Annotated in this window: 105 protein-coding genes and 3 tRNA genes (2 of these 108 cut by a window edge); 60 read left to right on the plus strand and 48 right to left on the minus strand. The window is 71.7% G+C overall.

What is annotated here, in order from left to right; translation table 11 throughout:
• Positions 1-420, plus strand: partial view of an alanine racemase gene (locus ACIQUT_RS17730; RefSeq protein ID WP_403563820.1) — the final stretch only. 612 nt of this gene lie to the left of the window's left edge; only the last 420 of its 1,032 coding nucleotides appear in the window; its start codon lies off the left edge, out of view; the stop codon is at positions 418-420.
• A 64-nt stretch (positions 421-484) separates the two neighbouring features.
• Here ACIQUT_RS17730 and ACIQUT_RS17735 read toward each other — a convergent pair whose 3' ends face one another.
• Both ACIQUT_RS17735 and ACIQUT_RS17740 read right to left on the minus strand, forming a co-directional pair.
• The gene (locus ACIQUT_RS17735; RefSeq protein WP_403563821.1) at positions 485-1,945 is read right to left on the minus strand and encodes a glycosyltransferase family 87 protein; all 1,461 of its coding nucleotides are present in this window, start codon (positions 1,943-1,945) and stop codon (positions 485-487) included.
• 89 nt (positions 1,946-2,034) lie between these two features.
• Complete coding sequence (locus tag ACIQUT_RS17740; protein WP_403563822.1) at positions 2,035-4,581, minus strand: transglycosylase domain-containing protein; 2,547 nt, start codon at positions 4,579-4,581, stop codon at positions 2,035-2,037.
• 272 nt (positions 4,582-4,853) lie between these two features.
• On the opposite strand from ACIQUT_RS17740, the gene ACIQUT_RS17745 reads away from it, so the two are divergent.
• The 3 genes from ACIQUT_RS17745 to ACIQUT_RS17755 all read left to right on the plus strand — a co-directional run bounded on the left by ACIQUT_RS17745 (position 4,854) and on the right by ACIQUT_RS17755 (position 7,986).
• Positions 4,854-5,456: a PadR family transcriptional regulator gene (locus ACIQUT_RS17745; RefSeq protein WP_403563823.1), complete on the plus strand. Its 603-nt coding sequence runs from the start codon at positions 4,854-4,856 to the stop codon at positions 5,454-5,456.
• Between the two features lie 49 nt (positions 5,457-5,505).
• Positions 5,506-6,588 (plus strand): inositol-3-phosphate synthase, encoded by a 1,083-nt coding sequence (locus ACIQUT_RS17750; protein ID WP_403563824.1) that lies wholly within the window; start codon positions 5,506-5,508, stop codon positions 6,586-6,588.
• A 117-nt stretch (positions 6,589-6,705) separates the two neighbouring features.
• Complete coding sequence (locus ACIQUT_RS17755; RefSeq protein WP_403563825.1) at positions 6,706-7,986, plus strand: MFS transporter; 1,281 nt, start codon at positions 6,706-6,708, stop codon at positions 7,984-7,986.
• Positions 7,987-8,049: 63 nt separating this feature from the next.
• Here the strand turns inward: ACIQUT_RS17755 and ACIQUT_RS17760 are convergent, their stop codons facing one another.
• Complete coding sequence (locus ACIQUT_RS17760; RefSeq protein ID WP_403563826.1) at positions 8,050-9,492, minus strand: CCA tRNA nucleotidyltransferase; 1,443 nt, start codon at positions 9,490-9,492, stop codon at positions 8,050-8,052.
• 185 nt (positions 9,493-9,677) lie between these two features.
• On the opposite strand from ACIQUT_RS17760, the gene ACIQUT_RS17765 reads away from it, so the two are divergent.
• The 7 genes from ACIQUT_RS17765 (at position 9,678) to trxA (ending at position 19,308) form a co-directional block, all read left to right on the plus strand.
• Entirely contained in the window at positions 9,678-11,945 is a 2,268-nt protein-coding gene (locus ACIQUT_RS17765) for a DUF6049 family protein (RefSeq protein ID WP_403563828.1), read from the plus strand.
• Positions 11,946-11,990: 45 nt separating this feature from the next.
• Entirely contained in the window at positions 11,991-14,165 is a 2,175-nt protein-coding gene (gene murJ, locus ACIQUT_RS17770; RefSeq protein WP_403563829.1) for a murein biosynthesis integral membrane protein MurJ, read from the plus strand.
• 118 nt (positions 14,166-14,283) lie between these two features.
• Entirely contained in the window at positions 14,284-16,008 is a 1,725-nt protein-coding gene (locus tag ACIQUT_RS17775) for a protein kinase family protein (protein WP_403563830.1), read from the plus strand.
• A 175-nt stretch (positions 16,009-16,183) separates the two neighbouring features.
• Positions 16,184-16,885 carry an RNA polymerase sigma factor SigM gene (gene sigM, locus ACIQUT_RS17780; protein WP_403563977.1) on the plus strand — a complete coding sequence of 234 codons (702 nt, stop codon included), beginning with the start codon at positions 16,184-16,186 and terminating at the stop codon, positions 16,883-16,885.
• Positions 16,882-17,829, plus strand: a complete 948-nt coding sequence (locus tag ACIQUT_RS17785; RefSeq protein ID WP_403563831.1) for an anti-sigma factor family protein — start codon at positions 16,882-16,884, stop codon at positions 17,827-17,829. The genes sigM and ACIQUT_RS17785 overlap by 4 nt, the downstream gene beginning before the upstream one ends.
• Before the next feature lie 127 nt (positions 17,830-17,956).
• Positions 17,957-18,916 (plus strand): thioredoxin-disulfide reductase, encoded by a 960-nt coding sequence (gene trxB / locus ACIQUT_RS17790; protein ID WP_403563832.1) that lies wholly within the window; start codon positions 17,957-17,959, stop codon positions 18,914-18,916.
• Between the two features lie 50 nt (positions 18,917-18,966).
• Positions 18,967-19,308, plus strand: coding sequence for a thioredoxin (trxA, locus tag ACIQUT_RS17795; RefSeq protein WP_403563833.1), 342 nt, complete (start codon positions 18,967-18,969; stop codon positions 19,306-19,308).
• A gap of 112 nt (positions 19,309-19,420) precedes the next feature.
• Here trxA and ACIQUT_RS17800 read toward each other — a convergent pair whose 3' ends face one another.
• The 9 genes from ACIQUT_RS17800 to rpmH form a co-directional block, all read right to left on the minus strand.
• Positions 19,421-20,038 carry a GNAT family N-acetyltransferase gene (locus tag ACIQUT_RS17800; RefSeq protein ID WP_403563834.1) on the minus strand — a complete coding sequence of 206 codons (618 nt, stop codon included), beginning with the start codon at positions 20,036-20,038 and terminating at the stop codon, positions 19,421-19,423.
• Between the two features lie 95 nt (positions 20,039-20,133).
• A complete protein-coding gene (locus tag ACIQUT_RS17805; RefSeq protein WP_403563835.1) occupies positions 20,134-21,228 on the minus strand; it encodes a ParB/RepB/Spo0J family partition protein in 1,095 nt (364 codons plus the stop codon).
• Positions 21,225-22,313: a ParA family protein gene (locus ACIQUT_RS17810; RefSeq protein WP_403563836.1), complete on the minus strand. Its 1,089-nt coding sequence runs from the start codon at positions 22,311-22,313 to the stop codon at positions 21,225-21,227. Before ACIQUT_RS17810 ends, ACIQUT_RS17805 begins: the two co-directional genes overlap by 4 nt.
• Before the next feature lie 271 nt (positions 22,314-22,584).
• Positions 22,585-23,301, minus strand: coding sequence for a 16S rRNA (guanine(527)-N(7))-methyltransferase RsmG (gene rsmG, locus ACIQUT_RS17815; protein ID WP_385674314.1), 717 nt, complete (start codon positions 23,299-23,301; stop codon positions 22,585-22,587).
• Positions 23,302-23,420: 119 nt separating this feature from the next.
• Complete coding sequence (locus ACIQUT_RS17820; RefSeq protein WP_403563837.1) at positions 23,421-23,933, minus strand: protein jag; 513 nt, start codon at positions 23,931-23,933, stop codon at positions 23,421-23,423.
• A 15-nt stretch (positions 23,934-23,948) separates the two neighbouring features.
• Positions 23,949-25,052, minus strand: coding sequence for a membrane protein insertase YidC (gene yidC / locus ACIQUT_RS17825; protein WP_403563838.1), 1,104 nt, complete (start codon positions 25,050-25,052; stop codon positions 23,949-23,951).
• Positions 25,053-25,055: 3 nt separating this feature from the next.
• A complete protein-coding gene (yidD, locus tag ACIQUT_RS17830; protein ID WP_403563839.1) occupies positions 25,056-25,337 on the minus strand; it encodes a membrane protein insertion efficiency factor YidD in 282 nt (93 codons plus the stop codon).
• Positions 25,334-25,708, minus strand: coding sequence for a ribonuclease P protein component (gene rnpA, locus ACIQUT_RS17835; protein WP_403563840.1), 375 nt, complete (start codon positions 25,706-25,708; stop codon positions 25,334-25,336). The genes yidD and rnpA overlap by 4 nt, the downstream gene beginning before the upstream one ends.
• 20 nt (positions 25,709-25,728) lie before the next feature.
• Positions 25,729-25,866: a 50S ribosomal protein L34 gene (rpmH, locus tag ACIQUT_RS17840; RefSeq protein ID WP_007265229.1), complete on the minus strand. Its 138-nt coding sequence runs from the start codon at positions 25,864-25,866 to the stop codon at positions 25,729-25,731.
• Between the two features lie 353 nt (positions 25,867-26,219).
• On the opposite strand from rpmH, the gene dnaA reads away from it, so the two are divergent.
• The 11 genes from dnaA to ACIQUT_RS17895 all read left to right on the plus strand — a co-directional run bounded on the left by dnaA (position 26,220) and on the right by ACIQUT_RS17895 (position 40,885).
• Positions 26,220-27,965: a chromosomal replication initiator protein DnaA gene (gene dnaA, locus ACIQUT_RS17845; RefSeq protein ID WP_403563841.1), complete on the plus strand. Its 1,746-nt coding sequence runs from the start codon at positions 26,220-26,222 to the stop codon at positions 27,963-27,965.
• A 1,023-nt stretch (positions 27,966-28,988) separates the two neighbouring features.
• Positions 28,989-30,119, plus strand: coding sequence for a DNA polymerase III subunit beta (gene dnaN / locus ACIQUT_RS17850; RefSeq protein ID WP_403563842.1), 1,131 nt, complete (start codon positions 28,989-28,991; stop codon positions 30,117-30,119).
• A gap of 269 nt (positions 30,120-30,388) precedes the next feature.
• A complete protein-coding gene (gnd, locus tag ACIQUT_RS17855) occupies positions 30,389-31,264 on the plus strand; it encodes a phosphogluconate dehydrogenase (NAD(+)-dependent, decarboxylating) (protein ID WP_403563843.1) in 876 nt (291 codons plus the stop codon).
• A 121-nt stretch (positions 31,265-31,385) separates the two neighbouring features.
• A complete protein-coding gene (gene recF, locus ACIQUT_RS17860; RefSeq protein ID WP_403563844.1) occupies positions 31,386-32,522 on the plus strand; it encodes a DNA replication/repair protein RecF in 1,137 nt (378 codons plus the stop codon).
• Complete coding sequence (locus ACIQUT_RS17865; RefSeq protein WP_403563845.1) at positions 32,519-33,073, plus strand: DUF721 domain-containing protein; 555 nt, start codon at positions 32,519-32,521, stop codon at positions 33,071-33,073. Before recF ends, ACIQUT_RS17865 begins: the two co-directional genes overlap by 4 nt.
• A gap of 531 nt (positions 33,074-33,604) precedes the next feature.
• Positions 33,605-35,662, plus strand: coding sequence for a DNA topoisomerase (ATP-hydrolyzing) subunit B (gene gyrB / locus ACIQUT_RS17870; RefSeq protein WP_403563846.1), 2,058 nt, complete (start codon positions 33,605-33,607; stop codon positions 35,660-35,662).
• 41 nt (positions 35,663-35,703) lie between these two features.
• Positions 35,704-38,295, plus strand: coding sequence for a DNA gyrase subunit A (gene gyrA / locus ACIQUT_RS17875; protein WP_403563847.1), 2,592 nt, complete (start codon positions 35,704-35,706; stop codon positions 38,293-38,295).
• A gap of 3 nt (positions 38,296-38,298) precedes the next feature.
• A complete protein-coding gene (locus tag ACIQUT_RS17880) occupies positions 38,299-38,991 on the plus strand; it encodes a DUF3566 domain-containing protein (RefSeq protein ID WP_403563848.1) in 693 nt (230 codons plus the stop codon).
• A gap of 116 nt (positions 38,992-39,107) precedes the next feature.
• Positions 39,108-39,181, plus strand: a tRNA-Ile gene (locus tag ACIQUT_RS17885).
• 148 nt (positions 39,182-39,329) lie between these two features.
• Positions 39,330-39,464 carry a DLW-39 family protein gene (locus ACIQUT_RS17890; protein ID WP_208809277.1) on the plus strand — a complete coding sequence of 45 codons (135 nt, stop codon included), beginning with the start codon at positions 39,330-39,332 and terminating at the stop codon, positions 39,462-39,464.
• 137 nt (positions 39,465-39,601) lie between these two features.
• On the plus strand, positions 39,602-40,885 hold the full coding sequence (locus ACIQUT_RS17895; protein WP_403563849.1) for a hypothetical protein: 1,284 nt from the start codon (positions 39,602-39,604) through the stop codon (positions 40,883-40,885).
• Between the two features lie 52 nt (positions 40,886-40,937).
• Here the strand turns inward: ACIQUT_RS17895 and ACIQUT_RS17900 are convergent, their stop codons facing one another.
• A complete protein-coding gene (locus ACIQUT_RS17900) occupies positions 40,938-42,323 on the minus strand; it encodes a serine/threonine-protein kinase (protein ID WP_403563850.1) in 1,386 nt (461 codons plus the stop codon).
• A 72-nt stretch (positions 42,324-42,395) separates the two neighbouring features.
• Positions 42,396-42,944 (minus strand): helix-turn-helix domain-containing protein, encoded by a 549-nt coding sequence (locus ACIQUT_RS17905; RefSeq protein ID WP_403563851.1) that lies wholly within the window; start codon positions 42,942-42,944, stop codon positions 42,396-42,398.
• A gap of 161 nt (positions 42,945-43,105) precedes the next feature.
• Between ACIQUT_RS17905 and ACIQUT_RS17910 the strand changes: the two genes are divergently transcribed.
• A tRNA-Ala gene (locus ACIQUT_RS17910) sits at positions 43,106-43,178 on the plus strand.
• A 207-nt stretch (positions 43,179-43,385) separates the two neighbouring features.
• Complete coding sequence (locus ACIQUT_RS17915; RefSeq protein ID WP_403563852.1) at positions 43,386-43,865, plus strand: LysM peptidoglycan-binding domain-containing protein; 480 nt, start codon at positions 43,386-43,388, stop codon at positions 43,863-43,865.
• 72 nt (positions 43,866-43,937) lie between these two features.
• Here the strand turns inward: ACIQUT_RS17915 and ACIQUT_RS17920 are convergent, their stop codons facing one another.
• Positions 43,938-44,633 (minus strand): DUF5324 family protein, encoded by a 696-nt coding sequence (locus tag ACIQUT_RS17920; RefSeq protein ID WP_403563853.1) that lies wholly within the window; start codon positions 44,631-44,633, stop codon positions 43,938-43,940.
• A gap of 175 nt (positions 44,634-44,808) precedes the next feature.
• Here ACIQUT_RS17920 and ACIQUT_RS17925 point away from each other — a divergent pair, with 175 nt between their 5' ends.
• A complete protein-coding gene (locus ACIQUT_RS17925) occupies positions 44,809-45,336 on the plus strand; it encodes a peptidylprolyl isomerase (protein WP_403563978.1) in 528 nt (175 codons plus the stop codon).
• 130 nt (positions 45,337-45,466) lie between these two features.
• On the plus strand, positions 45,467-46,342 hold the full coding sequence (locus tag ACIQUT_RS17930; protein ID WP_403563854.1) for a rhomboid family intramembrane serine protease: 876 nt from the start codon (positions 45,467-45,469) through the stop codon (positions 46,340-46,342).
• A 147-nt stretch (positions 46,343-46,489) separates the two neighbouring features.
• Here ACIQUT_RS17930 and crgA read toward each other — a convergent pair whose 3' ends face one another.
• On the minus strand, positions 46,490-46,741 hold the full coding sequence (crgA, locus tag ACIQUT_RS17935; RefSeq protein WP_179171839.1) for a cell division protein CrgA: 252 nt from the start codon (positions 46,739-46,741) through the stop codon (positions 46,490-46,492).
• A gap of 91 nt (positions 46,742-46,832) precedes the next feature.
• Between crgA and ACIQUT_RS17940 the strand changes: the two genes are divergently transcribed.
• From ACIQUT_RS17940 to ACIQUT_RS17960, 5 genes are read left to right on the plus strand one after another with little or no spacing between them, the layout of a single operon-like run.
• Positions 46,833-47,621: a DUF881 domain-containing protein gene (locus ACIQUT_RS17940; RefSeq protein ID WP_403563855.1), complete on the plus strand. Its 789-nt coding sequence runs from the start codon at positions 46,833-46,835 to the stop codon at positions 47,619-47,621.
• A gap of 47 nt (positions 47,622-47,668) precedes the next feature.
• Positions 47,669-47,869, plus strand: coding sequence for a hypothetical protein (locus ACIQUT_RS17945; protein WP_403563984.1), 201 nt, complete (start codon positions 47,669-47,671; stop codon positions 47,867-47,869).
• Entirely contained in the window at positions 47,866-48,504 is a 639-nt protein-coding gene (locus ACIQUT_RS17950; protein WP_403563856.1) for an aminodeoxychorismate/anthranilate synthase component II, read from the plus strand. The genes ACIQUT_RS17945 and ACIQUT_RS17950 overlap by 4 nt, the downstream gene beginning before the upstream one ends.
• Positions 48,501-49,313: a class E sortase gene (locus ACIQUT_RS17955; RefSeq protein ID WP_403563857.1), complete on the plus strand. Its 813-nt coding sequence runs from the start codon at positions 48,501-48,503 to the stop codon at positions 49,311-49,313. Before ACIQUT_RS17950 ends, ACIQUT_RS17955 begins: the two co-directional genes overlap by 4 nt.
• Before the next feature lie 41 nt (positions 49,314-49,354).
• Entirely contained in the window at positions 49,355-50,065 is a 711-nt protein-coding gene (locus ACIQUT_RS17960; RefSeq protein WP_403563858.1) for a class E sortase, read from the plus strand.
• A gap of 29 nt (positions 50,066-50,094) precedes the next feature.
• Here ACIQUT_RS17960 and ACIQUT_RS17965 read toward each other — a convergent pair whose 3' ends face one another.
• Entirely contained in the window at positions 50,095-50,364 is a 270-nt protein-coding gene (locus ACIQUT_RS17965) for a restriction endonuclease (protein ID WP_403563979.1), read from the minus strand.
• Between the two features lie 74 nt (positions 50,365-50,438).
• Between ACIQUT_RS17965 and ACIQUT_RS17970 the strand changes: the two genes are divergently transcribed.
• Complete coding sequence (locus ACIQUT_RS17970) at positions 50,439-50,879, plus strand: hypothetical protein (RefSeq protein WP_403563859.1); 441 nt, start codon at positions 50,439-50,441, stop codon at positions 50,877-50,879.
• Between the two features lie 459 nt (positions 50,880-51,338).
• On the opposite strand, the gene pknB is transcribed toward ACIQUT_RS17970, so the two are convergent.
• From pknB to ACIQUT_RS18000, 6 genes are all read right to left on the minus strand, one after another.
• Positions 51,339-53,354, minus strand: a complete 2,016-nt coding sequence (gene pknB / locus ACIQUT_RS17975) for a Stk1 family PASTA domain-containing Ser/Thr kinase (protein WP_403563860.1) — start codon at positions 53,352-53,354, stop codon at positions 51,339-51,341.
• Positions 53,355-53,578: 224 nt separating this feature from the next.
• The gene (locus tag ACIQUT_RS17980; RefSeq protein WP_403563861.1) at positions 53,579-55,048 is read right to left on the minus strand and encodes a peptidoglycan D,D-transpeptidase FtsI family protein; all 1,470 of its coding nucleotides are present in this window, start codon (positions 55,046-55,048) and stop codon (positions 53,579-53,581) included.
• Positions 55,045-56,469, minus strand: coding sequence for an FtsW/RodA/SpoVE family cell cycle protein (locus ACIQUT_RS17985; RefSeq protein WP_403563862.1), 1,425 nt, complete (start codon positions 56,467-56,469; stop codon positions 55,045-55,047). Before ACIQUT_RS17985 ends, ACIQUT_RS17980 begins: the two co-directional genes overlap by 4 nt.
• A 31-nt stretch (positions 56,470-56,500) precedes the next feature.
• The gene (locus ACIQUT_RS17990; RefSeq protein WP_403563863.1) at positions 56,501-57,964 is read right to left on the minus strand and encodes a PP2C family protein-serine/threonine phosphatase; all 1,464 of its coding nucleotides are present in this window, start codon (positions 57,962-57,964) and stop codon (positions 56,501-56,503) included.
• Between the two features lie 144 nt (positions 57,965-58,108).
• Positions 58,109-58,609: an FHA domain-containing protein gene (locus ACIQUT_RS17995; protein WP_403563864.1), complete on the minus strand. Its 501-nt coding sequence runs from the start codon at positions 58,607-58,609 to the stop codon at positions 58,109-58,111.
• A 10-nt stretch (positions 58,610-58,619) separates the two neighbouring features.
• Positions 58,620-59,429, minus strand: a complete 810-nt coding sequence (locus ACIQUT_RS18000) for an FhaA domain-containing protein (protein WP_403563865.1) — start codon at positions 59,427-59,429, stop codon at positions 58,620-58,622.
• A 293-nt stretch (positions 59,430-59,722) separates the two neighbouring features.
• Between ACIQUT_RS18000 and ACIQUT_RS18005 the strand changes: the two genes are divergently transcribed.
• The 6 genes from ACIQUT_RS18005 to ACIQUT_RS18030 all read left to right on the plus strand — a co-directional run bounded on the left by ACIQUT_RS18005 (position 59,723) and on the right by ACIQUT_RS18030 (position 65,327).
• Positions 59,723-59,805 (plus strand) — tRNA-Leu (locus tag ACIQUT_RS18005).
• 165 nt (positions 59,806-59,970) lie between these two features.
• Entirely contained in the window at positions 59,971-61,656 is a 1,686-nt protein-coding gene (locus ACIQUT_RS18010; RefSeq protein ID WP_403563866.1) for a sensor histidine kinase, read from the plus strand.
• A gap of 8 nt (positions 61,657-61,664) precedes the next feature.
• Entirely contained in the window at positions 61,665-62,324 is a 660-nt protein-coding gene (locus ACIQUT_RS18015) for a response regulator (protein ID WP_403563867.1), read from the plus strand.
• Between the two features lie 113 nt (positions 62,325-62,437).
• Positions 62,438-63,907 (plus strand): DUF2252 domain-containing protein, encoded by a 1,470-nt coding sequence (locus tag ACIQUT_RS18020; protein WP_403563868.1) that lies wholly within the window; start codon positions 62,438-62,440, stop codon positions 63,905-63,907.
• Between the two features lie 153 nt (positions 63,908-64,060).
• A complete protein-coding gene (locus ACIQUT_RS18025) occupies positions 64,061-64,927 on the plus strand; it encodes a J domain-containing protein (RefSeq protein WP_403563869.1) in 867 nt (288 codons plus the stop codon).
• Between the two features lie 55 nt (positions 64,928-64,982).
• Positions 64,983-65,327 carry a rhodanese-like domain-containing protein gene (locus tag ACIQUT_RS18030; RefSeq protein WP_403563870.1) on the plus strand — a complete coding sequence of 115 codons (345 nt, stop codon included), beginning with the start codon at positions 64,983-64,985 and terminating at the stop codon, positions 65,325-65,327.
• A gap of 104 nt (positions 65,328-65,431) precedes the next feature.
• On the opposite strand, the gene ACIQUT_RS18035 is transcribed toward ACIQUT_RS18030, so the two are convergent.
• The 6 genes from ACIQUT_RS18035 to paaA form a co-directional block, all read right to left on the minus strand.
• A complete protein-coding gene (locus tag ACIQUT_RS18035) occupies positions 65,432-66,574 on the minus strand; it encodes an acyl-CoA dehydrogenase family protein (protein WP_403563871.1) in 1,143 nt (380 codons plus the stop codon).
• A 184-nt stretch (positions 66,575-66,758) separates the two neighbouring features.
• The gene (locus ACIQUT_RS18040) at positions 66,759-67,898 is read right to left on the minus strand and encodes a 2Fe-2S iron-sulfur cluster-binding protein (protein ID WP_403563872.1); all 1,140 of its coding nucleotides are present in this window, start codon (positions 67,896-67,898) and stop codon (positions 66,759-66,761) included.
• Positions 67,899-68,417, minus strand: a complete 519-nt coding sequence (gene paaD, locus ACIQUT_RS18045) for a 1,2-phenylacetyl-CoA epoxidase subunit PaaD (RefSeq protein ID WP_403563873.1) — start codon at positions 68,415-68,417, stop codon at positions 67,899-67,901.
• Complete coding sequence (paaC, locus tag ACIQUT_RS18050; RefSeq protein WP_403563874.1) at positions 68,411-69,142, minus strand: 1,2-phenylacetyl-CoA epoxidase subunit PaaC; 732 nt, start codon at positions 69,140-69,142, stop codon at positions 68,411-68,413. The genes paaD and paaC overlap by 7 nt, the downstream gene beginning before the upstream one ends.
• A complete protein-coding gene (gene paaB / locus ACIQUT_RS18055) occupies positions 69,139-69,423 on the minus strand; it encodes a 1,2-phenylacetyl-CoA epoxidase subunit PaaB (RefSeq protein WP_114053291.1) in 285 nt (94 codons plus the stop codon). The genes paaC and paaB overlap by 4 nt, the downstream gene beginning before the upstream one ends.
• Complete coding sequence (gene paaA, locus ACIQUT_RS18060; RefSeq protein ID WP_403563875.1) at positions 69,420-70,433, minus strand: 1,2-phenylacetyl-CoA epoxidase subunit PaaA; 1,014 nt, start codon at positions 70,431-70,433, stop codon at positions 69,420-69,422. Before paaA ends, paaB begins: the two co-directional genes overlap by 4 nt.
• A 135-nt stretch (positions 70,434-70,568) precedes the next feature.
• On the opposite strand from paaA, the gene ACIQUT_RS18065 reads away from it, so the two are divergent.
• The 3 genes from ACIQUT_RS18065 (at position 70,569) to ACIQUT_RS18075 (ending at position 73,562) form a co-directional block, all read left to right on the plus strand.
• Entirely contained in the window at positions 70,569-71,348 is a 780-nt protein-coding gene (locus tag ACIQUT_RS18065; RefSeq protein ID WP_403563876.1) for a DUF5819 family protein, read from the plus strand.
• The gene (locus ACIQUT_RS18070; protein WP_403563877.1) at positions 71,333-72,631 is read left to right on the plus strand and encodes an HTTM domain-containing protein; all 1,299 of its coding nucleotides are present in this window, start codon (positions 71,333-71,335) and stop codon (positions 72,629-72,631) included. The genes ACIQUT_RS18065 and ACIQUT_RS18070 overlap by 16 nt, the downstream gene beginning before the upstream one ends.
• A gap of 184 nt (positions 72,632-72,815) precedes the next feature.
• On the plus strand, positions 72,816-73,562 hold the full coding sequence (locus ACIQUT_RS18075) for a TrmH family RNA methyltransferase (RefSeq protein ID WP_403563878.1): 747 nt from the start codon (positions 72,816-72,818) through the stop codon (positions 73,560-73,562).
• A 10-nt stretch (positions 73,563-73,572) separates the two neighbouring features.
• Here ACIQUT_RS18075 and paaN read toward each other — a convergent pair whose 3' ends face one another.
• The gene (paaN, locus tag ACIQUT_RS18080) at positions 73,573-75,273 is read right to left on the minus strand and encodes a phenylacetic acid degradation protein PaaN (protein ID WP_403563879.1); all 1,701 of its coding nucleotides are present in this window, start codon (positions 75,271-75,273) and stop codon (positions 73,573-73,575) included.
• Positions 75,274-75,440: 167 nt separating this feature from the next.
• On the opposite strand from paaN, the gene ACIQUT_RS18085 reads away from it, so the two are divergent.
• The 3 genes from ACIQUT_RS18085 to ACIQUT_RS18095 all read left to right on the plus strand — a co-directional run bounded on the left by ACIQUT_RS18085 (position 75,441) and on the right by ACIQUT_RS18095 (position 78,425).
• Positions 75,441-77,015 (plus strand): 3-hydroxyacyl-CoA dehydrogenase, encoded by a 1,575-nt coding sequence (locus ACIQUT_RS18085; protein WP_403563880.1) that lies wholly within the window; start codon positions 75,441-75,443, stop codon positions 77,013-77,015.
• On the plus strand, positions 77,012-77,602 hold the full coding sequence (locus ACIQUT_RS18090; RefSeq protein ID WP_403563881.1) for a TetR/AcrR family transcriptional regulator: 591 nt from the start codon (positions 77,012-77,014) through the stop codon (positions 77,600-77,602). Before ACIQUT_RS18085 ends, ACIQUT_RS18090 begins: the two co-directional genes overlap by 4 nt.
• A 313-nt stretch (positions 77,603-77,915) precedes the next feature.
• A complete protein-coding gene (locus tag ACIQUT_RS18095) occupies positions 77,916-78,425 on the plus strand; it encodes a CAP domain-containing protein (protein WP_403563882.1) in 510 nt (169 codons plus the stop codon).
• Between the two features lie 52 nt (positions 78,426-78,477).
• Here ACIQUT_RS18095 and ACIQUT_RS18100 read toward each other — a convergent pair whose 3' ends face one another.
• Positions 78,478-79,050 (minus strand): Lrp/AsnC family transcriptional regulator, encoded by a 573-nt coding sequence (locus tag ACIQUT_RS18100; RefSeq protein WP_403563883.1) that lies wholly within the window; start codon positions 79,048-79,050, stop codon positions 78,478-78,480.
• Positions 79,051-79,248: 198 nt separating this feature from the next.
• Between ACIQUT_RS18100 and pdhA (ACIQUT_RS18105) the strand changes: the two genes are divergently transcribed.
• The 4 genes from pdhA (ACIQUT_RS18105) to ACIQUT_RS18120 all read left to right on the plus strand — a co-directional run bounded on the left by pdhA (ACIQUT_RS18105) (position 79,249) and on the right by ACIQUT_RS18120 (position 83,080).
• Positions 79,249-80,385 (plus strand): pyruvate dehydrogenase (acetyl-transferring) E1 component subunit alpha, encoded by a 1,137-nt coding sequence (pdhA, locus tag ACIQUT_RS18105; RefSeq protein WP_403563884.1) that lies wholly within the window; start codon positions 79,249-79,251, stop codon positions 80,383-80,385.
• Positions 80,382-81,380, plus strand: a complete 999-nt coding sequence (locus tag ACIQUT_RS18110; protein ID WP_403563885.1) for an alpha-ketoacid dehydrogenase subunit beta — start codon at positions 80,382-80,384, stop codon at positions 81,378-81,380. The genes pdhA (ACIQUT_RS18105) and ACIQUT_RS18110 overlap by 4 nt, the downstream gene beginning before the upstream one ends.
• Positions 81,380-82,735, plus strand: coding sequence for a dihydrolipoamide acetyltransferase family protein (locus ACIQUT_RS18115; protein ID WP_403563886.1), 1,356 nt, complete (start codon positions 81,380-81,382; stop codon positions 82,733-82,735). Before ACIQUT_RS18110 ends, ACIQUT_RS18115 begins: the two co-directional genes overlap by 1 nt.
• A 156-nt stretch (positions 82,736-82,891) precedes the next feature.
• A complete protein-coding gene (locus ACIQUT_RS18120) occupies positions 82,892-83,080 on the plus strand; it encodes a hypothetical protein (protein ID WP_403563887.1) in 189 nt (62 codons plus the stop codon).
• 16 nt (positions 83,081-83,096) lie between these two features.
• Here ACIQUT_RS18120 and ACIQUT_RS18125 read toward each other — a convergent pair whose 3' ends face one another.
• On the minus strand, positions 83,097-84,074 hold the full coding sequence (locus ACIQUT_RS18125; protein ID WP_403563888.1) for an NAD(P)H-quinone oxidoreductase: 978 nt from the start codon (positions 84,072-84,074) through the stop codon (positions 83,097-83,099).
• A 150-nt stretch (positions 84,075-84,224) separates the two neighbouring features.
• Here ACIQUT_RS18125 and ACIQUT_RS18130 point away from each other — a divergent pair, with 150 nt between their 5' ends.
• Positions 84,225-84,812 (plus strand): RICIN domain-containing protein, encoded by a 588-nt coding sequence (locus tag ACIQUT_RS18130; RefSeq protein WP_403563889.1) that lies wholly within the window; start codon positions 84,225-84,227, stop codon positions 84,810-84,812.
• 1 nt (position 84,813) lies between these two features.
• Here the strand turns inward: ACIQUT_RS18130 and ACIQUT_RS18135 are convergent, their stop codons facing one another.
• The 9 genes from ACIQUT_RS18135 to ACIQUT_RS18175 form a co-directional block, all read right to left on the minus strand.
• Complete coding sequence (locus ACIQUT_RS18135) at positions 84,814-85,914, minus strand: potassium channel family protein (protein ID WP_403563890.1); 1,101 nt, start codon at positions 85,912-85,914, stop codon at positions 84,814-84,816.
• Positions 85,902-87,212: a molybdopterin molybdotransferase MoeA gene (locus ACIQUT_RS18140; RefSeq protein ID WP_403563891.1), complete on the minus strand. Its 1,311-nt coding sequence runs from the start codon at positions 87,210-87,212 to the stop codon at positions 85,902-85,904. Before ACIQUT_RS18140 ends, ACIQUT_RS18135 begins: the two co-directional genes overlap by 13 nt.
• Positions 87,209-88,096: an NTP transferase domain-containing protein gene (locus tag ACIQUT_RS18145; RefSeq protein WP_403563892.1), complete on the minus strand. Its 888-nt coding sequence runs from the start codon at positions 88,094-88,096 to the stop codon at positions 87,209-87,211. Before ACIQUT_RS18145 ends, ACIQUT_RS18140 begins: the two co-directional genes overlap by 4 nt.
• A 507-nt stretch (positions 88,097-88,603) precedes the next feature.
• A complete protein-coding gene (locus ACIQUT_RS18150) occupies positions 88,604-89,143 on the minus strand; it encodes a bacterial proteasome activator family protein (protein WP_179176032.1) in 540 nt (179 codons plus the stop codon).
• 94 nt (positions 89,144-89,237) lie between these two features.
• Positions 89,238-91,964, minus strand: coding sequence for an FtsX-like permease family protein (locus ACIQUT_RS18155; protein ID WP_403563980.1), 2,727 nt, complete (start codon positions 91,962-91,964; stop codon positions 89,238-89,240).
• 86 nt (positions 91,965-92,050) lie between these two features.
• Positions 92,051-92,794 (minus strand): ABC transporter ATP-binding protein, encoded by a 744-nt coding sequence (locus ACIQUT_RS18160; RefSeq protein WP_403563893.1) that lies wholly within the window; start codon positions 92,792-92,794, stop codon positions 92,051-92,053.
• Between the two features lie 26 nt (positions 92,795-92,820).
• Entirely contained in the window at positions 92,821-93,453 is a 633-nt protein-coding gene (locus ACIQUT_RS18165) for a PadR family transcriptional regulator (RefSeq protein ID WP_403563894.1), read from the minus strand.
• A 107-nt stretch (positions 93,454-93,560) separates the two neighbouring features.
• The gene (locus ACIQUT_RS18170) at positions 93,561-94,115 is read right to left on the minus strand and encodes a hypothetical protein (protein ID WP_403563895.1); all 555 of its coding nucleotides are present in this window, start codon (positions 94,113-94,115) and stop codon (positions 93,561-93,563) included.
• A 351-nt stretch (positions 94,116-94,466) separates the two neighbouring features.
• Positions 94,467-96,149 carry a protein kinase gene (locus ACIQUT_RS18175; protein WP_403563896.1) on the minus strand — a complete coding sequence of 561 codons (1,683 nt, stop codon included), beginning with the start codon at positions 96,147-96,149 and terminating at the stop codon, positions 94,467-94,469.
• A gap of 229 nt (positions 96,150-96,378) precedes the next feature.
• Between ACIQUT_RS18175 and ACIQUT_RS18180 the strand changes: the two genes are divergently transcribed.
• Positions 96,379-97,983: a protein kinase gene (locus ACIQUT_RS18180; protein ID WP_403563897.1), complete on the plus strand. Its 1,605-nt coding sequence runs from the start codon at positions 96,379-96,381 to the stop codon at positions 97,981-97,983.
• Between the two features lie 120 nt (positions 97,984-98,103).
• Here ACIQUT_RS18180 and ACIQUT_RS18185 read toward each other — a convergent pair whose 3' ends face one another.
• Positions 98,104-98,763 carry a response regulator gene (locus ACIQUT_RS18185; protein WP_403563898.1) on the minus strand — a complete coding sequence of 220 codons (660 nt, stop codon included), beginning with the start codon at positions 98,761-98,763 and terminating at the stop codon, positions 98,104-98,106.
• Between the two features lie 323 nt (positions 98,764-99,086).
• Here ACIQUT_RS18185 and pdhA (ACIQUT_RS18190) point away from each other — a divergent pair, with 323 nt between their 5' ends.
• The 6 genes from pdhA (ACIQUT_RS18190) to ACIQUT_RS18215 all read left to right on the plus strand — a co-directional run bounded on the left by pdhA (ACIQUT_RS18190) (position 99,087) and on the right by ACIQUT_RS18215 (position 106,565).
• Entirely contained in the window at positions 99,087-100,292 is a 1,206-nt protein-coding gene (pdhA, locus tag ACIQUT_RS18190; protein ID WP_403563899.1) for a pyruvate dehydrogenase (acetyl-transferring) E1 component subunit alpha, read from the plus strand.
• A gap of 2 nt (positions 100,293-100,294) precedes the next feature.
• Positions 100,295-101,275, plus strand: coding sequence for an alpha-ketoacid dehydrogenase subunit beta (locus ACIQUT_RS18195; RefSeq protein ID WP_403563900.1), 981 nt, complete (start codon positions 100,295-100,297; stop codon positions 101,273-101,275).
• A 32-nt stretch (positions 101,276-101,307) separates the two neighbouring features.
• On the plus strand, positions 101,308-102,738 hold the full coding sequence (locus tag ACIQUT_RS18200; protein WP_403563981.1) for a dihydrolipoamide acetyltransferase family protein: 1,431 nt from the start codon (positions 101,308-101,310) through the stop codon (positions 102,736-102,738).
• Positions 102,739-102,882: 144 nt separating this feature from the next.
• A complete protein-coding gene (locus ACIQUT_RS18205) occupies positions 102,883-103,821 on the plus strand; it encodes a GNAT family N-acetyltransferase (protein ID WP_403563901.1) in 939 nt (312 codons plus the stop codon).
• 154 nt (positions 103,822-103,975) lie between these two features.
• Positions 103,976-104,746: a hypothetical protein gene (locus ACIQUT_RS18210; RefSeq protein WP_403563902.1), complete on the plus strand. Its 771-nt coding sequence runs from the start codon at positions 103,976-103,978 to the stop codon at positions 104,744-104,746.
• A 172-nt stretch (positions 104,747-104,918) separates the two neighbouring features.
• Positions 104,919-106,565: a serine/threonine-protein kinase gene (locus ACIQUT_RS18215; protein ID WP_403563982.1), complete on the plus strand. Its 1,647-nt coding sequence runs from the start codon at positions 104,919-104,921 to the stop codon at positions 106,563-106,565.
• Between the two features lie 93 nt (positions 106,566-106,658).
• On the opposite strand, the gene ACIQUT_RS18220 is transcribed toward ACIQUT_RS18215, so the two are convergent.
• Together ACIQUT_RS18220 and ACIQUT_RS18225 are read right to left on the minus strand one after the other, a co-directional pair.
• Positions 106,659-107,498, minus strand: coding sequence for a hypothetical protein (locus ACIQUT_RS18220; protein WP_403563903.1), 840 nt, complete (start codon positions 107,496-107,498; stop codon positions 106,659-106,661).
• A 136-nt stretch (positions 107,499-107,634) separates the two neighbouring features.
• The gene (locus tag ACIQUT_RS18225; protein ID WP_403563904.1) at positions 107,635-108,183 is read right to left on the minus strand and encodes a hypothetical protein; all 549 of its coding nucleotides are present in this window, start codon (positions 108,181-108,183) and stop codon (positions 107,635-107,637) included.
• Between the two features lie 171 nt (positions 108,184-108,354).
• Here ACIQUT_RS18225 and ACIQUT_RS18230 point away from each other — a divergent pair, with 171 nt between their 5' ends.
• A complete protein-coding gene (locus ACIQUT_RS18230) occupies positions 108,355-108,885 on the plus strand; it encodes an NUDIX hydrolase (RefSeq protein WP_403563905.1) in 531 nt (176 codons plus the stop codon).
• 47 nt (positions 108,886-108,932) lie between these two features.
• Here ACIQUT_RS18230 and ACIQUT_RS18235 read toward each other — a convergent pair whose 3' ends face one another.
• Positions 108,933-109,349 (minus strand): PPOX class F420-dependent oxidoreductase, encoded by a 417-nt coding sequence (locus tag ACIQUT_RS18235; protein ID WP_403563906.1) that lies wholly within the window; start codon positions 109,347-109,349, stop codon positions 108,933-108,935.
• A gap of 78 nt (positions 109,350-109,427) precedes the next feature.
• On the minus strand, positions 109,428-110,360 hold the full coding sequence (locus tag ACIQUT_RS18240; RefSeq protein ID WP_403563907.1) for an NAD(P)-dependent oxidoreductase: 933 nt from the start codon (positions 110,358-110,360) through the stop codon (positions 109,428-109,430).
• Between the two features lie 107 nt (positions 110,361-110,467).
• Between ACIQUT_RS18240 and ACIQUT_RS18245 the strand changes: the two genes are divergently transcribed.
• Together ACIQUT_RS18245 and ACIQUT_RS18250 are read left to right on the plus strand one after the other, a co-directional pair.
• A complete protein-coding gene (locus ACIQUT_RS18245; RefSeq protein ID WP_403563908.1) occupies positions 110,468-111,064 on the plus strand; it encodes a TetR/AcrR family transcriptional regulator in 597 nt (198 codons plus the stop codon).
• Positions 111,065-111,248: 184 nt separating this feature from the next.
• Positions 111,249-111,845, plus strand: coding sequence for a septum formation family protein (locus tag ACIQUT_RS18250; RefSeq protein ID WP_403563909.1), 597 nt, complete (start codon positions 111,249-111,251; stop codon positions 111,843-111,845).
• A gap of 110 nt (positions 111,846-111,955) precedes the next feature.
• On the opposite strand, the gene ACIQUT_RS18255 is transcribed toward ACIQUT_RS18250, so the two are convergent.
• Positions 111,956-112,618 carry a response regulator gene (locus tag ACIQUT_RS18255; protein ID WP_403563910.1) on the minus strand — a complete coding sequence of 221 codons (663 nt, stop codon included), beginning with the start codon at positions 112,616-112,618 and terminating at the stop codon, positions 111,956-111,958.
• Complete coding sequence (locus ACIQUT_RS18260) at positions 112,593-113,765, minus strand: sensor histidine kinase (RefSeq protein ID WP_403563911.1); 1,173 nt, start codon at positions 113,763-113,765, stop codon at positions 112,593-112,595. The genes ACIQUT_RS18255 and ACIQUT_RS18260 overlap by 26 nt, the downstream gene beginning before the upstream one ends.
• 175 nt (positions 113,766-113,940) lie before the next feature.
• Here ACIQUT_RS18260 and ACIQUT_RS18265 point away from each other — a divergent pair, with 175 nt between their 5' ends.
• A protein-coding gene (locus ACIQUT_RS18265; protein WP_403563912.1) for an MMPL family transporter crosses the window boundary here: on the plus strand, positions 113,941-114,072 show its 5' portion. Its footprint extends 2,148 nt past the window's final position; 132 of the gene's 2,280 nt are visible here — the first part of the coding sequence; the start codon lies at positions 113,941-113,943; its stop codon lies beyond the right edge, outside the window.

A 114,072-nucleotide genomic window follows, 5' to 3' on the forward strand; every position in this document is an offset into this window, starting at 1 on the left:
GGCACCCGGCTGTGGCTCGGGGACCACGAGGCGACCGAGTACCGCGGAAGCGTCCTGGACGTCACCCGGGTGGCCAAGGGCGACCGGTTCGGCTACCGGCAGCAGAAGTCCGCCTCCGACGGCTGGCTCGTCGTGGTGGCGGGCGGCACCTCCCACGGCGTGGGCCTGGAGGCCCCCAAGGCCCTGCACGGTGTCATGCCGCGCGCCAAGGGCGTGGCCCGGGCCGGCCTGGCCACCGTCAACCGGAACCTTTCGCCCTTCGTGTGGGCCGGCAAGCAGCGCTGGTTCGCCGAACCGCCGCACATGCAGGTCTCGATCCTGTTCGTGCCGTCTGATGCGCCCGAGCCCCACGTCGGCGACGAGCTCGTGGCGCACCTGCGCCACACGACGACGCAGTTCGACCGGATCGTCGACGCCTGAGCCCGAACCGAACCGAGCCGGGCGCTCAAGGCCGCCCGGCCGGGCCGGTTCGGGGCCGAGGCCGTCAGTCCCCGGGGGCCATGCCCCAGCGGACCCGCTGTCCCTCCGAGGGCGCCGCTTCCCGCGGCGCCCTCGCCGCGTCCGAGAGCACGAACACGTCCTCGGCCCCGTCCAGGACTCCTCCGGAGGGGTCGTCCGACCCGTCGCGGCGTACGACGTCCCGCTCGGGCAGCAGGATGTCGCGCACGACGACCGCGCACAGGTAGAGCGTGCCCAGCAGATGGGCGGCGATCGCCACCTGGTAGCCCTCCGTGGGCAGGCCCTGGTGCTTGTCCCCGCTGGTCGTGTAGGCCAGGTAGAACCAGATCCCGAGGAAGTACACGACCTCGGTGGCCTGCCAGACGAGGAAGTCCCGCCAGCGCGGCCGGGCCAGCGCCGCGAGCGGGATGAGCCACAGCACGTACTGCGGCGAGTAGACCTTGTTGGCCAGGATGAAGACGGCCACGACCAGGAAGGCCAGCTGCGCGAAGCGCGGGCGGCGGGGCGCGGTGAGCGCGAGCAGGCCGATGGCCGCGCACAGCAGCAGTGTCAGGCCCGTCGCATAGGTGTTGGCGTCGGTCAGGGGGTTGCCGGAGCGCTGGGAGATGAGCAGCCACACCGAGCCGAAGTCGATCGGCCGCTCCTGGCTGAACGTGTAGAACTTCTGCCAGCCGTCCCAGGCGAACAGCATGACGGGCAGGTTCACCACGAGCCAGGAGGCGGCCGCTCCGAGGACCGCCGCCCCGAACGCACGCCACTTGCCGGCCCGCCAGCACAGCACGAACAGCGCCCCGAGCAGCAGAACGGGGTAGAGCTTCGCCGCGGTGGCCAGGCCGACGAGGACGCCGAAGAGCAGGCTGCGGCCACGGGACCACATGAGCATGGCCGCGGCGGTCAGGGCGATGGCCAGCAGGTCCCAGTTGATCGTCGCGGTGAGCGCGAAGGCGGGCGCAAGGGCGAAGAGCAGCGCGTCCCAGGGCCGGCGGCGGTGGGTGCGGGCGACACACACGGCGATGACGGCCGCGCAGGCCATCAGCATCCCGGCGTTGACCATCCAGTACATCTGCTCGCGGTGCTGCATGGAGCCGCCGCCCGGGGTCAGCCAGGACGCGACCTCCATGAACAGGCCGGTGAGGACGGGGTACTCGAGGTACTCCATGTCGCCCGGCAGCCGGTCGAAGTACGGCGTGAGGCCGTCCGCGAAGCCGCGCGCGACGAAGAGGTGCGGGATGTCGGAGTAGCAGGCGTGAGTGTACTGGGACCCGGCGCCCCGGAACCACGCCCAGTCGTAGCAGGGCAGCTTCTGCACCATGCCGAGGGCGAACATCCCGAGGGCGACCAGCACCACGACGCGGACCGGGTGCAGCCAGTGGCCGCCCAGCCTGGCGTGGCGGCCGATGGGACCGCCGATGAACTCGCTGCCCGCCGCGGCGACCTCGTCCTGCTGTGTGGGCAGTACGGGCCGGTCCTCCTGCACCTTCGTCATGCGCTCATCCTGCCGTACGGCGCCGGACACGCGGGAGGGCCGCCGCGACGGACGCGGCGGCCCTCCTCCGGCCAGGGGACGGGGCGGGGTCAGCCCCCGTCCATGAAGGATCCCCAGCTGGTGCTGCCACCGGGGCGGCCCGGCTTGCCCGACGGGGTCGGGGACGGCGATCCGGTGGATCCGCCGCCGCCGTCGACGCCGCTGTTGGTGCTGCCGCCGCTGTCGGGAATGCAGTACAGCTGCCACGGCTTGCAGGACGGCTTGCCGCCCCTGGAGGGCGACGGGGACGGGGACAGGGACGTCGACGGGGACGGGGACACCGACATGGACGGCGAGGACGAGACGGAGGGGCTCGGCGAGGGGGCGCCGGCGCCGTCCGCGATCACACCGATCGGGTCGGGCTCCGGGAAGTCCTTGACCGGGGCGTCCTTGAGCGCTTCCTTCATGTAGGCGGTCCAGATCACGGCGGGGATGTCGCCACCGTGGATGGAGTCGGTGCCGCCCACGCCCTTCATGGAGATCAGCTTCTTGTCCGGCGAGTTCGGGTCGGTACGGAAGAGCGTGACCGAAGTGGACAGCTCCGGGGTGTAGCCGACGAACCAGGCCGACTTGTTGAAGTCGGTGGTACCGGTCTTGCCGGCTGCCGGCCGGCCGAGCCTCTTGGCCTTGGTGCCGGTGCCCTTGTCCACGACGTTCTCGAGCACCTTGGTGACGTTGTCGGCGATGGAGTCGTCCATCGCCCGCTGCTCCTTGGGCGGCTCGAAGCCGGGCAGGTCCTTGCCGTCCTTCTGCACGCTGCGCACGGAGAACGGCTCGCGGTGGACGCCGGACGCCGCGAAGGTGGCGTAGGAGTCGGCCATGCGGATGGCGCTCGGGGTCGAGGTGCCCAGGGCGAACGAGGCGTCGTTGTTCGGGTTCATCGAGTCGTCGAGGATGCCCGTGGCCTTGGCCACCTGGCGGACCTTGCTGTGGCCCACGTCGAAGACGAGCTGCGCGAACGGCACGTTGATGGACTTCTCCATCGCCTCGTTGAGGGTCACGTAGCCGTAGGGGTACTCGCTCTCGTTCTTCTGCTTGAACGGCTTGCCCGCGTTGTCGCGCAGCGGCTTGCCGTCACGGTTGTTGATCACCGTGAGGTCGTTGGCCATGTACTTGCTGTCGGGCGAGATGCCCTGGCCCTTGGAGTTCTGGGTGCCGTACTCCATCGCCGCCGCCAGCACGTACGGCTTCCAGGTCGAGCCGACCGGGACACCGATGGTGTTGGCGTTGTTGCTGAAGTACTTCTTGTCCATGCCCGGGCCGCCGTACAGGGCCACGATCGCGCCGGTCTTGACGTCCACCGAGGCCGCGCCGAACTGGACGAAAGTGTCGTGCTCGGGCCGGGCCTTCTCGTCGAGGAAGTCGTTGCGGGTCTCATCGACCGCCTTGGTCAGGGCGTCCACCTTCGGCTTCTGGAAGGTGGTCTTGATCTGGTAGCCGCCCCGGGCCATCTGCTCGGGGGTGATCTTGGCGACCTTCATGACGTACTGCTTGGCCGTCTCGACCAGGTAGCCGGTCTGGCCGGAGAGGCTGCGGGCCTGCTCGGAATCGACGAGCTTGGGGAACTCCTTGAGCTGGTCCCGCTCCGACTTCTGCATGCGGCCGACGGCGACCTCGCGGTCCAGCACCCACGCCCAGCGCAGGTGGGCGCGCTTGGCGTTCTCCTCGGGGGTGGCCGCGGGCCCGACGCCGCCGTCCGGGTTGTAGAGGTTGGGGCCCTTGAGCACGGAGGCCAGGAAGGCGCTCTCGGAGGGCGTGAGGTCCCAGCAGTCCTTGCCGAAGTAGGCGCGCGCCGCGGCCTGGATGCCGTAGGCGTCGCGCCCGTAGTAGGCGGTGTTGAGGTAGCCGGCCAGGATCGTGTCCTTCTCCTCGGACACGCCCAGCCTTATCGAGATGAAGAGCTCGGTGACCTTGCGCTTCAGCGTCTGGTCGGAGTCCAGGTACGTGTTCTTCACATACTGCTGGGTGATGGTCGAGCCGCCCTGGGTGGATCCGCCCGTGGCCATGTTCCACACGGCGCGGGCGATACCCATGGGGTCGATGCCCTTGTCCGTCTCGAAGGACTCGTTCTCCGCGGCGATCACTGCGTTCTGCATCGACTTGGGGATCTTGTCGATGGGCACGATCTGGCGGTTCATCGTGCCGCCGGTGGCGACCATCTGGGTGCCGTCGTCCCAGAAGAACACGTTGTTCTGGGCCTTCGCGGCGAGGTTCGGGTTGGGCGTGCTCACCGCGGCGATGCCGATGCCGGCCCCTGCCGTGATGACGGCGAAGAAGCCCAGGGCCGTGCCGCCCACCAGCTTCCATGACGGGACGAAGCGCTGCCAGCCCTCCTTGTCGGAGCGCGGGTAGTTGATGAACCGCTTGTCAGGGCGGCCCGTTCCGCGCCCCTGGGTTCCGGATCCGCGCTGGGCTGCCCGGCGCGCCTCTGCACGGCTGCCATGGCCGCGGGGGTCTGCGTACGGTCCGCTGTACGACGCTGTGGGGACGTCGCGCGCGGGCCCTGCCCCCCGTCCGGGGCGCTGCTGGGCGGCCCGGCGGGCAGCAGCACGTCCGCTGCCCTCGGGCTGCGGCGGTTTGCGGCGGTGCTCGCTCATCGAACGACTACTCCTCGGGCAGGCGAGTGGCCTGGAAGCGGCTGGTGAATTCCGGTTCCCCCTGTGTCCTGCCGCAAAGACTACGCACGCTCAAAACCCGAACAGTGCCGAAGTTCACCCCAAAACAGGCAAGTCGCATCCTGCGAATCAGTGATGTGATGCCGGTCACGAGATCGCGACTTGTCGCCGGTGACCACCCGTTCTATCGTCTGGATGTATCGAGCCGATACATCAGCTCGGTATAAAAACTCAGAGGCGAAGGAGGCAGGCGGATGAGCAGGCGCTCAGGCATCCTCGAGTTCGCCGTCCTCGGCCTGCTTCGCGAGGCCCCCATGCACGGCTACGAGCTGCGCAAGCGGCTCAACACCTCGCTGGGGGTGTTCCGGGCGTTCAGCTACGGGACGCTCTACCCCTGCCTCAAGACGTTGGTCGCCAACGGCTGGCTGGCCGAGGAGCCGGGCAACGCCCCGGAAGACGCCCTCGCCGCTTCACTCGCAGGGCGCCGCGCCAAGATCGTCTACCGGTTGACGGCGGCCGGCAAGGAGCACTTCGAGGAGCTCCTGTCCCGCACGGGCCCCGACACGTGGGAAGACGAGACCTTCGCCGCCCGGTTCGCCTTCTTCGGCCAGACCGAGCGGGACGTGCGCATGCGGGTCCTCGAAGGCCGCCGCAGCCGGCTCGAGGAGCGTCTGGAGAAGATGCGCGCCTCGCTCGCCCGCACACGGGAGCGCCTCGACGACTACACGCTTGAGCTGCAGCGGCACGGAATGGAGTCCGTGGAGCGCGAAGTGCGCTGGCTGAACGAGCTCATCGAGAGTGAGCGGGCGGGACGGGATCTGAGACGACCCGGTCCGCCCGACGAAACCGCAAAGTGAGGCCTGCACCTCGCAGGCCTCGTCCGAGAACAAACAGGGAGCAACCGGAATGGGTTCGGTTCGCGTAGCCATCGTCGGCGTGGGCAACTGCGCCGCCTCGCTGGTGCAGGGCGTCGAGTACTACAAGGACGCCGACCCGGCGTCCAAGGTCCCCGGGCTGATGCACGTCCAGTTCGGCGACTACCACGTCGGTGACGTCGAGTTCGTCGCCGCGTTCGACGTCGACGCGAAGAAGGTCGGCCTCGACCTCTCGGACGCCATCGGCGCCAGCGAGAACAACACCATCAAGATCTGCGACGTTCCGCCCTCCGGCGTGACCGTCCAGCGCGGCCACACCCTGGACGGCCTGGGCAAGTACTACCGCGCGACGATCGAGGAGTCGTCCGAGGCCCCGGTCGACGTGGTCCAGATCCTCAAGGACCGCGAGGTCGATGTTCTGGTCTGCTACCTGCCCGTCGGCTCGGAAGAGGCGGCGAAGTTCTACGCCCAGTGCGCCATCGACGCCAAGGTCGCCTTCGTCAACGCCCTCCCGGTCTTCATCGCCGGCACCAAGGAGTGGGCCGACAAGTTCACCGAGGCCGGTGTCCCGATCGTCGGCGACGACATCAAGTCGCAGGTCGGCGCCACCATCACGCACCGCGTGATGGCGAAGCTGTTCGAGGACCGCGGTGTCCGTCTTGAGCGCACCATGCAGCTCAACGTGGGCGGCAACATGGACTTCAAGAACATGCTGGAGCGCGACCGCCTGGAGTCGAAGAAGATCTCCAAGACGCAGGCCGTCACCTCGCAGATCCCCGACCGCGAGCTGGGCGAGAAGAACGTCCACATCGGCCCGTCCGACTACGTCGCGTGGCTCGACGACCGCAAGTGGGCCTACGTCCGCCTTGAGGGCCGTGCCTTCGGCGACGTCCCGCTGAACCTCGAGTACAAGCTCGAGGTGTGGGACTCCCCGAACTCCGCCGGTGTCATCATCGACGCCCTGCGCGCCGCGAAGATCGCCAAGGACCGCGGTATCGGCGGCCCGATCCTGTCGGCCTCCAGCTACTTCATGAAGTCCCCGCCGGTCCAGTACTTCGACGACGAGGCGCTGGTCAACGTCGAGAAGTTCATCAAGGGCGAGGTCGAGCGCTAAGCACGACACAGCACGAGGCACCGGAGGTCCCCGGACACCTGGTCTTCGACTGTTCTTCCGCGGAGGGTCCCCGGGCAATGTGTCCGGGGACCCTCCGCGTGTGTGACCCTTGCCCTCATGCCTGTCGTACGTGATCTGCGCGTACTCCTGCGCCTGAGGGACTTCCGCAACCTGCTCGCCGTACGGCTGTTCTCCCAGGCCGCGGACGGCGTCTACCAGGTCGCGCTGGCCACCTATGTGGTGTTCTCCCCGGAAAAGCAGACCTCGCCCGCGGCGATCGCCTCGGCCATGGCGGTCCTGCTGCTCCCGTACTCCGTGATCGGCCCCTTCGCCGGGGTGCTCCTGGACCGCTGGCGCCGCCGCCAGGTCTTCCTCTACGGCAACCTGCTGCGGGCCTTCCTCGCCTGCATCACCGGCGTGCTGATCGTGGCGCACGTCCCCGACTGGCTCTTCTACGCCTCGGCCCTGTCCGTGACCGCGGTCAACCGGTTCGTCCTGGCCGGGCTCGCCGCCTCCCTGCCCCACGTGGTCGCGCCCGACCAGCTGGTCACCGCCAACGCACTCTCCCCCACCGCCGGGACCCTCGCCGCCACCGCCGGCGGCGGGCTGGCCTTCCTGCTGCAGTTCCTGGCCTCCGACTCCGACACCGTCGTCGTCCTGCTCGGAGCCGGCCTCTACCTCTGTGCGGCAATGGTGTCGCTGCGCCTGGCGGCCGACCTGCTGGGGCCCGACCACCGCCCCGGCGTGGTCCATCCGACGGTCGCGGAGGGGATCGCCCTCACCGTCCGGGGCATGGCCGAGGGGCTGCGGCACCTGGCCCAGCGGCGCGAGGCCGCCCGGGCACTCACCGCGATGACGCTGATGCGCTTCTGCTACGGGGCCCTCACGGTCACCCTGCTCATGCTCTGCCGCTACTCCTGGTCGGACAACGAGTCCGGCGGGCTCGCCCTGCTGGGCGTCGCGGTCGGCGTCTCCGGAGCCGGCTTCTTCGCCGCCGCCGTCATCACACCCTGGATGGTGGGCCGCCTGGGCACTCTCGGCTGGATCACCGCCTGCTCGGCCGCGGCCTCCGTGCTGGTGCCCGCGCTCGGCCTGTTTTTCCTGCCGGGTCCGATGCTCGTCGCCGCGTTCGTCCTCGGCCTCGCCACCCAGGGCGCCAAGATCGCCACCGACACCGTCGTGCAGTCCCGGGTGGACGACGACTTCCGCGGCCGCGTCTTCTCGGTCTACGACGTGCTGTTCAACGTCGCGTTCGTCCTCGCGGCCGCCGTGTCCTCGCTGATGCTCCCCACCGACGGACAGTCCGCGGTGCTCATCATGACCGTCTCCGTGATCTACGCACTGACCGCCGTCTACCTCGGGCGCCAGAGCAATGTTTCACGTGAAACAGGACCCTGAAGCCGCCCGGCAGCACGCCCGGGTTGGTGTTTCACGTGAAACACCGACCCGGGCACCTGCGGATCAGGCCTGCGCGGCCCACCACTCCTTGAGCGCGGCGACGGCGGCGTCCCGCTCCATGGGGCCGTTCTCCAGCCGCAGGTCCAGCAGGAACGCGTAGGCCTTCCCGATCACCGGCCCCGGACCGACGCCGAGCTCCTGCATGATCTCGTTGCCGTTGAGGTCCGGCCGGATCGCGTCCAGCTCCTCCTGCTCCTGGAGCTGCGCGATGCGCTCCTCCAGGCTGTCGTACGTGCGCGAGAGGGCGTTGGCCTTGCGCTTGTTGCGGGTGGTGCAGTCCGACCGGGTCAGCTTGTGCAGCCGGTCCAGCAGCGGACCGGCGTCGCGGACGTAGCGCCGCACGGCCGAGTCGGTCCACTCGCCGTCCCCGTAGCCGTGGAACCGCAGGTGCAGCTCCACCAGCCGGGAGACGTCCTTGATCATGTCGTTGGAGTACTTCAGCGCGGTCATGCGCTTCTTGGTCATCTTGGCCCCCACCACCTCGTGGTGGTGGAAGGAGACCCGGCCGTCGGTCTCGAACCGGCGGGTACGGGGCTTGCCGATGTCGTGGAGCAGGGCCGCGAGCCGCAGGACCAGGTCCGGGCCGTTTTCCTCCAGGCCGATCGCCTGCTCCAGCACGATCAGCGAGTGGTCGTAGACGTCCTTGTGCCGGTGGTGCTCGTCCCGCTCCAGCCGCAGCGCGGGCAGCTCGGGCAGTACGTGATCGGCCAGCCCGGTGTCCACGAGCAGGCCCAGGCCCTCGCGGGGGTGCGCCGACAGCACCAGCTTGTTCAGCTCAGCCTGCACCCGCTCCGCCGAGACGATCTCGATCCGCCCGGACATCTCCCGCATCGCCGCGACGACCTCGGGGGCGACCTCGAAGTCGAGCTGCGCTGCGAAGCGCGCCGCCCTCAGCATCCGCAGCGGGTCGTCGGAGAACGACTCCTCCGGAGTGCCGGGGGTGCGCAGCACGCGCGCCTGGAGGTCCTCCAAGCCGCCGTGCGGGTCCACGAACACCTTCTCCGGCAGCGCGACCGCCATCGCATTCACGGTGAAGTCGCGGCGGACGAGGTCCTCCTCGATCGAGTCGCCGTAGGAGACCTCGGGCTTGCGGGAGGTTCGGTCGTACGCCTCAGAGCGGTACGTGGTCACCTCGATCTGGAAGCCCGCCTTCTGGGCCCCCACAGTGCCGAACGCGATGCCGACGTCCCAGACCGAGTCGGCCCACGGTCGGACGATCTTGAGAACGTCCTCGGGGCGGGCGTCGGTGGTGAAGTCGAGATCGTTGCCGAGACGCCCGAGCAGCGCGTCGCGTACGGACCCGCCGACGAGGGCAAGGCTGAAGCCGGCCTCCCGGAAGCGGAGGCCGAGCTCGTCGGCGACAGGGGCGACCCGCAGCAGTTCGCTGACCGCGCGGTGCTGCACCTGACTCAGGGCACTGGGGTTGTCTTCGTTGGCGTTCGGCACAACAGAAAAGGGTACGTGCCCGGCCCGGCAGGGGCTCCCGGGTTTGTGGCCACCCCACCCGACGGCGCCCGCGGAGCGGAACCGATCATGTGGAGCAAGGCGCGGCACTCGCATGCAGCGGGTCTCGTTACCATTCCTGGACGCAGACACGACGACCACTGACACTTCGAGGGACGGGCTAGCGCGTGGCCGAGGCGGCAGACATCCAGGGGGCGTCCCCCGCTCCTGCCCGGCGCCGCTGGCTGCGGCGCGCCGCCGTCCTGCTGGCCGGGACGCCCGTCCTCGCCGCCCTCGTCTCCTCACCCGCGCCCCCGGCACAGGCCGCCGACGCGGGCACCGTCGAGGTCCAGCTGGGCACCGTGGCCCCGGCCGCCCCGGTCAAGGGCGACACGCTGACGATCTCCGGCACCGTGGTCAACACCGGCCACGAGACGATCACGGGCGGCCACGTGGGCCTGCGGGTCGGGCCCGCCCTCGGGGACCGGGCCTCGATCGACGAGGCGGCGGAGCGAGTCGGCTTCCGGGCCGGCACGGACCCGGGCGAGGTCGACCAGGCCTATTCCGCGAAGATCGCGTCGCTGCCCTCCAAGGCCAGCCAGCCGTTCACCCTCTCGATCCCGGTGGACAAGCTGGAGCTGGGCAAGGAGGGCGTGTACCAGCTGGGCGTCTCGCTGTCCGGGGAGACCGAGAGCCGGAGCTACGAGCAGGTGCTGGGCATCAAGCGGACCTTCCTGCCCTGGCAGCCGGACCCCGCCGCGAAGCGCTCCCAGCTGACCTACCTGTGGCCGCTGGTCTCGACGACGCGGCTGACCGCGGAAACCGGCTCGGACGAGGTGCAGACGCCCGTCTTCCTCGACGACTCCCTCGCCGATGAGCTCAGGACCGGCGGCCGCCTGGAGCGGATGGTCTCGCTCGGCAAGGAGCTGCCGATCACCTGGGTCATCGATCCCGACCTGCTGTACACGGTCGACGCGATGACCAAGGGCTACCGGTACCGGACTCCGGACGGGAAGATCGTCCAGGGCAAGAACAAGGCCGTCGCCGAGCAATGGCTGAACTCACTCGAAGCAGCCGTCCAGAGCAAGAAGGTCGTCGCGCTGCCGTTCGCCGACCCCGACATCGCCTCTCTCGCCCACCAGGGCAAGGACGTCTCCGGCACCCTGGGCCAGCTGCGGCCCGCCACCGACAAGGCGAAGCAGGCCGTGGAAACCGTCCTGCACGTCACCCCGTCCACCGACTTCTCCTGGCCCGTGGACGGCGCCATCGACCCGTCGATCGTGAACGTCGCCACGTCGGCCGGTGCCCACCACGTCCTCGCCCGCAGCGACAGCCTCCAGGAGACCGGCGCCCTCGGCTACACCCCGTCGGCGGCCCGGCCCATCGGCGCGGGCACCACCGCCGTCGTCGCCGACGCCGACCTGTCGACGGCCTTCGAGGGCGACATGCTGAACGCCGGTAACTCCACGCTGGCCGTCCAGCGCTTCCTCGCCCACAGCCTGGCCCTCAACCTGCAGAAGACCGACAACCAGCGCAGCTTCGTCGTCACCCCGCAGCGGATGCCCACCGCCAGCCAGGCGCAGTCGATGGCCGATGCCCTGCGGGCCCTGCAGGCGGGCCGCTGGACGCAGCCCGCAGACCTCGACGCCGCCGCCGCGGCCAAGCCCGACACCGGCGTCAACACCCAGGTCCCGGGCGCCGGCCAGTACCCCGAGGCGCTGCGCAAGACCGAGCTGCCCATCGCCGCGTTCGAGAAGATCCGGACCACCCAGAACACCCTCGACCACTTCAAGGTCATCCTGACCTCGCCGGACCGCGTGGAGATCCCGTTCGGCAACACCACCAACCGCGAGATGTCGACCTCCTGGCGGGGCCGCCCCCAGGACGCCGGGCACTACCGCAACCAGGTGCAGGAGTACCTCATCGGCCTGACCGAGAAGGTCAAGGTCGTCCCCAAGTCCGACGCCACCCTGTCCGGGCACAGCGCGACCATCCCGGTCAGCGTCCAGAACAGCCTCGTGCAGGACGTCCACAACCTCGTCCTGCGGGTGAAGTCCGCCAATCCGACCCGCCTGATGTTCGGCGACGGCGGCGAGGCCGAGCAGCAGGTCACCGTCCAGGGCGGCCACAGCCAGACGGTCAAGTTCACCGCCAACGCCACCGCGAGCGGGCCCGTGGAAGTCACCGCGCAGCTCTTCACCGAGGACGGTGTGCCCTACGGCAAGGAGCGCAGGTTCACCGTCGAGGCCACCGAGATCACACCGACTGTGATGCTCGTCATCGCCGGCGGGGTGCTGCTCCTGGTCCTGGCAGGCATCAAGATGTACGCCAGCCGCAAGCGCGTCGCGGCCCGGGCGGCCGCTGCCGAGGAGAGCACGCAGCCGAGTGACGGGACCCCGGACACCGGACCGCAAAGCACCAGCCCGTCCGGCGCGGGTGAGACAGTGGACCGTTGAGCGATGCCGTGGCCGGCCGGCCTGGGACGATGAGGTGGGGTTTCGATGAACGCGCCGTACGACGGTGACCGCGCGCAGGGCACTGGCGCACCCGCGCCCTCCTCGGGCGCCGATCCGGGGATGAGGCGGCCCGGACAGGTTCCTGCACCCGGTCCCGCAGCGGACCGGGACCCGTACGTCCAGGACGTCTACGACCGCGACCCGTACCGGTCGCAGGACCTGTCGGCCCAGGACCCGGTCGCCGAGGTCCTCTACGACCGGGCGTCGCACCCCCCGCCGCCGCCGGGGACCTACCAGGACCCGGGCCCGCTCTACGGGGCGCCGCGGACCGCGCAGCAGGGCCCCGACGCGCGCGTGTGGGCCCAAACCCCGCCCCCCGAGCCGGACGGCCCGTCGCGCCACCTCCCGTACGGCGACCGCCCCGCCACCACGCAGTTCGTGGGAGTGGACTCGCTGGTCACCAGCGCGACGGAGGAGGAGGCCGAGCCCGACGCCTTCGCCCACCTGTACAAGGACCAGCAGGCGGCGCCCGGCGCGCCCGCCGAGGACGCGCCCGTCGCGGCCCCGGCGCCGAGCAAGCCGGCCGGCCGGGCCGCCGGTCTCCTCAAGTCCAGTGCGCTGATGGCCGCCGGGACGATCGTCTCCCGCATCACCGGCTTCCTGCGGACCCTGGTCGTCGCCGCCGCCATCGGCGTCGGCACCTTCAACGACACGTACCAGATCGCCAACACGCTGCCGACGATGATCTACGTGCTGGTCGGCGGCGGCGCCCTGAACGCGGTCTTCATCCCCCAGCTCGTGCGGGCCATGAAGAACGACGATGACGGGGGCGAGGCGTACGCCAACCGGCTGCTGACCCTGGTCGTCGTCCTGCTGGCCGCCGTCACCACGATCTGTGTGCTGGCCGCGCCGGTGTTCATCACCATGATGTCGCCGAAGCTCGCCTCCGATCCGCAGCAGATGGAGGTCGCGGTCGCCTTCGCCCGGTACTGCCTGCCCACCATGTTCTTCATGGGCGTGCACGTGGTGCTCGGTCAGATCCTCAACGCGCGCGGCCGGTTCGGCGCGATGATGTGGACCCCGGTCCTCAACAACATCGTGGCCATCGCCACCTTCGGCGCGTTCATCTGGGCCTTCGGCGGCTTCACCACCTCCGGCGTCAGCGCGGCCACGGTCACCCCGGAGGGTGTGCGCCTGCTCGGCATCGGCACGCTCCTCGGCCTCACCGTGCAGGCGCTGGCGATGCTGCCGTACCTGCGCGACGCCGGGTTCTCCCCGCGCCTGCGCTTCGACTGGAAGGGCCACGGCCTGGGCAAGGCCGCCGGTCTGGCCAAGTGGACGTTCTTCTTCGTCCTCGCCAACCAGATCGGCCTGGTCGTCGTGACCCAGCTCGCCACGTGGGCCGGTGCGATCGCCGAGAAGCAGGGCCACCCCGGTACCGGCATCACCGGCTACCAGTACGCACTGCTGCTGTGGCAGATGCCGCAGGCCATCATCACCGTCTCCGTCATGACGGCCGTCCTGCCCCGGATTTCCCGCTCCGCCCACGACGGGGACGCCGCCGCCGTCCGCGACGACATCTCCTACGGACTGCGCACCTCGGCCGTCGCGATCGTGCCGTGCGCCTTCGCGTTCCTCGCCCTCGGCGTCCCCATGGCCACGCTGCTCTACGCCGGCGCGGGTGCCGGCGCCCAGAACATCGGCTACATCCTGATGGCCTTCGGCCTCGGGCTCATCCCGTACTCGGTCCAGTACGTGGTCCTGCGCGGCTTCTACGCGTACGAGGACACGCGCACGCCCTTCTACAACACCGTCATCGTCGCCGCGGTCAACGCCTCCGTCTCCGCTGCCGCGTTCTTCGTCCTTCCGGCACGCTGGGCGGTCGTCGGCATGGCCGGCGCCTACGGCCTCGGCTACGCCGTGGGTGTCGGCGTCGCCTGGAAGCGCCTGCGCAAGCGCCTCGGCGGGGACCTGGACGGTGCCCACGTGCGGCGCACCTACACGCGCCTCATCGGGGCCTGCATCCCGGCGGCCGCCGTGGCCGGCGGTGTCGCCTACGCCGTCACCCAGTGGCTGGGCAGCGGAATCCTCGGTTCCCTCACTGCGGTGGTCGTCGGCTCCCTCGCCCTGGGCGGTGTCTTCCTTGTGGCGGCCAAGCGGATGCGGATCGAAGAGCTGAACGCCATGGTCGGAATGGTTCGCGGGCGCATGGGTCGCTAGATGAGCACAACCGTCGTACCCCTTCGCGTGTCGTGCATAGCGCCGGACTGTGGGCACAATTGGCATGGCTTCGCAGACTGGCCGACAGCGCGTAACGGATGGGGAGGCAGGAACGACGGTGGCGGAACGTAGCACGGCTGCCGTCGACGTGGCCGACAACGGCGGCGACCAGCCGCTCGTCGCAGATGCGGCGAAGGCCACGGCCGACGGGGTGGACACCCAGAACGGACGAGCCGCGGGCGGACCCATGCCAGACAAGGACGGCGAACGCAGGCCGACGGCTTCTGCCGCCGCCCCCGAGCTCCACAGCGGCCACAAGCTCGCACGGCGCTACCGCCTGGAGGAGTGCGTCACCCGTCTGGACGGATTCAGCAGTTGGCGTGCGGTGGACGAGAAGCTGCGGCGAGCCGTCGGCGTCCACGTGCTGCCCGCCGACCACCCGCGCGCCCGCGCGGTCCTGGCCGCGGCCCGGTCCTCGGCCCTGCTGGGCGACCCGCGCTTCGTCCAGGTCCTCGACGCCGTGGAGGACAGCGACCTCGTCTACGTCGTCCACGAGTGGCTGCCCGACGCCACCGAGCTGACCGCGATCCTCGCCTCCGGCCCCCTGGAGCCCTACGACGCGTACCAGCTCGTCAGCCAGGTCTCGCAGGCCATGGCCGCCGCCCACCGCGAGGGCCTGTCCCACCTGCGCCTGACACCCAGCGCCATACTCCGCACCTCCACCGGCCAGTACCGGATCCGCGGCCTCGCCGTGAACGCCGCGCTGCGGGGCATCGCGAGCGACACCCCGCAGCGCGCGGACACCGAAGCCATCGGCGCACTCCTGTACGCCGCCCTGACCCAGCGCTGGCCGTACGAGGACGACGCGTACGGCCTCTCCGGCCTGCCCAAGGGCGTCGGCCTGCTCCCGCCCGACCAGGTCCGTGCCGGTGTCCACCGCGGCCTGGGCGAGCTCGCCATGCGCGCCCTCGCCAACGACGGGGCCACCGCCTCCCGCCAGGAGCCCCCCTGCACCACCCCGGAGGAGCTGGCCAAGGCGGTTGCCGCGATGCCCCGCATCCGGCCGCCGGAGCCCGCTTTCACCCCGCCGCCCGAGTACCAGCAGACGACCTACCAGCAGGGGAGCTACGGCCGTCCGCCGACGCGCCCCGGCGCACCCGTCACGCACTCCATCCCCGTCCCGCCTCCGCCCCCGCTGCAGAGCCGTACGGGCCGTGCCCTGAAGTGGGGCGTCGCGGCCCTGCTGATCGCGGCGCTGGGCCTGGGCAGCTGGCAGCTGGCCGACTCGCTGCTGGACCGCGTCAAGGGCAACAGCGGCAGCAACGGCAGCACCACGCAGCCCTCCAAGCCCGACGACCAGAAGTCGTCCAAGCAGAGCAAGCGCCTGCCCGTCAGCAGCGCGTCGCTCTTCGGCGAGGACAACAAGGCCGGTGACGTCCCCAAGGCCGTGGACGGCAAGTCCGGCACGGCGTGGATGACCCAGAGGTTCTATTCACAACCCAACTTCGGCAACCTCCCCCGCTACAGCGAAGGCAGCGGCATCATCATCGACCTGGGCAGCGTCCAGGAGGTGACGGGGCTCGAAGCGGAAATGTCCGGCGGGGGGCACACCGCCCAGGTCCGTGCCGCACCTTCCGAGGCCACTTCGGCCAATTCCCTCTCCGACTTCCCCCAGGAGCTCTCCAAGCTGGGCTCCGTGGGGAAGAAGCTGGACGTCAAGCTCGACGAGCCGGTGAAGACCCGCTTCCTGCTGGTGCACCTCACCAAGCTGCCCACCGCGCCCGACGGAGACGGCTACCGGGGCGGCATCAGCGAGATCAAGGTCACCGGCCTGGTCGACTGAGCGGCCGCAGCAGTCCGCAGTGCCCGTGGGCCGCGGTGCAGGGGAACGGTCCCCGGCACCGCGGCCCACGGCATCTGCAGGCAACCGCCCACGGCCTCGGCAACACCGGCAGGCGCCCCCCTCGTGCTCCGCCCGCGAAGGCCCTAGTCTCCATGCCGGGAGGGAGCGAGGTGTGATGCACGAAACAGCGGCAGGCGGCCGCAGCGACCGGGAGCTGCTGGCGCTGCACGTCGCCGGGGACCCCGATGCCTTCGGTGAGCTCGTGCGCCGGCACCGCGACCGGCTCTGGGCGGTAGCCCTGCGCACCCTCGGCGACCGGGAGGAGGCCGCCGACGCCGTGCAGGACGCCCTCGTCTCCGCCTACCGGGCCGCGCACTCCTTCCGCGGCGAGTCCGCCGTCACCACCTGGCTGCACCGCATCACCGTCAACGCCTGCCTCGACCGGGCCCGCAAGGCCGCCTCCCGCAGGACGGCCCTCCTCGACGACACGGACCGCCTGGAGCGCCTCCTGGAGCCCCACGAGTCCGCCGAGGCCCCCGCAGAGCGCGAGGACCTCCACCGCGAGCTGCTGGCTGCCCTCGCCACCCTCCCGGCCGACCAGCGGGCCGCTCTCGTCCTGGTCGACATGCAGGGATACTCCGTCGCCGAGGCCGCCCGCGTCCTCGACATCCCCGTCGGCACGGTGAAGAGCCGGTGCGCACGCGGACGGGCGAAACTCGTCCCGATGCTCACTCATCTGCGCTCGAATGCCGGGGATAACACCGCCACGGAGCGGGGAAGGAACCGGACGCCGGGGACACCCGTCCCACCAGCGGCAGACCCCAGTCAGCCAGCGCCAGGCGCAGACACGGTGAAGGGCGGAGGTGGACGAACGTGACTCCCGCAGCCGGCACGATCCGGCACCCTGACGTCTCGGAAATCTCCGACCTGACCGAGGGACTCCTCTCCCCGGCCCGGACCGCCGAGGTGCGCCGCCATCTGGCCGAGTGCTCGCTGTGCGCCGACGTGCACGCCTCCCTGGAGGAGATCCGCGGCCTGCTCGGCACGCTGCCGGGGCCGCCCCGCATGCCCGTGGACATCGCCGGGCGCATCGACGCGGCGCTGGCCGCCGAGGCACTCCTGGACTCCACGATTCCCAGACCGGGCAACGAGTCCGCCTCCGACACTGACACCGACACCGACCGTGTTGTTTCACGTGAAACAACGACAGCCGCACGTTCCGGGCGGAACGGGCGCCGACCCGCCGGTCACCCGGTCGGCGCAACCGGTCCCGGGCGCCGTCGCGCCCGCCGCCGGATCGCGGTCATCGCGGGCCTCACCGGAGCCGCCGCCTGTGCGCTCGGGATCCTCCTCGCGGGCAATCTGCTGGGTGGCTCCCCGGACACGGCGGCCCGTAAGTCCGCCACGAGTGCCACCGCCCAGGCCCCCGCCGCCGGCGGCACCTACACCGCCCAGGGGCTCCAGGACAGCGTGAACCGCCTGCTTGCCTCGGGAGAAGGCACCATGAAGGCCTCCCCGAAGGCGCAGCAGCAGGACAACAGCACCTACGGCCTGGAGAACAGCTCACCGGTCCCGGGCGACCGGGCGGGCACGGACGCTGCTGCGGTCCCGCCCTGCGCCCGGAACGCCACCAGCCGCAGCGAGACGCCACTCGCCGTCGAACGCGGCACCTACCAGGGCAGCGAGGTCTACCTCCTCGTCCTTCCGCATCCCGGCGACCCCGGGAAGGTGGATGCCTACCTCGTCGGCGCCGACTGTGCGGTCACCCCCTCGGACGGTGCGGGGCGCCCCCTGCTGACCAGGACCTACCCTCGAAGCTGACAGCTTGGGGCTCGCGGGTGAGCAGCCCGGGAATGCTCGCGCCGTAGGATCCGTTGGGTGGGGTGAGACTCCACACCGGCCCCCCAGGGCCCGCAGCGCGCAGTCCACAGAGACGAGGAAGAGACCCGTGAGCGACGTACGAAACGTGATCATCATCGGTTCCGGGCCCGCCGGTTACACCGCCGCCCTGTACACCGCACGTGCTTCGCTCAAGCCGCTGGTCTTCGAAGGCGCCGTCACCGCCGGCGGCGCCCTGATGAACACCACCGAGGTCGAGAACTTCCCCGGTTTCCAGGACGGCATCATGGGGCCGGACCTCATGGACAACATGCGCGGCCAGGCTGAGCGCTTCGGTGCGGAGCTCGTCGCGGACGACGTCGTGTCCGTAGACCTCACCGGCGAGATCAAGACCGTCACCGACTCCGTCGGCACCGTGCACCGCGCCAAGGCTGTGATCGTGGCCACTGGCTCCCAGCACCGCAAGCTCGGCCTGCCCAACGAGGACGCCCTCTCCGGCCGCGGTGTGTCCTGGTGCGCCACCTGCGACGGTTTCTTCTTCAAGGACCAGGACATTGCCGTCGTCGGCGGCGGCGACACCGCGATCGAGGAGGCCACCTTCCTCTCCCGGTTCGCCAAGTCCGTCACGGTCGTTCACCGCCGCGACGCCCTGCGCGCCTCCAAGGCCATGCAGGACCGGGCCTTCGCCGACCCGAAGATCAAGTTCGCCTGGGACAGCGAGGTCTCCGAGATCCACGGCGACCAGAAGCTCTCCCACCTCACCCTGCGCAACACCAAGACCGGTGAGACCTCCGAGCTTCCCGTGACCGGCCTGTTCATCGCCGTCGGCCACGACCCCCGCACCGAACTGTTCAAGGACCAGCTGGAGCTCGACGACGAGGGCTACCTCAAGGTCGAGGCCCCGTCCACGCGCACCGACGTCCCCGGCGTGTTCGGCGCCGGCGACGTCGTGGACCACACGTACCGTCAGGCCATCACCGCCGCCGGCACGGGCTGCGCCGCCGCCCTCGACGCCGAGCGCTTCCTCGCCGCCCTCTCGGACGCCGAGAAGGCCCCCGCGCTGGTCTGACCCCAGACACCCCCCCCTCAACACCCCGCAGGAAGAATTAGGAGGCCGCTGTGGCCGGCACCCTCAAGAACGTGACCGACACCGACTTCGATGCCGAGGTCCTCCGGAGCGACAAGCCCGTCCTGGTGGACTTCTGGGCCGAGTGGTGCGGTCCGTGCCGCCAGATCGCTCCGTCCCTGGAGGCCATCGCGGCCGAGTACGGCGACCAGATCGAAATCGTCAAGCTCAACATCGACCAGAACCCGAACACGGCCGCGAAGTACGGCGTCATGTCGATCCCGACCCTGAACGTCTACCAGGGCGGCGAGGTCGTGAAGACCATCGTCGGTGCCAAGCCCAAGGCCGCCATCCTGCGTGACCTCGACTCGTTCATCGAGGCCAAGGCCGTCTGACGGCAATGTTTCACGTGAAACGGGGCCGCCCCTGACAAGGGGCGGCCCCGTTTCGCATTCCACACACGATCGGGCAGCCCGACCCAATCCGGCTGCTCGCCACGTACCCCTCTCACAAGGGGCGCAGAGCAGGCTCCTTCCGGGCCGCGCCCAGCAGCCGGTCCAGTGCCAGTTCCACGTCTTCCTTCCACGACAGCGTCGAGCGCAGTTCCAACCTCAGCCGCGGATGCACCGGATGGGGTCGCACCGTCTTGAAGCCCACCGCGAGCAGGTGGTCCGCCGGAAGCAGGCACGCGGGCCGTTCCCAGCGCGCGTCGCCGAATGCCTCGATCGCCCGGAAGCCCCGCCGCAGCAGGTCCTTGGCCACCGTCTGCACCATCACCCGCCCGAGACCCTGCCCCTGATACCCCGGCATGATCCATGCGGTGATCAGCTGCACCGCATCCGAGGACACCGGGCTCGTCGGGAAAGCCGTGGACCTGGGCACGTAAGCCGGCGGCGCGTACAGGACGAACCCCACGGGGACCTCGTCCACATAGACCACCCGGCCGCACGATCCCCACTCCAGCAGGACCGCGGAGATCCACGCCTCCTTCTCCAGGGCCGGAGTCCCCGCCTTGGCGGCGGCCTCACCGCTGACGGGATCGAGTTCCCAGAACACACAGGACCGGCAACGCAGAGGCAGGTCCTGGAGGTTGTCCAGTGTGAGTGGTACCAACCGACGCCCCATGAGCGCATCGTATCCAGGGTCCGAATCAGGAGAAACCGCAACAAGGCAAAGGGGCGGCCCGCACCGGTACGACCCGCCCCTCAGCGGCCGGGAGCTCACTCCCCGGACGGTCGCTGCTCCAGCACCCGGCCCTCGCCCGGCGCCAGCGTCGTCAGAATCCGCTCCAGGTCCTCCATCGAGGCGAACTCGACCGTGATCTTGCCCTTCTTCTGACCCAGGTCCACCTTCACCCGGGTTTCGAAGCGGTCCGACAGCCGCGTCGCGAGCTCACTCAGCGCCGGGGAGACCCGGGCTCCGGCCCTCGGCTTCTTCGACTTCACCGGGCTTTCGGGCTCCGACCCCATCAGGAAGACGATTTCCTCGACCGAGCGCACCGACAGGCCTTCCTCCACGATGCGCTCCGCCAGGGCTTCCTGCGCCTCGGGGTCCTCCACAGGCAGCAGGGCCCGGGCGTGGCCTGCCAGGAGTACGCCTGCCGCCACACGCAGCTGCACCTTCGGCGCCAGCTTGAGCAGTCGCAGCGTGTTCGTCACCTGAGGACGGGAGCGCCCGATCCGGTCCGCCAGCTCATCGTGCGTGCAGTTGAAGTCCTTCAGCAGCTGGTCGTACGCGGCAGCCTCCTCCAGCGGGTTCAGCTGAGCCCGGTGGAGGTTCTCCAGCAGCGCGTCCAGGAGCAGCCTGTCGTCCTCCGTCGCCCGGATGATCGCCGGGATGTACTCCAGGCCGAGCTCCTTGCACGCCCGCCAGCGGCGCTCGCCCATGATCAGCTCGTAGCCGTCCGGGCCGGACTGGCGCACCACCACCGGCTGGAGGAGGCCCACCTCCTTGATGGAGGTCACCAGCTCCGTCAGTGCGTCCTCGTTGAACTCCTTGCGGGGCTGGTACGGGTTCTCCGTGATGGCGTCGATCGGGAGCTCGGCGAACATCGCACCCGCCACGTCGGCGACCGTAGATTCCGCCGGCTCGGACGCCGGCTCGACCGGTGCCGATGTTTCACGTGAAACATCGGCCTGGGCGAGCGTGGCCAGCTTCGCCGCCACACTTCCGCGTTCCGAGGTCAGCGTCGGCACCACCGTCTGCGCGGTCGACCCGGCCGACCCCGCAGCGGTCACTGCCGGCGTCCTCTCCTGCGGGGCAGCAGGAATCAGCGCGGCGAGTCCCCGGCCCAGACCCCTTCGTCGCTCGCTCACTGGATCCCCTCCGCCACACTCTGCGTGTTGTTCAGGCCCGCGCCCATGTGGGCGTGCCGGGCGTCGTACTGGATTCCGGCCCCTCGCAGCGCGATCTCACGCGCCGCCTCCAGGTAGGAGAGGGAACCGCTGGAACTCGGGTCATAGGTGAGCACCGTCTGCCCGTAGCTCGGAGCCTCGGAGATGCGCACCGACCGTGGGATGCTCGTCCGCAGCACCTCGCTGCCGAAGTGGGTGCGGACCTCCTCGGCCACCTGAGAGGCCAGCCGGGTCCTGCCGTCGTACATCGTCAGCAGGATGGTGGAGACGTGCAGCGCCGGGTTGAGGTGGGACCGTACCAGGTCCACATTGCGCAGGAGCTGGCCCAGGCCCTCGAGCGCGTAGTACTCGCACTGGATCGGGATCAGCACCTCGGCGCCCGCAACCATTGCGTTGACCGTCAGCAGGCCCAGCGAGGGCGGGCAGTCGATGAGGATGTAGTCCAGCGGCTGCTCGTACGCCTGGATGGCCCGCTGCAGGCGGCTCTCGCGTGCCACCAGGGAGACCAGCTCGATCTCCGCGCCCGCCAGGTCGATGGTGGCCGGGGCGCAGAAGAGGCCCTCCACGTCCACCACCGGCTGGACCACCTCCAGCAGCGGCCTGCTGTCGACCAGTACGTCGTAGATCGAGGGCACGTCCGCGTGATGGTCGATACCGAGCGCGGTGGATGCGTTCCCCTGCGGGTCGAGGTCGATGACCAGGACCCGCGCGCCGTGGAGTGCCAGCGAGGCCGCCAGGTTCACGGTCGTCGTGGTCTTGCCGACGCCGCCCTTCTGGTTGGCAACGACGATCACCCGTGTCCGGTCCGGCCGGGGCAGTCCCTCGCCGACGTGCCGCAGCGACTGGACCGCAAACGGGTTGGGCACACCGCCGGACGTGTCGTTGTCGACAGGTGGCGGCGGTGATGTTTCACGTGAAACATCACCGCCTACCGCTTCAGAGCGGGGACCGGGGACCGGGTCGGCCATCGGCCCCGCGAGGTTGGCGTCGGACCGCACGGTGTCACTCTCCTCGGCATGGGTCTCGCGATGAACAGAGCCTGCCATGCCACCGGGGCCGCGAACCAGCGGGGACCGTGCTGCTGTGGATGAACCCACAGATGTGGACAACCCCGTCCCCCCTCCATCCCTGGAGGACCGAGGGGGCGCGGCTGCCCGGCCGCGACTGATGATTCCGTGCAGCAGAGAGCGACGTTTCACGTGAAACACGATGCCGGGGCGGAGCCGACAGGCCTCTACGACACTCCCAAATCCGCACCTATAGGGCCCAACACCCCCGCGAAGGGGGTGCTGGGGAAGCCACAGGCCGGGATCGCCTCTACCGGCGTCGGCGTGAACGCCCCACCCGGGCCGCCTTGGCCCGCTTGGCCGCGAACCGCACACCGCCGGGGCTCTCCCCGACCTCGACCCGCACCACCGTCGACATCGGGTCCACCACACCGGCGCCGACCTGGAGCACGGAGGTCTTCACCACACCCAACCTCGCCAGCGCGACCTTCGCCGCCGCCAGCTCCTCGTCAGCGGTGTCGCCCTTGAGCGCCAGCATCTCGCCGTACGGGCGCAGCAGCGGCACACCCCAGCCCGCCAGGCGGTCCAGCGGGGCCACCGCCCGCGCCGTCACCACATGCACAGGCTGCACCTTGCCGAGCATCTCCTCGGCCCGGCCGCGCACCACCGTCACGTGGTCCAGGCCCAGCAGCTCCACGGCCTCCTGGAGGAAGTTCGTGCGCCGGAGCAGCGGCTCCAGCAGCGTGATCTTCAGGTCCCGGCGCACCAGGGCCAGCGGGATACCGGGGAGGCCGGCGCCCGAGCCCACGTCGCACACGGTGACGCCCTCGGGCACCACCTCCGACAGGACCGCACAGTTCAGCAGGTGCCGCTCCCACAGGCGCGGCACCTCGCGCGGGCCGATCAGGCCGCGCTGGACCCCTGCGTCCGCGAGCAGCTCCGCGTACCGCACAGCTTCGGGGAAAAACTCGCCGAACACCGCGCGCGCCTCTTCCGGCGCCGGGGGAAGCTCCGCTGCCTCCGTCACGGGGACCGTCCTTCCGTTTTGCGTACCGCGTGATCGTGAAAACGCACTGGTACTGCCAGGCTGACAAACATCGGCCCCGTCTGCGACACAGACGGGGCCGAACACATCGGGGCTTGCGATCAGGCCGGGAGCACAACGACGAAGCGCTGCGGCTCCACGCCTTCCGACTCGCTCCGCAGGCCGGCGGCCGCCACGGCGTCGTGGACGACCTTTCGCTCGAACGGCGTCATCGGGGCCAGCTTCAGCGGCTCGCCGGAGGCCTTCACATCGGCCGCCGCCTTGGCGCCCAGCGCTGCCAGTTCCTGGCGCTTCTTGGCGCGGAACCCTGCGATGTCCAGCATCAGCCGGCTGCGGTCCCCGGTCTCGCGGTGCACGGCGAGGCGGGTCAACTCCTGCAGGGCCTCCAGGACCTCGCCGTCGCGGCCCACGAGCTTCTGCAGGTCGCGGCTGGCGGAGTCGCTGACGATCGAGACCGAGGCCCGGTCGGCCTCGACGTCCATGTCGATGTCACCGTCGAGATCGGCGATGTCGAGCAGACCCTCAAGGTAGTCGGCCGCGATCTCACCCTCCTGCTCGAGGCGGGTCAGGGTGTCGCCACTCTCAGCGGCGGCGGTGGTGGTGCCTTCCGTCACGGGAGGGACTCCTTCTTACTTCTTGGGAGAGGGCTTGGAGGGCGTCTGACGCTGCGCCTTCGTCTGGCGCTTCGGCTGCTGCCGCTTCTGGGCGCCGCTGCTCGCCGCGTCCGCATCCGCCGTGGCCACGGAGCTCTTGATCACAGAACCGTCATCCTGAGCGGCCAGGCCCTGCTTCGTCAGCGTTGCGATGAACTTGCGCTCGATGTCGTTGCGGTCCGGGCCCTTGGCCACGATCGCGGCGACGATCTTCTTCTTGCCCCGTCCCTTGACCTGCCCGTGCGAGCTGACGGACTTGAGCAGGCGCGTCAGGTACTGGTCCTGCGCCTTGCTGCCCGGCGTCGGGTTCTGGTTGATCACGTACATCTGCTGACCCATGGTCCACACGTTGGTGGTCAGCCAGTAGACGAGGACACCGACGGGGAAGTTGACACCCATGACCGCGAAGATCACCGGGAAGATGTACATCAGCATCTTCTGCTGCTGCATGAACGGCGTCTTGACCGTGAGGTCCACGTTCTTCTGCATCAGCTGGCGCTGGGTGTAGAACTGCGACAGCGACATCATGATGATCATGACCGCGGTCACGATCCGGACGTCCGTGAGCGAGGCGCCCAGGGCGGCGACCTTCTCGGGGCTGTCCATGAACTTGGCGGCGATCGGTGCGCCGAAGATCTTCGCCTCGCGTGCGCTGTCGACCAGCTGCTGGTCCAGCACGCCGATGGTCTTGCCGTCGGCGATGTGCGCCAGCACGGAGTACAGCGCAAAGAAGAACGGCGACTGCGCCAGGATGGGAAGGCACGAGGAAAGCGGGTTGGTACCCGTCTCCTTGTACAGCTTCATCATCTCTTCGGACTGACGCTGCTTGTCGTTCTTGTAGCGCTCCTGGATCGCCTTCATCTTCGGCTGGAGCGCCTGCATGCCCCGCGTCGCCTTGATCTGCTTCACGAAGAGCGGGATCAGGCAGATACGGATCAGGACCACCAGGGACACGATGGACAGGCCCCAGGCCCACCCGCTGTCCGGCCCGAAGATCGCCCCGTACAGCGAGTGGAACTGGACGACGATCCACGAGACGGGTGTGGTGATAAAGCTGAACAGACTGGCAATCGTGTCCACTAATCAGGCTCCTTGAGCATTGCGAGATCTACGCAACGCAGTGCGCAGCCGCTCGTGCCAACGCGGGCGTTTACGAGGTGGGACATGATCGACACCACCCGCGGACCACGGGTTGCACCGCAGGATCCGCCAGGTGGTGAGAACGGTCCCCTTCACCGCACCATGCCGGTCGATGGCCGTGAACCCGTAGCGCGAGCACGAGGGGTAGTAACGGCACACCGGGCCGAGCAGCGGACTGATGGTCCACTGGTACAGCTTGATCAAAGCGAGCAGCGGGTACTTCATCGAGCTGCGCCTCCCAGGAGCCGCAGCAGAGCGGCATCCAGGTCCTTGGCCAGGTCCTCGAGGCCGGCATCACCCGATCCGGGCAATGCCCTCACCACCACCAGGCTACCGGCGGGCAGGCGGGACAGCCGCGCCCGTACGAGATGGCGCAGGCGGCGCTTCACCCGGTTCCGGACGACGGCGCCACCCACGGCCTTGCTGACGACGAAACCCGCACGGGTCGAGGGAACTGTCTCCCCCGGCCCGTGCGGGTCCGTTGCACCGCTTGTACGTAGGTGGACGACGAGGAGCGGGCGACCGGCCCTGCGGCCTCGGCGTACCGCGCTCGCGAAGTCCTCGCGCCGCCTCAGCCGATTTTCGGGAGACAGCACGACGTCACGACCTGCGTGAGTTACGCGGAGAGGGCAGAGCGGCCCTTGCTGCGGCGGTTGGCCAGGATGGCGCGGCCGGCACGGGTGCGCATCCGCAGGCGGAAGCCGTGGGTCTTCGCGCGGCGACGGTTGTTCGGCTGGAAGGTGCGCTTGCTCACTCGGGGGCTCCAGAGAATGAATCGTTGTGGCGGGACATCGCCTGGCTGTCACCGTGCGCCCACGAGGAACTCGCGTGTTCGCCCGAGTGGCACCGCTCAACGACCACGATCAGTGATCCTCGCCCATCGGTAGGCAGGCGGCAGCAGCCATCGACAACTCGACCTCGTTACGGTACGCGCGGCTACGCCATCCGGTCAAACCGAGGCGACACCGTCCCGCGCTGTACACAGGCTGTGGACAACGACTTGAACCCTACCGGTCGCGCTGACTACCGTTGTCTGACCCCCGATTTTTGTCCCGACCGTCCCAAAGAACCACACATTCGTGGGACCCCTGTGAGAGAGCGTGCCCTGTGGCTGACGTACCTGCCGATCTTGCCGCAGTGTGGCCACGGGTGCTCGAGAAGCTCCTGGGGGAAGGACAGCAGGCGGTCGAGCCGAAGGACCAGCAGTGGGTCGAGCGCTGCCAGCCCTTGGCCCTCGTCGCCGACACCGCGCTGCTCGCCGTCCCCAACGAGTACGGAAAGCGCGTCCTCGAAGGCCGTCTGGCGCCGCTGATCAGCGATGCGCTCAGCCGCGAGTGCGGCCGCCCCATCCGTATCGCCATCACCGTGGACGACTCCGTCGGCGAGCCCGCGCCGCCCGCCCCGCAGCGCGGCGAGTCGTACGAGCCGTACGGCGGCCCGCGCCCCGGCGGCCACAACGGTCTCGGCCCGGGCGACGACCAGCTGCCCACCGCGCGCCCCGCGTACCCGGACTACCAGCAGCAGCGCCCGGAGCCCGGCGCCTGGCCCCGCGGCGGCCAGCAGGACGACTACGGCTGGCAGCAGCCGCGCCACGGCGGCTTCCCCGAGCGCGACCCGTACGCCTCCCCGCAGCCGGGCTACCGCCAGCAGCCCGAGTCCGGCGGCTACGACCAGGGCTCCTACGAGCCGCAGCCGTACGAGTCCTCTCCGTACGAGCCGCCGTACGAGCCGCCGTACGAGCCTTCGGGCCCGCGCCCGGGGCCCGGCCGGTCCGCGCCGCCGGCCCCGTCCGGCGGCTCCACCTCGGGTCCGCTGGAGCCGACCGCCCGGCTGAACCCGAAGTACCTCTTCGACACCTTCGTCATCGGTGCCTCGAACCGCTTCGCGCACGCCGCCGCGGTGGCCGTCGCCGAGGCGCCGGCCAAGGCCTACAACCCCCTCTTCATCTACGGGGAGTCGGGGCTCGGCAAGACGCACCTGCTGCACGCCATCGGGCACTACGCACGGAGCCTCTACCCGGGCACCCGCGTGCGGTACGTGAGCTCGGAGGAGTTCACCAACGAGTTCATCAACTCCATCCGCGACGGCAAGGGCGACGCCTTCCGCAAGCGGTACCGCGAGATGGACATCCTGCTCGTCGACGACATCCAGTTCCTGGCGAGCAAGGAGTCGACGCAGGAGGAGTTCTTCCACACCTTCAACACGCTCCACAACGCCAACAAGCAGATCGTGCTCTCCTCCGACCGGCCGCCCAAGCAGCTGGTCACCCTGGAGGACCGGCTCCGCAACCGCTTCGAGTGGGGCCTGATCACCGACGTCCAGCCGCCCGAGCTGGAGACCCGAATCGCGATCCTGCGCAAGAAGGCCGTCCAGGAGCAGCTCAACGCCCCGCCGGAGGTACTGGAGTTCATCGCCTCCCGCATCTCGCGCAACATCCGCGAGCTGGAGGGGGCGCTGATCCGGGTCACGGCCTTCGCGAGCCTGAACCGGCAGCCGGTCGACCTCGGGCTGACCGAGGACGTCCTCAAGAACCTGATCCCCGGGGGCGAGGACTCGGCACCCGAGATCACGGCCTCGGACATCATGGCGGCCACGGCCGACTACTTCGGCCTGACGGTGGACGACCTGTGCGGCTCCTCGCGCAGCCGCGTCCTGGTCACCGCCCGGCAGATCGCGATGTACCTGTGCCGGGAGCTCACGGACCTGTCCCTGCCGAAGATCGGGGCACAGTTCGGCGGGCGGGACCACACCACCGTCATGCACGCGGACCGCAAGATCCGCGCTCTGATGGCCGAGCGGCGCTCGATCTACAACCAGGTCACCGAGCTCACCAACCGCATCAAGAACGGCTGAGCCGGCGCTTCAGGCAGCCGGCGCTTCAGGCAGCCGGCACTTCAGGCAGCCGGCACTTCAGGCAGTCGCCGCACCCGGCGCCGAGCGCCCGGCACGCGGCATCCGCCGTCCACATCCCCGTCCGCCGTCCGCATCCGACGGGCCGTCAACGGCCCGTCGGCGCCTCACCAAACGCATCCACAGGGCGCTTCCGGAGTAATCCGGGGGCGCCCTTCTTCATGCACGCGCCCCTGGTCTGTTCGAATACGCCCCCCGTGGAGCAACTTGTCCACAGATTGCGGAACTTTCTTCCGTCCACAGGCTGGGGACTGGTTTCCTCACCCACAATCTGTCCACAGGGTTCCCGCTTGAGGGCCCATCAGGCCAGGTCACAGCCCTGTGGAATTGTGCGTGAGAGATATCCACAGACTGTGGACGGAAGATTCATCCACAGGCCCGTCCACCGCGTTGTCCACCGCTCACCCACAGGTTGCCCCATCCTGTGCACAGGTTCCGACGGGTTACCCACACCGCTGTCCACTGTTCGGCAACCGAGTGCCCCTCCTCACCACCCGGAGTGAAAGCCGTCACACAGAAGTCGACGTTTGGGCTGTGGAGTACTTGGGGAAAGCTGGGGACACACCTGTGGAGTAGTCCGGGTCACCTGGGGATGGCCTGTGCAGAACTTTCTGTTCTCCACAGCACCCCCCTGTTGTCCACCGGTTCCACCCACAGGGCATGGGGATAAAAAACCGCGCCTGACCTGCGACGACGGGCTTATCCACCGTTTCCACAGGCCCTACTACTACCCCCATGGACAGTTAGGCCGGATTCGGTTTTCAAGCAGGTCCTGTGCACAACGTGGTCGAGAGGCCTCCCCGACACCTCGCTCCCGATTTGACGGGCGGCAGCACCAGCTGTCGGCGCCGTACGTCAGACTGGTCCCCGGCATCGAGGCCCCCAGCCCTCCAAGGCGCCGGGCCCGACGGGCCGACGACGAAGGCCGGCAGACGGACGAGCGAGCAACAGCAGGAGGCGGTTCCGGTGAAGATCCGGGTGGAGCGCGACGTACTCGCGGAGGCGGTGGCCTGGGCTGCCCGCAGCCTCCCGGCCCGGCCGCCGGTCCCCGTACTCGCGGGCCTGCTGCTGAAGGCCGAGGACGGCACCCTGTCCCTCTCCGGCTTCGACTACGAGGTCTCGGCCCGCGTCTCCGTCGAGGCGGACGTGGAGGAGGACGGCACCGTCCTCGTCTCCGGCCGGCTGCTCGCCGACATCTGCCGTGCCCTCCCCAACCGGCCCGTGGAGATTTCCACAGACGGTGTACGGGCGGTCGTGGTCTGCGGCTCCTCGCGGTTCACCCTCCACACCCTGCCGGTGGAGGAGTACCCGGCCCTGCCCCAGATGCCGACCGCGACCGGCACGGTCTCCGGTGAGGTCTTTGCCGCCGCTGCGGCCCAGGTCGCCATCGCCGCCGGCCGCGACGACACGCTGCCCGTCCTCACCGGTGTCCGCATCGAGATCGAGGGCGACCGCGTCACCCTGGCCTCGACCGACCGCTACCGCTTCGCGGTCCGCGAGTTCCTGTGGAAGCCGGAGAACCCGGACGCCTCGGCCGTGGCCCTGGTGCCCGCCAAGACCCTCCTGGACACCGCCAAGTCCCTGACCAGCGGTGACACCGTCACCCTGGCGCTGTCGGGCTCCGGCGCGGGCGAGGGCCTGATCGGCTTCGAGGGCGCCGGCCGCCGCACCACCACCCGCCTCCTCGAAGGCGACCTGCCGAAGTACCGCACGCTCTTCCCGACGGAGTTCAACTCCATCGCCGTGATCGAGACCGCCCCGTTCGTCGAGGCCGTCAAGCGCGTGGCCCTGGTGGCCGAGCGCAACACCCCGGTCCGCCTGAGCTTCGAGAAGGGCGTGCTGACCCTGGAGGCCGGCTCCTCCGACGATGCACAGGCTGTGGAGCGCGTCGACGCCTCCCTGGAGGGCGACGACATCTCGATCGCCTTCAACCCGACCTTCCTGCTGGACGGCCTCAGCGCGATCGACTCGCCGGTCGCCCAGCTCAGCTTCACGACGTCCACCAAGCCGGCGCTGCTCAGCGGCCGCCCCGCGGTCGACGCCGAAGCGGACGAGGCCTACAAGTACCTGATCATGCCGGTGCGCCTCTCCGGCTGACGCCCGCTGTCCACAGGGCCCGGTCCCGCAGTCCGCGGAACCGGGCCCGACGGCGTTCACGTCCCCCCGTCCCCCGTCCCCCGCGTGCCGTGTCCCGCGGCCCCGTGCCGCCCGGAGGGCCGCCGGATGCCGCGCCCGACCCCCGTACGGCGGGTGCCTGGAGCGCCCGTGGCGCCGGGCGGCACTGCCCGGCGTAGGCTCGGAGCCGGGTCTCCCCGGGAATCGGGAGAAACCGGCACAAACGGCCACAACGCTTAAGGAACCACCTGATGGAGCTCGGTCTCGTCGGTCTCGGCAAGATGGGCGGCAACATGCGCGAGCGCATCCGCCGCGCAGGCCACACCGTCATCGGATACGACCGCAATCCGGACCTCGCCGATGTCCACAGCCTGTCGGAACTTGTGGACAGCCTGCAGGCCCCCCGCGTGGTGTGGGTGATGGTCCCGGCCGGTGCCGCGACCCAGTCCACCGTCGACGAGCTCGCGGAGCTGCTCTCGCCCGGCGACATCGTCGTGGACGGCGGGAACTCCCGCTGGACCGACGACGAGAAGCACGCCGAGGAGCTCGCCGCCAAGGGCATCGGCTTCGTCGACTGCGGTGTCTCCGGCGGCGTGTGGGGCCTGGAGAACGGCTACGCGCTGATGTACGGCGGCGACAAGGAGCACGTCGCCGCGGTGCAGCCGATCTTCGACGCCCTCAAGCCCGAGGGTGACTTCGGCTCCGTGCACGCCGGCAAGGTCGGTGCGGGCCACTTCGCGAAGATGGTCCACAACGGCATCGAGTACGCCATGATGCAGGCCTACGCCGAGGGCTGGGAGCTGCTGGAGAAGGTGGACTCGGTCACCGACGTCCGCGAGGTGTTCCGGTCCTGGCAGGAGGGCACGGTCATCCGCTCCTGGCTGCTCGACCTGGCCGTCAACGCGCTGGACGAGGACGAGCACCTGGAGCAGCTGCGCGGCTTCGCGCAGGACTCGGGCGAGGGCCGCTGGACGGTGGAGGCGGCGATCGACAACGCCGTGCCGCTGCCCGCGATCACCGCCTCGCTGTTCGCGCGGTTCGCCTCGCGCCAGGACGACTCGCCGCAGATGAAGATGATCGCCGCGCTGCGCAACCAGTTCGGCGGCCACGCGGTCGAGAAGAAGTAGTCGCCGCTGCGGGCGCGGCACCGCGCCCGCAGCACACAGCAGTACCGCAGTACGGAACAGCAATACCGCAGTACTGCAGTACAGAGCAGAACAGCAGGAAGCCGGGGGAGGTCGGCGCCACATGCATGTCTCGCATCTCTCGTTGGCCGACTTCCGCTCGTACGCCCGGGCCGAGGTTCCCCTCGACCCGGGCGTCACGGCTTTCGTGGGCCCCAACGGCCAGGGGAAGACGAACCTGGTCGAGGCGATCGGCTATCTGGCGACGCTCGGCAGCCACCGGGTGTCCTCGGACGCCCCCCTCGTGCGGATGGGCGCGCAGCGGGCCGTCGTCCGCGCGGCCGTCCGGCAGGGCGAACGGCAGCAGCTGGTCGAGCTGGAGCTCAACCCCGGGCGGGCGAACCGGGCCCGCATCAACCGGTCCTCGCAGGTCAGGCCGCGGGACGTGCTGGGGATCGTACGGACGGTGCTGTTTGCGCCGGAGGACCTGGCCCTGGTGAAGGGCGATCCGGGCGAGCGCCGGAAGCTCCTCGACGAGCTGGTGACGGCCCGCTCGCCGCGGATGGCGGGGGTCCGGTCGGACTACGAGCGGGTGCTGAAGCAGCGCAACACCCTGCTGAAGTCGGCTGCCATGGCGCGCCGGCACGGCGGCCGCTCCATGGACCTGTCGACGCTGGACGTGTGGGACCAGCACCTGGCGCGCGCGGGCGCGGAGCTGCTGGCCCATCGGCTGGATCTGATCGCCTCCCTGCTGCCCCTGGCGGACAAGGCGTACGAGCAGCTCGCGCCCGGCGGCGGGCCGCTGGGCCTGGCCTACCGGTCCTCGGCCGGCGAGGCGGTGGACACCGGGTCGGCGCGGACCCGGGAGGAGCTGTACGCGGTCCTGATCGAGGCGCTCGCGCAGGTGCGCAAGCAGGAGATCGAGCGGGGCGTGACCCTGGTGGGCCCGCACCGCGACGATGTGCTGCTGCGGCTGGGGGAGCTGCCGGCGAAGGGGTACGCGAGCCACGGGGAGTCGTGGTCGTACGCGCTGGCGCTGCGGCTGGCCTCGTACGAGCTGCTGCGCTCGGAGGGGGCCGAGCCGGTGCTGATCCTCGACGACGTCTTCGCGGAACTGGACGCCCGGCGCCGGGAGCGGCTGGCCGAGCTGGTGGCGCCGGCCGAGCAGGTGCTGGTGACGGCAGCGGTGGACGATGACGTTCCGGATGTTTTGGCAGGGGTGCGGTTCGGGGTGTCCGGCGGTGAGGTGACCCGGCTGTGAACGAGGACAAGCGGAATCCGCAGGAGCCGGGCGGAACCCACCCGGGGCGCAAGGCTCCGGAGCTGTCGGGCGTGGACCTCGCGCGCCAGGCGCTGGCGGCCGCCCGGGAGCAGGCGCGGGCCCGCGGCACCTCGGCCGGCGGGCGGAGCGGTCGGCACCAGCCCGGCCTGCGCTCGGGGGCGCGGGCGGACGGACGGGATCCGATGCCGCTGATGGCGGCGCTGGACCGGCTGCGGACGGAGCGCGGCTGGGAGATGCCGATGGCGGTGGCCGGCGTGATGGAGCGCTGGCCGGAGATCGTCGGCCCGGAGATCGCGACGCACTGCGAACCGGAACGCTACGAGGACCGTGAGCTGGTCGTGCGGTGCGACTCCTCGGCGTGGGCGGCGCAGCTGAAGCTGCTGGCCCCGCAGCTGGTGGCCCGGCTGAACGCGGACCTCGGCCAGGGCACGGTCCGGCTGATCAAGGTGCAGGGCCCGGGCGGCCGGCCGAAGCGGCACGGCCCCTGGCGCGCCCCCGGCAGCACCGGCCCGGGCGACACCTACGGCTGAGGCCCGGCCGCGGCCCACCCGGCCGGCCCCGGCCCGCTGCGGGCGCCAGCCCGTCTGCCGCGCCTGCCGTGCCCGCGGCGCCTGCCGTGCCCGCGGCGTCTGCCGTGCCCGCGGCACCACCACCAGCGCGGCCCGTACCGACCGCAGCCGCACCAACAGTCACATCTGCCACATCCGCCACGGCTGACCCTCGGCGGAGCCCTTGCAGAGCCTTGGCCAAGGCCCCGTCCGCGGGCCCTCGCACCCCCCTGCCCGGGTGGCGTCCCTCACGGTAGTGGAAGGTTGACAGCCCGAAGCGCTGGATGCCCGCGTGAGCCTCTTTGAGCCCCGGTCCGAATATGGGGAGTCGGAGAGAGGAGGTTCAGGGCGGCACATGCGTACTCAGGTACCGGCAAACCCCCATTCATGTCCGTGGTACCGGTAGACTGAAGCGAATCCCGCCTCGCCGCGGGATCCCGAAGAAAACACGCTGACAACGCAGATCGACGCAGCCGCTCCTCACCGGCAGCCCGCCGGCCCGGAGTCCGGCCTGTGCTGTGCCAGAAAGGGCGCTTCGTGGCCGATTCCGGCAACCCCAACGACAACCAGTCCACAGCCGGCGAGAACGGGGAGGTCACCGCCTCGTACGACGCCTCCGCGATCCAGGTGCTGGAGGGCCTGGACGCGGTTCGCAAGCGGCCCGGCATGTACATCGGCTCCACCGGTGAGCGCGGTCTGCACCACCTCGTGCAGGAGGTCGTCGACAACTCGGTCGACGAGGCCCTGGCCGGCCACGCGGACTCCATCGACGTCACGATCCTCGCCGACGGCGGCGTGCGCGTCGTCGACAACGGCCGCGGCATCCCGGTCGACATCGTTCCGTCGGAGGGCAAGCCGGCCGTGGAGGTCGTGCTGACGGTCCTGCACGCGGGCGGCAAGTTCGGCGGCGGCGGCTACGCCGTCTCCGGCGGTCTGCACGGTGTGGGCGTGTCCGTCGTGAACGCGCTCTCGACGAAGGTCGCCGTCGAGATCAAGCGGGACGGCCACCGCTTCTCGCAGGACTACAAGATGGGCGTCCCGACCGCCCCGCTGGCCAAGAACGAGGAGACCGACGACCACGGCACGTCGGTGACCTTCTGGGCCGACCCGGACATCTTCGAGACGGTCGAGTACTCCTTCGAGACGCTGTCGCGCCGCTTCCAGGAGATGGCCTTCCTCAACAAGGGCCTGACCATCACGCTCACCGACGAGCGCGAGTCGGCCAAGGCCACCGTCGGCGCGGAGTCCGCCGAGGAGATCGAGGAGCCGCAGGCCCGGACGGTCAAGTACTTCTACGAGGGCGGCATCGTCGACTTCGTGAAGTACCTCAACTCGCGCAAGGGCGAGATGACCCACCCGACCGTCATCGGGTTCGAGGCGGAGGACAAGGACCGCCTGCTCTCGGTCGAGATCGCGATGCAGTGGACCTCGCAGTACACCGAGGGCGTCTACTCCTTCGCGAACACGATCCACACCCACGGCGGCGGCACCCACGAGGAGGGCTTCCGCGCCGCTCTCACCGCGCTCGTGAACAAGTACGCGCGCGAGAAGAAGCTGCTGCGCGAGAAGGACGACAACCTCACGGGCGACGACATCCGCGAGGGCCTGACCGCGATCATCTCGATCAAGCTGGGCGAGCCCCAGTTCGAGGGCCAGACCAAGGACAAGCTCGGCAACACCGAGGCGAAGACCTTCGTCCAGCGCGTGGCGCACGAGCACCTGTCGGACTGGTTCGACTGCAACCCGGTCGAGGCCGCGGACATCGTCCGCAAGGCCATCCAGGCGGCCACGGCCCGCGTCGCGGCCCGCAAGGCCCGCGACCTGACGCGCCGCAAGGGCCTGCTGGAGAGCGCCTCGCTGCCGGGCAAGCTGTCCGACTGCCAGTCGAACGACCCGACCAAGTGCGAGATCTTCATCGTCGAGGGTGACTCCGCCGGCGGTTCCGCGAAGTCCGGCCGCAACCCGATGTACCAGGCCATCCTGCCGATCCGCGGCAAGATCCTGAACGTCGAGAAGGCCCGTATCGACAAGATCCTCCAGAACACCGAGGTCCAGGCGCTCATCTCCGCCTTCGGCACCGGTATCCACGAGGACTTCGACATCGAGAAGCTCCGCTACCACAAGATCATTCTGATGGCGGACGCCGATGTCGACGGCCAGCACATCAACACCCTGCTGCTGACCTTCCTGTTCCGCTTCATGCGCCCGCTGGTCGAGGCCGGCCACGTCTACCTGTCCCGCCCGCCGCTCTACAAGATCAAGTGGGGTCGCGACGACTTCGAGTACGCGTACTCGGACCGCGAGCGCGACGCCCTGGTCGAGCACGGCAAGCGCCAGGGCAAGCGGATCAAGGAAGACTCGATCCAGCGCTTCAAGGGTCTCGGCGAGATGAACGCCGAGGAGCTGCGCGTCACCACCATGGACGTGGACCACCGCGTGCTCGGCCAGGTCACCCTGGACGACGCGGCCCAGGCCGACGACCTGTTCTCGGTGCTGATGGGCGAGGACGTCGAGGCACGGCGCTCCTTCATCCAGCGCAACGCCAAGGACGTTCGCTTCCTCGACATCTGAGTCGGCTCTCCACGGCCGCCCGAAAGGATTTCTGACCAGCAATGGCCGACGAAACCACCCCCACCGCCGAGAACACCGCGGAGGAGCAGCAGATGCGCATCGAGCCCGTCGGGCTCGAGACGGAGATGCAGCGCTCCTACCTCGACTACGCGATGTCCGTCATCGTGTCCCGCGCCCTGCCCGACGTGCGCGACGGCCTCAAGCCGGTGCACCGCCGCGTCCTGTACGCGATGTACGACGGCGGCTACCGGCCCGAGAAGGGCTTCTACAAGTGCGCCCGCGTCGTCGGCGACGTCATGGGCACGTACCACCCGCACGGTGACACCTCCATCTACGACGCCCTGGTCCGCCTGGCCCAGCCGTGGTCGATGCGCATGCCGCTCGTGGACTCCAACGGCAACTTCGGCTCCCCGGGCAACGACCCGGCCGCCGCCATGCGCTACACCGAGTGCAAGATGGCGCCGCTGTCGATGGAGATGGTCCGGGACATCGACGAGGAGACCGTCGACTTCCAGGACAACTACGACGGCCGCAACCAGGAGCCGACGGTCCTGCCGGCCCGCTTCCCGAACCTCCTGGTCAACGGCTCCGCCGGCATCGCCGTCGGCATGGCGACCAACATCCCGCCGCACAACCTGCGCGAGGTCGCCGAGGGTGCCCAGTGGTACCTGGCCAACCCGGAGGCCTCGCACGAGGACCTGCTCGACGCGCTCATCGACCGCATCAAGGGCCCGGACTTCCCGACCGGCGCCCTGGTCGTGGGCCGCAAGGGCATCGAGGAGGCGTACCGCACCGGCCGCGGCTCCATCACGATGCGTGCCGTGGTCGAGGTCGAGGAGATCCAGAACCGCCAGTGCCTGGTGGTCACCGAGCTCCCGTACCAGGTGAATCCGGACAACCTCGCGCAGAAGATCGCCGACCTGGTGAAGGACGGCAAGATCGGCGGCATCGCCGACGTCCGCGACGAGACCTCCTCGCGCACCGGCCAGCGCCTGGTGATCGTGCTCAAGCGCGACGCCGTCGCCAAGGTTGTGCTCAACAACCTGTACAAGCACACCGATCTGCAGACCAACTTCGGCGCGAACATGCTGGCGCTGGTCGACGGCGTGCCGCGCACGCTGTCGCTGGACGCGTTCATCCGCCACTGGGTGCACCACCAGATCGAGGTCATCGTCCGGCGGACGAAGTTCCGCCTGCGCAAGGCCGAGGAGCGCGCCCACATCCTGCGCGGCCTGCTCAAGGCCCTGGACGCGATCGACGAGGTCATCGCCCTCATCCGGCGCAGTCAGACCGTCGAGGTCGCCCGCGACGGCCTGATGGGCCTGCTGGAGATCGACGAGATCCAGGCCAACGCGATCCTCGAGATGCAGCTGCGCCGCCTGGCGGCCCTGGAGCGGCAGAAGATCGTCGCCGAGCACGACGAGCTCCAGGCGAAGATCAACGAGTACAACGCGATCCTGGCCTCGCCGGAGAAGCAGCGCGCGATCGTCAGCGAGGAACTGGCGGCGATCGTCGACAAGTTCGGCGACGACCGCCGGTCGAAGCTGGTGCCGTTCGACGGCGACATGTCCATCGAGGACCTGATCGCCGAAGAGGACATCGTCGTCACGATCACCCGCGGCGGCTACGTCAAGCGCACCAAGACCGACGACTACCGCTCCCAGCGGCGCGGCGGCAAGGGCGTGCGCGGGACGAAGCTGAAGGAAGACGACATCGTCGACCACTTCTTCGTCTCCACCACGCACCACTGGCTGCTCTTCTTCACCAACAAGGGCCGGGTCTACCGCGCCAAGGCGTACGAGCTGCCGGACGCCGGACGTGACGCCCGCGGCCAGCACGTGGCCAACCTGCTGGCCTTCCAGCCGGACGAGCAGATCGCCGAGATCCTCGCGATCCGCGACTACGAGGCGGCCCCGTACCTGATCCTGGCCACCAAGGCCGGCCTGGTGAAGAAGACGGCGCTCAAGGACTACGACTCGCCCCGGTCGGGCGGCGTCATCGCCATCAACCTGCGTGGGCGGGAGGATGGCAGCGATGACGAGCTGATCGGCGCCGAGCTGGTGTCCGCCGAGGACGACCTGCTGCTGATCAGCAAGAAGGCGCAGTCGATCCGCTTCACGGCGACCGACGACGCGCTGCGCCCGATGGGCCGCGCGACCTCCGGTGTGAAGGGCATGAGTTTCCGCGAAGGTGACGAACTGCTTTCCATGAGCGTGGTCCGTCCCGGTACGTTCGTCTTCACCGCGACCGACGGCGGCTACGCCAAGCGGACGCCGGTCGACGAGTACCGCGTCCAGGGCCGTGGCGGTCTGGGCATCAAGGCCGCCAAGATCGTGGAGGACCGCGGTTCGCTCGTCGGCGCGCTCGTGGTCGACGAAACGGACGAGATTCTCGCCATCACGCTCAGCGGTGGTGTGATCCGTACGCGAGTCAACGAAGTCAGGGAGACCGGCCGTGACACCATGGGCGTCCAGCTGATCAACCTGGGCAAGCGCGATGCCGTGGTAGGTATCGCCCGTAATGCCGAGGCCGGTCAGGAAGCTGACGAGGTCGAGGAGACCGAGGCAGCCGAAGGACAGGCCGCCGAGGCCGCCGAGGGTGTGGAGCCCTCGGCCGGGGAGCACGAGGAGTAAGTCGTGAGTGGAGCCACGGGCGCCGGACCGGCCAGAACCGAGGAGGACGGTGCCCGTGGCCCCGCCGCGGACTCCGAGGGCGGTGCCGGCGCCCCCAAAGGCGGGGGGACAGCGGTGACGGACACGCGGGGGTCGGAGCAGAAGCCCAAGGCCACGCAGAAGCCGAAGCCGAAGCCGCAGCCGAAGCCGAAGCAGGAGAAGCCGGCCGCCGAGCCGTACCACCCGCCGCAGGCGTACGCGGCCCCCTCGGGCCCGGGTGCGCCCCGGGACGCCAAGGACCCCGCCGCGCAGCGCAAGCCGCGTACGGGGGCCCGTGTGACGCCCAGGACGCGCAAGGCGCGGCTGCGGGTGGCCAAGGCCGATCCGTGGTCGGTGATGAAGGTCAGCTTCCTGCTGTCGATCGCGCTGGGCTTCTGCACGATCGTGGCGGCGGCGGTGCTGTGGATGGTCATGGACGCCATGGGCGTCTTCTCCACCGTCGGCAGCACCATCAGCGAGGCGACCGGTTCGAGCGAGAGCAACGGCTTCGACCTCCAGGCGTTCCTGTCGCTGCCGCGGGTGCTGATCTTCACCTCGGTGATCGCCGTGATCGACGTCGTGCTGGCGACGGCCCTGGCGACGCTGGGCGCGTTCATCTACAACCTGTCGGCGGGCTTCGTCGGCGGTGTGGAGCTCACGCTCGCGGAGGACGAGTGACCGTCTGATGACCTGCGGGGACGCCTCCGCACCGCGTCCACAGGGGCTGCGCCCGGGGGGATTTTGGCGGGACCGTGTCTGTGCGCTAATCTTCAGGAGTCAGCGCGCAGCGCGGAGGGGCTATAGCTCAGTTGGTTAGAGCGCATCCCTGATAAGGATGAGGCCACAGGTTCAAATCCTGTTAGCCCCACAGTGTGGAAGACCCCCAGGCCGGATGGCCTGGGGGTCTTCGCCGTATGGGCCCGCCCGGGGGCTTCCCAGGTCACCGAACGGTATCGATCGGTGTGTATTGTTGGCCGCCGGAAGTACCCAACGACGACGAAGGACGAGGTCGCGCGGTGAAGAAGCTGCTCCTGGTCGCACTGGCCGCCATCGGCGGTCTCCTCGTGTACCGCCAGATCCAGGCGGACCGCGCCGAGCAGGACCTGTGGACGGAGGCTACTGACTCCGTGCCCTCCGGTTCGGGCGTGTGAGACCCCAAGGCTGATCCATGAAGCCCCGGCTGCCACTGCGGCCGGGGCTTCATGCTGTTCCGATTTGTAAAGATTTGCGTTGCTTGAGCAAAACGGGGGTGGGTGTGATGGGGCGGACGCGGACTGCGGTGCCGGCGGTGGCAGCGGTGACGGCGGCTCTGGGACTGGTGGTGGGCCTGCCGGGGGCCGGGTACGCGGCCCCCGGGCCGCTGCCCCCGTACCGGCCGGCGCAGGGCGCGCAGAAGGTGCAGGGCGCCACGAGCACGGCCGACGCACCGCAGGTGGCGCCCGGGAAGGTCTACACGGACACCCTGGCGCCCGGTGACCGCTTCTACCGGCTCAACCTGGACGACAGGTCCACCGTGTACGTCTCCGCGGTCCTGCAGCCCTCCCCCGGCGTGAAGATCGACTCCAGTGGCGACGGCATCAAGGTCAGCATCATGACCACCGACGGCAAGGACTGCCCGGGCAGCTCCGGCAAGGCGGACTTCGGGTACGGGAGCGGCGGCCGCCCGATCGGCGCCGCGGGCGTGCGCAGGCTGACGGAGGACGCCGAGTGCCAGCAGGCCGGCGTGTACTACGCGAAGGTCACCCGGGAGGCCGCCAAGGGCTCGGACCAGACGCCGTGGCCCGTGGAGCTGAAGGTGTCGCGCGAGCCCGGCCTGAAGACCGGCAGCGCGCCCGTGCCCGCGCCGAGCTCCTGGCCGTCCGCCCCGCCGGTGGCCCCGGGCAGCGAGGCGGTCACGAGGGAGGGCGGCACCGGCTTCAACGACGCCCGCGCGCTGGGCGCCGGGGTGTGGCGCGACGGACTGAGGCCGGGTCAGACGCGGTTCTACCGGGTGCCCGTGGACTGGGGGCAGCAGCTGGCGGTGAGCGCCGAGCTGGCGGGCGCGAAGCGGACCAAGGAGTACGCGTCGGCCAGCAGGGGGCTGCTGGTCAGCGTGTACACCCCGTACCGCGGCCTGCTGGACGACAAGGACGGCAGCTACGACGGCAAGCAGGCGAGCCTGACCCTGCCGCCGACGGCACCGGTGGCCTACGAGAACCGGTTCGCGTCCGACGACGCGCTGCGCTCGGCGGGGGCGGCGGGCTGGTACTACGTGGCCGTCACGCTGGGCGAGAAGGTCGCCGAGTTCACCGAGGACGCCACCCCCGTGCCGCTGACGCTGCGGCTGAACGTGGAGAACAAGGCCGTGCCCGCGCCCCCGTACACGGAGAGCCCGGCCACGGCGGGGTTCGCCGTCGAGGAGGACGACCACACGGCCGCCCGGGACGGTCTGACGGAGCCGGAGGCGCTCGCGGCGGCCGACCGGCGCCGGACCATGGGCGCGGTCGCCGCCGGCGGCTTCGGCACCGGGACGGCGCTGCTGCTCGTCCTCGGCGGCTGGACGCTGCTGGCCCGGCGCGGGCGGAGCGCCTGAGCGGCGGGCAGAGCCGCGGCCGCTGACCCGCCCGCTGTTCCGCCCGCGGTCGTCAGAGTTGGGTGAGGGCCCAGGCGCCCACCGCGAAGCACAGCAGCGCGGCGGCCAGGAGGGCCGCCGCGACCTTCCGCGGCGGCGGGGCGATCCCGCCGGTCCGCGCGGCCGGAGCCCCGGCCGGGGCCGCAGGGTGCGGGGCGGTGACGGGTTCCGGCGGGGCCAGGCGGAAGCTGCCGGTCCCGAAAGCGGGAGCGGCAACGGCTGCGGCCGCCGGGGCGGCCGGAGTGGCCGGGGCGGCCGGAGTGGCCGGGGCCGGCTGCGGGAAGGGGCCGGCCTGCACCGCCGTGGCAGGCGTCGGCGTGCCCCGCGGGTCGGTACGGGTGGGCTCCGCCGCCACGGTCGCGGCCGTGGGAGGCGCCGTCGGGGCGGGCACAGCCCCGGGAGGCACCGGCGGGGAACCGGGTGCCTTCAAGGCACTCGGTTCCGGACCTGTCACCACGCCGGGAGCCCTCGGATCCGAGGGGGCGGGCGCGGCCGGCGCGGACGCTGCCCCGGCCGGCTTCTGCGGCCCCTGCGGGCCGAAACCGGGCGGCAGCGGACCGAGTTGGTCGAAGACTTCCACCGGGTCTTCGCCCGACAGGTCCGGCGGCAGCAGCTCAACGGCCTCGGCAAGGGCCCTGCGGACCCCTGTGGCGGTCTTGAAGCGGTTCCGGGGGTCCGGCTGCAGGAGGTTCGCGATCACGTCCCAGAGAGGCACGGGGACGCCCTCGGGCGCGTCCGGGACGCCGTGGGCGAGGAACTGCTCCACGAGCGCCTCGGAATCGGGCTTGCGGCCCTGGACCAGGTAGAGGGCGACCAGGCCGACGGCGTACAGGTCGGCGGGGAAGTCCGGTTCGGCTCCGCGCAGTTGCTCGGGGGCGAAATAGCCGGGCGTGCCCACCACGTAGTGGGTCTCGGTCAGGCGCGGCTCGCCCTTGCGCATCGAGATGCCGAAGTCGGACAGCCGCAGGTGCGGCCGTCCGGTTCCCGTGGCCTCCATCAGGATGTTGGCCGGCTTGATGTCGCGGTGGATGACGTCCTCCGCGTGCACCGCCGCCAGCCCCGACAGGAGCTGGTCGAGCAGGGTGCAGACGAACCGCGGCGGCAGCGGGCCGTAGTCCCCGATCACGTGCGCGAGGGACCCGCCGGAGACCAGGTCCATCGTGAACAGGACCTTGTCGTCGTCCGCCGCCCAGCTGGCCGGGGCCAGGACGTGGGGGTGGTCGATCCGCAGGGCCTGCTCGCGGACGAACCGGAGCAGCGTGTGGGCGTCGCCCTGCTGGAGCACCTTCGCGGCCACGTACCGGCGGCGTCGCTGGTCCCAGGCACGCCAGACTGCGCCCGCCCCGCCGCGCCCGATCGGATCGATCAGTTCGTACCGGCCGGCGAAGACCTCACCCATTGCTGCGTCCGTCCCCCGTTGTGCTCGTCCGCCGTACGTGCGCCGGTGCCGTGTGCGCCGGTGCCGTGCGTGTCAGTTCTGGTGGGCCTCGTAGTGGGCCACCGCGTCGGCAGTGCGTCCCGCGCCGTACACCTTGAGGAACTCTGCCAGTTCCGGGTGGGTGGGGGCGAGACTGTTCGCCGCGTCGATGATGTCACCGGCCGCGGAGACCGAGCGCAGCAGCGACTGGATCTCGCGGACGACGCGCTTGACGGTCGGTGCGCCGGAACCGGTGCTGGTCTGACCGCTGTTGATCAGGACGGAGCCCCCCTGGGTCCGCTTGATCTCGTCCATCCGGTCGGTGGCCTCCGCGGCGCTGACGCTTCCGTCCGCCACCTGGCTCGCGAGGTCCTGCAGCGCCTGCACGCGCTGGACCACGGCCGGGTTTCCGATCTTGGCGCGCTGGCCGCTCATCAGCTGGGAGAGCATGGGGGCCGAGAGGCCGAGGACGGCAGCGAGGCGGGCCTGGTTCAGGCCGAGGTCGTCTATGAGCCGGCGGAACAGCGCGCCGAGGGGTTCCCCGTACCAACTGCGCTGAAGTTCTCTGGCTCTGGCTGTAGCCTCTTGTTGTACTGCGTCCACGCGTCCTACTCCCCTTCGCTGGTGCGAACCTCGCGAGCATCTTACGGAGAGTGGTCGCACGGTGGGAGTCCCCAACATTTTGCGGGATGAGGGGGAGGACCCGGTACTCTGTTCTGCGGAACGACCACTCCTTCGCGGGAGAGGGGTGCGTCCTCCCTTTCGGGGCTTTAGCTCAGTTGGTAGAGCGCTGCCTTTGCAAGGCAGATGTCAGGAGTTCGAATCTCCTAAGCTCCACTTCTTTACCCCTTCTGACCTGCGGAAACGCAGACCAGGAGGGGTTTTCTCGTACCGCTGGGGCGATGTTTCACGTGAAACGACGACCCCGCGGGGGCCGTCCGGATCCCTCGGATGGGCCGTTCGCAGGGCCGGGCGGCGCCTTCTGGCCGACAGTGGGGACAGGCACCGAGCCAGGGGCCGAGACCACGCCGGAGGCGCACAGACATGGGACTCTTCGACTTCCTCAGGTCCGAGAAGAAGAAACAGGCCGCCGCCGAGAAGGCGGCCGCGACCCCGACCGCCGACTACGCGACGACGTACGCCGACGCGGTCGCGGCCACCAGGGAGGCCGCCGAGCGCATGGCCGCCGCGGCCCCGCCGAAGCCCGCCCCCGCCCCGCCCAAGGCCGCCCGGGCCCCGCACAGGCCCGCCGCGGCCGACCATCCGCCGCACACCCCGACGCCCGCGTCCGCCGCGCACAAGGCGGTCCCCGCGGCTCCCGCGCCGGCCGCCGCGACGGGCGCCGTGAAGCGCACGTACACCGTCCGGGCCGGTGACTCGCTGACCTCGATCGCCCTCCGGGAACTGGGCAACGAGGCCCGCTGGCGCGAGCTCTACGCCATGAACCGGGGCGTCATCGGAGCCAACCCCCACCTGATCCACCCCGGGCAGGTGCTCACCCTGCCCGGCAGGCCGCCGGGCTGACCCCAGGTCAGGCGGCGACACGGCGCGTGGGGCCGGATCCGAGGGATCCGGCCCCACGCGCCACGTTCCCGGCTACTCCTCGTCCGTCTCGCCCGCCTCCCGCTCCTTCGCGGCCAGTTCGTCGTCGAACGTCGCCTGGGCCTCGTCGCGCGAGGACAGCTCGGTCGCCGCGGGCGGCTCGACGAGCCAGTCGGGGTTGGACTGCTGGTCCCACCACCGCCAGGCCAGGTACGCGGCGCCGGCCAGCACGCCGGCCACGACCACGCCCTTGAGCATCCGGTTCCGGCGCTGCAGCCGCTCGTGGTGCTTGACGAGCTTCTTCACCTCCTGGGCCGACATCTGGCCGCGCAGCGCCGCCAGGGCCGCCGCGGTGACCGCCGCGGAGCGCAGCACGGCCTCCTCGGCCATCGGCCGGCCGGCCGCGATCGCGTTCTCCAGCTTCGGCTGTGTGTAGTCGGCGGCCTGACGGGCCATGCGCCGGGTCTGGTGCACCGCCTGCGTGGCCGCCCGGTCGACGTTCGGCGGCACGTGGCCGCGCGCTGCGACCATGCGGGGATGCAGGTGGGTGTCGTACGCCGTACGTGCCTGGCGCGAGGCCTGCTGGGCGGCCTGCGAGACCTTCGGCGTCAGCCGCTCGTTCGCCTCGTGCGCGTAGTGCACCGCCGCGTCCTTGGCGGTTTCTGCGTACGGCGCCACCAGCTCCGCTGCGTGCCTCATCGTGTCCCGGGCGCTGTCGGCGACCAGGCGCACGCTGTCGTTGCGGGTCACGGGATCCTCCTCCTCGGTGGCGGACACAGTTCACCTTTCCACCCTTTGTCGGATCATGCCTGGCTTGGGGCCGGGCGGCATGCGTGACAGGGCATCCGGGTGGGGGATTTCTGTGGCGTACGGCCCTCCGTGGGAGGATCGGGCACCGACAGTGCTGACTATGGAAGGCAGATCCGTGGCCGAGAAGCTCTACGCCACCCTGAAGACCAACCACGGCGACATCGAGATCGAGCTGCTGGAGAACTTCGCCCCGAAGACCGTCCGGAACTTCGTGGAGCTCGCCACGGGCGCCCGTGAGTGGACCCGCCCCACCGACGGCCAGAAGACCACGGACCCGCTCTACGACGGCACCGTCTTCCACCGCGTGATCAGCGGTTTCATGATCCAGGGCGGCGACCCGCTCGGCAACGGCACCGGCGGCCCCGGCTACCAGTTCGCCGACGAGTTCCACCCGGACCTGGCCTTCACCAAGCCCTACCTGCTGGCGATGGCCAACGCCGGCCCGGGCACCAACGGCTGCCAGTTCTTCATCACCGTCGCCCCCACTGCCTGGCTCACCCGCAAGCACACGATCTTCGGCGAGGTCATTGACAAGGGCAGCCGGTCGGTCGTGGACTCGATCGCCGGCCTGCCGACCAACCCGCGCACCGAGCGCCCCCTGGAAGACGTGATCATCAAGTCCGTCTCCGTCGAGAAGCGCTGACGGGGAGCGCCCGCCGGGCGGCCCTCTGCCCGGGAACCTTCCGTCCGGGAACCTTCCGCCCGGCCCGTCCGTCCTGATGGCATACCGGACCGGCGGGGCACCGCCGTCCCGCCGCTGACCGAGGGGACCGATGGACACCGACCGTCTGCCGGGCTGCTACCGCCACCCGGACCGCGACACGGGGATCCGCTGTACCCGCTGCGAGCGCCCCATCTGCCCCGAGTGCATGATCAGCGCCTCCGTCGGCTTCCAGTGCCCCGAATGCGTCCGCGAGGGCTCCGGAACCGGCCACCGCCCGGCCGCGAACGCTCCGCGCACCCTCGCGGGCGGTGCCGTGGCCGACGATCCCCACCTGGTCACCAAGGTCCTCATCGGGATCAACGCCGCGGTCTTCCTGGCCGGCCTGCTCTTCCCCCCGCTCGTGGTCCAGCTGGAGCTGCTCGGCCGGTACGTCGACTACATCGGCGGCCCCGTCGAGGGCATCTCCACCGGCCAGTACCACCGGCTGCTGACCTCGGTGTTCCTGCACGCGGAGTGGTGGCACATCGCGGGGAACATGCTGGCCCTGTGGGTGATCGGCGGACCGCTGGAAGCGGCGCTGGGCCGGGTCCGCTACCTCGCCGTGTACGTGCTGTCCGGCTTGGGCGCGAGCGCCTTCGTGTACCTGCTGACCGAGCCGAACACCCCGACCCTCGGCGCCTCCGGGGCCGTCTTCGGGCTGCTCGGGGCGACCGTCGTGCTGGCGCGCCGGCTCCGCTACGAGATGCGGCCGGTCATCACGATGGTCGTGCTCATGCTGGTGCTGACCTTCGTGCCCTTCGGCGGCAGTCTGTCGGTGTCCTGGCAGGCCCATGTGGGTGGCCTGCTGACCGGCCTGCTGCTCGGGCTGGCGATGCTGGCACCGGGGACCGGGGGAAAACGGGCCTCCGTCCAATGGGGGACGTGCGCGCTGGTATTTCTGCTGGCAGCGGGCCTGGTACTGGCCCGGACGGCCGAACTCACCTGATCACACCGGCGTCAATGCTCCACAGAGTTATCCACAGATGGTCTGTCTTTTCCTCAGGTGTGGATGACGCTGTGGATAACTCCTGGGGAGAGCTTGCGGGGCGGCTGCATCCTGTGCTTGGCCGCCCCGCCCCACCGCGTGAGCCGCTTACTTCCACTGAGTGGAAACGCCGAATCCCGCCGCGATGAACCCGAATCCGACTACAATGTTCCAATTTCCGATGGACTCGATCGGAAGCTGGGTCTCACTCACATAAAACACGACAATCCAGGCCAGGCCGATCAGGAAGAGTGCCAGCATGACCGGAGCGACCCAGCTGCGGTTGGTCAGCTTGATCTGCTGCGCCTTCGTCGGCGGCGGCGTGTAGTCGTCCTTCTTGCGGATACGTGACTTCGGCACGAGGGGCTTCTCCTGTCGATGCGCTGGGGACCTGCCTGCCCCGGGCGTCCGTTAGCGTAGTGGACCTCTGGCGTTGAAGGAGAAGGGTACGTTGAGCAATTCCGACGACTCCTCCGCGGGTCCCCGCCGGCGGTTCCGGCCGGTCCGGCTGCTCACGGCCGCCGTCTTCGCACTCGCGGGCCTGATCTTCATCACCAGCTTCAACACGTCCAAGGGTACGAACATCCGGACGGACGCCTCGCTGCTCAAGCTCTCGGACCTCATCCACGAGCGCAGCCAGAACAACGCGGAGCTGGAACAGACCACCGCGGCCCTCCGCGGCCGGGTCGACGCCCTCGCCGACCGCGACGACGGCAGCACCAAGGCCGAGGACGCCAAGCTGGCCGCCCTGCGCACCGCCTCCGGCACCGAGGCCCTCTCCGGCAAAGCCCTGACCGTCACCCTCAACGACGCCCCGCCCGGCGCCACCGCCCGCATCCCCAACGTGCCCGAGCCGCAGCCCAACGACCTCGTGATCCACCAGCAGGACCTCCAGGCCGTCGTGAACGCCCTGTGGCAGGGCGGCGCCCAGGGCATCCAGGTCATGGACCAGCGGCTGATCTCCACCAGCGCCGTGCGCTGCGTGGGCAACACCCTGATCCTCCAGGGCCGCGTCTACTCGCCGCCGTACAAGGTGACGGCGGTCGGGGACCCGGCAGCCCTGCGCAAGGCCCTCGCGGCCTCTCCGGCCCTGCAGAACTACCAGATGTACGTGACGGCGTACGGGCTCGGCTGGAAGGTGGACGAGCACAAGGAGCTGACCCTGCCCGGCTACTCCGGCACCGTGGACCTCCACCACGCGAAGCCCGTCGAGAGCTCCTCTGCGACGAGCACCCCCTGACGCCGGGCCGCGGGCTTTAGTCTGTGTGCGTACCGCCCCTGCGGTGCGTGAGCGAAAGGGACGCGGACGGCATGTACGGCTGGATCTGGCGGCATCTGCCGGGCAACGCGTGGGTGCGCGCGCTGATCTCCCTCGTACTGGTCCTCGCGGCGGTCTTCGTGCTGTTCCAGTACGTCTTCCCGTGGGCCGAGCCGCTCCTTCCGTTCAACGATGTGACGGTGGACGAGGGATCGGGAGCCACTCCGTGAGCGCGCGCATTCTGGTGGTCGACAACTACGACAGCTTTGTCTTCAACCTGGTCCAGTACCTGTACCAGCTCGGCGCGGAGTGCGAGGTGCTGCGCAACGACGAGGTCGCGCTCTCCCACGCCCAGGACGGCTTCGACGGCGTGCTGCTGTCCCCCGGGCCCGGCACCCCGGAGGAGGCGGGCGTCTGCGTCGACATGGTCCGCCACTGCGCCGCCACCGGCGTCCCCGTCTTCGGCGTCTGCCTCGGCATGCAGTCGATGGCCGTCGCCTACGGCGGCGTCGTGGGCCGCGCCCCGGAGCTGCTGCACGGCAAGACCTCGCCGGTGGTCCACGACGGGCTCGGCGTCTTCGGGGGGCTGCCGTCGCCGTTCACCGCGACCCGCTACCACTCCCTCGCGGCCGAGCCGCAGACCCTCCCGGACGTCCTGGAGGTCACCGCGCGCACCGAGGACGGGATCATCATGGGGCTGCGGCACCGGGAGCACGACGTGGAGGGCGTGCAGTTCCACCCCGAGTCGGTGCTGACCGAGCACGGTCACCGGATGCTCGCGAACTGGCTCGTCCGCTGCGGCGACAAGGGTGCCGTCGAGCGCTCGGCGGGGCTGGCCCCGGTGGTGGGCAAGGCCGTCGCGTGACCTCGCTCGCGCCGTCCGCGCCCACCGAGGGCCGGGCCGCGCGGCGCAGGGCCGCCCAGCAGGCCGCGAAACGGGCGCGGCGGCACGGCAGCGGGCGGCGGCGCAAGCGGCCGGCCTCGGGCGGGCCGCTCATCGTCGCGAGCCGGCTCCTCGGGGAGCTGTTCATCACGCTGGGCGTGGTGATGCTCCTGTTCGTGGCCTACCAGCTCTGGTACACGAACGTGCTCGCGCAGCGCACGGCCGACGGGGCCGCGGGCTCGCTGCGCCAGACCTGGGAGCAGCAGCCGGGGGATGCCGCCGCCCCGCCGCCGGCGGCCTTCGAACCTGGGCAGGGCTTCGCCATCCTGCACATCCCGAAGCTGGACGTGAAGGTGCCGGTCGCGGAGGGCGTGAGCAAGCCCAAGGTGCTCGACCGGGGGATGGTCGGGCACTACGGGGACGGCGCTCTCAAGACCGCGATGCCCTCGGACAAACAGGGCAACTTCGCGGTGGCCGGCCACCGCAACACGCACGGCGAACCGTTCCGCTTCATCAACCGGCTGGTGCCGGGCGACCCGATCGTGGTCGAGACCCGGGACGCGTACTACACGTACGAGATGGCCTCGATCCTGCCGCAGACACCGCCGACCAACGTGGCCGTGCTGAAAGCCGTGCCCGAGGGCTCGGGCTTCACCGCCCCGGGCCGGTACATCACGCTGACGACCTGCACCCCGGAGTTCACCAGCACCTACCGCATGATCGTATGGGGCAGGATGGTGGACGAACGCCCGCGCGGCCAGGGCGCTCCGCCCGCGCTGGCCGCCCGATAGGCCGGCGGCAGCCGCCGCCCCCGCTCGAAGGACGAACCGCCGTGTCCCGTACCGCGCCTTCCCGCAGCAGCGTGCTCGCCGGGTTCCTGAGCCTGCTGGGCGAGTTCCTGATCACGGCAGGCCTGGTGCTCGGCCTGTTCGTGGCCTACTCGCTGTGGTGGACGAACGTGCTCGCGGACCGGCAGGCCTCGGCGCGCGGCGACGAGGTCCGCCGCCAGTGGCAGAGCGCGCCCGCGGCGGGGGCGCAGGCGGGGCCCGGCGCGCTGGACACCCAGGGCGGCATCGGCTTCCTGCACGTGCCCGCGATGAAGAGCGGCGAGGTGCTCGTCAAGCGGGGCACGTCGCCGGAGGTCCTCAACGACGGCGTGGCCGGCTACTACACGGACCCGGTCAAGGCAGCCCTGCCGTGGGAGAAGCAGGGCAACTTCTCGCTGGCGGCGCACCGCGACGGGCACGGGGCGAAGTTCCACCACATCGACAAGGTGAAGAAGGGCGACGCCGTCGTCTTCGAGACCCGCGACACCTGGTACGTGTACAAGGTCTTCGCGGAGCTGCGCCAGACCTCCAAGTACAACGTGGACGCGATCTCGGCGCTTCCGAAGGAGTCGGGGAAGACGGCGCCGGGCCGGTACATCACGCTGACCACCTGCACGCCCGTGTACACCTCGAAGTACCGGTACGTGGTGTGGGGCGAGCTGGTGCGCACGGAGAAGGTCGACGCGAAGCGGACGCCGCCGGCCGAGCTGCGCTGACCTTGCGGGGCCGTGCCCCCGGCACCTCCCTACCGCAGGGCCTGCAGTCGGGCTCCGGCGCTCCAGGCCTCGAGAAGGCCGCGGTGAACGGCGGTGACGCCGCCCCGGGCGGCGATGGCCAGGGCTTCGCGGGTGAAGGCGCAGGTTGCCACGTAGAGGGCCGCGTCGGCACGGTGCAGGACCTTGGAGGCGCCGAGAAACTTCTGCATCTCACCGCTGGGCACGTGCCGGAAGGGTGTGGCGTTCTCGCACCGGACGGCGACGGTACGGCCGTCGGCGGTGCGGGCGGTGATGTCGATGCCGAGTCTGCCGCCGCGGCCACGCCGTGCACGTCAACGTCGGTACAGCCGTCGCGGCGGAGCAGGCCGGCGACGTGGAGTTCGAACTCGTGCCGGTTCATGGCGGTGACGGTTTCGATGCCCCCGGTGCGGGCCCGGGCCTCCTGGTCGCGCTGGAGCCGGCTGATGGCGATGTCGTGCTCGACGAGCTTCGCCTGGATCCGTGTGACGTCCTGCCGGAGGGAGACCAACTCGCGGTGGTGTTCGCCGGAGGCCTCGATGAGCACGTTGAGCATGGGGACGACCTGCCGGCGGAGGATTTCCGTGGCCTCGTCACCCGAGTCGGTCTGGTGGAGAAAGTTATCCACAGGATGGGAGCGGGCCTCCTGCTCGGTGTCGAGGAGGTAGGCACGCACCTGACGTGCGATTTCGCTGTCGCGGAGGAGCATCCCGACGTTCAGGATGGCCCGGCGGGTGTACACGGCCAGGTGTACGCGCCCGCCACGGCCGCGAGCCTGTGGATGACGCGCCTTTGAAAGCGACTGGTTGTAGCTTTCAAAAGTCGCCAGGTCGGAGCCCTTGAGGGTGCGCATGCCGTTCTGGCCCAACTCTTCGCGGTGGCGTAGCCGGAGCTGGTTGATCACGCGCTCCGAGACCTCGTAGTAGGCCGCCACCATCGCCGTCGTTACGTGCAGTCCGTCCGGCAGGAGCGACAGTGCCTTCACCTTGTCCAGGACGTGCGTACGGTCCAGGACGCTCGTGCGCAGCGTCCTGGATTCCAGCAGTACCGATTCGCTGACCATCGTTCCGCCCCTCCCGGGCGGAACCCGCTGTCCCACCCCGACCGGACCAACGATTCCCGACATATGAAGACACGATCGGTTTTCGCGGAAATGTGCGGAGGCGGGACAGGAGGTGAGTACGCGAAGGCCCGGCTGTTCTTCCTGTGGGGAAGAGCGGCCGGGCCTTCGTGTCGTGCGGGGGCGGTGTCCTGGTCAGCGGCCTCCGAGGCCGGGGAGCCCGTTGTTGCCGCCCTGCTGGTTGCCGTTGACGCCGAACGTCTGGACGTTCACGACCGTGCCCCCGGGGACGGGGGTGCCCGGGTTCGGGTCGCTCCTCACGACGATCGCGTTGTCGTCCGTGGGGCCCGACAGCACCGCGCCGAAGGTCAGTCCTCGGGCCGCGAGCTCTTGCTTGGCCTGGCCGACCGTTCGTCCGGCGAGGTTCGGGACCTGTGTTTGCTGTGCTCCTTTTGAGAGGGACACGTTCACCGTCGTGCCCGGCGCCAGCTGGTCGCCCGGGTTGTACTGCTGATTGACGACCGTCTTCGGCGGGGCGCCGGGGGAGTCGATCTCGGTGGTGCTGCCCAGCTTGAGCTTGGCGGCGGTGAGGCGCTTGACCGCCTCCTCCTTGGTCGCCCCGAGGAGGTCGGGCATCGTGGACTTGGCCGGCTCCTTGGCGACGGTCAGCGTGACCGGGGAGCCCTTCTGGGCCTGGCCGCTCTTGGGGCTCTGGTCCAGGACGGTGCCGGGGGTGCGGTCGGAGTCCTGGGTCTTCTTCTCGACGGTGAAGCCCTTCTCCTTGAGCGCCTTCTCCGCTTCCTCGAAGCTGATGTTGACGACGTTGGGGACGGCCACCTGCGGGGCGCCCGAGGAGATCGTCAGCTTGACCGTGAAGCCCTTGTCGACCCGGGTGTCGGGCGCGGGGTCCTGCTTGCAGACGTTGCCCTTGGGCTGGTTGTCGCAGGGCTCGTCGGCCGTCTTCTCGACCTTGAGGTCCACGCTGTCGGCGTTCTTCTGCGCCTGCTCGAAGGTCTCGCCGATCAGCTTGGGCACGACGGGCCTGTTGTCGGCGGTGTTGAACAGCGAGCGGCCGATCAGGATCGCGCCGACCAGGACGAGGACGCCGGCCGTGACCAGCAGGATCGTCGAGGCCTTGCTCTTCTTCTGGTTCTGGCGGCGGCCGTGGCCCTGGTCGTACCCGCCGGAGCCCTGGTCCCCGTAGCCGTAGCCGCCGTCGCCCGGGGGCATCGGCGGGAGCATGGAGGTCTGGCCGGGGTCGGAGGGGCGCGGGGCGGCTGTGGGCTGGTCGTAGCCCTGGTGCCCGTAGTTGCCGCCCGGGTCCGGGTAGCCGTAGCCGGAGGTGCCCATGGTGGCGGTCGCGGCGACGGGCTGGCCCTCCAGGCAGGCCTCGATGTCGGCGCGCATCTCGTCGGCCGACTGGTAGCGGTAGTCGGGGTCCTTGACCAGCGCCTTCAGGACGATCGCGTCCATCTCGGGCGTGATCTCGGGGTCGAAGTTCGACGGCGGCTGGGGCTCTTCCCGTACGTGCTGGTAGGCGACGGCCACGGGGGAGTCGCCGATGAACGGCGGTCGGACGCAGAGCAGCTCGTAGAGCAGGCAGCCGGCGGAGTAGAGGTCGGAGCGCGCGTCGACCTGCTCGCCCTTGGCCTGCTCCGGGGAGAGGTACTGGGCGGTGCCGATGACGGCCGCGGTCTGCGTCATGGTCATGCCGGAGTCGCCCATGGCGCGGGCGATGCCGAAGTCCATGACCTTGACCTGGCCGGTCCGGGTCAGCATGACGTTGGCGGGCTTGATGTCGCGGTGGACGATGCCGGCGCGGTGGGAGTACTCCAGGGCCTGGAGGATGCCGATGGTCATCTCCAGGGTGCGCTCGGGCAGCAGCTTGCGGCCGGAGTGCAGCAGTTCGCGCAGGGTGGAGCCGTCGACGTACTCCATCACGATGTACGGGATGGAGATGTTGTCGACGTAGTCCTCGCCGGTGTCGTAGACCGCGACGATCGCCGGGTGGTTGAGCGACGCGGCCGACTGGGCCTCGCGGCGGAACCTGGCCTGGAACGACGGGTCGCGGGCGAGATCGGCGCGCAGGGTCTTGACGGCGACGGTACGGCCGAGCCGGGTGTCGTGGGCGAGGTACACCTCGGCCATGCCACCGCGGCCGAGCACGTGGCTCAGCTCGTACCGGCCGCCGAGGCGACGCGGCTCTTCCATAACGTTCCAGCCCTCTCCCGTCAGTCCCGACCGCACCGGTGTGTGGTCCGGCGGTGTGCTGTTCGCGCAAAGGCTACCGGCCGATCGTCGGCGATCGGTTCGCGACCACAGCCTGATACAGGACCGGTACCGTACGCCCGGTTCCGGGCGGGACCAGTGCCCCTCGTCACACCGGACACGGCCTTCACGCCTCGTTCCGTCGTTGCCATTGTCCGTGCCGCCGGTCAGCCCTTGCTGGCCAGGACGGCTTCCATGACGGCCTTGGCGATGGGGGCGGCGAGACCGCCACCGCTGATGTCCTCGCGGTCGGCGTCACTGTCTTCGATCACCACGGCGACCGCGACGGGAGAGCCCTTGTCGGTCTTGGCGTAGGAGATGAACCAGGCGTACGGGCGCTTGGCGTTCTTCTCGCCGTGCTGGGCGGTACCGGTCTTGCCGCCGACCTGGACACCCCTGATCTTGGCCTTGCCGCCGGTGCCGTTCTCGCTCTCGACGACGTTGACCATCATCTGCTGGAGCTTCTGCGCGTTGGCGGGGGAGAGCGGGCGGCTCATCTCCTGCGGCTCGTGCTTCTCGATGACGTCGAGGTTGGGCGCGGTGAGCTGTTCGACCATGTACGGCTTCATCAGCTTGCCGTCGTTGGCGATGGCGGCGGCGACCATGGCCATCTGGAGCGGGGTGGCCGCGGTGTTGTACTGGCCGATCGCGGAGAGCGAGTTGCTCGGCCGGTCCATCGTCTTGTCGTAGATGCTGGCGAACGCGCGGACCGGGGTGTCGATCTTGTCGTTGTTGAAGCCGAACTTCTGGGCCGTCTCCAGCATCTTGTCCTTGCCCACCTTGTCGGCGACGTTGGCGAAGACGGAGTTGCAGGAGACCTGGAGCGCGAAGTTGAGGTTGGCCTTCTCACACCCCTTGGCGTGGTTGACCATCGGGGTCTTCGTGTTCGGCAGGAGGTACGGCTCGGGGGTGTCGGTCGGCGCGTTGATGTCGGTGACGACACCGTGCTCCAGGGCGGCGGCGGCGGTGACGACCTTGAAGGTGGAGCCCGGCGGGTAGGTCTCGCGCAGCGCGCGGTTGACGAGCTTCTTCTCCGGGCTGTCCTTCAGCTCGACCCAGGCCTTCTCGTCCGTCTTGGAGTTGCCGGCGAAGGCGGACGGGTCGTACGAGGGGGTGCTGACCAGGGCCAGGATGGCGCCGGTGCGCGGGTCGATGGCCGCGACCGCGCCCGACGTGGTGCCGAGCTTGTCGTACGCCGCCTTCTGCACGTCCGGCATCAGCGTGGTGACGACGTTGCCGCCGGCCTTCTTGTCGCCGGTGAACATGCCGATGGTGCGGTCGAAGAACAGCCGGTCGTCGTTGCCGGTGAGGATCTTGTCCTCGAGGGACTCCAGCTGCGTGGAGCCGAACGCCTGCGATGCGTAGCCGGTCACCGGGGCCCACATGGGGCCGTCGGTGTAGACGCGCTTGTACTTGTAGTCACTGCCCGGCGTCTCGACGGAGCCGGTGATGGACTGCCCGCCCTTGACGATGATGTTGCCGCGCTGGGTGGCGTACTGGGCGATCTGGACCCGTCGGTTCTCCTTGCGGGTGCTCAGCTCCTCGGCCTGGACGTACTGGAGCCAGTTGGTCCGGATCAGCAGGGCGAGGACGAGCAGTCCGCAGAAGAGCGAGATGCGGCGCAGGGGTTTGTTCATGACGGGCGGACCACCTGGGTCATCTCGGAGTCGGGGGACGGCGCGGGGGCCGGCGCGGGACGGCGGGCGGTGTCGCTGATCCGGATGAGGATGCCGACCAGGACCCAGTTGGCGAGGACGGAGGAACCGCCGTACGCCAGGAAGGGCATGGTCATGCCGGTGAGGGGGATGAGGCCCATGACGCCGCCGGCGACGACGAAGATCTGCAGCGAGAAGGCGCCGGAGAGCCCGATGGCGAAGAGCTTGCCGAAGGGGTCGCGGGCGGCGAGCGCGGTGCGCACGCCCCGCTCGATGATCAGGCCGTAGAGCAGCAGGAAGGCCATGACGCCGGCGAGGCCGAGCTCTTCGCCGACGGTGGAGAAGATGAAGTCGGAGTTGGCGGCGAAGCCGATGAGGTCCGAGTTGCCCTGGCCCCAGCCGGCGCCGAGGACGCCGCCGGAACCGAAGCTCATGATCGACTGGCCGACCTGCTCGCAGGCGCCGGACTTGGTGTAGCAGCCGAAGGGGTCGAGCCAGGCGTTGACACGTGCCTGCACGTGGCTGGCGAACGTGCCGACGACGACGGCGCCGCCGACGCTCATGAGCAGGCCGATCACGATCCAGCTGGTGCGCTCGGTGGCGACGTACAGCATGATCACGAACATGCCGAAGAAGAGCAGCGAGGTGCCGAGGTCGTTCTCGAAGATGAGGACGAGCAGGCTCATCGCCCAGATCATCAGGATCGGGCCGAGGTCGCGGCCGCGCGGCAGGTAGAGGCCCATGAAGCGGCGGCTGGCCAGGGCCAGCGCGTCGCGCTTCACCATGAGGTAGCCGGCGAAGAAGATCGCGATGACGATCTTCGCGAACTCGCCGGGCTGGATCGAGAAGCCGCCGACGCTGATCCAGATCTTGGCGCCGAAGACGTCCGCGCCCAGACCGGGAATGACCGGCAGGATCAGCAGGACCAGCGCGCCCGCCATCGAGATGTACGTGAACCGCTGGAGCGTGCGGTGGTCCTTCAGGAGCAGCAGCACGGCCGCGAACATGGCGATGGCCACCGCGGTGTACATCATCTGGCGCGGCGCGGACTCGGAGAAGTTGCCGAAGCTGCGCTTGGCGAGGTTCTGCAGCCGCTCGGACTGGTCCAGGCGCCAGATCAGCACGCAGCCGAGCCCGTTCAGGAGGGTCGCGATCGGCAGCAGCAGCGGGTCGGAGTACTTCGCGTAGCGGCGTACGACGAAGTGGGCGATGCCCGCGAGGACGGCGAGGCCGCCGCCGTAGACGAGTATGCCCGGGGGCAGCTCGCCGTGGATCGCGAGCCCCACGTTGGCGTAGGCGAAGATCGAGATGACCACGGCGAACACGAGCAGCATCAGCTCGGTGTTCCGCCTGCTCGGCAGCTCGATGGCGCCGATGGTGGTCGTGTTGGTGACAACGCTCATGGTGTGGCAGGCCCCCTGTGCCCGCGTATGACTACTGCTTCCCGCACAGGCCCACCAGCTGCTGCTCTGCCGCAGTCAGGCTGCCGGGACCCGGTGTCTGGCTGTTCTGCTCCGCGTTGCGGCGCTCCTCGTCCTTCTTACACGCAGAAACCTGCACGCCCAGTTCATCGATCTTCTGGCGGGCTCCGGCGAGGCTGGTTTCGCTGATGGTCGCCTCGACCTGCTTCCGCTTGAAGGGCGGCAGGTACTTCAGTTCGATGTCGGAGCGGTCGGCCTCCACCGTGGAGAGCTCCAGCGGGCCGAGTTTCTGGCTGATGCCGCGGAAGAGCGCGACGTGGTCGCCCTTGACGCCGACGTAGTACTGGGTCTGCGTCCAGCGGTGGGCGGCGTAGAGGCCGCCCCCGACGACTCCGGCCACGATCAGCAGGATCAGCGTGCGGGCGGTCCACTTGCGCCCTTTGCTGCGCCGCCTGCGGGGGTGGTCGTAGGTGTCGTCGAAGTGGGCGTCGTCATCGTACGGCTCGGGGTCGCCGAAGCTGCCGTACGCGCCTCCCTGGCCGTGGCTCTGGTCGGGGTAGCCGTAGCCGGGGGCGTCGCCGCTGCCGGGCGGCCCGAAGGCGCCGGCGGGCGGCGGGACCTGGCGGCCCAGGCCCGCGGCGCGGCCCGCCGGGGTCTGCATGGCGCCGCCGTCGAAGAGCTGGTGCTGGTTCTCGGCGACCGCGCCGACGACGACCGGGGTGTCGTTCAGCTGGGCGGCGAGGGTGTCCCCGCTGTCGGTGTCGAGGACGTCGGCGACGATGCAGGTGATGTTGTCCGGGCCGCCGCCGCGCAGGGCGAGCTGGATCAGGGACTGCACCGTCTCGTGGGGGCCGTGGTAGTCGGCGAGGGTCTCCTCCAGGGTCTGGTGGGAGACGACGCCGGACAGGCCGTCGGAGCAGATCAGGTAGCGGTCGCCGACGCGGACCTCGCGGATGGACAGGTCCGGCTCGACCGTGTCGCCGCTGCCCAGGGCGCGCATCAGCAGGGAGCGCTGCGGGTGGGTGGTGGCTTCCTCTTCGGTGATGCGGCCCTCGTCGACGAGGCGCTGCACCCACGTGTGGTCCTGGGTGATCTGTGTCAGGACCCCGTCGCGCAGCAGGTAGGCGCGGGAGTCGCCGACGTGCACCAGGCCGAGGCGCTGACCGGTCCACAGGAGGGCGGTCAGGGTGGTGCCCATGCCTTCGAGCTGGGAGTCCTCCTCGACCATGAGGCGAAGCTGCTCGTTGGCGCGCTGCACGGCCGTGCCGAGCGAGGTCAGGATGTCGGAGCCCGGGACGTCGTCGTCGAGCTGCACGAGCGAGGAGATCACCTCGGAGCTGGCGACCTCGCCTGCGGCCTGGCCGCCCATGCCGTCGGCGACCGCGAGGAGGCGGGGGCCGGCGTAGCCGGAGTCCTCGTTGCCCTCGCGGATCATGCCCTTGTGTGATCCGGCGGCGAATCGCAGGGACAGACTCATGTGCACCTGCCCTGTCGACGCTTCCTCGGGGTACAACCGGTCTCGAGCCACACTGCCCACCCTCCGGTCGGGAGCGCGCTCGGGTCCGCGTCCTGCACGGGACGGACTGCCGCGGCTCGCTCGCTCCGCTCGCTCATTCTCGTACTACTTCCGCAGCTCGATGACGGTCTTGCCGATGCGGATCGGGGCGCCCGGCGGAATGGGCGTCGGGGTGGTCAGCCGGGTCCGGTCGAGATACGTGCCGTTCGTGGACCCGAGATCCTCGACGATCCACTGGCCGTCCCGGTCGGGGTAGATCCTGGCATGCCGGCTGGAGGCGTAGTCGTCGTCCAGCACGATCGTGGAGTCGTGGGCGCGGCCCAGGGTGATCGTCTGGCCTGCGAGGGCCACCGTGGTGCCCGTCAGGGTGCCCTCGGAGACCACGAGCTTCGTGGGCGCCCCGCGGCGCTGGCGCTGCTGCGGGGGCGCGGCGGCCTGCCGGCCCGCCTGTTGCGGCGCTCCGCCGCTGCTGCCGCGGCGCGAGCCGCGTTGTGTGACGCGCGTACCGAAGAGGTCGCTGCGGATGACCTGGACGGCCACGATGACGAACAGCCACAGAACGGCCAGGAAACCCAGCCGCATGACCGTCAGGGTCAGCTCTGACATTGCCCCCGCTTCACCCTTCGGCTTGCCGGTAAATGATGGTGGTGCTGCCCACGACGATCCGCGAGCCGTCGCGGAGCGTAGCGCGGGTGGTGTGCTGCCCGTCCACCACGATGCCGTTGGTGGACCCGAGATCCTGGATCGTCGAGGGCGTTCCGGTCCGGATCTCACAGTGCCGGCGCGAGACGCCGGGGTCGTCGATCCGCACGTCGGCCTCGGTGCTCCGGCCGAGTACGAGGGTGGGGCGGGAAATCTGGTGCCGGGTGCCGTTGATCTCGATCCAGTGGCGCTTGGGGGCGCCGCCCGGGGGCACGGGGCCCGGTCCGCCCGCACCCGGCCTGCGGCCCGGCGCGCCCGGAGGCGGCCCGGCGGGCATCGGTGGCGCGGCGACCGGGGGGTAGCCGTAGCCGCCGCCCTGCTGGTCCTGGGGCTGCTGCGGCTGGGAGGTGCTGGAGGCCAGGGTACGGCTGCGGACCCGGTAGAGGCCGGTGTCGAGGTCCTCGGCCTTCTCCAGGTGGACCTTGATCGGTCCCATGAAGCTGTAGCGCTGCTGCTTCGCGTAGTCGCGGACGAGGCCCGCGAGCTCGTCGCCGAGCTGCCCGGAGTACGGGCTGAGGCGCTCGTAGTCGCCGGCGCTCAGCTCGACGATGAAGTCGTTGGGGACGACCGTCCGCTCACGGTTCCAGATCGTGGCGTTGTTGTCGCACTCCCGCTGGAGTGCTCCCGCGATCTCGACGGGCTGGACCTCGGACTTGAAGACCTTGGCGAAGGTGCCGTTCACCAGACCTTCGAGTCGCTGCTCGAACCGCTTCAGAACTCCCATGGGGCACCTCCTCCGTCGTTGTCGCCCTGTACTGCTTACTGATCGTATCCACGCGTGGCGGATTCGGGTGGTTCCCCCTGGGTCCTGTCCGGACGAGTGTTGGTCCTCACAAGGGATCGTAGGGGTGCGCAAGGGACAGTGTCCCGCACCGGGAGTGCTGTGCGGGAGGGGCGTTCTCGGCGGGATCGGGGGGCCCGGGGAAAGCGATGTGAATCCACCCCGGATGACGTGCTAATGTTTCGTTCGTCGCCAGGGGGACGGACCGAAAGGGAAGAACCACTGGGACGTCGCTCGGGCGAGTGGCGGAACGGCAGACGCGCTGGCTTCAGGTGCCAGTGTCCTTCGGGACGTGGGGGTTCAAATCCCCCCTCGCCCACAGATGGAACCCCCGCTTCGGAGAAATCCGAAGCGGGGGTTCTTCGTTGTGCCGGGACGGGATCCGATGCCGGGCCAACTTCCGTGCCGTGCCGACGACTTTCGTCGGGCGGGCCGCGACGAAAGGCGGCATTGCCGCCGTGGCCGGAATGCCTAGGGTCGTCGCGTGGATGCGACGGCGAAGATACGGGCGGGCTGGAACTGGCTGCAGGGGCCCGAGCCGTGGACCCGGCGGATGCTCGCCGGCGATCTGGCGATTGCGGCAATGGTCACTCTGCTCGGGCTGGGCGTCGAGGCGCTGGACACCGGCAGCACGGTGCGCATGGTCGCCGGCGGCGCGGCCGTGTTCGCCCTGGTGCTGCTGCGGCGCCGGCTGCCGGGCGCGACCCTCGTCGCCAGCGCGGCGGCGTCCTCGTTCCTGCCCGGCACGGTGCTGGTGACGATACCGCTGAGCTGGTCCGCGGGCCGCCGGATCGTCGGCGTCGGGCGCGCGCTGACCGTCTTCGCCCTGGCCTTCCTGGCCTCGGTGGGCTTCTCCGTGGTGGAGCTGTCCCAGATGAAGCCCCTGCTGGTGATCGTGTTCAGCACGCTCATGTTCCTCGTCACCACCGTGATGCCCGGCCTGGCCAGCCGGTACTGGTCGCAGCGCCGGACCCTGCTGCGGGCGCTCCAGGAGCGCAACGGGCAGCTCATGCGGGAGCGGGCCATGGTCGCCGGGCAGGCCCGGCTGCGGGAGCGGCAGCGGATCGCCCAGGACATGCACGACAGCCTGGGCCACCAGCTGGCGCTGATCGCCGTCCACACCGGCGCGCTGGAGGTGGACCCCCAGCTCACCGACCGCCAGCGCGAGGCCGTGGGCGTGCTGCGGCAGGCCTCGGTGTCGGCCATGCACGAACTGCGCGAGGTCGTCGGGATCCTGCGCGACGGGGTGGAGGAGGCGGCTCCTGTGGAGGAGGCGCAGCCCGCGGCGCGCGGTGTGGCCGGCATCGCGGGGATCGTGGAGGCGGCGCGGGCCGCGGGGACCGACGTACGGCTGCTGGCCGCGCAGGGGAGGCCGAGGCCGCTGGCGGCGGCCTGCGACCACGCGGCGTACCGGATCGCGCAGGAGGCGCTGACGAACGCCTACAAGCACGCCCCCGGCGCCGCCATCACCGTCGAGCTGCGGTACGAGGACGACTCGCTGGTCGTGGAGATCGCCAACGGCCCCGCTCCGGCGCGGCCGGCGGCGGGCGAGGTGGTCTCGGGCGGGCAGGGCCTGACCGGGCTGCGGGAGCGGGCCCGCCTCGTCGGCGGGATGGTCCACGCGGGCGGCACCGAGGACGGCGGGTTCCGGGTGGCCGGCGTGCTGCCGTACGGGGCGGAGCCGGCCGGGGCCGTGGACGTCGCCGACGACTTCGGGCAGCAGGCCCAGGCGTTGGCCGCGGCGGCCGCCGGGCCGCCGATGGACTGGGCCGCCGTGGACCGGGAGCTGGTGGTGCGCGGGCGCAGCCGGACCGGCGGTGTCGCCCTGGGCTGCGGTATCGCGTTCGCGGCGCTGGTGGTGTTCGTGATCGTGATCGGGGCGGTCATGACGCTGCTGCTGGGCTCGGTGACCAAGTCGATGATGAGCCCGGAGGAGTACGAGCTGTTCCGGATCGGCGAGAGCGAGCAGGCGGTGCGGGACCGGCTGCCTTCGGGGGAGAGCTTCCTGACCGAGGGACTGGACCGCAAGGGCCCGCAGAAGCCCGCCGGTTCGGCGTGCGTGGCCTGGCTGTCGTCGGCGAACGACGAACTCGACGGCGATACGGTTTTCCGGTTCTGCTTCAAGGACGGCAAGCTCGTCGACAAGCAGTCGTACGAGGTCAAGCAGTAGGAGCGCGGGTGACAGCCAAGGTGATCCGAGTGGTGATCGCTGACGACGAGCCGCTGATCCGGGCCGGGATCAGGATGATCCTGACGTCGGCGCCGGACATCGAGGTCGTCGCCGAGGCGGCGAACGGCCGGGAGGCCGTGGAGCTGGCCCGCTCGCACGCCCCGGACGTGGTGCTCCTCGACATCCAGATGCCCGTGATGGACGGCCTGACCGCGCTCGGGGAGCTGGGCCGGGCCGTGCCCGAGGTGCGGGCCCTGGTCCTGACGACGTTCGGGGAGAAGGAGAACGTGCTGCGGGCGCTCGGCCAGGGCAGCGCAGGGTTCCTGCTCAAGGACTCGGCGCCGGGTGAGCTGATCGGCGCGGTGCGGGCGGCCGCGGCGGGGGACGCGTACCTCTCGCCGGGGGCGACCCGGCACGTCGTCGACCAGCTGGCGTCGGGCCGGGCGGCGGCGCGCAGCGAGGAGGCCAGGCGGCGGATCGCCGAGCTGAGCGAGCGCGAGCGCGGGGTGCTGGCCCTGCTGGGCGAGGGGCTGTCCAACGCGGACGCGGGCCGGAGGCTGCACATGAGCGAGGCGACGGTGAAGACGTACGTGAGCCGGATCCTGGCGAAGCTGGGCTGCGAGAACCGCGTGCAGGCGGCCCTGCTGGCCAGGGACGCCGGGCTCTAGATACGGTCGGGCACCGGAACGGCGGAGACGCCGGGACCGGAACGGCGAAAACGGAACAGCGGAACAACGGGAAGACGCCGGCGGGCCCGGCGGTCACGGGCGGGGGCGGCAGCATGGCGATGGCGGAACGGCGCGCGGCGTACGCGGCGGGCACTGCGGGCACGGGCACGGCGGGTGTGGTGGGCACGGCGGACTGCGAGGGGCGGCTGCCGGACGTCCCGGGGTTCGCGCCGCGGACGGAGGACGGCTCGCCCAGGGAGGCCGGCAAGGCGCTCCGGGGCAGGGTGCCGCGCGCGGCGCACGCCCGCTTCGAGGCGCCCGCCGGGCGGCCGGACGCGGTGCGCGCGGTGGAGGAGTCCAACGCCGGGCGGGTCTCCGAGCTGACGCCGATACGCGTGGGCCGGATGTCCGCGAACCCCTTCGCGTTCCTGCGCGGGGCCGCCGGACTGATGGCCCACGACCTGTCCGCCGGCCCCGTGACCGGCATCGGGGCGCAGATCTGCGGTGACGCGCACGCCGGGAACTTCGGCCTGTACGGCGACGCCCGCGGCCGCCTCGTCATGGACCTGAACGACTTCGACGAGACCGTCTACGGGCCCTGGGAGTGGGACCTGAAGCGGCTGGCGACCTCGCTGATCCTGGCCGGCCGGGTCGCCGGCACGGACGAGGACACCTGCCGGGCCGCCGCCCTCGACGCCGTCGGCACCTACCGCCGCACCATGCGGCTGCTGGCCAAGCTGCCGGCGATGGACGCCTGGAACGCGATCGCGGACGAGAAGCTCGTCACGCACGCCGACGCCCGCGACATGCTCGGCATCCTCCAGCGGGTCGTGGACAAGGCCCGCAGCAACACCTCGGCGCGGTTCGCCGCCAAGTCCACCGAGCCCTGCCCCGACAGCGGGCGGCGCTTCGTGGACGCCCTGCCGGTGCTGCGCCGGGTCGGGGACGCGGAGGCGGCGGCCGTGGCCGCCTCGCTGGGCCCGTACCTGCACACGCTGCAGGGGGACCGGCTGCCGCTGCTGGCCCGGTACGCGATCCACGACGTCGCGTTCCGCGTGGTCGGCACGGGCAGCGTCGGCACCCGCTCGTACGTGGTGCTGCTGCTGGACCACCGGGGCGAGCCGCTCGTGCTCCAGGTCAAGGAGGCGCGGCCGTCGGTGCTGCTGCCCCACCTGCCCGCGGTGGGCTTCGAGGCCCGGACCGAGGAGCACGAGGGCCGCCGCGTGGTGGCCGGGCAGAAGCGCATGCAGGTCGTCTCGGACATCCTGCTGGGCTGGACCACGGTCGAGGGGCGCCCGTACCAGGTCCGCCAGTTCCGCAACCGCAAGGGCAGCGTGGACCCGGCGGCGCTCTCCGCGGACCAGCTCGACGACTACGGCCGGATGACCGGGGCCCTGCTGGCCCGGGCACACGCGCACAGCGCCGACCCGCGGCTGCTGGCCGGGTACTGCGGCAAGAACGAGGAGCTGGACGAGGCGTTCGCCGCGTTCGCGGTGGCCTACGCCGACCGCACGGAGGCCGACCACGCGGACCTGGTGGCGGCGGTGAAGGCGGGGCGGATCGCCGCCGAGTCCGGGGTCTGAGCCGAGTCTCCGGGGTCTGAGCCGATTCCTCGGGCTGAGCCGAGTCCGGGGGCTGAGCCGGTTCCTGGGTTTGAACCGAGTCCGGGGGCTGGGCGTTCCGGTTGTGTCCTGGCCGAAACCCGGGCCCGGCCGGACCGGGCTTAGGGTGGCCGGGTGAGCGAGCAGCAGAGTGAAGAGACCGCCTCCGCGACCTCCGGTGCCTCCGGTCCGGCCTCCGGCGCCCCCGGCGACGAGCGGCCCGAGGCCCGCCTGGAGCGGGCCGTGCGGGCCGCCGAGCAGGCACTGATCGAGTTCGAGATCGCGGTGGAGACCTTCCGGGTGGAGGTCGAGAACTTCTCCCGGCTGCACCACCAGAAGCTCGGCCCCATGTACGCGCGGCTCGACGAGCTGGACGCGCTGATCGCCGAGGCCAGGGCGGAGCGCAGCGGCGACGCCGAGGACCTGCGGCTGGCCCGCGAGGCGCGCTCGCTGGTGATGCCGATGCCGGGGGTGGACGAGCTGTTCCACGACTGGATGGGCTCCGACGGGATCTCCGACGACGCGGGCGCGATGCTCACCGACCGGCCGGTGCAGCCGCCGCAGCGGGTGCGGCCGACGGAGGAGGTCAAGCGCCTGTACCGCGAGCTCGTCCGGCAGGCCCACCCGGACCTCGCCCAGGACGAGGCCGAGCGGCAGCGGCGCGACGCCTTCATCGCCCGGGTCAACGCCGCGTACGGGCGGGGCGAGGAGCAGCTGCTGCGCGAGCTGGCCGAGGAGTGGGCGGCCGGCCCGGCGGCGCAGGCGGCGCAGGCGGAGCAGCGGCTGAGCGAGAGCGAGGAGCTGTACGCCCGGCTGGAGTGGCTGGCCCAGCGCAAGGAGCTGCTCACGGTGGTGGCCCGCGAGCTGGAGGACAGCGCGATCGGGGCGATGCTGCGGATGGCCCCCGAGGACCCGGACCGGCTGCTGAACGAGATCGCCGAGCAGCTGCTGGCCCAGGTGTCCGAGAAGGAGGCCCAGCTCGCCGCCCTGGCCGCGGGGTGAGCCCGGCCGGCTCGGATAGGTTGGGGGCCCGACCTGTGATGAGAGAAGGCGACGTATGAACTTCGGACCGCTTCCCTCGGTGGACGCCGCCGCGGTGCCCTCCGAAGGCTTTGTGCTGGACGTGCGCGAGGACGACGAGTGGGCCGCCGGGCACGTGGAAGGCGCCCTGCACATCCCGATGAGCGCCTTCGCCGCCCGCTTCGGCGAGCTGACGGAAGCCATTGAGGACGGCCGCCGGGTGCACGTGGTGTGCCGGGTCGGCGGACGCTCCGCGCAGGTCACGCAGTACCTGGTGCGCCAGGGCATCGACGCCGTGAACGTCGACGGCGGGATGCAGGCCTGGGACGGTGCCGGGCGCCCGATGGTGACCGACAACGGCAGCCAGGCCTTCGTGCTGTAGCCACGCCTCGTGCCCTGCGGCGCGTTCGGGTGCCCGTGGGGCGCCGTGCGCCGTGGGGCGCCGGCGGGTGCCTGTGGGGTGTTGGTGGGGCGCTGTGAGGCGCCTCAGGTGAGTGCGTGGGCGGCCAGCAGGTCGCCCAGCGCCTCCTCGTGAGCGGCGGCCGGGCCGAGCTGGAGTTCCAGCTGCTTGGCCCAGGCGTGGTAGCGGTGCAGCGGATAGTCGGTGTCGGCGCCGAAGCCGCCGTGCAGGTGCTGCGCCGTCTGCACGACCCGGCGCACCCCCTCCGAGGCCCAGATCTTGGCGACGGCGATGTCCCCGGCGGGCGGCAGCGGGCCGCCGGCCCCGCCGGTCGCCGCGTCGATCCGCCAGGCCGCCTGCCACAGGGTGGCCTCCATGGCGCGCAGGTCGATGTAGCGGTCCGCGGCCTGCACGGCGACCGCCTGGAAGGTGGCCACCGGGAAGCCGAACTGCTCGCGCTTGCCCGTGTACTCACCGGTCATGGCGAGCACGGCCGTGCCGAGGCCGAGCGCGAGGGCGCAGGTCCCGACGGTGAGGAGCCGGTGCAGCCGCTCCCAGGCCGCCGGGGCGGCGATCAGTCGGGCCGCGGGCACCCGGACACCGTCCAGGGACAGTTCGGCGAGCAGTTCCCCGCTGGTCGAGTACTGGTCGGCGAGGGCGAGGCCCTCGGCGCCGCGCGGGACGAGCGCGAGGACGGCCTCCCCGGCGCCGGTGTGGGCCGGTACGGCGATCCAGTCCGCGGCGTGCGCCCACGGCACGGCGGTCTGCACCCCGTCGAGGATCCAGCCGTCGCCCTCGCGGCGTGCGCCGACGGCGAGTTCGGCGGGGTCGTGGCCGCTGCGCCCGTGGGCGGCGGCCGTGAGGACGAGGGCCCCGGTCGCGGCGCCGGGCAGCAGGGCGCGGGCGAGTTCGGGGCTGCCGTGGGCCTGGACGACGGCGGCGGTGGCGCAGTGCTCCAGCAGCGGCACCCGGGCCAGCCGCTTCGCCGCCTCGCGCAGCACCAGGCACAGGGCGATGGCGTCGAGGCCGGCGCCCCCGTACTCCTCGGCCAGGACCAGGCCGATCAGGTCGGACGCGGCGAGCCGGGCCCACAGCGGCCGGTCGAAGTCGTCGGCGACGGCGCCCGGGGTCAGGGCGGGGCTGGGCACGCCGTCCGGGGCGACCCCGGCGAAGACTGCCTTCGCCGCCTCAACGGCGGCCTGCTGCTCCTCGGTGAAGGTGAAGTCCACTGCCTGTCCTCCCGGGCGTGCACCGGAACCCGGGCTGCACACCGGAGCCCGGGCACCTGAATCTGACGGAGCGTCAAGATAGGGCAGGTTCCGGGAATTGGACAGGCCTGCGGCGGCAGCCCCGCACGGGGCCGCCGCCGGCGGGCTCGGCGGCCCAAGCCGCCCTCGGAGGTCGAAGCCGCTCTCAGCGGTCGAAGTCGATCTCCACTTCCTCGGTCACCGCGTGGGACTGGCAGGCCAGCACGAACCCGGCGTCCGTCTCCTCCGCCTCCAGCGCGAAGTTCCGGTCCATCCGGACCTCGCCCTTCACCACGAACGCGCGGCAGGTGCCGCACACCCCGCCCTTGCAGGCGTACGGGGCGTCCGCGCGGTTGCGCAGCACCGTGTCCAGCAGGGACTCCCCGCCCTGGACGGGCCAGGTGCCCGAGCGGCCGTCGAGGCGGGCGGTGACCCGGCCGTGCGCGGGAGCCGCGGCCGCGGCGGGTGCCGGTGCGGCGGCGTCCTCGACGTGGAAGACCTCCTCGTGGACCCGGCCGCGCCCGACACCGAGCGCGCCCAGGGCCCGCTCCGCGGAGACGACCAGCCCGTACGGACCGCACAGGTACCAGCCGGTGACGTCGGCGACGGGCAGCAGCGCCGGCAGCAGGCCCTTCAGGCGCTCCTCGTCCAGCCGCCCGGACGGCAGCCCGGCCTCCTGCTCCTCCCGGGACAGCACCGTCACCAGCTGGAAGCGGTCCGGGTAGCGGTCCTTGAGGTCGGCGACCTCCTCCAGGAACATCGTCGAGGCCTGCGTGCGGTCGGTGCGCACCAGGCAGAACCGGGCGTCGGGCCGGGCCGCCAGCAGCGTCGCGGCGATCGACAGCACCGGGGTGATGCCGCTGCCGCCGACGATCGCCGCGTAGTGCCCGCCCGCGGGCGCGGCGGCCGGGTCGATGACGAAGCGGCCGGCCGGGACCATCACGTCCAGCGCGTCCCCGGCGGCGACCTCCTTGTGCGCGAAGGTGGAGAACTCGCCGCCCTCCACGAGCCGTACGCCGACCTGGAGCCGCTCCGGGCCGGGACCGGCGGGGTCCGGGGCCGGGGAGCAGATCGAGTAGGTGCGGCGGACCTCGGCGCCCTCGGGGGTCGTCCGGCGCAGGGTGAGGTGCTGGCCGGCGGTGTGCCGGTAGTCGGCGCGGAGCTCTTCGGGGACCGCGAGGGTCAGCGCCACGGAGTCGTCGGTGAGCCGGTCGACCGCCGACACCGTCAGCCGGTGGAAGGCGCCGTGGCGCGGGGGACGCGCGGAGCCCGTCGCCGGCGCGGGCGACGGCGTGGACGCGGCCATCTACAGCTCCTTGAAGTGGTCGAACGGTTCACGGCACGCGGTGCAGCGGCGCAGTGCCTTGCACGCGGTGGACGAGAACCTGCTGAGCAGCTCGGTCTCGGTGGACCCGCAGTGCGGGCAGCGGACCGACAGGGCGACGGGAACCGGCCCGTCCGCCGCGTGCGGGCGGGGCGGGGCGATGCCGAACTCGGCCAGCTTGCGCCGGCCTTCGGCGCTGATGTCGTCGGTCGACCAGGCGGGCGACAGGACGGTGCGGACCCGGACGTCGGCTATGCCGTGGCCGGTCAGGGCCCGCTCGATGTCGGCGGACATGGCCTCGATGGCCGGGCATCCGGTGTACGTGGGGGTGAGGGTGACCTCGGCGTGGCCGTCCTCGTGCATCCGCACCCCGCGTACGACACCCAGTTCGGCCAGGGTGAGCACGGGCAGCTCGGGGTCGGGGACGGAGCCGGCCAGTTCGGTCAGCTCCGCCTCCAGGCGGCTCAGAACCTCGGGCGCCTCCTGTGCGCGGGTCACCATGTCGCCCCCGGGTGGCTGCGGTGCAGGTGCTGCATCTCGGCCAGCATCCGGCCGAACGGCTCCGTGTGCAGGCCCTGCCGGCCGGCCCCGGCGGCCCAGGCGCCGGTGCGCGGACCCTCCGGGAGGGAGAGCCCGGCCCGCTCCAGTACGCCGCCCAGCGCGGCCGTCCAGCGGTCCTCCAGCGCGGTCCAGTCGACCCCGTCGAGGCCCTCCACCGGCTGGAACAGCTCGCCGGTGTACCGCCACAGCGCGTCCAGGCCGGCCCGCATGCGCCGGCGGCTCTCCTCGGTGCCGTCGCCGAGCCGCAGCGTCCACTGCTCGGCGTGGTCGCGGTGGTACGCGGTCTCCTTGACGGCCTTCGCGGCCAGGCCGGCGAACGGCCCGTCCCCGGCGGCGAGCTGCGCGTACAGCTCGTGCTGGTACAGGGAGAAGTACAGCTGGCGGGCGATGGTGTGGGCGAAGTCGCCGTTCGGCTGCTCCACCAGCTGCGCGTTGCGGAAGGACCGCTCCTCGCGCAGGAACGCCAGCTCGTCCTCGTCGCCGATCATCGACAGCAGGACGCGGGCCTGGCCGAGCAGGTCGAGCGCGATGTTGGCGAGGGCGACCTCCTCCTCCAGCACGGGGGCGTGGCCGGCCCACTCGCCCAGGCGGTGGGAGAGGACCAGCGCGTCGTCCCCGAGGGCGAGGGCGGCCGCCGCCGGCACGGCGATGTCGGTGCCGGTCACAGGTGGCTCACCCCTTCGGGGATGTCGTAGAAGGTCGGGTGCCGGTACGCCTTGTCGGCCGCCGGAGCGAAGAACGGGTCCCGCTCGTCCGGGGAGGACGCGGTGATCTCGGCGGAGGGCACCACCCAGATGGAGACGCCCTCGCTGCGCCGGGTGTAGAGGTCGCGGGCGTTGCGCAGGGCCATCTCCGCGTCGGGAGCGTGCAGGCTGCCGGCGTGTGTGTGCGAGAGGCCGCGCCGCGAGCGCACGAACACCTCCCACAGCGGCCAGTTCTGCGTCATACCCCTGCCTCCTCGTTCGTTGCCGCGGCGGCCGGTGCCGCCGTGTGCTTGGCGGCGTACGCCGCGGCTGCCTCCCGGACCCACGCGCCTTCCTCGTGGGCCCGGCGGCGCTGTCCGAGCCGCTGGTCGTTGCACGGGCCGTTGCCCTTGAGCACGTCCCAGAACTCGGTCCAGTCGATCGCGCCGAAGTCGTGGTGCCCGCGCTCCTCGTTCCACTTCAGGTCCGGGTCGGGCAGGGTCAGGCCGAGCGTCTCGGCCTGCGGAACGGCGATGTCCACGAAGCGCTGGCGCAGCTCGTCGTTGGAGTGCCGCTTGATCCGCCACTCCATCGACTGCGCCGAGTGCGACGACTCGGCGTCCGGCGGGCCGAACATCATCAGCGAGGGCCACCACCAGCGGTCCACCGCGTCCTGCGCCATCGCGTGCTGCTCCGGGGTGCCCTGGGAGAGGGCGAGGAGGAGCTCGAAGCCCTGGCGCTGGTGGAAGGACTCCTCCTTGCAGATCCGGACCATGGCGCGGGCGTACGGCCCGTAGGAGCAGCGGCACAGCGGCACCTGGTTGGTGATCGCCGCGCCGTCCACGAGCCAGCCGATCGCGCCGACGTCGGCCCAGGTCAGCGTGGGGTAGTTGAAGATCGACGAATACTTCTGCTTGCCCGCGTGGAGCTTGTCGAGCAGCTCGTCGCGGCTGGTGCCGAGCGTCTCGGCGGCGCTGTACAGGTACAGCCCGTGCCCGGCCTCGTCCTGCACCTTGGCCATGAGGATCGCCTTGCGGCGCAGCGAGGGCGCGCGGGTGATCCAGTTGGCCTCGGGCTGCATCCCGATGATCTCGGAGTGGGCGTGCTGGGCCATCTGGCGTACGAGCGTCGAGCGGTACTCGTCGGGCATCCAGTCCCGCGGCTCGACGCGGTCGTCGGCCGCCACCGCGGCGTCGAAAGCCGCCGCGAGCTGTGCCGCGAGGCCGGCTTCCAGCCCCGCGTCCTGCCCCGCTTCCGGGGTCACTGCCACCATCCCGGCTCCCTGCCAGAGTCTGTTGACCGCCCGACCGACCGATCGTTCGGTTCGTTCCCTTCAATGGTGAGTCGGCGGCCCGTAGGGTGTCAACCTCTGTGGTCAACCCTGTGGACGCCGAACGATCGGGACACGATGGAATCGAACGAGCGCGAGACCGCCGAAGCGGACGCTCCGCCCGCCCGCCCGCCCGCCCGCCCGCCGGCCGTCCCGCAAGCCGTCCCGCCGGCCGCAGCGCCGACTGCAGCGCCGGTCCGCCCGCCGGGGATCGCGGGGCTGTCCGGCCCGTACCGGGCCGTCGCGGCCCTCGCCCTGGCCGCGACCGGCCTCGCGGCCTGCACCCACCTGGCCCTGGTCTTCCTGCACGTCGCGCCGTCCAACACGCTGAGCAAGCGGCACGCGGCCGCGGTCGACGGCTGGATCTACCCCGAGTTCGAGCAGAACTGGAAGCTCTTCGCCCCCAACCCGCTCCAGCAGAACATCGCGGTCGAGGTCCGGGCGGAATACCGGACCCCCGGCGGGGAGGTGGTCACCGGGCCGTGGCACGACCTGTCCGCCGACGACGGAGCGGCCATCCGGCACAGCCTGCTGCCGAGCCACACCCGGCAGAACGAGCTGCGCCGCGCCTGGGACTTCTTCACCGGCTCCCACGACGAGGACGACAACCCCAACGGGGAGCGCGGTGAGCTGTCCGAGCAGTACCTGCGGCGGATCGCCCTGAACCGGCTCGGCGGGACCGGCACCGGGGCCGGGGCCGGGACCGGGACCGGCGGGGACGGCGAGGTTGGCGGGGACGGCGAGGTCGTACGGATCCAGCTGCGCTCGGCGACGCGCGCGGTGCCCGCGCCGGCCTGGAGCGACGAGCGGACCGACACCCAGACGTACTACCGGGAGCTGCCGTGGTGGACGGTCTGAGACGGGCCCGGGCCGGCGCGGCGCGGGCGCTGGCGAGGGTCACCGGGGAAGCGCTCGGGCCCTACCAGAGCGCCGTCGTCCGGATCGGCTTCGCCGGGACCTGGCTGTTCTTCCTGCTGCGCGAGTACCCGAACCGGCACGAACTGTACGGGCCCGACGGCCCCTGGAGCTGGGAGCTCGCCCGGCGGCTGGTCGAATCGAACCACGCCTTCACGGTGCTGCTGTGGTCGGACTCGGCACTGTGGTTCGAGACCGTCTACCTGGCGGCCGTGCTGGCGAGCGCCCTGCTGATGCTGGGCTGGCGGACCCGGGCCACGTCCGTGGTGTTCATGGCCGGGGTGCTGTCCCTGCAGAACCGCAGCGTGTTCATGGGCGACGGTGGCGACAACGTCATCCACCTGATGGCGATCTACCTGGTGCTCACGCGGTGCGCACAGGTGTGGTCGCTGGACGCGCGGCGGGCGCGGCTGCGGGGGTCCGCCTCGGCGGGGGCGGCCGGGCCGGTGCTGTGGGGCGTGCTCGGTGCCGTGTTCGCGTACGGGGCCCTGACCGGGCGGTTCGGGCTCGGCTGGACGGCGGCGTACACCGCGCTGTGGGTGGTCGCCGCGCTGTGGTGGACGGCCGAGCGGAGCGCAGGCCCCGCGGCCGGCGAGGAGGCCGGGCGGAGCGGGGAGCGCGGGCGCGGCGAGGGGCGGGCCCTTCTGGACGTGCTGGCCAACGTGGTGCACAACGCCGGGATGCTGGTGATCATGGCGGAGGTCTGCCTGATCTACGCCACGGCGGGCTGGTACAAGGTCCAGGGGTCGCGGTGGCAGGACGGGACCGCGCTGTACTACCCGCTCGGGCTGGACTACTTCAGCCCGTGGCCCGGGCTGTCGGCGCTGCTGGCAGGCAGTGGGACGGTGGTGATGCTGCTGACGTACGGGACCGTTGTGCTGCAGGTGGCCTTCCCGTTCACGGTGTTCCACCGGCGGATCAAGAATGCGCTGCTCGGCGTGATGATGCTGGAGCATGCGGGGATTGCGGTGTTGCTGGGGCTGCCGTTCTTTTCTCTGGCGATGATCGCCGCTGACGCGGTGTTCCTGCCGACCGCGTTTTTGGTGGGGGCGGGGGCTGCGGTCGGGCGGCTGCGCCGCCGGCCGGGGGTGGCGCAGCCGGTGGTTCTGCCCGGGCCGGCCCGGGATGCCGATCCGGATTCCGACCCGGACTCGCAACCGGATTCCGACCCGGATTCCGACCCGGAATCCGACCCCGACCCGGCTGCGGCTGCCGGTCCGCGGTAGGCGCCGCTGCGCGGGGCACCTCCCCGACCCACCCTTCCTCCGTTCCCCGGGCTCTGCCCGGACCCGCGCCTCAAACGCCGGCGGGGCTGGATTTGCCCGGCCCGCGGGGTGTGTGACATGCCCCTGTCATCACAGGGGAAGATCGTTTATTGGTCGCGCAACACGCCGCACGTAGGCTCGCTGCATGAGTGAACAGACGGTGCGGGAGTGGCGTGCGGTTGAGGAGGGCGGCGGCGATCTCGTCCTGCTCGACGGGTTTCATGCGCTGAAGCACGCGCTGCGGTTCGGGGCCGACGTGCGGGTCGCCGTGGCCGACGATCCCGAGGCGGTGCGGGCGCTGGCCGCGCAGCTGGCTCCCGATGTGGAGGGCGACGTCGAGCGGCTCGTGCAGGCCGCCGAGCTGCGGACGCTGCTCCCCCGCGTGCACCCCACCGGGGTCGCCGCGCTCGCCGTGCGGCCCGATGCCGCCGAGGGGCGGGCCCGGCTGGAGCGGATGCCGCGGACCGCGCCGATCGTCGTGCTCGACAACCCGCGGAACCTGGGGAACGTCGGAGCCGTCGTGCGGCTCGCCGCCGGGTTCGGGGCGACGGGCGTCGTCACCCGGGGCGATTTGGATCCGTGGCATCCGAACGTGGTGCGGGCCGGGGCCGGGCTGCACTACGCCACCACCGTGCAGTCGGTGAGTCTGGAGACCCTCCCCGAGGGGCCCCTGTACGCGCTCGACCCGGAGGGCGAGGACATCCGTGCCCTCGCCCTCCCGGACGACGCGCTGCTGGCCTTCGGCTCGGAGCGGCACGGGATCTCGCCCGAGCTGCGCGCCCGGGCGGACCACCTCGTGTCCCTGCCGATGCGGCCGCAGGTGTCCAGCTACAACCTGGCGACCAGCGTGGCCATGGCCCTGTTCCACTGGGGCGGGCCCCACCCCGGCTGAGCCGCGGCCGTCAGGCCTGGCGGCGGACCTCCACCATGCGGAAGCGGTTCGCGACGAACGCCCCGTCGCACAGCGCGGCGTTCGCGGCCGGGTTGCCGCCCGAGCCGTGGAAGTCGGAGAACGCCGCGGTCTGGTTGACGTACACCCCGCCGGTCAGGTTCAGCGAGAGCTGCGCCGACTCCTCCAGGCAGACCTCCTCGACGGCCCGCTCGGTGTCCGCGGAGGTGGTGTACGCGCCGACCGTCATCGCGCCCTTCTCGCGCACCGTGCGGCGCAGCAGGGCGAGGGCGTCCGACGTGCTGTCCACGGCCACCGCGAAGGAGACCGGGCCGAAGCACTCCGAGAGGTAGGGCGCCGAGTCGTCCGCCTTGCCGGCGTCCAGCTTCACCACGACCGGGGTGCGCACCACGGCGTCCGGGAACTCGGGGTTGGCCACCTCGCGGGAGGCCAGCGCGACCTCGCCGAGGCCGGCGGCCGCCTCCAGGCGGGCCTTGACGTCCGGGTTGACCAGCGCGCCCAGCAGCGCGTTCGCGCGGGCGTCGTCGCCGAGCAGGCCGCCGACCGAGGCCGCGATGTCGGCGACGACCTCGTCGTACGTCTTGCGGCCGGCGTCCGTGTCGATGCCGTCCCGCGGGATCAGCAGGTTCTGCGGGGTGGTGCACATCTGGCCGCTGTAGAGCGACAGGGAGAAGGCGAGGTTCGCCAGCATGCCCTTGTAGTTGTCCGTGGAGTCGACGACGACCGTGTTGACGCCGGCCTTCTCCGTGTACACCTGGGCCTGGCGGGCGTTGGCCTCCAGCCAGTCGCCGAACTCCGTCGAGCCCGTGTAGTCGATCACCTTGATCTCGGGGCGGACGGCCAGGTCCTTGGCGATGCCCTCGCCCGGGCGGTCGACGGCCAGGGCGACCAGGTTCGGGTCGAAGCCCGTCTCCTTCAGGACCTCGCGGGCGACCTGCACGGTCAGGGCGAGCGGGAGGACGGCCCGCGGGTGCGGCTTGACCAGCACCGCGTTGCCGGTGGCGAGGGAGGCGAAGAGGCCCGGGTAGCCGTTCCACGTCGGGAAGGTGTTGCAGCCGATCACCAGGGCGACGCCGCGCGGGACCGCCGTGAAGGCCTTGTCCAGCTGGAGCGGGTCCTTCTTGCCCTGCGGCTTGGACCAGTCCGCCCGGCCGGGGACGCGGGTCTGCTCCGCGTACGCGTACGCCACGGCCTCCAGGCCGCGGTCCTGCGCGTGGGGGCCGCCGGCCTGGAACGCCATCATGAAGGCCTGGCCGCTGGTGTGCATGACGGCGTGGGCGAACTCGTGCGTCCGCGCGCTGATGCGGGCCAGGATCTCGATGCAGACCAGGGCGCGCGCCTCCGGCCCGGCGTCCCGCCAGGCGCCCATGCCGGCGCGCATCGCGGGCAGCAGCACGTCCGGGTCGACGTGCGGGTACTCGATGCCCAGCGAGGGGCCGAACGGGGAGACCTCGCCGCCCGTCCAGCCGTCGGTGCCGGGCTGGTCCAGGTCGAAGCGGGTGCCCTGGCGGGCCTGGAACGCGGCGAGGCCGTCGGCGGGGGCGGTCTCGCCGTACGCCTTGGGGTGCTCGGGGTGCGGGGACCAGTAGGCACGGCTGCGGATGGCCTCCAGCGCCTGGTCCAGGGTGGGCCGGTGCTTGGCGGACAGCTCCGACAGGGCGGGCGACTGGGTGACGGTGGGCTCGGCGGCCATCAGGGACCAACTCCTCGTTGAGCCGGGCAAGACCAGACTGGATCGCAGGCTGGGATCAGGCAAGGGCGGGTGAAGAAGAGCAGACTGGAGTTAGAGTAACCGAACGATCGGTCGGGACAAGAGGGCCCGACCGACCTGTGGATAACTCGGTGCGGGAGGATCAGGACATGACAGCAATCGAACGGTCCCGCACCGTTGCGGTGGTCGGCGCCGGCACCATGGGCCAGGGCATCGCCCAGGTCGCGCTCCTCGCAGGTCACCGGGTGCTGATCTACGACATCAACGCCGCCCTCGCCGCCGACGGCGTCGCCATCGTCCAGGACCGTGTCGACCGCATGGCCGCGAAGGGCCGCCTGGAGCCCGCCGAGGCCGAGGCCGCGAACGGCCGGATCCTTGCGGCCTCCGCCCTCTCCGACCTCGCGGACGCCGCGCTCGTCGTCGAGGCGATCGTCGAGGACACCGGCGTCAAGCGCGCGGTCTTCACGGCACTCGAAGAGGTGCTCGCCCCGGACGCCCTGCTGGCGACCAACACCTCCTCCCTCTCCGTCACCGAGCTGGCCGCCGGGCTCACGCACCCCGGCCGCTTCCTGGGCCTGCACTTCTTCAACCCGGCCCCGCTGCTCCCGCTCGTCGAGGTGGTCAGCGGCCACGCGACCGACCCGGCCGCCGCCGAGCGCGGCTACCGCACCATGCTGAGCTGGGGGAAGACCCCGGTCCGCTGCGCCGACACCCCCGGCTTCATCGTCAACCGCATCGCCCGCCCCTTCTACGCCGAGGCCTTCGCGGTGTACGAGGAGCAGGGCGCCGACCCGGCCACCATCGACGCCGTGCTCCGCGAGAGCGGCGGCTTCAAGATGGGCCCGTTCGCGCTGACCGACCTGATCGGACAGGACGTCAACGAGGCCGTCACCCGGTCGGTGTGGGAGTCCTTCTGGCGCAGCCCCAAGTTCACCCCCTCGCTCGCGCAGCGCCGGCTGGTCCAGTCGGGCCGCCTCGGCCGCAAGTCGGGGCACGGCTGGTACCCGTACGGCCCGGACGCGCCGGCACCGGTCCCGCACACCGCCGCCCCCGCGCAGGCCCCGGAGAAGGTCACTGTCGTCGGCGACCTCGGCCCCGCCGCGGACCTCGTCGACCTGATGGAGGAGGCCGGGATCGCGGTCACGGCCGCCGGGACCGGGGGCCCGTACATCCAGCTGCCCGGCGAGGGGCAGCTGGTGCTCGCGGACGGCAAGACCTCCGTCGAGTTCACCGACGTCGTCTACTTCGACCTCGCGCTCGACTACCGCGGGGCCACCCGCATCGCGCTCTCCGCCGGCACGGACACGAGCGAGCAGACCCTCGCCGAGGCCGTCGGGCTGTTCCAGAAGCTCGGCAAGCAGGTCTCGGTCATCGGCGACGTCCCGGGCATGATCGTGGCCCGTACGGTCGCGATGCTGATCGACCTGACCGCCGACGCCGTCGCCCGGGGCGTGGCCTCCGCCGAGGACATCGACACGGCGATGCGGCTCGGCGTCAACTACCCGCTGGGCCCGTCCGCATGGCACGAGCGGCTCGGCTCCGACTGGGCGTACGACCTGCTGCACCACCTCGACGAGCGCTGCCCGGGCGGCCGCTACGCACCTTCGCTGGCGCTGTTCAAGCTCGGCTACGCGGAATCGCCGGAGGAAGCCGAGGGAGTCGAGGAAGCCGAGGGAGTCGAGGGAGCCGCCGGGGACGCCGCCGCGGCGGAGGAGAGCGCATGACGACCGCCAGGCGGGACACCTACACCCCCGAGTCGCTCCTGACGGTCGCGGTCCAGGTCTTCAACGAGCGCGGCTACGACGGCACCTCCATGGAGCACCTCTCCAAGGCCGCCGGCATCTCCAAGTCCTCGATCTACCACCACGTCGCGGGCAAGGAGGAGCTGCTCCAGCGCGCCGTCAGCCGCGCGCTCGACGGGCTCTTCTCCGTGCTCGAAGAGCCGGGCGCGGTGCAGGGCCGGGCGGTCGAGCGGGTCGAGTACGTCACGCGCCGCACGGTGGAGGTCCTGGTCGGGGAGCTGCCGTACGTGACGCTGCTGCTGCGGGTGCGGGGCAACACCCGGACCGAGCGCTGGGCGCTGGAGCGCCGCCGGGAGTTCGACCACCAGGTCGCGGAGCTCCTCAAGGCCGCCGCAGCCGACGGGGACCTGCGGGCGGACGTGGACATCCGGCTGGCCACCCGCCTGCTCTTCGGGATGGTCAACTCCCTGGTGGAGTGGTACCGCCCGCACCCCGGCACCACCCCGGACCAGCTGGCCGACGCCGTGGTCCACATGGCCTTCGACGGGCTGCGGACGGTCCGCGGCTGATCCCCGAGGCCAAGGCCGCGCCCCGCACCAAGGCCGCGCCCCGCACCAAGGCCCGCGTGAGGACAGCCGGCGACGCGAAGGTCCCGGCGGGCGAGGTCCCGGCGGGCGCCTGCACCGCCGCGCCGAACGCAGCAGGCCCCTTCGGGTCGGCCCGGTCCCGGATGGCGGCCGGGCCGCCCCGATGGCAGCCTGGGAGAGAAGTTCCCGGCGACCGGCCGCCACCTCCGCACCCCTGCACCCCAGTTCGTCCCGCGGGAGGTGGACCCTCGTGACAAGCCGTGCTTCTCGAACCCGCAGTCTTCTCGGCCCCCTCGTGGCCGCTGCCCTCTCCGCCGCGCTGGTACCCGTCGCGGTGCCCCCGGCCGCGGCCCAGGGCTGCGACAACTCCGTGGTGTGCCTGATCAACGCCCAGCGCACCAGCCGCGGGCTGCCGGCCCTGACCTTCAACGGACCGCTGACGAGCGCGGCCCGGCAGCACGCCGTCGCCGCCGTCCAGCAGAAGTGGTGGGGTCCGGGCAAGGACCCGCACCGCAACCCGCAGACGGGCTCCACGCCGGGGAGCCGCATCATCGCGGCCGGCTACTGCCCGAACCCGCGCTCGTGGGCGTTCGGTGAGATCACCTACACCGGCTGGGGCACCGGGGGCTCCCCGAAGGCCGCCGTCGACTGGTGGATGAACAGCCCGGGCCACCGCGCGCTCATCCTCAACGGCTCCATGCGCGACATCGGCAGCTGGGCGCAGGCCGGTTCGGCCGACCCGGCCGGGGCCGGCGCGAACAACGCCTGGACGTACGTGGTGACCTTCGGCCACTGCCAGCAGTGATCCGATTCGGCCGGAACACGTGTGCGGGCCGGCCCGTCCTGCGCGGGGGCCGCTAGTCCTCCGGGAGGGCCTGGCCGGCTCCGCCGGCCCCCGGGGCCGCGTCGAGCAGGTCCGTCTCCTCGAAGACCAGCAGCGTGCGCGTGGAGAGCACCTCCGGAATGGCCTGGAGGCGGGTGAGGACCAGCTCCCGCAAGGTCCGGTTGTCGGGGGTGTGGACCAGCAGCAGGACGTCGAAATCGCCGCTGACCAGGGCGATGTGCGCGGCGCCCGGCAGCTCGCGGAGCTTCTCGCGGACCGTGCGCCAGGAGTTCTGCACGATCTTCAAAGTGATATAGGCGGAGGCGCCCTGACCTGCCCTTTCGTGGTTGACGCGAGCCGTGAACCCGCGGATCACCCCGTCGTCGATGAGCCGGTTTATCCGGGCGTAGGCGTTCGCGCGCGACACGTGGACCTGCTCGGCCACCGACCGTATCGAGGCCCGGCCGTCCGCCTGGAGCAGCCGCATGATCGACCGGTCGATGGGGTCCAGCGGGCGGGGCGGGGCGGACGGGACCGGTGGGACGGAGGAGGAACCCCCCGCCGGGACCGGTGCGGAACCGCCTGCGGCCATTTGTTCATCCGGCATTGCCCACTGCCTCCCTGTCCTGGACGTCCTGCATCCATCCCAGGGCCCCGGCGCCAGTTTGTCCACAGCCTGACGCCGCCTGTAGCCAAATTGCGCCATCGACCGAACAATCGGTTGGTGAGGCGCCTCACAGCCCCGAGGTGCCCCCTGCCCGCTTCCCAAGAGGAGCCCGCTTCCCAAGAGGAGGTGTACGCCGCCATGACGGTCCAAGAGCTGCCCGGTGCCGGGGCGTCCCACCGATCCGCCACCCCGCCCGCCTGGAGTCCGCGTACGGACCCCGCCCCGCTGCTCCCGGACCCCGAGCCGTACCGGGTGCTGGGCACGCCGGCCGCCGAGAAGCTCGACCCCGAGCTGATGCGCCGCTGCTACGCCGAACTGGTGCGCGGGCGTCGTTACAACGCGCAGGCCACGGCCCTCACCCGGCAGGGCCGCCTCGCGGTGTACCCCTCCACGGTCGGCCAGGAGGCATGCGAGATCGCGGCCGCGCTGGTCCTCCAGGAGCAGGACTGGCTCTTCCCCAGCTACCGCGACACCCTCGCGGCCGTGGCGCGCGGCCTGGACCCCGTACAGGCGCTGACCCTGCTGCGCGGCGACTGGCACACCGGCTACGACCCCCGCGAGCACCGGATCGCCCCGCTGTCGACCCCGCTCGCCACCCAGCTGCCGCACGCGGTGGGCCTGGCGCACGCGGCGCGGCTGCGCGGTGACGACGTCGTCGCCCTCGCCATGATCGGCGACGGCGGCACCAGCGAGGGCGACTTCCACGAGGCCCTGAACTTCGCGGCCGTCTGGCAGGCCCCGGTGGTCTTCCTCGTCCAGAACAACGGCTTCGCCATCTCCGTGCCGCTCGCCAAGCAGACCGCCGCCCCGACCCTGGCCCACAAGGCCGTCGGCTACGGCATGCCCGGCCGCCTCGTCGACGGCAACGACATCGCCGCGGTCCACGAGGTGCTGTCCGAGGCGGTCCGGCGGGCCCGGTCCGGCGGCGGCCCGACGCTGATCGAGGCCGTCACGTACCGCATGGAAGCGCACACGAACGCCGACGACGCGACCCGCTACCGCGGAGACGCCGAGGTCGAGGCATGGAAGGCGCACGACCCGGTGGACCTGCTGGAGCGCGAGCTGACCGCCCGCGGCGTCCTCGACGCGGCGGGCATCGCGGAAGCCAAGGAGGCGGCCGAGCAGATGGCGGCCGCCCTGCGCGAGCGGATGAACGCGGACCCGGTCCTGAACCCGATGGACCTGTTCGAGCACGTCTACGCGGAGCAGACCGGCCGGCTGCGCGAGCAGGCGGACATGCTGCGGGCCGAGCTCGATGCGGAGGAACAGTCGTGACCACGGTGGCGGCGAAGCCCGCGACGATGGCGCAGGCCCTGAACCGGGCCATGCGCGACGCCATGGCGGAGGACCCGACGGTCCACGTCATGGGTGAGGACGTCGGCGCCCTCGGCGGCGTCTTCCGCATCACGGACGGCCTCACGAAGGAGTTCGGCGAGGACCGCTGCACGGACACCCCGCTCGCGGAGGCCGGCATCCTCGGCACCGCCGTCGGCATGGCCATGTACGGGCTGCGTCCGGTCGTCGAGATGCAGTTCGACGCGTTCGCCTACCCGGCGTTCGAGCAGCTCATCTCGCACGTGGCGCGCATGCGCAACCGCACGCGCGGCGCGATGCCGCTGCCGATCACCATCCGCGTGCCGTACGGCGGCGGGATCGGCGGCGTGGAGCACCACAGCGACTCCTCCGAGGCGTACTACATCGCCACCCCCGGCCTGCACGTGGTGACCCCGGCGACCGTCGAGGACGCCTACGGGCTGCTGCGCGCGTCGATCGCCAGCGACGACCCGGTGGTCTTCCTGGAGCCGAAGCGGCTGTACTGGTCGAAGGCCGACTGGAACCCGGAGGCGCCCGCCGCCGTACCGGGCATCGGCACGGCGCAGGTCAGGCGCCCGGGCACGAGCGCGACGCTGATCACCTACGGGCCCTCCCTCCCGGTGTGCCTGGAGGCGGCCGAGGCCGCCCGCGAGGAGGGCTGGGACCTGGAGGTCCTCGACCTGCGCTCGCTGGTGCCGCTCGACGAGGACACCGTCATGGCCGCCGTACGCCGTACCGGGCGCGCGGTCGTGGTGCACGAGGCGAACGGCTTCGGCGGACCGGGCGCGGAGCTCGCCGCCCGCATCCAGGAGAAGTGCTTCCACCACCTGGAGGCGCCGGTGCTGCGCGTGACGGGCTTCGACATCCCGTACCCGCCGCCGATGCTGGAGAAGCACCACCTGCCCGGTGTGGACCGGATCCTGGACACCGTGGCCCGCCTGCAGTGGGAGAACTGATGGCGCAGGTAATGGAGTTCAAGCTCCCCGACCTCGGGGAGGGACTGACCGAGGCCGAGATCGTCCGCTGGCTGGTGGCGGTCGGCGACGTCGTCGCCGTCGACCAGCCGGTGGTCGAGGTCGAGACGGCCAAGGCGATGGTGGAGGTGCCGTGCCCCTACGGCGGTGTGGTCACCGCCCGCTTCGGGGAGGAGGGCACGGAACTCCCCGTCGGGGCACCGCTGATCACTGTGGCGGTGGGTGCGGGTGCGGCCGATGCGGTCGCCGTGGCCGGTGAGGGCGCGGAGCCGGAGGCTTCCGGTTCCGGCAACGTCCTGGTCGGCTACGGCACGGACCACTCCCGCCCGGCGCGTCGGAGGCGGGTGCGACCGGGCTCCGCCGCGCCGGCTCCCGCCCCTGCGGCCGTGTCCCGGCCCTTGGCCGCCGCCCCGGCGGCTGCCGCGGCCCCGGCTGCGGTGGCCGTTGCCGCCCCGGCGGCCCTGGTCACCGGGCCCGTTCCGGTCATCTCGCCCCTGGTGCGCAAGCTCGCCCGGGACCACGGGATCGACCTGCGCGCCCTGCGCGGCTCCGGCCCCGAGGGCCTGATCCTGCGCGCGGACGTCGAGGCGGCGCTCAAGGCTCCGGCCGCGGCCCCCGCCCCGGTGGCGGCCGCTCCCGTCGCGGCGGCCGGCGAGCGCATCCCGCTCAAGGGGCTGCGCGGCGCGGTGGCCGACAAGCTCTCGCGCAGCCGCAGGGAGATCCCGGACGCCACGTGCTGGGTCGATGCCGACGCGACCGAGCTGATGGCGGCCCGGGCGGCGATGAACGCCGCGGGCGGCCCGAAGGTCTCGGTCCTCGCGCTGCTGGCCCGGATCTGCACCGCGGCGCTCGCCCGCTACCCGGAGCTCAACTCCACCGTCGACCTGGCGGCGAACGAGATCGTCCGGTTGCCCGCCGTGCACCTCGGCTTCGCCGCCCAGACCGAGCGCGGCCTGGTCGTGCCGGTCGTGCGCGACGCCCAGGGGCGCAGCGCCGAGTCGCTGACGGCGGAGTTCGCCCGGATGACGGAGCTGGCACGGACCGGGAAGCTGGCCCCGTCGGACCTCACGGGCGGCACGTTCACGCTGAACAACTACGGCGTGTTCGGGGTGGACGGGTCCACGCCGATCATCAACCACCCGGAGGCGGCGATGCTCGGGGTGGGCCGGATCATCCCCAAGCCGTGGGTGCACCAGGGCGAGCTGGCGGTCCGCCAGGTGGTCCAGCTGTCCCTCACGTTCGACCACCGGGTCTGCGACGGCGGGGCCGCGGGCGGCTTCCTGCGGTACGTGGCCGACTGCGTGGAGTCCCCGGCGGTGCTGCTGCGCTCGCTGTAGCCGCCCCGGCGGCGCCGCCGCGGCTCCCGGTACGGGTCATCCGACCCGCGCCGGGAGCCGCGGCGGTTTCCCGTCCGCGTGCCGCAGGATGCCGCGGACCGCGGACCCGGAGGGGGCCGGGCGCAGCGCGCCGTTGCGCAGGGACACCGCCACGGGGTGGGAGAGCCGGTCGCCGGCCGGGCCGCCGTGCGGGCCTTCCTGGCCGCAGACGGCGCACCCGACGCGGACGCCCGTACCCAGACCCTGCCGGCCTGCGTGGACGGGCTGGTCTTCGAGCACCTGGTCCAGGGCGCCGGGGTCCCCGTCGACGCCCTGGAGGGGCTCGTCGCCGCCGCCCTCAGGTAGCCGCCCCGCCGGGCGCTCACATGGTCAGCAGGAGCTTGCCCACGTGCGTGCTCGACTCCATCGTCCGGTGGGCCTCGGCCACTTCCCGGACGGGGTACACCGCATGCACGACCGGGCGGATCCGGCCCGCCGCCACCAGGGGCCACACATGCTCCCGCACGGCCGCGACGATGGCCGCCTTCTCGGCCGGCGGGCGGGCCCGCAGCGTGGTTCCGGCGATCGCCGCCCGCTTCGACAGCAGGGTGCCCAGGTTCAGTTCGGCCTTCACCCCGCCCTGCAGGCCGATGATCGCGAGCCGCCCGTTCACGGCGAGGGCGTCGACGTTCCGCGCCAGGTACTTCGCCCCGATGATGTCCAGGATCACGTCGGCCCCGGCGCCGCCCGTCGCCGCCCGCACCTCCGCCACGAAGTCCTGCTCGCGGTAGTCGATCAGGACGTCCGCGCCCAGCTCCTTGCAGCGGGCCAGCTTCTCCGGGCCGCCGGCCGTCACCGCCACCGTCGCGCCGACGGCCTTCGCCAGCTGGATCGCCATCGTGCCGATGCCGCTGGAGCCGCCGTGCACCAGCACGGTCTCGCCGGGCCGCACGTGGGCCACCATGAACAGGTTCGACCAGACCGTGCAGGCCGCCTCCGGCAGGGCGGCCGCCGTCACCAGGTCCACGCCCTCCGGGACGGGCAGCAGCTGGCCCGCCGGCACGGCCACCCGCTCGGCGTACCCGCCGCCGCTGAGCAGCGCGCACACCTCGTCGCCGACGGCCCAGCCGGAGACGCCGGGGCCGACCGCGGAGATCCGCCCCGAGCACTCCAGGCCCGGGTGGGGCGAGGCGCCGGGCGGCGGGTTGTAGAACCCCTGGCGCTGCAGGACGTCGGCGCGGTTGACGGCGCTCGCGACGACGTCGACGAGGACCTCGCCCTCGCCGGGCACCGGGTCGGGGGCCTCGGCCCAGACGAGGGCCTCGGGGCCGCCGGGCTGCTCGATGGAGATCGCATGCATGGCCCGGAGCGTACGCCAACTCCCCGGTTGCGGGCCCCGGCACGGGCACGGATAGTGGGAGGGTCGTCCGACCTTGATCAGCGGCCGTCGGCAGGACCGCCCCGCGCGGCGCCGGCGCCTTTCTCGCGGTATCGAGAGAGGGGCACTCCCATGCGCACGTCCCCCCGCATCCCCCGCATCCCCCGCATCCGCCGTCTGACGACGGCTGCGACGGCCCTCGCGGCCGGCGGCCTCATGCTGCTTCCCGTTCCCGCGGTGGCGTACCCCGCGGCGCCCGCCGACCCGGGGCCGGTGTCGGGGGCCTCGTTCCAGCTCCTCAACCTGCAGACCGGCAAGTGCGCGACCGTCGCCGGCGGCGTCTCCACGGCCGACAACATCGAGCTCGTCCAGTTCACCTGCGACACGCACCCGTCGCGCCGATGGATCCTCACCGACTACAACGGCCGCTCGTACCGGATCTACAACGACCAGACCGACAGGTGCGCGACCGTCGCCGGCGGCGAATCCCAGGAGAAGAACGTCGGGCTCGTCCAGTTCACCTGCGACACCCACCCCTCGCGCCGCTGGCGGATCACCAACTGGGACAGCACCAGCGGCTCCTACCAGATCGTCAACGTGGCCACCGGCCTGTGCATGACCGTGGCCGGCGGGGTCTCCACCGACAACAACGTGGGGCTCGTGCAGTACGACTGCGACACGCACCCGTCGCGCCGGTGGAGCCTGCGCCTGGCGGGATGACCTACTGCCCCGTGCTGCCGATCTCGGCCGGGGCGGCGGGCGGGACCGCGCGGACGATGGTGATGAGACGGTCCGTCAGCTGGAGCGGGCTCGCGTGCGGGTCGTCGTACGGGATCAGCCGGTGGCCGCGGAGCACGCTGACCACCAGGTCGTCGGTCTCCCGCACACTGCGGCCCACCTCGGACTTGTTGACCGGCCGCTCCATGATGTCCAGCCCGCTGCCCTGCTGGATCAGGTCCTCCATGACCGTGCCGGCGCTGGGGCTCAGCACCGAGAGGCCCAGCAGCCGCCCGGCCGCGCTCGCGCTCGTGATGACGGCGTCCGCGCCCGACTGCCGCAGCAGCGGGGCGTTCTCCTCCTCGCGGACCGCGGCGACGATCTTTGCGCCGCGGTTGAGCTGCCGTGCCGTCAGCGTGACCAGGACCGCCGTGTCGTCCCGCTGGGTGGCGATGATGACCTGACGGGCCTTGTGCACCTCGGCGCGGAGCAGGACATCGGAGCGGGTCGCGTCACCCACCACGCCCGTGTATCCCTCCGCGTTGGCCATGTCGATCACCTTGGAGCTGGGGTCCACGATGACGACCCGGTCCTTCTTGAGGCCGGTGGCCAGCAGGGTCAGCAGGGCGGAGCGGCCCTTGGTGCCGAAGCCGACGACGACCGTGTGCTCGCGCAAGTTCTTCCTCCAGCGGCCCAGCCGCCACTCTTCCCTGGTCTTCTCGGTCAGCACTTCCAGGGTGGTCCCGACCAGGATGATCAGGAAGAGCACCCGCAGCGGAGTGATCAGCAGGATGTTGACCAGCCGGGCGCTGTCGCTGTACGGGACGATGTCGCCGTAGCCGGTCGTCGACAGGGTCACGGTGGCGTAGTAGACGCTGTCGAGGAAGTCGACCTTGTCGTCCGCGTTGTCGTGGTAGCCGCCGCGGTCGAGCCAGACGATCAGGACCGTCAGGCACAGCACGAACAGGGCCATCAGCACACGCTTCGCGACCTGCCGGATCGGCTTCTCCACCACCCGCCGGGGCAGTTGGACGCGGCGCGAGACGAGGTTCTCGCCCGCTTCCCGGGCGATCGCGTCCTGGCCGGGGAGTTTCACGTGAAACATCCTCCCGAGACCCAGGGCAGGTCGAGGATCTCCAGATCCTGCCCCGCCCGCGCGCCGTGCGGCGGTACGACGGCCAGCGCATCGGCGGCGGCGATGCCGCGCAGCATCGCGGGGCCGTTGTAGCGGAGCGGCACGGCGTGCTCGTCGGTCAGCAGGACCGGGACGAGCCGGGTGTCGTTCGGGTGGCCCGGGATGCCGCCCTGGACGGGGACGGCGTACCGGGGGCGCTGCCGACGGCCCGCGAGGGCGCGCAGCAGCGGTTCGGCGAGGGTCAGCAGGCCGGAGACGGCGGCGAGCGGGTTGCCGGGCAGCCCGACGAGGTGGCGGCCCTCGGTGCGGTCGCCGAGCCGGGCCAGCAGCATCGGGTGTCCGGGGCGTACGGCCACCCCGTCGACCAGCAGCTCCGCCCCGGCCCGGCGCAGGACGGGGTGGACGTGGTCCACAGGCCCGGAGGCGGTGCCGCCGGTGGTGATGACCACGTCCGCGTCGGAGCCGGTGACGGCGTCCAGCAGGGCCTCGGCCCCGGCCGGGTCGTCGCCGATCCGGCGGGTGCCGGTGACCTCGGCACCGATCCGGGTCAGCCAGGGGCCGAGCATCGGGCTGAGGGCGTCGCGGATCAGGCCGTCGTGCGGGCGGCCCTCGGTGAGCAGCTCGTCGCCGAGGACCAGGATCTCCACGCGGGGCCGGGTCCGGGTGGCGAGCTCGTCGTACCCGGCGGCCGCGGCGAGGCCGAGCACGGCCGGGGTGACGAGGGAGCCGGCGGGCAGCATCAGGTCGCCGGAGCGGCACTCCTGGCCGCGCGGGCGGATGTCCTGGCCGGTCTGCACGGGCCGGTCGGCGTAGACCTGCGAGCCGGACTCCCGGGAGTGCTCGCTGCGGAGCACGGCCGTGGTGTCGGCGGGGATCCGGGCGCCGGTGGCGATCCGTACGGCCTCCCCGTCGGCCAGCGGCTCGGGGCGTCCGTCGCCGGCCAGCACCCCTTCGCCGGGGCGGACGGTCCAGGGACCGGGCCCGGCGACGGCCCAGCCGTCCATGGCAGAGGTGTCGAACGACGGCAGGTCGGTCAGGGCTTCCAGGGGCTGGTCGAGCACCTCCCCGAGCGCCTCGGCCAGGGGGACGCGGTGGATGCGGGCCCGGACACCGGATCCGGCGCGGGCGGCGGCCTCGCGGGCCTGCACCCAGCCGAGGGAGCGGTGTCCGCCGGAACCCGGGCCGGCGCCGCCCGCGGGGGTGCGGCTGACCAGGGCGAGGGCCTCGTCGAGGGCCTCCATGGCGTGGTCGGAGTCGGTGGGGCTCATCCCGGGGTGCCCTCTCCGGTCTCGGCGTCGCCCCCGGACTCGGCGGCCCAGCGCAGCGCGAGGTCGGCGGCCTTGCGGGAGGCCTCCGCGACGGCGGCGGCGGGGTCCGCTCCGGCGGCTTCGGCGCGGGCCGCCGCGTAGCCGACCAGGAAGGTGGTCAGCGGGGCGGCAGGCCGGGCGACGCCGTGGGCGGCGTCGCGGGCGAGGTCGAGCAGGGCCTTGGTGTCGACGTCCACGTCGATGCCGAGCTCGGCCTTGGCGGCGGTGATCCATTGCTCCAGCACGTTTCCATGCTCCCTGATCCTGGCGCGGGCTGATGCAAGATCCTCCCAGGTGTCGCAGTCGAAGGAGGCGAGCGGCTCGGTGTCCGTCACGTGCGCCAGCCGCAGTTCGGCGGTGAGGGCGCGCAGGGGCAGGCCGGAGAGGGTGCCGTGCTCGGCGGCCAGCAGGGCGATCTCGCGGCGCAGCGGCTCGGCCCGGTAGGCGGCGACGAGGGGCTGGTCGCGTCCCGTGCGGTCGCGCAGCAGGGCGCCCTCCGGGCCCTCCGCGCCCGCCGCGCCGGTGGCCGCGAGCAGGGCCCGGACCGTGGCCGGGCCGAGGAACGGGAGGTCGGCGGAGAGGACGAGGACCAGCTCGGCCGTGGTCTGCCGCAGTCCGGCGTCGAGGGCGGCCACGGGCCCGGCGCCGGGCGGGTTCTCCCGGGCCCAGCGGACCGGACGCGCGGTGGGCCGGCGGTCCCCGACCACCACGGTGGCCGTGGCGTCGGCGCAGGCGTCGAGGACGCGGTCGAGCAGGGTTCGCCCGCCCACGCGCAGACCCGGCTTGTCGGCACCGCCGAGTCGCCGCGCGGCGCCGCCGGCGAGGACGATCGCGTCGTAGCTCATGCCCCGAGTATGAGCGGTCCATGTTCCGGCCGAGCAACCGCACTTGCCCCGCCCGGCCCCAAGACCGGCCGCGACGCGCGACTGCGCCTGCGCCTGGGCCTGGGCCTGCCCCGGGACCGGCCCTGCGACCCGGACCTGTGTGCCCGGGGCGCCGGAGCTGCGACCCGGACCCGGCTGCGGCTGCCGGTCCGCGGTAGGCGCCGCTGCGCGGGGCATCTCCCCGCCCCACCCTTCCTCCGTTCCACGGGCTCTGCCCGGACCCGCGCCTCAAACGCCGGCGGGGCTGGATTTGCCCGGCCTCGGTCTCGAGGCGCCGGCGCGATGGGGCTTGGGTTCGCGGGTCAAGCGCCGGCGGGGCTGGTTTTCGGGCTCTGCCCGGACCCGGAGCCGGGCCCGGGGTGCCGGAGCCGCGGCCGCGACCCGGGTGTGGGGCGTCGGGGTCGCGGGCCGCGGCTCCGGGCGGAGGGGGCCGGCCCCGCCCGGGTGCCATTGCAGCTCGTGCGGTGGTTACAGGTACGGTCCCGAGCGGACGGGCCGCTGCGGGCCGTCCTCGTCGTCGTCGTGCGGCGCGCCCGCCGGCAAGGCCCGGCGCATCTGCTCCAGTTGGGCCCGCGCGGCCATCTGCTGCGCGAACAGGGCGGTCTGGATGCCGTGGAAGAGGCCTTCCAGCCAGCCCACCAACTGGGCCTGGGCGATGCGCAGTTCCGCCTCGGACGGCACCGTCTCCTCGGTGAACGGCAGGGAGAGCCGCTCCAGTTCCTCGACGAGCTCCGGAGCCAGGCCGTCCTCCAGCTCCTTGACCGAAGCGGCGTGGATGTCCTTGAGCCGGACCCGGCTGGCCTCGTCCAGAGGCGCGGCGCGGACTTCTTCCAGAAGTTGCTTGATCATGCTGCCGATCCGCATGACCTTGGCGGGCTGTTCGACCATTTCCGTCACCGGGACCTCGCGCGACTCGTCATCGGCGCCGCCGACCGCCATCCCGTCCTGTCCCACGATCAGGACGTGCGGGGGACTGTCCTGCGACCGTTCACTCCTCGGCATCTCCATGCCTGTCATTCTCTCGCACACCTGGGTTCTCAGACGGTGTGCCCCCGTACGGGCGTGATCCACCCTGTACGGGGGCGGCAACACCGGGTGACCGTCAGTCGGCCGTGCGCCGCGCGAACCCGCCGCCGGACCTGGTCACCAGGGCCGCCAGCAGGGCGGCGCCCAGCGGGACCAGGACCAGCAGCGTCCCGAACGTCTCCCACGGCACGACGATCGGCACGTGGACGACGTCGTCCGGGCCGCCGGAGGTCTCCAGGGCGTGCTCGGCCTCGCGCCGCTGGAAGAGTCTCAGACCGACCGCGGGCAGGATTCCGGACAGGGTGCCCAGGACGACGCCCATGAGGGCCACCAGGCCGCACTGGAAGCCGCTGAAGGCCCGCCGCACCCCGGGGGTCGCGCCGACCGCCGACAGGGTCTTCAGGTCGGCCTCGGCGTCGGTCTGGGCGAGCCCTGTCGCGATGCCCGCGGCGCCGAGGGTGACCAGGCCGGCGAAGAGGGTCAGCGCGAGCAGGACCACGCTGTCGCCGCCCTGGTAGCCGGACTCGATCAGGACGGGGGCCTCGACGCCGATCCGGTCGATCTGCGCGGCCAGTTGCTGCTGTTGCCGGTCGGTGGCCGGCCCGTCGAGCGTGAAGTACGAGGCGAAGGGCTGGGTCGCGATGCCGGCCGCCTTGGCGGCGGACGGCGGCAGGACGAGCCTGATGCCGTAGCCGTCGACGCCGTCGGGCGCCTGGTGCACGGCGAACACCTTGTCCTCGCCGGCGGCGTCCTCGTCCGGCCCGGTGACCGCACGGTCCGCCTCGTTGCTGATCAGCCGCACCGTGACCCGGCCGTCCTTGACGTAGCGCCGGTCGAACGAGACGGCCTGCCCCGACTTCAGCGCGGAGACCGTGCCCGGGTCGGTGACGGCCAGCGTGGCCAGCAGCTTCTCGTCGGCGACGACCAGCGGGTGCGCGATGGAGTGCCGGGGCGGGGCGCACCGCGGGTCCCGGAGCAGGGTCTGGCGCTCCGCGTCGGTGAGGGTGTCGCGCCGGCCGTCCGAGTCGAGGGGGCAGCGCTGCTCCGCGGGCCGCATGATCTCGGCCCGGCCGCAGCCGTCGCCGCGCGCGGCCTGCTCGCAGTCGGGCGCGCCGACGTGGACGGCGTCCACGTCCGCCCGTACCGCCAGTGGGAGTTCGCGGCTCACGGCCTCGCGGACGGCCGCCATGGCCTTCTGGTGTCCGGGCTCGTGCAGTTCCACCCGGCCGGAGCCGGAGGGCAGTTCGGCGACGTACTCGAACCGGGCCTGGGCTTCGTGGCTCTGCGCGTAGGTGGCGACCGCGACGGTGCCGGCGACGGCGGCCAGGACGGCGGCGACGGCGGGTGCGGTGCGGCTCCGGTTGCGCACCGCGTCGCGCAGCGCGAGCCGCGGTGACAGCGGCAGCATGCGCCCGAGCCGCCCGAACAGGCCGACCAGCACCGGTGTGAGGGCGACGAGGCCGAGTTCGGCGAGGACGCTGCCGAACACGACGACGTTGCCGCTCATCCGGGAGGCGGTGCCGAAGAGGGCGATCGCCGCGCCGGCACCGAGGGCCGCGAGTCCCAGGAAGGGCAGGACCCGGCCGGCCCGGCGGATCCCGCGCCGGCCGGTCAGCGAGGCCAGCACGGTCTGGCGGGAGGCGCTGACGGCCGGGACGACCGCGGCCAGGACGCCGGTCACGACGGCGAGCAGGGCGATCCCGGCGATCTCCAGCGGGCGGACGTCGAAGCTGCCGAAGCGGGCGCCGACCTGCTCCTCCAGCAGCGGCCGCAGGGCCACGGTGAGCAGGGTGCCGGTCGCGGTGCCGACGACGGCGGCCGCGGTGCCGATGACCAGGCCGCCGGAGAGCACGATGGCCCGGATGTGCCGCCGGTCGCCGCCGTTGGCGCCGACGAGCCCGAGCTGGCGGCGCGAGCGGCGGGCGCCGACCGCGAAGGCGGGCCCGGCCAGCAGGCAGATCTCCAGCATGGCGAGGCCGACGACCGTGGCGAGGACGGCCATTTCGGCGGCCGGCAGTTCCGGCGATCCGTCGTTGCCGAGGCTGTCCATCCCTGCGTACAGGGGCACGTCGGACGGGGCCGGCGGGTGCAGGGTGACGACGCGGGAGTGGACCAGCACTCCCTTGGTGTTGGCCGCCTTGACCATGTTCCACGTGAAACCTTCGGGCCCGGTCTTCACGAGGTACGCGTCGCGGGCGGCCACCCCGGGCACCCCGGCGGCCCGGAGCTCCTTGTCGAGCGGGGCCAGCAGGGTGCCGGGCGGGGCGATGACCTCGTTCCGGTCGAGCTCCGAGGGAAGCTCGTACGCGCCCACGATCCGGTACCAGGTGTTCGATCCGCGGGGCGTGAACTGCGAGCCCACGAACAGGCCGGAAGTCTTCAGGAAGGCGTCGGTGGCGACGACCTCGCCGGCCTCCTCGGGCATCCGGCCGCGGTCCATGACGACCATGCCCTGGACCAGCGGGCTGGACAGGTCGAGCTCGCGCAGCTGGGTGTCGAGCAGCCCGAACCGGGTGCGGACCTTGGCGTAGCTGCTGCTGTCCTTGAGGGACTGGGCGCCTGCCGGGATTGCGGACGCGAGCTGCTGCGGGTCCGGTTCCGGAGCCTGGTCGAAGGCGGAGCCGTCGGCGGGCGAGAAGCCGCCGCCGTCGGGCTTCTGGAGGATGGGTGCGCCCAGGCCCGAGGAGGTCAGGGAGGCATCGGCGGCACCCATCCTGCGCGTGACGGTCTCGGCGGGGGAGAGCTGGGCGCTGCGCAGGGTCAGGTCGGCCGCGCTGACCCCGATGATCGGCAGGGCGATCATCGCGAGCACGAGGGAGCTGCGGCCCTTGGCGCGCCAGGCGTCGCGGCGGGCGATGCGGATGGCCGCGATCCAGGAGTGGTACGCCTTCACGGCCGGCCCGCCTGCCCCGAGAGCAGCGATTCGGCGTGGCTGCGCAGGGTCGAGTCGACGATGCTGCCGTCGCGCAGGAAGACCACGCGGTCGGCCCAGGCGGCGAACCGCGGTTCGTGCGTGACGAGGATGCCGGCGGCTCCCGCGTCGCAGCGCGAGCGGAGCAGGGCGAGGACGGATTCGCCGGTCTCGGAGTCGAGGGCGCCGGTGGGCTCGTCGGCGAGGACCAGGCGGCGGTCGCCGACGAGGGCGCGGGCGATGGCCACGCGCTGCTGCTGGCCGCCGGACATCTCGTCGGGGAACCGGTCGGCGGTCGCGCCGAGTTCCATCTCCTCCAGGGCGGCGAGGGCGGAGGCCCGGGCCTTGCGGGCGGAGACCCCGTCGAGTTCGAGGGGCAGGGCGACGTTCTCGGCGGCGGTGAGGGCCGGGATCAGGTTGTAGTCCTGGAAGACGTAGCCGATGCTGCGGCGGCGCAGGGCGGCGAGCTGCCTGCGGTTCGCGGCGGTGATGTCGGTGCCCTCGACGAGGACGCGGCCGGCGGTGGGCCGGTCGAGGCCGCCGGCGAGGGTGAGCAGTGTGGACTTGCCGGAGCCGGAGGGCCCCATGACGGCGACGAGTTCGCCGGGGTAGACGGCGAGGTCGACGCCGCGCAGGGCGTGCACCTCGGTGGCGCCGGTGCCGTGCGTGCGGACGAGCTTCTCGAGCTGGAGTACGGGCTGTGCGGGGCGCTGGTCGGTCATGGGTCCCCCCTGGGACGGCGGTGTCGTCAGCTCCGCGGGGAGCGGGCGGCGCGGGGCTGCGGGGCGGCGGGTTCGGCGGCCTGGGGTGGGGCGGGTTCGGCTCTCCGGCCGGCCGTGAGGGAGAGCCGGACGAGCCGGGATTCGCTGTGGTCGAGCCAGCGGGCCTCGGCCTCGGTCTGGAAGATCAGCTGTTCCAGCACCAGGAGCCAGGCCACGTCGTCGCGTTCGCGGGAGTCCCCCTTCTCGACGGCGGCGAGCGCCTGCACCTTGAGCCGGGTGTAGTCCTGCATCGCCTTGATCGTGGCGTGCCGCTGGGCCTGGATGACGGCGCGGATGTCCACGTCGGGCGAGCCCACGGCCATGGCGAGCTTGATGGACAGCTCGTCGCGGGGAGGGTTGGCGCGGTCGACGGGCCGTGCGTACCACTCGCGCAGTTCGGCGCGGCCGGTGTCGGTGATGGCGTAGAGGGTGTGGCCGGCGGCGTCCTCGCCGCCGGGGGCGACGAGGCCGTCGCGTTCCAGGCGGGCGAGGGTGGTGTACACCTGCCCGACGTTGAGCGGCCAGGTGGAGCCGGTGCGGGATTCGAACTCGGTGCGCAGCTGGGAGCCGTACCGGGGTCCTTGTTCCAGCAGGGCGAGAAGGCCGTGGCGGATCGACATACCGAGTATGTATACCGGGTATGTCGGCTCGCGCAACTGTTCTCCGGCACGGTCCGCGCGGCGCCGCCTCCTGCGGGGCGAGCGGGTCCCGTGCGCCCCGGCGCAGGTCAGAGGCCCTTGCGCAGCCTTGCGCCGAGGTAGCCCAGGCCCAGCCCCATCAGGGCGAAGCCGGTGCCGAGCGGCAGCAGGTGCGCGGCCAGGTCGGCGGCGCGGTCGTTCGGCTCGGTGGCGAGCGCGGAGTACGGATCGGCGGGGGGCTGCTGTGCGCGGGGCGGGTCGGGCGCGGGCGGGGTGGCGGGTACGGGCCGGGGGTGCACCGGGGGGAAGGGACGGGAGGCGAGGACGGTCTCGGGGTTCGCCGGCTCGGCCGCGGGACGGCCCGGCCGCACCCGCCCGACCCCGGCGACGCTGCCGGCCAGCTTCCCGTACACCTTCTCGTCGGGGGCGTCGTCCGCCGGATCGGGGGCCCGGGGCGCCGACGCGGACGGCGCGGCGAGGAGGGAGGCGGAGGCGGCCGGTGCGGCGGGCGACAGCGCCGCGGCGAGCAGCACGGCCACCGCGGGCAGGTGCCGGTTCCGCGCGGCGGGCAGGTGCCGGGTCCGCGCGGCCGGCAGGCGCGGCGCCCGGAGGCTCGGGCGCGGCGCCCGGAGGCTTCGGTTCACGGGGAGCCCCTCCCATCCGTGGGGGTCCCCCCGGACGGTGTCTGGGGGAGGCCGAACTGTCCCGCTCAGATTCACATGGTGGGGCAAAGCGGGCATCCCGGGCGCCCCGTCGGGGTGCCCGGGATGTGGTGTCCCGTACATGGGGCCGAACGGCGGACGCCCATCCGGTCGGCCGGACCGGGCAGGTAGGCCGGACCGGCAGGTAGGCCGGACCGGCAGGTAGGCCGGACCGGCAGGTCAGCCGCCGATCGGCCCGGCCGGACCGGTACGCCCGCCCGGGATGTCGGCCCGGTACGCCCGCCCGGGATGTCGGCCCGAGACGTCGGCCCGGTGCGTCGGCCCGGAGGCCGGCTACTGCGGGTCGCCCGTGGAGACGATCAGCGTGAACTCGGTCTTGCCCTCCTTGTCGACCTTGGCACCCGGCTCGGGCAGCTGCGACAGCACCGTGTCCTCGCCGTAGACCGCCTCGTCCCGCTTCTCGATCTTGTACTGCCAGCCCGCCGCCTGGATGCACTCCTTCACCGAGCGGAGGTGCTTGAACCGGAAGTCCGGGGCCATCACCTTGCCGGCGTCGCTGTAGTGCTTGGTCGGCTCCTTGCACTGCTTCGGGTCGATCGTGCGGGTCGTGTCCGGGCCCTTGTGCCCGGCCTTGGCGGAGCCGGACGGGTCGGCCGCCTGGCCGCCCGTGGTCTGCTGGTTGGCCTGGGTGCCCTTGCCGCCCTTGTCGTCGCCGTTGTTGACGACCGCGTAGACGAGGCCGCCGATGGCGATGAGCGCCACCGCGATCGCGCCCACGACCACCGGCATGTTCTTCCTGCCGCCCGCGCCGCCGTCGGACGGGCCCTGCGGGGCGGCCGGCGAGGAGGCGAACGGCGGCGGGGTCTGCGGCGCGTACTGCTGCGCCACCGGCTGCTGCGGCGGGTAGGCGTAACCGCCCTGACCATGCGTCTGCGGCATCGGCGGCGGGGTCGGCGCGTACGGGGCCGGGGCCGGCGTCGGCGCGTACGGCTGCTGCGCCTGCTGGGCCGACGGGGCCTGGAAGCCGGAGTCCAGCGGCGGGAACACGGTCGAGCCGACGCCCGCCCCGCTGCCGCCGGCGGGGGCGCCCGGGACGATGGCCGGGGCGCCGGTCTGACCGGCCGCCAGGACCCGCGCGATCTCGTCCCCCATGGTGGCCGCGGTGGGGAAGCGCTCGTTCGGGTTCTTCTTCAGGGCCCGCGCCACCAGCGCGTCCATCGCCGGGGTCAGTGACCGGTTGATGGAGGACGGGGCGACCGGCTCCTCCTGGACGTGGGCGTACGCGATCGCGAGCGGCGAGTCGGCGTCGAACGGGAGCCGGCCCGTCAGCAGCTGGAACAGCATGATGCCGACCGAGTACAGGTCGGAGCGGGCGTCGACGCCGCGTCCCAGGGCCTGCTCGGGCGACAGGTACTGGGGGGTGCCGACGACCATGCCGGTCTGTGTCATCGACGTGACGCCGGACTGCATGGCGCGGGCGATGCCGAAGTCCATCACCTTGACCACGCCGCGCTTGGTCATCATCACGTTGCCGGGCTTGATGTCGCGGTGGACGAGGCCCATCTCGTGGCTGGTGTCCAGGGCGGCCAGCACGTCGGCCGTCACCTTCAGCGCCTTCTCGGCGGGCATCGCCCCGTACTGGCGGACGTCCGCGGCGAGCACCGAGCCGAGCGGCCGGCCCTCCACGTACTCCATGACGATGTAGGGCATGACCGCCGCGTCGCTCCGGCCGTCGGGGAAGGTGACCTCGCCCTCGCCGGTGTCGAAGACCGAGACGATGTTCGTGTGCGACAGTTTCGCAACAGCCTGGGCCTCACGGCGGAACCGCTCGCGGAACGAGGCTTCCCGGCCGAGGTCGCTGTGCAGTGTCTTGATGGCGACCTGCCGGTCGAGCGCACTGTCGTACGCCAGGTAGACGGACGCCATGCCGCCTGCACCGAGCAAATCCCTTAGCTGGTAACGGCCACCGGCCAGAGAGCCGCCCGCGTACTCGGCCTGATTGCCGTCCTGGCTCATGACTGTTGCTTCCCCTCGGGGTGTGTCCCTACGCGTCTGGCTGAGCGCATGTCGGGCCCAGTCTGCCGGAGGGCAAGCACACGTCAAGCCAGGTGCGCGTTCCGTGACGACAAGGCCACCACGAGCCATTGTCCGAACGGCGACCTGTTCCGAGGCTGTAGCGTTCACCGGAGCACACGAAATGGACCTACCGCTCAGCGGCGGCCGAGAGAGACGACGGCGAGGACTCATGGCACCCGAACCCGAGGACAGCGGCGCCGGGATGGCAGACGATCCTGAGCATTGGGGCGCCGGCGGCCTGGTCGGCGACGGCCGCTACCGGCTGACCCACCGCCTGGGCCGCGGCGGCATGGCCGAGGTGTTCGCCGCCGAGGACGTCCGGCTGGGCCGGACCGTCGCCGTGAAGCTGCTGCGCCCCGACCTCGCCGAGGACCCCGTCTCCAAGGCCCGCTTCACGCGTGAGGCGCAGTCGGTCGCCGGGCTGAACCACCACGCCGTCGTCGCCGTGTACGACTCGGGTGAGGACAAGGTCGGCCCGAGCACGGTCCCGTACATCGTCATGGAGCTGGTCGAGGGCCGCACCATCCGCGACCTCCTCATCAGTGCGGAGGCTCCGGGGCCCGAGCAGGCCCTCATCATCGTCTCCGGCGTGCTGGAGGCGCTGGCCTACTCGCACCAGCACGGCATCGTGCACCGCGACATCAAGCCGGCGAACGTCATCATCACCGACACCGGTGCCGTGAAGGTGATGGACTTCGGCATCGCCCGCGCCCTGCACGGCGTCCAGTCGACGATGACCCAGACCGGCATGGTGATGGGCACCCCGCAGTACCTGTCGCCCGAACAGGCCCTCGGCAAGGCCGTGGACCACCGCTCCGACCTGTACGCCACCGGCTGCCTGCTGTACGAACTGCTCGCGCTGCGGCCCCCGTTCACCGGCGAGACCCCGCTGTCCGTGGTCTACCAGCACGTCCAGGACTCGCCGGTCCCGCCCTCGCAGCTGCCCGAGGGCGGGGACATCCCGCAGGAGCTCGACGGCATGGTCATGCGCGCCCTCGCCAAGGACCCGGACGACCGGTTCCAGAGCGCCGAGGAGATGCGCGGGCTCGTCCAGTACGCCCTGCAGATGCTCCAGGACCAGGGGCCCAACACCGGCACCTGGAACACCGGCCCGGTCACCATGGCCCTGCCGCACGGGCGGGGCGGTGCCGCGCCCACCGCCGCGATGCCCGTCGCCCAGGCCGGCGGCCCGCAGCAGTACGCCGCGCACGCGACGACCTCGCAGTTCCGGCAGCCGATGGTGCCGCCGCTGAACCCGGACGACGGCACGGCCTTCCCCGGCGGCGGGTACGACACCCACGGGCGCGCCCCGGCCAACGGCGGCCACGGCGGCCACGACCCCTACAACCAGTACGACGACCGCGGCCGCGGCCGCTGGAAGCTGTGGCTGTTCGCCGTCCTCGCGGTCATCGCGATCGCGGGCGGGGTGGCGTACGCGGTCAGCTCGGTCGGCAACAAGAACAAGGGCAGCGACAACAGCCCGGCGGTCGTCCAGAGTTCCTCCAGCGCCAAGCAGGACACCCCCTCGGTATCGCAGAACACGCCGTCGAACGACACGTCGAATTCCTCGCGGCCGTCGGACGACTTCACGCCGCCACCGTCCCGCCCGAAGAACACGCCGAGCAGCAGCCCCTCGCCGTCGCAGTCGATCACCAGCCCGTCTCCGTCGGTGACCAAGTCGACTCCGGCGTCGCCGACGAAGTCAGCGCCGTCGCCCGTGAAGAGCCCGTCCGGAGGGGCGGTGGAGCCGAATCCGCTGGAGGGATCGAACTGAACGCGCCGCGGAACCGGATTAAATAGATCCGGTTCCGCGGAATTCAATGCGGCTTGCGGGCTTGCGGGCTTGCCGACTCGTCGTCTTGCCCGCTTGGCTGTTTGTCCGCTTGTCCGCCCGTCAGGCGCGCCGCTGCACCTGCAGGCGGGCCACGTACGCGGCGGCCTGCGAGCGGCGCTCCATGCCCAGCTTGGACAGCAGGCTGGAGACGTAGTTCTTGATGGTCTTCTCGGCGAGGTGCAGCCGCTCGCCGATGGCCCGGTTGGTCAGGCCCTCGCCGATCAGGTCGAGGATCCTGCGCTCCTGCTCGGTCAGGCCGGCCAGCCGGTCGTCGCCGCGGCCGCCGCCGTCGCGCAGCCGCTCCAGCACCCGGGCCGTGGCCACCGGGTCCAGCAGCGACTTGCCCGCCGCCACGTCCCGTACGGCGCCGAGCAGCTCATTGCCGCGGATGGCCTTGAGCACGTAGCCCGAGGCGCCGGCCATGATCGCGTCGAAGAGGGCCTCGTCGTCGGCGAACGAGGTCAGCATCAGGCATTTGATCCCCTCGTCCTGCGAGCGGACCTCGCGGCAGACCTCCACCCCGCTGCCGTCCGGCAGGCGCACGTCGAGGACGGCCACATCGGGGCGCGCGGCGGGGATCCGAACCAGGGCATCCGCGGCCGTTCCGGCCTCTCCGACGATCTCGATGTCCTCTTCGACCGACAGGAGCTCGTGGACACCGCGCCGTACCACTTCGTGGTCGTCCAGGAGGAATACCTTGATTTTTCCGTCTTCGCGCACGAACTCAGTTTCACACACTCACCCCTTCCCTGAGGTCGTTACCCGGGATAACGTGCCGTTGTTCCGGCCCCTGCAAGGCTGTGACCAGTGCTTGTTCCCCGCTCGGCGGATTTACTTGGAAATCCAAGCAAAAACGCAGGTCAAGTGGGGTTTCGCAGTTATGCGCGGTACTGGGTAACGTGATTGCGCAGGACTGTCGCCGGGGCACCTGTCACGCCTGAATCCCGTACACGGCCGCACCCACCCCGTGCGCCGGTACAGATCCAGGTGAGCCGCACTGGACCCCGGAGAACCCGGGAGCCGGAACGACGGAGGAGCAACACGTGACCGTGGAGAGCACTGCCGCGCGCAAGCCGCGACGCAGCAGCGGCACCAAGCGGGCGGCAGGCGCTGCGAGCGCCTCCAAGACCCCCGCAGCGAAGGCTGTCGCCACCGCGCAGAGCACCGAGCCCCAGCTCGTACAGCTGCTGACGCCGGAAGGGGACCGGGTGGAGAACGCGGAGAACGCGGAATTCCTCCCCTACGTCTCCGACATCACCGCCGATGACCTGCGCGGCCTGTACCGCGACATGGTCATGACCCGCCGCTTCGACGGTGAGGCGACCGCCCTCCAGCGCCAGGGCGAGCTGGGCCTGTGGGCCTCGCTGCTCGGCCAGGAGGCCGCCCAGATCGGCTCCGGCCGTGCGCTGCGCGACGACGACTACGTGTTCCCGACGTACCGCGAGCACGGCGTGGCCTGGTGCCGCGACGTCGACCCCACCAACCTGCTGGGCATGTTCCGCGGCGTGAACCACGGCGGCTGGGACCCGAGCACCAACAACTTCCACCTCTACACGATCGTCATCGGCTCGCAGACGCTGCACGCGACCGGTTACGCAATGGGCGTGGCCAAGGACGGCGCCGACTCGGCGGTCATCGCCTACTTCGGCGACGGCGCGTCCAGCCAGGGCGACGTGAACGAGGCGTTCACCTTCTCGGCCGTGTACAACGCGCCCGTGGTGTTCTTCTGCCAGAACAACCAGTGGGCGATCTCCGAGCCCACCGAGCGCCAGATGCGCGTGCCGCTGTACCAGCGCGCCGCGGGCTTCGGCTTCCCCGGCGTCCGGGTCGACGGCAACGACGTCCTGGCCTGCCTGGCCGTGACCCGCTGGGCCCTGGAGCGGGCCCGGCAGGGCGAGGGCCCGACGCTCGTCGAGGCCTTCACGTACCGCATGGGAGCCCACACCACCTCCGACGACCCGACCCGCTACCGGCGGGACGAGGAGCGGGCCGCCTGGGAGGCGAAGGACCCGATCCTGCGCCTGAAGGCCCACCTGCTGGCGACCGGCGATGCCGACGAGGCCTTCTTCGAGTCGCTGGAGACGGAGAGCGAGGCCCTCGGCAAGCGGGTCCGCGAGGCCGTGCGCACCATGCCCGACCCGGACACGATGGCGATCTTCGAGAACATCTATGCCGACGGGCACGCGCTGGTGGACGAGGAGCGCGCCCAGTTCGCCGCCTACCTCGCCTCGTTCGAGGAGGGCAACTGATCATGGCTGTCGAGAAGATGTCGATCGCGAAGGCGCTCAACGAGTCGCTGCGCAAGGCCCTGGAGACGGACCCCAAGGTCCTGATCATGGGCGAGGACGTCGGCAAGCTGGGCGGTGTCTTCCGGATCACCGACGGCCTGCAGAAGGACTTCGGCGAGGACCGGGTCATCGACACCCCGCTCGCCGAGTCCGGCATCGTCGGCACGGCCGTCGGCCTGGCCCTGCGCGGCTACCGGCCGGTCGTGGAGATCCAGTTCGACGGGTTCGTCTTCCCCGCGTACGACCAGATCGTCACGCAGCTCGCGAAGATGCACGCCCGCGCCCTGGGCAAGGTCAAGATGCCGGTCGTCGTGCGCATCCCGTACGGCGGCGCGATCGGCGCGGTCGAGCACCACTCGGAGTCCCCGGAGGCCCTCTTCGCGCACGTCGCGGGCCTGAAGGTGGTCTCGCCGTCGACCGCGAGCGACGCCTACTGGATGCTCCAGCAGGCGATCCTCAGCGACGACCCGGTGATCTTCTTCGAGCCGAAGCGGCGCTACTGGGACAAGGGCGAGGTCGACACCGACGCCATCCCGACCGGGCTGCACACCTCGCGGGTCGTGCGCGAGGGCTCGGACCTCACACTGGCCGCGTACGGCCCCATGGTGAAGGTCTGCCTGGAGGCGGCCGCCGCGGCGGCCGAGGAGGGCAAGTCGGTGGAGGTCGTCGACCTGCGCTCGATGTCCCCCGTCGACTTCGACGGCATCCAGGCCTCCGTCGAGAAGACCCGCAGGCTCGTGGTCGTCCACGAGGCCCCGGTGTTCCTGGGCGTGGGCTCCGAGATCGCCGCTCGCATCACGGAGCGGTGCTTCTACCACCTGGAGGCGCCGGTGCTGCGCGTGGGCGGTTACCACGCGCCGTATCCGCCGGCCCGCCTGGAAGAGGAATACCTGCCGGGTCTGGACAGGGTGCTCGACGCCGTCGACCGCTCGCTGGCGTACTGAGGAGAGCCCCCGTGACCATCCGCGAATTCAAGATGCCCGATGTGGGCGAGGGCCTCACCGAGGCCGAGATCCTCAAGTGGTACGTCCAGCCGGGTGACACCGTCACCGACGGGCAGGTCGTCTGCGAGGTCGAGACCGCGAAGGCGGCCGTGGAGCTGCCGATCCCCTTCGACGGCACCGTGCACGCGCTGCTGTTCGAGGAGGGCACCACGGTCGACGTCGGCCAGGTGATCATCTCCGTGCAGACCGGCGACGCGTCCGCGGCCCCCGCCGAGGCCCCGGCCGCCGCTGCCGCCACGGCTCCGGCCGCCCCCGCCGAGGCCCCGGACGAGGAGGTCGCGCCCGAGGGCCGCCAGCCCGTGCTGGTCGGCTACGGCGTCGCCCAGTCCTCGACGAAGCGCCGCCCGCGCAAGGCCGTCCCGGCCGCCGCTGCCGCGGCTCCGGCGGCCGCTGCCGCGCCGGCTCCGGTGGCCGTCCCGGCGCCCGCCCCGGCCCCGGCCCCCGTCCTCAACGGCAGCGGGCACGCGCCCGCCGCCGGCGAGCGGCCGCTGGCGAAGCCGCCGGTGCGCAAGCTCGCCAAGGACCTCGGCATCGACCTGGCCGCCGTGGTCCCCACCGGCGACGGCGGGATCGTGACCCGCGAGGACGTGCACGCCGCCGCCGCGGCCGCGCTCGCCCCGCAGGCCGCCGCCCCGGCCGCGGTCCCCGCTCCGGCCGAGGCGGTCGCCCCGGCGGCCGCCGCCGCGCCGGCCGTGCCGGGCGCCCGGGAGACCCGTATCCCGGTCAAGGGCGTCCGCAAGGTCACCGCCCAGGCCATGGTCGGCTCGGCGTTCACCGCGCCGCACGTCACCGAGTTCATCACCTTCGACATCACGAAGACGATGAAGCTGGTCCAGGAGCTCAAGGCCGACCCCGACCTGGCCGGGCTGCGGATCAACCCGCTGCTGCTCATCGCCAAGGCGGTCCTGGTGGCCGTCGGCCGCAACCCGGACGTCAACGCGTCCTGGGACGAGGCGGCCCAGGAGATCGTGCTCAAGCACTACGTCAACCTGGGCATCGCGGCGGCCACCCCCCGCGGCCTGATCGTCCCGAACATCAAGGACGCCCACGCCAAGACGCTGCCGGAGCTCTCCCGGGCCCTGTCCGAGCTGGTCGCCACGGCCCGCGACGGCAAGACCTCCCCGGCCGACATGCAGGGCGGCACCCTCACCATCACCAACGTCGGCGTCTTCGGCGTCGACACCGGTACGCCGATCCTGAACCCCGGCGAGTCCGCGATCCTCGCGGTCGGCGCGATCAAGCTCCAGCCGTGGGTCCACAAGGGCAAGGTGAAGCCGCGCCACGTCACGACCCTGGCGCTGTCCTTCGACCACCGCCTGATCGACGGCGAGCTCGGCTCCAAGTTCCTGGCCGACATCGCCGCCGTACTGGAGAACCCGCGCCGCCTGATCACCTGGCAGTAGCAGGCAGCTCCACCGCTCCACCCGCTCCACCGCCTGATGGCCGGTCCCCTGTCGAGGGGGCCGGCCATCGGCCGTCGGCGCGGTGGGCGGCGACGCCCACCGAAATCCCTGGCCACGGCCGCCGCCCCGTGTGATCATCCACGGATGATCTTCCGTGCTGCCACCGCAGACCCCGCCGACCTCGACCGTGCCGCGGACCACCCCGCCGACGGCCCCGTCCCCGCCCTCCCCGCCGGGAAGGTCCGCGAGGAGTTCGCCGCCCACCGCTTCCGCCCCGAGTGGACCTGGTTCGCCGAGGACGCGGACGGCGAGGTCCTGGCCCGCGCCCTGTGGTGGGGCCGCGCCGACAGCGAGCGGCCCATCGCCCTGGACTGCCTCCAGGTCCGGTCCTCGGTCGCCGACCCGGCCGCCCTCGCCGCCGGGCTGCTGGCCGCCGGGCACGAGGCCTTCGGCGCCCTCCCGCTCTGGAACCTCTCCCTGCCCGCGGACTGGCGGAGCCGTCCGGACCTGGCCGGGGCGGTCGCCTGGCGCCGGGAGGCCGCGCACCGGGCGGGCCTGACCCGTGAGATCGAGCGGCTGCGCTTCGAGTGGACCCCGTTCTCCGGGACCGCCGCGCCGACCGGGCGGCTGGCCTTCCGGGAGGGCACCGACGAGGAGTTCCTCGACGCCTTCGTCCGGATTTCCGCCGGCAGCCTCGACCTGGCCACGCAGAGCGAGCTGCGTGCGAAGACCCCCGAGCAGCTGGCCCGCGAGGACATGGAGTTCTACCTGGACTGCCCGGGCGAGCGCTCCTGGTGGCGCCTCGCCGAGCTGCCGGACGGCACCCTCGCCGGCCTGGCCGTCCCGTCGGCGACCCCGTACCACCGCAACGTCGGCTACCTGGGCGTCGTGCCCGAGCAGCGCGGGCAGGGCCTGATCGACGAGGTCCTCGCCGAGATCACCCGCTTCCACGCCGCCGCGGGCGCCGACCGCATCACGGCGACGACGGACACCGTCAACGCCCCGATGGCCGCCGCCTTCGCCCGCGCAGGCTACGAGGTCTCCGAGATCCGCCTGGTCCTGGAGGCCCCCGAGCGTGCCTGACCCGGGCGGGGCCGCCGAGGCCCGGCCCGCCCGGGCCGCCTCCGGCCCGCCCGGCGGCCCCGCCGACTGCGGGCCGGTGGCCGGAAGGGCGGCTCGAGCGGCGGGCGGAGGGCGAGGGAAGGTACCCTTCCGGGCCTGAAGGGGGGCGTGTCGGGTGTCCATCGCCGAGTTCCAGGTCTACTCCGTCGAGGAGGCCGATGCCGCGGGCGGGCTGTGTGCCGTCCGGTGCATCGGGGGCGTCGCCCGGACCGGCCAGGTGTACGCCGCCGGGGACGCGCGCCTCGGGCTGCGGGACATCGAGCGGCGCGGGCACCGGGTGACCTCCCTCCGCGCGGGCCAGGCGGCACGGGTCCGCCTCACCGGCGCCATGACCGCGCTGCTCACCCGCGGGCAGGTGCTGACCGCGGTGCCGCCCGGCGGCCACGCCCTGGCCGACCTGGAGGCCTGGCTGGCCACCGACCCGCCGCTGGCCGACGAGCCGCACCCGCTGACCCTGCGCTCGCACGGCGTGTCCGGGATGCAGGACGACGCCCTGCCCGACGGGATGCGGCTGCGCTGGGGCCGGGTGGCGCTGGCCGCGGTGGACCGCACCGCCGCGTGGGCGGAGCGGCATCCGCTGGACCACGCGATCGACCGGGCCGGCGTACGGGCGTACCTCATCCGGCAGTTCGGCCCCGGCCACGGCCTCGGCGGCGACCCCGACGGGCTGTGCCGCGAGGTGCTGGACCTGATCGACCTGACCCCGGCTCAGGCGGCCGCGGAGGGCCTGGCCTGGCGGGACCTGCCCCGCCGCCGCATCCGCCACCTGCGCCGCATCAAGCTCCTGTTGAACAGCATGGCCGCGGTCCGGCCCCACCTGGACGGTGCCCCGGACACCGCCCGGGCCGTGGACGCCTGGGCGGGGGTCCGGGCGGTGCTGCCCTGAACTGCCGTCAGAGTGCATCTCCGGTGTGGCGTTGGGCTGCGTGCGGCATCATGGCCGTGGTCTGCGAACGGGGACGGGGGAGCGGGTGTCGCTGCACGACGGGTCGGAGGCCGGCGGCCACACGGTGATCGCCGGGCGCTACCGGCTGCAGGAGAGGCTCGGCCGGGGCGGCATGGGCGTCGTGTGGCGGGCCGCCGACGAGCTGCTGGGGCGTTCGGTCGCGGTCAAGGCGCTGTCCCTCGACACGGGGGCCGATCCGGCGGGCGCGCTGCGCGAGGCGCGGGCCGTGGCGCAGATCCGGCATCCCCACGTGATCGTGGTCCACGACGTGGTCGAGCACGAGGGGCAGCCCGTCATCGTGATGGAGCTGGTCGACGGCGGGTCGCTCGCCGACCGGCTGGCCGCCCCCGACGGGACGTTCTCCCCGCGGGAGGCCGCCGGTGTGGGGCTCGACCTGCTCGGCGCCCTGTCCGCCGGCCACGCCCACGGCGTGCTGCACCGGGACGTGAAGCCGGCGAACGTCCTGCTGGAGGCCGGTACGGGCCGCGTGGTGCTCACCGACTTCGGCATCGCGAGCCTCCCCGGGACGACGACGATCAGCGGGACCGGGATGTTCGCGGGCACGCCCGAGTACTCGGCACCGGAGCGGATGCAGGGCGCCGCCGGCGGCCCGGCGTCGGACCTGTGGTCGCTGGGCGCGCTGCTGTGCGCGGCGGTCGCGGGCGAGTCGCCGTTCCGCCGGGATTCGCTCGGTGCCGTCCTGCACGCCGTCGTGTACGAGGAGATCCGGCCGACGGCCCGGCTCGGGCCGCTCCTGCCGGTGGTCCGCGGCCTGCTGGAGCGGGACCCGGAGCGGCGGATGGGGGCCGCGGAGGCGCGGCGGCTGCTGGCCGCGTGCGCGGCGGGCGACCGCAGCCCGGCGGAGGAGGAGACGGCTTCCGGCGCGGCTTCCGGCGCGGGGGCCGTATACACGCCCACCGAGCAGGTGGACCGGGCGCCGGACCCCGTGGACGACGGGGCCGGGCGCGAGAACCGCATCGACCGGGACCGGCCCGCGGGCCGGGAAGGCCGGCCGCGGCCCCGGCTGCGGGGTGCGCGGGCGGCGCTGGTCGTGGCCGGGGCCGTCGCGGCCTGCGCGGGCGCGGTGACGGCGGTGACGCTGCTCGACGGCCGGACGGCGAAGGGCCCGGGCGGCTCGGCGGCCTCGGCACCGCCCGTCCCCGCCCCGCCGGGGTCCGCGGCCCCGTCGACCGCATCGCCCGCGCCGTCCACCTCGTCCCCCTCGCCCACGGACCCGGTGCCGTCGCCGGGCGGGTCGGTGTCCGTGCCGGTGCCTTCGCCGGCGTCCCCGACGCCGCCGCAGTCCGGGGGCGTGCCGGCCGGGTACACGAAGGTCCAGGACCTGCGCGGGTTCAGCCTGAACGTGCCCCGGGGGACGGTCCGCTCCACGGACGGCGAGCGGACCTTCTACATCACGGCCGACGGGGCCGTCCGGGTCGGCATCAAGTTCGGGACGCTGCCGCCCGGCGGGGCGATGGGGTCGATGCTGGCCGCCGACGAGCGGGGCCCGGTGAACAACAAGGGGTACCGCGACAACCGGGTCACGGCCACCACCCACCGCGGACTGCCCGCCGCGTTCTGGGAGTTCACCTGGGACGGCTTCTCCGCCGCCGAGGGCGCCCGGCACACGTACGACCTCGCCTGGGAGCAGAACGGGACGCTGTACGACGTGTGGGTGTCCGCCCCGGTCGGCCGGTCCAAGGAGGCCCACGGCATCTTCAGCACGGCGGTGGACTCCTTCGCCGTCTCCGGCCACTGACGGGCGCCACGCCCCGGGCCGCGATTTACCACCATCGGTTTCCGGCGTCAAGCCACGTATTCATGTGACATGACCCTCTCCTCCTCGTCGGGTTTATTTGAAGCAGGTCCTCACCGGGGAATCCCGGAGAAGAGCACGAGGCCTCAAAGCATCCCGACTTGCCGCGGGTGATATCAGGAATCCCCGCGGCGCCGAATGGAGAAGACCGATGATGAACATGTCCCGCAAGATCATGCTGGCTGCCGCTTCCATGGCAATGGCCGGAGGAATCGCACTCCCGGCCACGGCGATGGCCGCACCGGCGCCGCAGATGGTGGTCACCGAGCACACGCCGAACACGCCGAACACTCCGAATACCCCGAACACCCCGGGCGGCGGCGGCAATACCCCGAACACGCCCAACACGCCCAACACCCCGAACACCCCGAACTCCCCGGGTAAGGGCAAGAGCACGCCCAACACCCCGAACACGCCCAACACCCCGAACACCCCGAACTCCCCGGGCAAGGGCAAGAACACGCCCAACACCCCGAACACGCCCAACACTCCCAACACCCCGAACTCCCCGGGCAAGGGCAAGAACACGCCCAACACCCCGAACACCCCCAACACTCCCAACACCCCGAACAGTCCGGGTGGGGGCGGTAACACGCCGAACACTCCGAACACGCCCAACACTCCGAATACTCCGAACTCCCCGGGCGGTGGCGGTAACACGCCGAACACGCCGAATACCCCCAACACTCCCAACAGCCCGAACACCCCGGCTGACGGCGGTAACACCCCGAACACGCCGAACACCCCCAACACTCCCAACAGCCCGAACACCCCGGCTGACGGCGGTAACACCCCGAACACGCCGAACACCCCCAACACTCCCAACACCCCGAACACCCCGGCCGACGGTGGCAACACCCCGAACACGCCGAACACCCCCAACACCCCGAACACCCCCAACTGAGGTGATGCACGCACTGGACACATACATGGCGGCGCCGCGCAGTGAATTCACTGCGCGGCGCCGCTGTGTGATGTGAAGGGCCAATCAGCCCCTCGGTCTTCGATACCCCTAAAGCGCGCCGCCCGGCGTATTCGGGGTATTCGGGGTATTCGGCGTGTTGGGCGTGTTGGGTGTGTTCGGAGTGTTGCCGCCGCCCGGGGTGTTCGGCGTATTGGGGGTATTCGGCGTGTTCGGAGTGTTCGGCGTATGGGGTGTGCCGTTGCCCGGGGTGTTCGGCGTGTTCGGAGTGTTCGGGGTATTCGGGGTGTTGGGCGTGTTGGGGGTTCCCGGAGCGTCGGCCGCGTACGGCGTGTAGGGCGCGTACGCGGAGTACGGCACGTAGGGTGCGTACGGCGCGTACGGTGCGTACGGTGCGTACTGCGTATGCAGAACGGAATTGCTCGGGAGCTTCGGGAGCTTCGGGAGTTCCGGGAGCTGCGGGAGCTGCGGAAATTGCGGGAGCCGGGGCAGTTGCGGGAGCTGGGCAGCCTTCGGGGCGGGCGGTGCGACGTGCGAAGCGCGGCCACTCGCATCAGCGGCGTGAGCACTTCCCGCGCCAACGGCGGCCAGGCTCGCCACCGCCACAGTGGCGATCACGGCCTGCTGGAGCTTGTGCATGAATACTTACCCTCCGTGCCTTGCTTTTTGTGCACGCTCGACTACCTGGTGCAAGTAGACGGTCGCCAAAAGTACACACGGAAGGGAGCCGACGCCTGCCCGAAAGGGCGCGTCGTCTCCTGCGTCACCCATTCGTCCTCCGACCCGATATCCCCTGAGAGCAGGCACGACATGCGATGGACCGTTCACGGCGAGCGCACGCTCTACGACACCCCCTGGGTGCGGCTGCGTTCGCTGGACGTGGAGCAGCCGGACGGCGCCCGCACCGACTACCACGTCGTGCGGCTGCGGGACCTCGCCGTCGCGGCGGCCGTCGACGAGGAGCAGCGCGTGCTGATGATGTGGCGCCACCGCTTCGTCACGGACACCTGGGCCTGGGAGCTGCCCATGGGTCTGGTCGAGGACGGTGAAAGCCCTGGGGTTGCCGCAGCCCGGGAGCTGGAGGAGGAGACGGGGTGGCGTCCGGAGGCCGTGAGCGAGCTGATCCACGCACAGCCGGCGGCCGGGATCACCGACAGCCGGCACTTCGTGTTCCGCGCGGACGGGGTTCGGCGCATCGGCGAGCCCACCGAGCACAACGAGTCGGACCGGCTGGAATGGATCCCGCTGACCGACGTCCCCGGCATGATCGCCCGACGGGAGATCGTCAGCAGCGCGACACTGGTGGGCCTGATGGCCCTGCTGCTGGACCTCAAGGCCTGAGCCGGCCGACGGCGTCGGTCGGCCGGCCAACGCTTCCGGGCGGAGCCCTAGCCGGCCTTGGCGGCGTTGCCGAGGATCTTGGTCGGGGTGATGCGGACGACCACGCGGACGTCCTCCGCCGGGGCCTCCCGGTACTCCTTGCCGCCGCCCGGGCCGAGGTACTCCTCCGCGATGCGGACCGCGACCGCGCGGCCGGTGTCCTCGGTGACGGTGGCGGTGCCGCGGATCTCCGCGTAGAGGTAGGGGTTGGCCAGGTCGAACACGGTCAGGCCGACCCGCGGGTCGCGGAGGATGTTCCGTTCCTTGCGCCGCCCCTGCTCGGTGGAGACCAGCAGTTCGCCGCCGTCGCGGGAGACCCACACCACCGAACTCTGCGGGCTGCCGTCGGGGTTGAGGGTGGACAGGACCGCCGGGTGCGGGGCGTCGAGCAGGCTGCGTACGGCGTCGTTCAGCACAATCGTCATGCCCGCGAGGCTAGTTGGGCCCCGGCTCGCCCGTACAGCAACTTCCCCCGACTCCCGGTGGTCGGGCGGCGGGCCCGGCTACGCCCCGGCGCCGCTTCCCATGAGGTCGGCCAGGGCGGAGAAGCTGTCCGCGGCGTGGCCGGCGTCCATGCCGCGGCGGACCAGGGCGGCGACCGCAGCCGGCAGGGTGGTGTCGACGCCCGCGGCGGCGCTGGTGTGCAGGACGTGCTCGACGCTGGCCATCGCCATCGCCAGCCGGTCCACGTCGCCGTCGTGGCGGCCTGCGTCGATGCGTTCGGCGTAGAAGGCGAAGAAGCCGGGGAGCGAGTTCGCGGTGTCGGCGGCGTGCTCCAGGATGCCGGCCGCGGTCAGGCCGTTGGCGCGGGCGAGGGCCACCGCCTGCCAGTAGCCCAGCATGGACGTCCAGAACATGGTCATGCCGATCTGGTAGAAGAGCGCGGCCGTACCCGGGTCCTCGCCCCGGTGGTCGGTCCGGCCGGTCACGGCTTCGAGCAGTGGCCGGTGGGCGTCGAACACCTCCCGGGGGCCGCTGTAGAAGGTGGACGACTCGGGCCGTCCGATCCCGGAAGGCGGCACGGTGACGCCTCCGGTGAGCTGGACGGCCCCCCGCTCGGCCGCCCAGCGGGCGGCGGCGCGTGCCTGCTCGGGGGTGTCGGAGCTGAGGTTGACCAGGACCCGCCCGGCGAGCGCGGCGGCGGCCGGTTCGAGTACCTCGTACATCGCCGCGTAGTCGGTGAGGCTGAGGACCGCCACCTCGTTCGCGGCCAGCGCTTCCGCGACGTCCGGCGCGAACCGGGCGCCGCGGGCCACGAGGTCGTCGGCGCGCGAGGCGGTCCGGTTCCACAGGGTGACCTCGTAGCCGCGGTCGAGGAAGGCCGCGGCCATGGCCCGGCCCATCGGGCCGAGTCCGATGACGGTGACCGACGGCGACGGCGACGGCGACGGCGGCTGCGACTGCGACTGCGGCTGTCCGGTGCTGCTGCTGTGCATGAGAATCCCACCCCTCACTAGAACGAGCGCTCTATCCAGAACGTGGACGGAAACGTAGCACAGCTCTGGAACGAGCGCTCTACTCAATCGGCCGGTACGGTGGCCCCATGCAGAACACCACCCGGGAGCGGATCGTCGTCGCCGCATCGCGCCTGCTGCAGCGGCAGGGCTACGTCGGCACGGGCATCAAGCAGATCGCCAAGGAGGCGGATGCCACCCTCGGCTCCGTCTACCACTTCTTCCCCGGCGGCAAGGAAGCCGTCGCCGTCGCCGCGATCGAGCACGGCAGCCGGGAGTTCGCCGCGCTCCTGCGCGAGGCGCTGGACGGCACCGAGGACCCGGCGGACGCGGTGACCGCCTGCACCGCGCGCCTCGCCGCCGAACTCCGCGCCTCCGGCTGGACCGACGGCTGCCCCGTCACGGCTGCCGCCCTGGAGACCCTCGGCACCGACTCCGGGATCCAGCAGGCGTGCGCCGAGGCGCTGCGCGGCTGGGAGCAGCTGGTTTTCGACAAACTCCTGTCCGCCGGCTTCGGTTCGCCGGACGCCCGGGAGGTGGCGACCACCGTCATCAGCACCCTGGAGGGCGCCGAGGTCACGGCCCAGGTCAACCGCAGCGAGGAGCCCCTGCACGCGGCCGGCCGCCAACTGGCCCGCCTGGTGCGCTCGTACGCGGCGCAGGAGGCCGGCCCGGTCCGCGCCTAGACGAGCAGGGTGCGGGGGCGGGTGCGGGGGCGGGTGCGGGTGCCCGTCGCCCGGCGTCAGGTACGGCGGGCGGGGCCGCGCCGTCCCCGGTAGCGTGGGTAGTGGCACAACACCGTCGGCAGGCGTGGGCCGGGAGGCCCGGCTGCTGGTTGCGACTCCCCCTCCGTGCAAGGAGCGCAGCGCGATGTCCAGACCCGTACCCGTGGCAGTACCCCCACCGCCATCGCCGCCCCCACCCCCACCTCCGCCCCCGCCCACGGCGTCGGGCAGGACCGGGACGCGGGCCGTCCTTGCGTTCGCCGTCCCGGGCGCGGCCCTCGCGCTCGCGCTGAACCTCGGATTCCTCGGCGGGACGGCCGGAGCCGCCCCGCCGCAGCGCGAAGCCGGTGTCCGGGTCGCCGGCCCGGCCTTCACCGATGTGGAGGAACTCCGGGTGGGGGACTGCTTCACCACGGAGGACGATCTGACGAAGGACGGTGAGTCCGCCGGATCGGTGCGCATCGTGTCCTGCGACAAGGCCCACGAGGGCGAGGTGTACGCCGTGTTCAACCTGCCGGACGGTCCGTACCCGGGCAAGGAGAAGGTCGCCCGGATGGCCGAGGAGAAGTGCTCCGGCAAGGCGCTCGCCGGCTACGCGGGCGATACGGCGAAGCTGGCGGGCCGGACCGTCTTCTCCTACGACCCGTCGGACGCCACGTGGGCCCGGGGCGACCGCGAGGTCATCTGCTTCGTGGGCGTCACCACCGGTACGACCACCGGCTCGGTCCGCGCCTCCGGCTAGGGCTCTCGCACCAGGGCGCCTATCGAGTCGTGATCATCAGGTGGTCCTGGTGAGGACTTTGTGCACTGATGTCCGGGCGGGGACTCGTGGGACACGGCCCGGCACCCGGCTCAGGTTCCGGGGAGGATACGGCGCGTTTCGTAGGCCCACATCGCGATCTCGACCCGGTTGCGGGCGCCGAGTTTGGCCATCAGGCTGGCCAGATGCGTCTTCACCGTGCTGAGGCTGATGTGCAGTGCATCGGCGATCTCGGTGTTGGTCAGCCCGCGGGCGACGGCGAGGAGTATCTGCTCCTCGCGGGCGGTGACGGGGGAGACCGGCTGGGCCACGGGCCGGCCGGCGGGCAGGTCCGCGAATGCCTGGAGCAGACGGACGGTGACGCTGGGCGCGATGAGCGCCTCACCGTCGGACGCCGACCGTACGGCCTGCGCCAGAAGGTCCGGTCCCGTGTCCTTGAGGAGGAATCCGCGGGCGCCGGCACGCAGCGCGCCGTAGACGTACTCGTCGAGGTCGAACGTGGTGATGACGACCACGGCCAGCGGGTCGGCGACGCCCGGGCCGGCGACCAGCCGGGTGGCCTCGAGCCCGTCGAGTACGGGCATGCGGATGTCGAACAGGCAGACGTCGGGGCGTAGTTCGCGGGCCAGACGTACCGCTTCCCGCCCGTCGGCGGCCTCGCCGACCACCTCGATGCCGGGCTGGGCGTTCAGCATGATCCGCAACCCGGTGCGGATGATCGTCTGGTCGTCAGCGACGAGGACGCGAATGGACACGGCTCTCGCTCCTCGCTCTCGGCAGTTCGGCTTCGACATGCCAGCCCCGGTCGGTACCCGGGCCGGCTCGTAGTGTGCCGCCGAGCAGCGTCGCGCGCTCGCGCAGTCCGGTAAGTCCGTATCCGTCGCGACCCCGGCCGGTGCGCCGGCCGTCGTCGCGCACGCTCACCCGTACCGCGTGCCGTTCCGCGGCGACCCGGACGACGAGCTCGGTCGCGTCGACCGCATGGCGCAGCGCGTTGGTCACCGACTCCTGCACGATCCGGTAGACGGCCGCGTCCACGGCCGGGGGCAGCGCGTCCAGTTCGCCGTCGAGCCCCAGATCGACCCTGAGGCGACCACCCGGGGTGCGCACCAGGCGCTCCAGATCCGCGACTCCGGCAGGGGGCGCCAGCTCGGCGCCGACCCCGCGGTCGCGCAGCGTGGCGACCATGGCGCGCATTTCCTCCAGCGTGCGCGCCCCTTCCTCCTCGACCTCCTCCAGCGCCTCGACGGCGGCGGACGGGTCGGTGCCCGCGAGCACCCGGCCCGCCTGGGCGATGATCACCATGGCCGACACGTGGTGGGCCACCGTGTCGTGCAGTTCCCGGGCGAGCTGCTCGCGCTCGCGGGAGCGCACCTGGTCCAACTGCCGCTCACGCGCGGTCACCCGGAACCGCACGGCAGCCCCGACCACGCCGGGCAGCAGCAGGAAGGCGAAGCCCACGACGTTCTCGCCGACCGGGGTCTCGTCCATGACGGAACACAGCGCGCCGACCGCGAGGATCACCGCGCCGCCCAGCACGATCTCGCGTCCCGATCCCCACCGGGGCAGCGCGTACACCAGCACGAGCACGACCGCGCCGGTGTACAGGCCGACGGGCTCGCGCGGCGCGGCGACGAGCGAGGCCACCGGAAGCAGGACCACCGAGCCGAACGCCAGCGTCACCATCGCCAGCGGGCGGGTCCGGCGCCACAGGGTCAGCAGGCACAGCCATACGGCGGACACCACCGCCACCGGCCGCCACACGACGTCCTCGCGCAGGACGGCCTCCAGCGCCACGCCGGCAAGGCCCGCGGCGAGCAGCGCCCAGTCCCGCCGCACCCGGGCGGGCGCGCCGGGCGGCCGGGGTTCGGTCCACAGGGTTCTCAGGTCGTCTCGGAGCACGGTTCTCAGCCTAGGGACCGCGGCGCGGCGCGCATCGGCCGAAAGGACGGGACGTCACTCCGCCCCGGGGCCGACGGATCCGCGGCCCGCGGGCCGATGCCGCGGAGCGCCGTGGCGGCGAACCTCGGCATCGGCGGCCGTACGACGACGGCCGACGACGTGGTTGGAGGACCCGATGCTCTCGAAAGCCCTGTTGCGCCTGGGCGCAAGCGCCGCCCGCCATCCCTGGCGGGTGATCGCGGCATGGCTGGTCATCGCCACGCTCGCCGTCCTCGCCGCCGTCGCCTTCGGGGGGCGGACCGCGGAC

It is taken from the genome of Streptomyces sp. NPDC090445 (genome assembly GCF_044769385.1).
GTDB lineage: Bacteria > Actinomycetota > Actinomycetes > Streptomycetales > Streptomycetaceae > Streptomyces.

Bases quoted from the DNA above. Each gene is read 5' to 3' on its own strand.
- ACIQUT_RS17735 (WP_403563821.1), bottom strand. From the start codon at position 1,945: ATGACGAAGGTGCAGGAGGACCGGCCCGTACTGCCCACACAGCAGGAC.
- ACIQUT_RS17740 (WP_403563822.1), bottom strand. From the start codon at position 4,581: ATGAGCGAGCACCGCCGCAAACCGCCGCAGCCCGAGGGCAGCGGACGT.
- ACIQUT_RS17745 (WP_403563823.1), top strand. From the start codon at position 4,854: ATGAGCAGGCGCTCAGGCATCCTCGAGTTCGCCGTCCTCGGCCTGCTT.
- ACIQUT_RS17750 (WP_403563824.1), top strand. From the start codon at position 5,506: ATGGGTTCGGTTCGCGTAGCCATCGTCGGCGTGGGCAACTGCGCCGCC.
- ACIQUT_RS17755 (WP_403563825.1), top strand. From the start codon at position 6,706: ATGCCTGTCGTACGTGATCTGCGCGTACTCCTGCGCCTGAGGGACTTC.
- murJ (WP_403563829.1), top strand. From the start codon at position 11,991: ATGAACGCGCCGTACGACGGTGACCGCGCGCAGGGCACTGGCGCACCC.
- sigM (WP_403563977.1), top strand. From the start codon at position 16,184: ATGCACGAAACAGCGGCAGGCGGCCGCAGCGACCGGGAGCTGCTGGCG.
- ACIQUT_RS17800 (WP_403563834.1), bottom strand. From the start codon at position 20,038: ATGGGGCGTCGGTTGGTACCACTCACACTGGACAACCTCCAGGACCTG.
- ACIQUT_RS17810 (WP_403563836.1), bottom strand. From the start codon at position 22,313: ATGGCAGGCTCTGTTCATCGCGAGACCCATGCCGAGGAGAGTGACACC.
- yidD (WP_403563839.1), bottom strand. From the start codon at position 25,337: ATGAAGTACCCGCTGCTCGCTTTGATCAAGCTGTACCAGTGGACCATC.
- gnd (WP_403563843.1), top strand. From the start codon at position 30,389: ATGGAGCTCGGTCTCGTCGGTCTCGGCAAGATGGGCGGCAACATGCGC.
- recF (WP_403563844.1), top strand. From the start codon at position 31,386: ATGCATGTCTCGCATCTCTCGTTGGCCGACTTCCGCTCGTACGCCCGG.
- gyrA (WP_403563847.1), top strand. From the start codon at position 35,704: ATGGCCGACGAAACCACCCCCACCGCCGAGAACACCGCGGAGGAGCAG.
- ACIQUT_RS17900 (WP_403563850.1), bottom strand. From the start codon at position 42,323: ATGGGTGAGGTCTTCGCCGGCCGGTACGAACTGATCGATCCGATCGGG.
- ACIQUT_RS17915 (WP_403563852.1), top strand. From the start codon at position 43,386: ATGGGACTCTTCGACTTCCTCAGGTCCGAGAAGAAGAAACAGGCCGCC.
- ACIQUT_RS17930 (WP_403563854.1), top strand. From the start codon at position 45,467: ATGGACACCGACCGTCTGCCGGGCTGCTACCGCCACCCGGACCGCGAC.
- pknB (WP_403563860.1), bottom strand. From the start codon at position 53,354: ATGGAAGAGCCGCGTCGCCTCGGCGGCCGGTACGAGCTGAGCCACGTG.
- ACIQUT_RS17980 (WP_403563861.1), bottom strand. From the start codon at position 55,048: ATGAACAAACCCCTGCGCCGCATCTCGCTCTTCTGCGGACTGCTCGTC.
- ACIQUT_RS17985 (WP_403563862.1), bottom strand. From the start codon at position 56,469: ATGAGCGTTGTCACCAACACGACCACCATCGGCGCCATCGAGCTGCCG.
- ACIQUT_RS17990 (WP_403563863.1), bottom strand. From the start codon at position 57,964: ATGAGTCTGTCCCTGCGATTCGCCGCCGGATCACACAAGGGCATGATC.
- ACIQUT_RS17995 (WP_403563864.1), bottom strand. From the start codon at position 58,609: ATGTCAGAGCTGACCCTGACGGTCATGCGGCTGGGTTTCCTGGCCGTT.
- ACIQUT_RS18000 (WP_403563865.1), bottom strand. From the start codon at position 59,429: ATGGGAGTTCTGAAGCGGTTCGAGCAGCGACTCGAAGGTCTGGTGAAC.
- ACIQUT_RS18020 (WP_403563868.1), top strand. From the start codon at position 62,438: ATGGCGATGGCGGAACGGCGCGCGGCGTACGCGGCGGGCACTGCGGGC.
- ACIQUT_RS18030 (WP_403563870.1), top strand. From the start codon at position 64,983: ATGAACTTCGGACCGCTTCCCTCGGTGGACGCCGCCGCGGTGCCCTCC.
- ACIQUT_RS18040 (WP_403563872.1), bottom strand. From the start codon at position 67,898: ATGGCCGCGTCCACGCCGTCGCCCGCGCCGGCGACGGGCTCCGCGCGT.
- paaD (WP_403563873.1), bottom strand. From the start codon at position 68,417: ATGGTGACCCGCGCACAGGAGGCGCCCGAGGTTCTGAGCCGCCTGGAG.
- paaB (WP_114053291.1), bottom strand. From the start codon at position 69,423: ATGACGCAGAACTGGCCGCTGTGGGAGGTGTTCGTGCGCTCGCGGCGC.
- paaA (WP_403563875.1), bottom strand. From the start codon at position 70,433: ATGGTGGCAGTGACCCCGGAAGCGGGGCAGGACGCGGGGCTGGAAGCC.
- ACIQUT_RS18065 (WP_403563876.1), top strand. From the start codon at position 70,569: ATGGAATCGAACGAGCGCGAGACCGCCGAAGCGGACGCTCCGCCCGCC.
- ACIQUT_RS18075 (WP_403563878.1), top strand. From the start codon at position 72,816: ATGAGTGAACAGACGGTGCGGGAGTGGCGTGCGGTTGAGGAGGGCGGC.
- paaN (WP_403563879.1), bottom strand. From the start codon at position 75,273: ATGGCCGCCGAGCCCACCGTCACCCAGTCGCCCGCCCTGTCGGAGCTG.
- ACIQUT_RS18085 (WP_403563880.1), top strand. From the start codon at position 75,441: ATGACAGCAATCGAACGGTCCCGCACCGTTGCGGTGGTCGGCGCCGGC.
- ACIQUT_RS18090 (WP_403563881.1), top strand. From the start codon at position 77,012: ATGACGACCGCCAGGCGGGACACCTACACCCCCGAGTCGCTCCTGACG.
- ACIQUT_RS18100 (WP_403563883.1), bottom strand. From the start codon at position 79,050: ATGCCGGATGAACAAATGGCCGCAGGCGGTTCCGCACCGGTCCCGGCG.
- pdhA (WP_403563884.1), top strand. From the start codon at position 79,249: ATGACGGTCCAAGAGCTGCCCGGTGCCGGGGCGTCCCACCGATCCGCC.
- ACIQUT_RS18115 (WP_403563886.1), top strand. From the start codon at position 81,380: ATGGCGCAGGTAATGGAGTTCAAGCTCCCCGACCTCGGGGAGGGACTG.
- ACIQUT_RS18125 (WP_403563888.1), bottom strand. From the start codon at position 84,074: ATGCATGCGATCTCCATCGAGCAGCCCGGCGGCCCCGAGGCCCTCGTC.
- ACIQUT_RS18130 (WP_403563889.1), top strand. From the start codon at position 84,225: ATGCGCACGTCCCCCCGCATCCCCCGCATCCCCCGCATCCGCCGTCTG.
- ACIQUT_RS18135 (WP_403563890.1), bottom strand. From the start codon at position 85,914: ATGTTTCACGTGAAACTCCCCGGCCAGGACGCGATCGCCCGGGAAGCG.
- ACIQUT_RS18140 (WP_403563891.1), bottom strand. From the start codon at position 87,212: ATGAGCCCCACCGACTCCGACCACGCCATGGAGGCCCTCGACGAGGCC.
- ACIQUT_RS18145 (WP_403563892.1), bottom strand. From the start codon at position 88,096: ATGAGCTACGACGCGATCGTCCTCGCCGGCGGCGCCGCGCGGCGACTC.
- ACIQUT_RS18150 (WP_179176032.1), bottom strand. From the start codon at position 89,143: ATGGAGATGCCGAGGAGTGAACGGTCGCAGGACAGTCCCCCGCACGTC.
- ACIQUT_RS18155 (WP_403563980.1), bottom strand. From the start codon at position 91,964: ATGATCGCCCTGCCGATCATCGGGGTCAGCGCGGCCGACCTGACCCTG.
- ACIQUT_RS18160 (WP_403563893.1), bottom strand. From the start codon at position 92,794: ATGACCGACCAGCGCCCCGCACAGCCCGTACTCCAGCTCGAGAAGCTC.
- ACIQUT_RS18165 (WP_403563894.1), bottom strand. From the start codon at position 93,453: ATGTCGATCCGCCACGGCCTTCTCGCCCTGCTGGAACAAGGACCCCGG.
- ACIQUT_RS18175 (WP_403563896.1), bottom strand. From the start codon at position 96,149: ATGAGCCAGGACGGCAATCAGGCCGAGTACGCGGGCGGCTCTCTGGCC.
- ACIQUT_RS18180 (WP_403563897.1), top strand. From the start codon at position 96,379: ATGGCACCCGAACCCGAGGACAGCGGCGCCGGGATGGCAGACGATCCT.
- ACIQUT_RS18195 (WP_403563900.1), top strand. From the start codon at position 100,295: ATGGCTGTCGAGAAGATGTCGATCGCGAAGGCGCTCAACGAGTCGCTG.
- ACIQUT_RS18200 (WP_403563981.1), top strand. From the start codon at position 101,308: ATGCCCGATGTGGGCGAGGGCCTCACCGAGGCCGAGATCCTCAAGTGG.
- ACIQUT_RS18205 (WP_403563901.1), top strand. From the start codon at position 102,883: ATGATCTTCCGTGCTGCCACCGCAGACCCCGCCGACCTCGACCGTGCC.
- ACIQUT_RS18215 (WP_403563982.1), top strand. From the start codon at position 104,919: ATGGGCGTCGTGTGGCGGGCCGCCGACGAGCTGCTGGGGCGTTCGGTC.
- ACIQUT_RS18225 (WP_403563904.1), bottom strand. From the start codon at position 108,183: ATGCACAAGCTCCAGCAGGCCGTGATCGCCACTGTGGCGGTGGCGAGC.
- ACIQUT_RS18230 (WP_403563905.1), top strand. From the start codon at position 108,355: ATGCGATGGACCGTTCACGGCGAGCGCACGCTCTACGACACCCCCTGG.
- ACIQUT_RS18235 (WP_403563906.1), bottom strand. From the start codon at position 109,349: ATGACGATTGTGCTGAACGACGCCGTACGCAGCCTGCTCGACGCCCCG.
- ACIQUT_RS18240 (WP_403563907.1), bottom strand. From the start codon at position 110,360: ATGCACAGCAGCAGCACCGGACAGCCGCAGTCGCAGTCGCAGCCGCCG.
- ACIQUT_RS18245 (WP_403563908.1), top strand. From the start codon at position 110,468: ATGCAGAACACCACCCGGGAGCGGATCGTCGTCGCCGCATCGCGCCTG.
- ACIQUT_RS18250 (WP_403563909.1), top strand. From the start codon at position 111,249: ATGTCCAGACCCGTACCCGTGGCAGTACCCCCACCGCCATCGCCGCCC.